This is a genomic window from Defluviimonas salinarum (genome assembly GCF_026013545.1).
GTDB classification, from domain to species: Bacteria; Pseudomonadota; Alphaproteobacteria; order Rhodobacterales; family Rhodobacteraceae; genus Albidovulum; species Albidovulum salinarum.
In genome coordinates, this window is sequence record NZ_JAPDOG010000015.1 from 1 (window position 1) to 115,343 (window position 115,343).

The following is a 115,343-nucleotide window of genomic DNA, read 5'->3' on the forward strand; positions in this document are numbered from 1 at the left end:
CGGGCCGGGGCCGGCGCGGGCTGGGCAGCGCGAACCGGGGCCGGTTCACGCTGCATCTGCGGCTGCGGCGCGGGCGCGGCCTCGGGCTCGACCGCCTGCGGCAGCGGCTCGGCAAGGCGGCGGCGCGGCGCCGGCATTTCGACTTGCGACATCGAGGCGTCGATGCCGGTGGCGACGACCGACACCCGCATCACGCCCTCCATCGTATCGTCGAGCGTGGAACCGACGATGATGTTGGCGTCCGGATCGACTTCCTCGCGGATCCGGTTCGCGGCCTCGTCGAGTTCGAAGAGCGTGAGGTCCGAGCCGCCGGTGATGTTGATCAGGACGCCTTTCGCGCCCTTGAGGCTGATTTCGTCCAGAAGCGGGTTGGCGATCGCCTTTTCGGCGGCCTGGATCGCGCGGTCCTCGCCCGAGGCCTCGCCCGTGCCCATCATCGCCTTGCCCATCTCGTCCATCACCGAGCGGACGTCGGCGAAGTCGAGGTTGATCAGGCCCGGCCGCACCATGAGGTCGGTGACTCCCTTGACGCCCTGGTAGAGCACGTCGTCCGCCATCGCGAAGGCCTCGGTGAAGGTGGTCTTCTCGTTGGCGAGGCGAAAGAGGTTCTGGTTCGGGATGATGATCAGCGTGTCGACGACCTTCTGGAGGGCCTCGATGCCCTCGTCGGCCTGGCGCATCCGCTTCGCGCCCTCGAACTGGAACGGCTTGGTCACGACGCCGACGGTCAGCACGCCAAGCTCGCGCGCGGCCTGGGCGATGATCGGCGCAGCGCCGGTACCGGTTCCGCCGCCCATGCCGGCGGTGATGAAGCACATGTGCGCGCCCGCGAGATGGTCGACGATCTCCTCGATCGTCTCCTCGGCGGCGGCGGCGCCGACCGAGGGACGGGCTCCGGCACCGAGGCCCTCGGTCACCTTGATACCCATCTGGATACGGGCATTGGAATGGCTCTGAGCCAGCGCCTGAGCGTCGGTGTTCGCGACGACGAACTCCACGCCGTCGAGTTCCTTCACGATCATGTTGTTGACCGCGTTGCCACCGGCCCCGCCAACGCCAAACACCGTGATCCGCGGCTTAAGCTCTTCGCGATCGCTCATCGTCAAGTTCAATGCCATTTGTTTATCCGCCTGTCATGTCCCCGGCCCGAACGGCCGCTTTTTCCGCATTAGTGCGATTTTAGTCACAGAATCCCCCGAGGTCACCAAAAAAACGCCCAGTAACCACAAAATCTGGGGGTATCCGATTTTGGTTTGAGCGGCATTTTGCCGACCTCTCAGGATCTTGCGGTTACCAGTTGTCTTTAAACCATTTCATCGCCCGCCGCAGCGACCGCGCCGGGTAGCGCTCCGCGGGAATCTCGAAGTCCCACCACTCGTCCTGGGGATGCGCAGCGAAGAGGCAGAGCCCCACGGTCGAGGCGAACGCCGCCCCTGTCGCCGCCTGCGGCAGCCCCTGAACCCGCAGCGGCCGGCCGAGTCGCACGTTCTGTCCGAGGATCTTCGCGGCCAGCATGTCGAGCCCCGGAATCTGGCTCGCGCCCCCGGTCAGCACAATCTGCTGGCTCGGCAGCTGGTCGAACCCGGCGGCGTCGAGCACCGCGCGCACCTCTTCGAGGATCTCTTCGACGCGGGGCCGCATGATGCCGATCAGCTCGGTGCGGCTCACCTGCCGGCGGTCCTTTTCCCAATCGCCGCAATCGGCACCGATCTCGATCATCTCGCGGTCGTCCATGCCGGTGGCATGGACCCCGCCGTGGATCGTCTTGATCCGTTCCGCGGTCGCGAGCGGCACCTGCAGGCCCTTGGAGATATCCGAGGTAACATGGTCACCGCCGAGCCGCACGCTCTCGGCGAAGATCATGTGCTTCTTGATGAAGATCGAGAGCCCGGTCGCGCCGCCGCCCATGTCGATGCAGGCCGCGCCCAGTTCCTGCTCGTCCTCGACGAGACTCGCGAGGCCCGAAACATAGGCCGACGACGCCAGCCCCGCGATCTCCAGATCGCAGCGCTTGATGCAGTATAGCAGGTTCTGGACGGCGTTCGTGTCGATCGTCAGAAGATGCATGTCGGCGGCGAGACGGTTGCCGACATGGCCACGCGGATCGCGAAGGCCGGAGCGATGATCGATCGCGAAGTTCACCGGATGGGCGTGCAGCACCTCGCGGCCCTGGCCGAAATCCGGCACGTCGCAGGCGGCGAGCACCCGCGCGACGTCCTGCTCGCTGACCTGGCCGTCGGCAAGCTCGATCTCGCCCGCGAGCCCGTAGCTGCGCGGCCGGGCACCCGAGAAACAGGCGATGACATGGTCGACGCGCGTCTGCGCCATCTTCTGCGCCGCCTGCACCGCGGTGCGGATCGCGCGCTCGGTCTCGGCCATCGCGTCGACCTCGCCGAAGCGCACCCCGCGCGAGCGGGTCGTCGCCGCGCCGATCACCCGGAACTGCGACTGCCCGGCGAGCGAGCCGAGCCCGTCCTCGCGCGCCTCCTCGGTGTTCTCGAAGCGCAGGACCAAGCAGGCGATCTTCGACGTACCGACGTCGAGGATCGCGACAACACCACGCTGCATCGCGGCGCGGCGCATGTGCCGCATCGCGCGCTGGGACTGGTAAAGATCGGTCATTGCCCTGTCACCTTCGTCTCGAGCCCTGTGAGGTTTTCGGTTTCCGTGCCCATCGCGGCCAGGCGGACCGTCGGGCGGTTTCTGTTGCGCATGTCGACGGCGACGAGCGCACGGCCGAACATGTCCTCGGCCTCGTCGAGCGCAATCACCCGCTGCACGGCCGGTACCGGCGCTTCTTCCGGCAGGAGGATGCGCTGGTCGCGGTCCAGAACGATGTCCCAGCGCCGCTCGCCCATCCAGACGAGGCCGCGGATCCGGTCGCCGATCGGCCGTGCCGCGCGCAGGATCTCCAGCGCCTCGCCGACACGGTCGTCGGCACCCATCCCGGCGATCACCGGCAGGTCAGGCCGCGCGGTACGGTCGAGAAGCGTCGCCACCCGGTGCCCGGTCGCGTCAAGCATCTCGAGCCCGGTGGCATTGCGCCAGAGCACCGCCGGCTGGCGCTCGACGACGGTGATCTGCAGGACGCCGCCCTTGCGGACATGCAGTTCGGCCGAGGCGACCGCGTCGATCTGCTCGATCGTCGCCCGCAACGCCGCAAGATCGAGCCGGAAGGACGAGACCGGAAGCGTCACCGGCAGCATCGCCCGGATCGCCTTCGCGACCGGTTCGGAGGCGCCGTCGATCGCCATCAGGGTGACCATGAATTCCGGCCGCTCCTCGATGCTGCGTCTTAGCTCGGCGAAACTCTCCCCGATCGCCGCGCGGCGGCCTTCGTTGGCCAGATATCCGCCGACGACGACCACGCAGAGCGCCACCGGCACGCCGACGCGCATCGCGACCCGGAACATCGGCGTCAGCCAGAGCCGTTCGATCCGGAAGGCAAGCCGTGAAGGTGCCGGATCCCGCCGCAGACCGTGCTCGCCGTGGCGCACTTCGGGAGCCCTCAGCGGTCGCATGAGGCATCCTCCACGATCCAGGCGCAGAGTTGGGAAAACGACATTCCCTCGGCCGCCGCCTGTTCGGGCGAAAGCGAGGTCGGCGTCATGCCGGGCTGGGTATTCGTCTCGAGAATGTAGAGCCCGTCGATCCCGCGGCTGTCGTCCCAGCGAAAGTCGCTGCGGCTCAGCCCGCGGCAGCCGAGCGCGCTGTGTGCGCGCAGGGCGTAGTCGCGCGCGGCGTCCGCTATCTCGGCCGGGATCTCGGCCGGGCAGGTGTGGCTCGATCCGCCGGGCGCGTATTTCGCATGGTAGTCGTACCAACCCGAGGTATGGATCTCGGTCACGCACATTGCGCGGTCGCCGAGAACCGAGACGGTGAGCTCCCGCCCCGGCACATAGGTCTCGACCATCGCGGTCTCGGGCATCTCTTCGCCCAGCTGCGGCGGCGTGTTGGCGTCCTTCGAGACGATGTAGACCCCGACCGAGGAGCCTTCGGCATTCGGCTTCACGACGTAAGGGGGCGCCATGACGTGGCGCGCCATCACCTCGGCTTTCGGGGCGAGCAGGCTTTCGACGACCGGCAGCCCGGCGGCGCGGAAGACGGTCTTCGCGCGGGTCTTGTCCATCGCCAGCGCCGAGGCGAGCACGCCGGAATGGGTATAGCGCAGCCCGAGCCATTCGAGCATGCCCTGGACGCGGCCATCCTCGCCCCAGCGGCCGTGGAGCGCGTTGAAACAGACATCGGGGGAGAGTGCTGCAAGGCGCGCGGCAAGGTCGCGGCCAGCGTCGACCTCGACGACCTCATATCCCGCCTCCCTCAGGGCGTTGGCGCATTCGCGCCCGCTCACGAGCGACACTTCCCGCTCCGCGGAAAGTCCACCCATCAGTACCGCCACTTTGGGGGCTGCCCTGCTCGACCTGCCCGCCACTTCTGCCTCATCCGGGTCCGTTTTCGGACTCCGCTTTCTTCGTTGGTCACGCGTCCGTATCAGGCCGGACGTCACCTATACGCATGATTTCCCACTGTAACGTCAAACCGCTGATTTGGAAAACCCTTTTTCTGACTTCCTCGCCCAGCCCCTCGAGATCGGCTGCCGTCGCGCCGCCTGCGTTGATGAGGAAGTTCGGGTGCTTCTCGCTCATCTGCGCGCCGCCGCGCCGCGCGCCCCGGAGCCCGGCCTCGTCGATCAGCTTCCAGGCCTTGAGGTCGTGCACGTCATCGGCGCGCCCGGTCGAGGAAAACCCGGCCGGGTTGCGGAAGGTCGAGCCTGCTGAGCGGTCCTTGACCGGCTGGGTCGCGTCGCGACGTGCGAGCTGCTCCTCCATCTTCGCGGCGAGTGCCTCGGGTTCGGCGCGCGCGCCCCGGAACACCGCCCCGGTGATCACCGCGCCCTCGGGCAGGTCCGAATGGCGGTAACCGAAACCCATCGCCTCGGCGGAAAGCCGGGTGGTACTGCCGTCGCGCAGGATCGCGGTCGCCTCCACGAAATGGTCGGCGACGTAGGAGCCATAGCAGCCGGCGTTCATCCGGACCGCGCCGCCGATGGCGCCGGGGATGGTCCTGAGGAAGGTCAGGTCGATGCCCGCCTCCGCCGCCTTCCGCGCGACATGGGCGTCGAGTGCGGCCGCCCCCGCCCGCACCAGCCAGTCCTCGACCGAAATCTCGGAAAATCCACGGCCGAGCCGGATCACCACGCCGCGGATACCGCCGTCGCGCACGATGAGGTTGGAGCCGACCCCCATCGGAAAGACCGGAACCTCGGGATCGAGTGCGGCGAGGAAGGCGGAGAGATCCTTGGCATCGGCGGGCTGGAAAAGCCAGTCCGCCGGCCCGCCGACGCGAAGCCAGGTGAGGTCGGCCAGGGGCCGGTTCGGCGTGAGCGAGCCGCGCACGGGGGGCAGGTCATGTGTCATGGCAGCCGTGCTAGAGCGAGCGGCCGCGCGCCGCAAGCCCCGGCCTTTCGGCGTGCCTCAATTCGCGGTCTTGCGCCTCAGCCAGCGCCAGAGGTGGATCAGCGGCCAGCGCAGGATCGACGTCCCTGCCCCGAGCACGATCAGCCCGACCCAGGGTCCGTTCTGGTAGGTCACCCAGCCGACGATTGGGATCCCGACTGTGATCAGCACATAGGCTGCGCGCCAGTGGCGGTCTCGCGACGGAATGAGCGCGACCACAGTCGCGACGATCGCCCAGAGGGCGGCGAGAAGCAAAGATGTATTCACGGCTCCCTCCCTTCCCCGTCAGGTGCCACCCTCTCCATGATCCTTTTGAGAAGATAACGCAAGGGTTTGCGGAACATAGAGACGACTGCGACCAGTGCCGCGACCGCGATCCAGGGAGAAGTGTCGGCCGCCAGCCAGACGACCAGAGTCGCCGCCGCGACGAGCAGCAGGAGCCCCGGAAGGATCTGGTACCGCATCGGCAGGAAGGCCACGCCGGTCGCGACCAGAACCCACAGGCAGGCGAGTGGAACCGCGAGGCTCATGGCCTCTCCTCGGACCGGGAAACGTTCCGGCGCACGCACACCGCCTTAGCCCTTGAGCCGCGCCGGAAGCGCGTTCGCCCAGGCCGAGATCGTTCCCGCGCCAAGGCAGACCACCATGTCGCCGGGGCGCGCCTGTTCGCGCACCAGCCGCTCCAGGTCTTCTTCGCTGAGGATCGCGCGGGCATGGCGGTGGCCGTGGGCGATGAGCCCGGCCACGAGGTCGTCGCGGCTCGCGCCGGGGATCGGATCCTCGCCGGCGGCATAGACCTCGGCGATGGCGACGACGTCAGCCTCGTTGAAACAGGTGCAGAAATCGTCGAAGAGCGAGGACAGGCGCGAGTAGCGGTGCGGCTGATGGACGGCGATGACGCGGCCCTTCGTGGCCTGCCGCGCGGCCTTGAGAACCGCGGCGATCTCCACCGGGTGGTGGCCGTAATCGTCGATGATCGTCACCCCGCCCAGCACCTCGCCGACCTTGGTGAAGCGGCGGTTGACGCCGCCGAAGGCCGCGAGCGCGTCGCGGATCTCGTCCTTCTTCATGCCGAGATGGCGCGCCACCGCGACCGCGGCCAGCGCGTTCGAGACGTTGTGGTCGCCCGGCATCGGCAGCGTGCAGCCCTCGATGACCGAGGGGTTGCCGTCCTCGTCGGAACCCTCGCCCTGAAGTGCGACGTCGAAATGCGCGACGCCTGCCTCGTAGGTCAGGTTGACTGCCCGCACATCGGCCTGGGCGTTGAAGCCGAAGGTGACGATGCGCCGATCGGTTACCCGGCCCACCAGCGCCTGCACTTCGGGATGGTCGGTGCAGCAGACCGCGACGCCGTAGAACGGGATGTTCGAGACGAAATCGTAAAAGCCCTGGCGCAGCCGGTCGAAGTCGCCCCAGTGCTCCATATGCTCGGGGTCGATGTTGGTGACGATGGCGATCGTCGCCGGCAGGCGGTTGAAGGAGCCGTCGCTCTCGTCGGCCTCAACCACCATCCACTCGCCGGCTCCGGCGCGGGCGTTCGAGCCATAGGCGTGGATGATGCCACCGTTGATCACCGTGGGGTCGAAGCCGCCCTTGTCGAGCAGCGTCGCCACCATCGTCGTCGTCGTGGTCTTGCCATGTGTCCCGGCGATCGCGACGTTGGAGCGGAGCCGCATCAGCTCCGCCAGCATCTCGGCCCGCCGCACGACCGGCAGGCCCCGCTTGCGCGCCTCCTCAAGCTCGGGGTTGCCCTTCTTGATCGCCGAGGAGATCACCACGACCGCCGCCTCGCCAATGTTCTCGGCCCGCTGGCCCTCGAAGAAGGTGGCCCCCAGCCGCTCCAGCCGCTCGGTGATCTTCGAGGCCTTCGCGTCGGAACCCTGCACCGGATAGCCCAAGGTGATCAGCACCTCGGCGATCCCCGACATGCCGATGCCGCCGATGCCGACGAAGTGGATGGGCCCGAGTTCGCCGGGCAGTTTGGTGGCGGCGTTCATGTCGTCTCTTTCGCTGTCAGGGCCTCGACCATCTCGACGAGACGGCCGGTGGCGTCGGGGATGCCGTAATCGAGCGCGGCGTGAGCCATGCGCCTCGCGGCATCGGGGTTTTCCAGGATCGCGGCGACATGCCCTGCCAGCGTGGCCGCGTCAAGCCGTGATTCCGGGATGAGGATCGCCGCCTCGGCCTCGACCATGCCATGCGCGTTCGCGGTCTGGTGGTCGCCCGCCGCCGCCGCGAAGGGCACGAGGATCGCCGGGCGGCCGATCACCGCGATATCGGCGACCGACGAGGCGCCGGAGCGCGAGATCACCAGTTGCGCCTCGGACAGCCGGCGCGGCACGTCGGCGAAGAAGGGTGCGACCTCGGCCCCGATCCCGGCCCCGGCATAGGCGGCCTCGACCCGCTCGACATCCTCGGGCCGGGCCTGATGCGCCACCCGGAGGTGCGCCCGCAATCCTTCGGGAAGTGCCGCCAGCGCGGCCGGTACAACATCCGACAGGATCCGCGCGCCCTGACTGCCGCCGATCACGAGAAGGCTCATCGGGTAGTCGCCCGGCGGGATATAGGGCGCCCCGGCGCGTTCCAGCACGGCGGCGCGGGCCGGATTGCCGGTGTGGACCGCCGCAACCCCGTCCGGCACGTCGGTCGGCCAGGTGCCGCAGGCTACCGTCCGCACCCAGCGGCGCGCCGCGAAGATCCGGTTGACCCGGCCGAGCACGCCGTTCTGCTCGTGCACCATGCGCGGCAGCCGGAGAAGCACCGCCGCCGCGAGCGCCGGGATCGACGGATAGCCGCCGAAGCCGACGACAACGGCCGGCCGGTCACGCCGCAGCGCGAGGTAGGCCCCGAGGATGCCCGCGCCAATCCGGAACGGCACCGCGAGCTTCGCCAGCGCCCCGCCCCGCGCGAAGGTGGCCGAGGCGACCTCCTCGACCGTCACCGCCTTCGGGAAACCGCCGGCATAGCGCGCGCCGCGCGCATCGGTCGAAAGCTTCACCCGCCAGCCGCGCGCGACCATCTCCTCGGCGAGAGCCTGGGCAGGAAACATGTGGCCGCCGGTCCCACCGGCGGCGATCAGGAGAAGGGGCGGCGGCATCAGCGGCCCCGCTTGATCAGGTAGTCCTCGATCCGGCCCTGCGGCCGCGACCGGGTGAAGGCGAGGAGCATGCCGAGCGCGATCCCGCTCGCGATCACCGACGATCCGCCGTAGCTCACGAACGGCAGCGTCATGCCCTTTGCTGGCAGGAGCCGCACCGCAACGCCCATGTTGATCAGCGCCTGCACTCCGAAGGCGCAGGCGAGCCCGGTCCCGGCAAGCCGGATGAAGGGATCGCGTTCCCGCATCAGCCGGAAGAGCGAACGCGCCGTGATCGCGGCGTAAAGCGCGATAACGACGAGGACGAGGACGAGCCCGTATTCCTCGGCTGCAACTGCGATGATGAAATCGGTATGGGCGTCGGGCAGCGACCACTTCACAGTGCCCTCTCCGACGCCGACGCCGAAGAAGCCGCCCTCCTGGATCGCGTTCGTGGCATAGCCGATCTGGGTCCGGGGGTCGATCTCGGCCGAGAGGAACCCGTCGATGCGGCGGGCGAAATGCTCGGACGCGTCATAGGCGACGACGCCGCCCGCGACGACGAGCCCACCGATCACGGTCAGCAGCATGAAGGACGCGCCGGCGACGAAATACATCACGCCCCAAGCGAAGAGCACGAGGCAAGCCTGACCGAAATCCGGCTGCAGTGCGAGGAACGTCACGATGATCAGCGTCAGGACGAACGAATAGAACCGCCCCGGCGGGCCGTTGATCTCCTGCGCCGCCGCCATCAGCCAGGCGGCCATGATCACGAAGCCGGGCTTGAGAAACTCGGACGGCTGGAAGCTCGCAAAGCCGAGCGAATACCAGCGCACCGCGCCCTTGCCGAAGTCGGTGCCGAACACCGGCAGCAGCATGAGCGCCACCAAGGCGCCGAGGAAGCCGATCACGCCGAGCCGCCGCACCACGTCCGGCGACAGCATCGAGGTGAACATCATCGCGGCGAGCGCCATGAAGCCGAAGAACGCCTGCCGGGAGACGTAGTAGAACGGGTCGAGCCCGTTCTTTTCCGCGAGCGGCACCGAGGCGGCAAGACCGAGGAGAAGGCCGATCCCGAACAGGATCATCACGCCCGAGAGCGACCATTTGTCGATGGTGCGCCACCAGCGCGGAAGAACCGGCTCCCCAGCCCGCGCGGGCATGGAGCCATAGACCATCTCAGTCATGGGATACCGCCTTAACTGCCTCGTACTCGCCCGTTCGCCGGGTCTGGCGGGGATTCTAGCGCGGATGGCGCGGGGACGCTAGGAAAGATTGGCTGTCTCGGCACGATATGCGCGCCGCCGCCTTGCCGGCTATCGGGCCAGCAACGCGCGCCGGCGCGCCTGCGCCGTTTCTGGCCAGCGCTCTTTCCAGTCATAATATTCGGGCACCGCCGGTACCCCCTCGGGAAGGGCGTACCAGGGCATCTTCGTCGAGGTGAAGATGTGGATGTCGGGCGGGCAGGCGGCGGGATCCTCCAGCGTCCCGACCCGCACGAAGGAAACCCGGCGCTCGCCTCCGTAATGCGACCAGAGCGCGACATGGCAGTCGGGGCAGCGCAGGACGGTCTGGCCCTTTCCGGAATTCGACGGCGTGATCACCTCGACCGGAGCCCCTTCCAGGAGCACGACCCGGTCGCTCTCGATCATCGCGTTGACGGCATGCGGCCCACCGGTTTCACGCTGGCACCAGGTGCAGTGGCAAGCATGGATGAAGAGCGGCCGGTCGGTCAGCCGATATCGGACCTTTCCACAGGTGCAGCGGCCATGCATGGCTCCCCCTCAGGCGCCGATCAGCGCCTTGACACGCGCCGCGAAATCCTCGCCGCGCTTCTCGAAGTTCGGATACTGGTCGAAGGAGGCGGCAGCAGGCGCGAGAAGCACGGTCTCGCCCACCTCCGCTTCCTCAGCGGCGCGGGCCACCGCGCGGTCCATCGTCTCACAGATCTCGTGCGGCGTTTCGCCAAGCTCGAGCGCGAAGTCGCGCGCCGAATGGCCGATGAGATAGGCCTTCACGACCGAGCCCAGATGCGGTTTCAGCGCGGAAATGCCGCCGTCCTTGCCGAGGCCCCCGGCAATCCAGCGGATCTTCGGGAAGGCCTGCAGCGCCTTCGCGGCGCTGTCGACGTTCGTCGCCTTGCTGTCGTTGACGAATCGCACCCCGCCCCGCTCGCCGACAAGCTGGCTTCGGTGCGGCAGCCCCTCGAAGGAACGGAGCGCCTGTTCGATGAACTTCGGGGCGAGGCCGAGCGTGCGGGTGGCGGCATAGGCGGCGCAGGCGTTCTGGTGGTTGTGAGCGCCCGGCAGGCCCTTGACCTCGCGCAGGTCGATCGCCGCCACCTGGCGGCCCTTGCGCCATTCGGCGAGGAAGCCCTTGCGGGCGAAGACCGACCAGCCCGGCCCCTCGAGCTTCGTCCCCGACGAGATCCGGATCACCCGGTCATCGCCCGGCCCCTGCGCGAGCTGGTTGGCGAGGAAACGTCCCTCGACCTCGTCCACCCCGATCACCGCCCGGTCCGGCCCGCCCTCGGCAAAGAGCCGGCGCTTGGCGGCGAAGTAGCCGCCGTGGCCGCCGTGGCGGTCGAGATGGTCGGGCGAGAGGTTGGTGAAGACCGCGACATCCGGGGTCAGCGCGCGGGCCAACTCGGTCTGGTAGGAGCTGAGTTCCAGCACCACGACCTCGCCATCCGTCGCGGGGTCGATATCGAGGACACCGCGGCCGATATTGCCGGCCATCTGGGTTGGCCGCCCGGCGACCTTGAGGATGTGGTGGATGAGTGCCGTCGTCGTCGACTTGCCGTTCGAGCCGGTCACCGCGACCACCTTCGGCGTCTGCTCCATCTCGTCCCACTCGGGCGTCGACCAGGAGCGGAAGAAGAGCCCGATATCGTTGTCGACGGGCACACCGGCCGCCATCGCGCGGGCGATGAGCTTGTTGGGCTCGGGGTAAAGATGCGGGATGCCCGGCGAGACGACAAGCGTCGCCACATCGTCCCAGGCATCGGCGCGGGTGAGATCGGTGAGCGCGAAGCCTGCCGCCTCGGCATTGGCGCGCGCCTCGGGGCTGTCGTCCCAGAGGCAGGGTGCCGCGCCACCGGCAAGAAGCGCCCGCGCGGCGGTAAGCCCCGACCGGCCGAGGCCGAGCACGGCGACCTTCCTGCCCTCATATCCCCTGACCGGAATCATGCGTCCCCCCTGGCTCGTCCGGGCCGGACAATGCCCTTTGCCCCCGCCGCCCGCAAGCTCCCCGGCCGCGCCACGACGCCCCGCCCGCGTCACAATTCGGGCGCCGCCCCGCCGCAAAGCGGCTTCATTTCCATGTCATCCGAGTCACATGAGAAAGTCGGATCTGTCCTCTCTCAAGGCAAAGCTCGCGCAACGGTTTCGCGAGGCGCGGCGGCTGATCCTCTTTGCAACGGTAATGGCCTTCGCGGCGGGCGTGGTGAGTTTCCTGCGCTACGACGTCGCAATCCACGGCCTGCCGCTGCCGATCATCACCGGTGCGCTTTACGCGCTCTTTGTGGGCACGGCCGCGACGGTCACCAGTGTCCTTCTGCCTGCGCTGCGGGCGATGATCGAGGCGGTTGCTATCTCGCGCTTCGGCGTCGCCGTCGCGGCCTTCGGCGCTCCGGATTTCGGCGTCGCGTTGCACCAGTCGCCGCTTTTTGGCGCGGCCGTCGTCATCGGCGGTGCGGTCCTTGTCCGCAAGCTCTTGGGCGGAAAGCGGATCACGCAGGCACCGGTCGCCGTGGCCTGAGGCCCCGGCTTCAGCGCACCTTCAGCGTCGCCAGTCCGATCAGCGCGAGAATGAGCGAGATGATCCAGAACCGGATCACGATCTGCGGTTCGGCCCAGCCCTTCTTCTCGAAATGGTGGTGGATCGGCGCCATCAGGAAGACCCGCCGCCCGGTGCGCTTGAAATAGGCGACCTGGATGATCACCGACAGCGCCTCGACCACGAAGAGGCCGCCGACGATCGCGAGCACGATCTCGTGCTTGGTGGCGACCGCGATGGCGCCGAGCGCGCCGCCGAGCGCGAGCGATCCGGTGTCGCCCATGAAGACCGCCGCCGGCGGCGCGTTGTACCACAGAAAGCCCAGGCCCCCGCCGATCAGCGCAGCGCAGAAGATCAGGATCTCGCCGGTGCCGGGAACGAAATGAACGCCGAGATATTCGGTGAAATTGTAGTTGCCGACGATATAGGCGATCACGCCGAGCGTCCCGGCCGCGATCATCACCGGCATGACGGCGAGCCCGTCGAGTCCGTCGGTCAGGTTAACCGCGTTCGCCGCGCCGACGATGACGATCATTGCGAAGGGAATGAAGAAATAGCCAAGATACAGCAGCGCGTTCTTGAAGACCGGAAAGGCGAGCTGATTGGTCAGCGCCGGCGGGTGGAAGAGCGAGGCCGCAAGACCCGCGACCGCGGCGATGGCAAGGCCGAGAAGGAATCGCGACCGCGACGAGACGCCCTTGACGCTCTGCTTGGTGACCTTTGCATAGTCGTCGGCGAAACCGATCAGCCCGAAGCCGTAGGTCACGAACAGCACGATCCAGATATAGGGATTGTCGAGCCGCGCCCATAGCAGCGTCGAGACGAGGATCGCCGAGAGGATCAGGAGCCCGCCCATCGTCGGTGTGCCGGCCTTGGAGAAATGGCTTTGCGGGCCGTCGTCGCGGATCGGCTGACCCTTTTTCTGCTTGCGGCGCAGGAGGTTGATCAGCGGTCGGCCGAAGAGGAAGCCGAAGACGAGCGCGGTGAAGAACGCGGCACCCGCCCGGAATGTGATGTAGCGGAAGAGGTTGAACATGTCCCCTCCCTCCGAAAGGCTGGATAGCCAGTAAAACATCTAGTCTGTCCCTCGCGCTTCGCCCGCGCCCGGTTGCCCGAGTTTCCTGAGTGCGTCAACCACCAGGCTGACCTTTGATCCCTTCGATCCCTTGACGAGGATCACGTCGCCGGCATCGGCAATGACATGGCTCCGCCCCGCCAGCTCCGGCGCCGTCTCGCGCCATTCGCCGCGCTTTGCCGCCGGAAGGCTTTCCCAGAGCGCCCGCATCCGTGGCCCGACGCAATGGACGAGGTGGAGCTGCGCCATCGCCGGATGCGAGGCGATCGCGGCGTGCAGTTCGGCCTCGGTCGGGCCAAGTTCCAGCATGTCGCCGAGGATGGCGATGCGGCGGCCCGCGTGGATACGCCCCACCCCGTCGCGCGGGTTCGTGGCGGCGAGAACGTCGAGCGCGGCCGCCATCGACGCCGGGTTGGCGTTGAAGGCATCGTCGATCAGGTCGAACGCCTTCTCGGCATCGACGATGTCGAGATGGATGCGCTCTCGCTGACCGCGCCCGGCGGGCGGCTGCCAGAGGCCGATGTCGCAGACCGTCACGGCCGGATCGGCGCCGACGGCCTCGGCGACCGCGACGACACCGAGCGCGTTGACGGCGAAATGGCGGCCCGCGGTGCGGACCTTGTAGAGGAACGGCTCGTCGCCGCGCACCGCTCTGGCGATGGTCGTGTCGTCGGCGAGCGTCGCCTCGGCCAAACGGTACTCGTCCCCGGCCTCAGCGCCGAAGCGGATCGTGCGGGCCGCCGCCTTGTCAGCCGCCGCCTCGAGGATCGGCGTGACGGAGAGCCCGGAAGGAATGACGGCGATCCCGCCCGGCTCCAGGCCTTCAAAGATCGCCGCCTTCTCGCGGGCGATGCCGTCGATGTTCTCGAACGCCTCGAGATGGGCCGGCGCGACGGTGGTGATCATCGCCACATGCGGCCGCGCGAGCCGCGCGAGCGGCGCGATCTCGCCGGGGTGGTTCATGCCGATTTCGACAACCGCGAAATCGGCGTCCTCGGGCAGGCGGGCGAGCGTGATCGGCACGCCCCAATGGTTGTTGAAGCTCGCCTCGGCGGCATGGAGCTTGCCCTGCCTTGCGAGGACCGCGCGCAGCATCTCCTTGGTCGAGGTCTTGCCGACGGAGCCGGTGACCGCGATCACCTTCGCCTTCGCGCGCGCCCGTCCTGCCGCACCAAGGGCCGTGAGCGCGTCCAAAACGTCGGGCACGATCAGCAGAGGGTCGGACTCCGAGCAACCTTCGGGAATGCGCGAGACGAGCGCCGCAGCGGCGCCCTTCCGAAGCGCGTCAGCGACGAAATCGTGACCGTCGCGTTGGTCCTTCAGCGCGACGAAGAGGTCGCCCGGTACGAGGCTGCGGGTGTCGATCGAGAGCCCGGTCGCCTCGAACGGACAGGTGGCGCGGCCGCCAGTGGCGGTGGCGGCGTTTACGTGGGTCCAGAGCGCGGCCATCAGATCTTCCCGTCGAGTGCCGCCACCGCGACGCTGGCCTGTTCGGCATCGTCGAACGGATAGACATCCTGGCCGACGATCTGCCCGGTCTCGTGCCCCTTGCCGGCGATCAGGAGCGCGTCGCCCGGCTGCAGCGCGTCGACGCCGCGCAGGATCGCCTCGGCGCGGTCGCCGACCTCGGTCGCCTCGGGGCAGCCCCGCATCACCTCGGCGCGGATCGAGCCTGGATCCTCGGAGCGCGGGTTGTCGTCGGTGACGATCACCACGTCGGCGAACTCGGCCGCGGCCTCGCCCATCAGCGGGCGCTTCAGCCGGTCGCGGTCGCCACCAGCACCGAAAACGACGACGATCCGGCCCATCACGTGCGGACGCAAGGATTGCAGCGCCGAGGCGAGCGCGCCGGGCTTGTGGGAATAGTCGACGAAGACCGTGGCGCCGTTATCGCGCTTGGCGGCAAGTTCCATCCGGCCACGCACGGTGACGAGCGTGTGAAGGGCGCCAAAGACCGCTTCGGGCGCTTCGCCAGCCGCGATCACGAGCCCGGCGGCGGCGAGTACGTTGTCGGCCTGGAAACCGCCGATGAGCGCCAGCCGCACGAGATGCGGCTTGGCGTCGTAGGTGAAGCGCAGATCCTGCCCGGTCGCGTCGAACCGCTGCGAGGTGATGCAGAGGTCGGCGGCCGGATTGCGGCCGACGGTGATCAGCCGCTGCCCGCGGCCCCGCGCGATCTCCAGCATCTCGCGCCCGCGCGGCTCGTCGATATTGATCACCGCGGTGCCGTCTTCCGGCAGGACGCGCGCGAAGAGCCCGGCCTTGGCGGCGAAGTAGTCGTCGAAATTTGCGTGGTAATCGAGGTGGTCCTGGCTGAAGTTGGTGAACGCCGCCGCGCTCAGCCGCACCCCGTCAAGCCGCCCCTGGTCGAGCCCGTGCGAGGAGGCCTCCATCGCCGCATGGGTCACGCCGGCATCGGCCATGTCACGCAGGACCCGGTGCAGCGTGATCGGTTCGGGCGTGGTATGGGCCAGGGGCGCGGTGTAGTCGCCAAGGATCCCCATCGTGCCGAGATTGGCGGAAGTCCGCCCAAGCGCCTGCCAGATCTGCCGGGTGAAGGTCGCGACCGAGGTCTTGCCGGAGGTGCCCGTCACCGCGACCACCACCTCGGGCTGGCGTTCGAACCAGAGTGCTGCGGTGTAGGCCAGCGCCTGGCGCGGATCCTCGGCGATGATCAGAGCCGCATCGGAGGCCGCAAGCTCGGCCTTCGCGATCTCGGCGCCCTCGCGATCGGTGAGGATCGCGGCCGCCTCCATCCGCAACGCATACTGAATGAATTCAGCGCCATGCACCTTGGTTCCGGGCAAGGCCGCAAAGAGATGGCCGGGCCTGACGAGGCGGCTGTCGACCGAGAGGCCGGTCACCTGCGCCTCGCGCCCGCCCTGTGCCCTCAGGCCCAGCTCGCCAAGCGATTTCGTCTCCGCTGCCATGAGCCCAGCCCCCGCCACATACGCGTCCTCAGTTGCGCACGAGTGTTACAGCAGCATCGGCGAGAGGTTCAACCTCCGGTCGGAGGCCGAGGAGCGGCGCGGCGCGGCGGATGATCTCGGCGGCGACCGGTACGGCGGTCCAGCCGGCGGTGCGGCGCGGCTCGGTGCCCGAGGTTTCGACCGGCTCGTCGAGCGAGACGACGAGAACATATTTGGGATCATGCGCGGGGAAGACGGAAGCGAAGGTGGCGATCACCTTGTCCTTGTAGTAGCCGCCGCCGGTCCGCTTGGGCTTGTCAGCGGTGCCGGTCTTGCCGGCGACGGCATAGCCCGGAACCTCGCCGAAGCTCGCGGTGCCGCGCACCACGACCTGGCGCAACATGTCGCGGATCTGGGTCGAGGTCGCCTCGGAGATCAGCCGCGGCCCGGTTTCGGCCTTGTCGCGCCTGAGGAGCGTCGGCGTGATCCGCGTACCGCCGTTGGCGAGCGAGGCATAGGCGGCGGCGAGGTGCAGGGGGCTCGCCGCGACGCCGTGTCCATAGGACACGGTGAGCGTGGTGATTTCGGGCCATTTCGCGGGGCGAAGCGGCTTGGCGCCCGGCGCCTCGACCAGCTCGACCGTTGTCGGGTCGAACATGCCGAGTTTTTGCAGAAACTCCTGCTGGCGCACGCCGCCGATCAGCTGGGCGATATGGGCGGTGCCGATGTTGGAGGATTTCACAATCACGTCGGTGACCGACAGTTGCGGCCCGTAGTTGTGGAAATCGCGGATCTTGAACTTGCCCCAGAACATCGGTCCCTTGGTCTCGACCATCGTCTCGGGCCGCACCAGCCCGAGGTCGAGCGCCTGCGCCACGGCGAAGATCTTGAAGGTCGAGCCAAGCTCGTAAACCCCCTGCACCGCGCGATTGAAAAGCGGGCTGTCGGAGGGATCGCCCTTGGTCAGGGGCGCCGGCCGGGTATTCGGGTCGAAATCGGGCAGCGAGGCCATCGCGACGATCTCGCCGGTCTTGACGTCCATCAGGATAGCGGTCGCGCCCTTGGCGTTCATCAGCTTCATGCCGCCGTAAAGCACGTCCTCGACGGTCGACTGGATCGTCAGGTCGAGCGAGAGCTGCAGGGGGGCGCCACCATTGGCCGGGTCGCGCAGCCAGCCGTCGAAGGTCTTCTCGACGCCGGCGGTGCCGACGACCTCTGCCGAGCGGACGCCCTCGCGGCCGAAGCTTGCGCCGCCGAGGATATGGGCCGCGATCGCGCCGTTCGGGTAGAGCCGCATCTCGCGCGGACCGAAGAGAAGGCCGGGATCGCCAATCTCGTGCACGAGCTGCATCTGCTCCGGCGAGATCTTCTTCTTTACCCAGAGGAACTTGCGCTTGCTGGTAAAATCCTTCTTCAGCCGCGCGGCGTCGAGATCGGGGAAAATCAGCGCGAGCTCCTCGGCGGCGCGGATCGGGTCGACCATCAGGGGCGGCTGGGCGTAGAGCGAATGGGTGACGAGGTTCGTTGCGAGGATCCGGCCCTGTCGGTCGGTGATGTCGGCGCGCTGCGCGACAATGGCCGCGCCCATCCCTGTCGCCTGCGGCTCCACCGGCTCGGTCGCGGCAAGAAGCCCCATCTGGGCGCCCACTGTGACGAAGGCCGCGACAAAGGCCGCGCCGAGGATCAGGAGCCGCCCCTCCGCCCGAAGCCGCGCCCGGTCGCGCATCGCCTCGTGGCGCAGGCGGATGTTCTCGCGCTCGATCGCGTCGGGGTTCTCGCCCTTCTCGCGGGCCGAGAGGATGCGGGCGAGCGGGCGGAGCGGTATGCGGGTCATGGGGTGGTCTCCCCGAGCGCGATCGTGTCGACCGGGGCGCTGATCGCGTTGAGGTCGAAGTCCGGATAGCCGATCTGCGCGACCCCGCCGAACTGGCGCGGCTCCAGCGGCAGGAGCCCGAGCCGCGGGAAGCTGATGTCGGCCAGTTCGCGCAGCCGGTCGGGCCGGTTGAGATAGGCCCATTCCGCATTCAGGACCCCGAGCGACTCCTTCAAAGTGCCGATCTCGCGTTGCAGGTCGCGCACGGCGGCAAGCTCCGCCTGGGTGCGGTAGTTCTCGCGATAGGCCCAGAAGGCCAGCCCCATCACGGCGAGAGCGGTCATGACCAGGAACAGGCTGCGCATCAGTGACGTCCTTCGAGCGCGGGTTTCGGCAGGCCCAGCGCCGCGCGGTCGGCGCGGCCGGCGGGGGCATCGGTGCGGATGCCCACCCGGAGCTTGGCCGAGCGGGCGCGGGGGTTGGCGGCCAGTTCCTCGTCGTCGGGACCGACCGCGCGGCGGGTCTTGAGCGTGAAGGCCGGCGGCACCTGCTCACGGGCGGGGGCATAGCGGCTGCCCTGCCCTTCGCCGCCGGAGCGGAGCTGGAAGAAGCGCTTGACGATCCGGTCCTCGAGCGAGTGGAAGGTCACGACGGCAAGCTGGCCACCCGGCTTCAGCGCCCGTTCGGCGGCCTCGAGCCCCTCGGCGAGCTGGCCGAACTCGTCGTTCACGGCGATCCGGATCGCCTGGAAGCTGCGGGTGGCGGGATGGCTCTGACCCGGTTTGGCGCGCGGCAGGCAGCGTTCGATCACCGCCACCAGGTCCAGCGTGGTCCTGAAGGGCCGGGCGGCGACGATGGCGCGGGCGATGCGGCGCGAGGCGCGCTCCTCGCCGTAATGAAAGAGGATATCGGCGATCTCGGCCTCGCTCGCCTCGTTCACGAGGTCCGCCGCCGTCGGACCGGTGTCGCCCATCCGCATGTCGAGGGGGCCGTCCTTCTGGAAGGAAAAGCCGCGCTCGGCCTGGTCGAGCTGCATCGAGGAGACGCCGAGATCGAGGACGACACCGTCCACGGGCGCGCCCGCCAGCGCGTCGAGATCGGAAAACGTACCCTCGACGAGCCTCAGCCGGCCGCCATAGGCGCCGGCCCAGTCGGCGGCCATGCGGAAGACGCTCGGGTCGCGGTCAATGCCGATCACCAGGTCGGCGCCGGCCTCAAGCAGACCGCGCGTGTAGCCGCCCGCCCCGAAGGTGCCGTCGACCCAGGTGCCGGAGACAGGCGCGACCGCCTCAAGGAGCGGCCGCAGCAAAACCGGGATATGGGGGGCGGAAGCGGGTGTCGGTGTCTTGGCGGCCGCCATCCCTACCCCCTCGACCGCGTCGGAAGGAGGCTGCGGGGATCGAAGTCATCGTCGTACTGCGCGGCGAGCTTGCGGGTGCGGGCGCCGGCCTTGTCCTGATAGGTCTCGGGCTTCCAGATCTTGAAATAGTCGCCGGCCGAGATAAAGAAGGCCTCGGAGGTGAGCCCGATCTTCTCGCGCAGCTTCTGCGGCAGGGTGAGGCGGCCGTCGTCGTCGATCTGCGCCTCGATCGACTGGCCATGCATCAGTTCCTCGAGCCAGAGCCGCTGCGGCGAGCCGCGCTGCATGTCCTCGATCTGTTCGTCGATCTCTTCGATCGCCTTCATGGTGTAGACTTCGAGCCAGTCCTGACCCGCGTCACCATAGACGATCACGATATTGGGGCGCAGGCCTTCCTTCCAGTCGGGATCCGAGGCCTCGATGACACGGCGGAACGGCGCAGGGATGGAGACGCGGCCCTTCGCGTCCACCTTGTAGGTATCCGATCCTCTGAACCTGCGTGCCAACGGCCCGCGCTCCTTACCAGTCCCCTCCCCCCGAAATCACCGCCAATCCGCCCGCGGGGCCCTGAACGGACAACGGCGGATTGGGCTGCTGCCACTGCCCAATCCGCCGCCCTCGTCCCGTTTCCGGGTCCCATTGCTGGGCTCGTCCGGCTGCGCATGCCACCTGGGGGGATGTCTGCTCGCTTGCGCGCCGGATCTTTGTTCGATGAAAGCGGGTGCCTGTATGAAACCTGACTTTCGCCTTCGGGGTCTTGCCGCCCCTCTGTCAGCCCGTCTTCATCGGTATGTATAGGGATGGCATGGGAATTCATGGGAAGCAAGAAAAAACTTGCGCATTAAGGTGACTATTGGCATTCGGGCGCAACTCAAGACAGGCCCAATCATTAGATCACTTGATTGATTTTTGGCATATTTTGGGTTCTCAGAGAAGATTCGCCCAAAATATCGACATGGAATCGGAACCTGAGCTCGTCCCATGCATTCCCAGCTTTTTTCGAAGAAACTTCCGTTAGGTCAGGCCCGGCCGGCACGCCTCATCGAGATTCCGTCGAAATTCGCGGATTCAGTCGCTTTACACGGCGAACGATTCGCTTTCGGCACCAGCCGAAACGCGATTTCCCATGAGATCCCGGCAGAACTCGGCCGGTCCCGTGATCTCCCGGATCAGGCCATGCCGCCGGCAACAAGCCGGTGGGCGAGCCGGGCATAGGCTTCGGCTATCGGCCCCTCGCCCGAAGCGATCGGCGTGCCGCCGTCGCCCGCGAGCCGCACGTCGAGGCTGAGGGGGATCTCGCCAAGGAAGGGGACGCCAAGCTTCGCGGCCTCGGCCGCGACGCCGCCATGGCCGAAGATATGCGCCTCGTGCCCGCAATTGGGGCAAACATAGGTCGACATGTTCTCGATCAGGCCGAGGATCGGCGTCCTGAGCTTGCCGAACATGTCGATCGCCCGGCGGGCGTCGAGAAGTGCCACGTCCTGCGGGGTGGAGACGATGAGCGCGCCGGTGACATGGGACTTCTGGCAGAGCGTGAGCTGCACGTCGCCGGTGCCAGGCGGCAGGTCGACGATCAGCACGTCGAGCTCGCCCCAGGCGACTTGGCCGAGCATCTGCTGCAGCGCGCCCATCAGCATCGGGCCGCGCCAGACCACGGCCTCGTCCTCCTTCAGCATCAGGCCGATCGACATGAAGGTGACGCCGTGGGCCTTGAGCGGAACGATGGTCCTGCCGTCGGGCGAGGCGGGGCGTTTCGACACCCCCATCATGCGCGGCTGCGAAGGTCCGTAGATATCGGCGTCCAGGAGCCCGACCCGGCGGCCCTGGCGCGCGAGCGCGACCGCGAGGTTCGACGACACCGTCGACTTGCCGACGCCGCCCTTGCCGGATCCCACCGCGAGGATGCGGTCGACGCCGGCGATCCGCGCCGGGCCGGCCTGCGGCGTCGGGTGGCCGCCGATCTTGAGGCTCGGCGGCGCCTTTGGCGCCGGGCCATGTGCCGTCATCACAACAGAGACCGCGCCGACGCCGGGCAGCGCCTTCACGGCGGCCTCGGCAGCCTGCCGCAGCGGTTCCATCCGCCGCGCCATCTCGGGATCGGGAGCCTCGATCACGAACCGCACGGCATCGCCCTCGATCGAGAGCGCACGCACCAGATCGCGCGAGACGAGGTCGCCGCCATCGGGCAGCGTGAGGCGGCGGAGGGCGGCAAGGACGGTGTCGCGGCTGAGGCTCATCAGGTTCCCCTTCGTATCCGTGGAGCAATCTCACGGCCGGGGCGGCAAGGACAAGTGCCAAAGTCCGGCGGCGCGGCCGGTTCGGACAAGTTGCCGCAAGGGCAGGTAAAATCGCCGTGAAGTGCCATGCAATTGCTGCATGGCGGCAATGATTTCGTCAGGGATTGTGCATCCGCAGCATGAGGTCCATCTAGGGTCCAACAGCGGCGCAGATGGCGCCAATGATCCGAAAGAGGCACTACAATGGCACATGCAACCGTTATCCGTGGCGTCGAGACCGGCCTTGCCGATCGCATCTCCGCCTTCTTCGCCGGCCTGCGCGACAGCCACCGGCGCTACAAGATGTACCGCCAGACCGTGAACGAGCTCCACGCGCTCACCGACCGCGAGCTGCACGATCTCGGCCTGCACCGCTCGGCGATCGACTCGATCGCGCTCGAGGCGGCCTACGGCAAGTAAGTTTCGCTTCCCGGGCTCTCTCCTCCTCCCCGAGCCCCGGAGCTTCGCGGCGACTTTCCTCCTCCCTGAAGTCGCCGCGTCCGATCGGGCCTGACAGGCCCAAAGAGTTGCGCCGGATCCCTCCTCCTCCCTGGATCCGGCGCCGTGAAATGCGGCGGTGGCCTCCTCCTCCCTGCCACCGCCGCATCTTCACCCTGATCGGCGGCCCACCCTCCCTCGGGCCGCTGGCGTGAAGATAGGCAGCACCCCTCCTCCTCCCTGGGTGCTGCCGGTCTTCACCGGAATGCAGCGGTCCCTCCCTCTCCCTCGGGACCGTGGTTGCGACTGGCGGCGCCCTTCCGGCGCCGCCTTTTTCGTTTCGGAAGATGATCCCGAGGCGGCCCCGTGCCGGGGCCATTTTCTTCGTCTCGCCTGCGCGCTGGCGCGCTCCGGCTCGGGACCGCCTCCGGCGGGGGTATTTCGGCAATGAAGAAGTTCAGAAGGGGATGTCGTCGGCCGCATCCGCGGAGACGATGAAGCTCGCCACGACATGCTTGGTGCCGGCCTTGTCGAAGGCGACCTCGAGCTTGTCGCCCTCTATGCCCTCGACGAAGCCGTAACCGAATTTCTGGTGGAAGACGCGGTCGCCCTCGGTGAAGGCCGAGACGGCGTCGAGGTCGATCACCACGTTGCGCGCCTCGCGCGGCTGGCTGACGGGGCGGGTCTGGCTGCGCTCCTGGAGCCGTTTCCAGCCCGGCGAGTTGTAGACATCGGCGCGCGCGGCGCGGTCCTCGATGCCAGCCGTCATTCCGGCGGCGCCATAGCCGCCGCCGTAGAGGCCGGGCGGGGTCAGGACCTCGACATGCTTCGCGGGCAGTTCGTCGATGAAGCGCGAGGGGAGCTGGCTTTGCCACTGGCCGTAGACCCGGCGGTTGCCGGCGAACGAGATCGTGCAGAGCTCCTCGGCACGGGTGATGCCGACATAGGCAAGGCGGCGTTCCTCCTCGAGGCCCCTGAGCCCGCTCTCGTCCATCGAGCGCTGCGAAGGGAAGAGCCCGTCCTCCCATCCCGGCAGGAAGACCACGGGGAATTCGAGGCCCTTCGCGGCATGGAGGGTCATGATCGTGATCTTCTCCTCGGCATCCTCGCTGTCGTTGTCCATGATCAGCGAGACATGTTCGAGGAAGCCTTGCAGATTGTCGAAGCTTTCCAGCGCCTTCACGAGTTCCTTGAGGTTCTCCAGCCGCCCCGGCGCTTCGGGCGTCTTGTCCGCCTGCCACATCGCGGTGTAGCCCGATTCGTCGAGGATCGTCTCGGCAAGGCGCACATGGTCGTAGTCAGGCGTCTGTGTGACCCGATGCCAGCGGTCGACATTCTCGACGAAGGCGCGGAGTTGAGAGCCGCCCTTGCCGCCGATCTGGCCGGAGGCGACGCAGTAGCGCGCGCCTTCCAGCAGGCTCACGCCGTCCTCCCGCGCCTGGCGCTGGATCGTCTGCTGCGCCTTGTCGCCGAGGCCGCGCTTGGGCGTGTTCACCACGCGCTCGAAGGCGAGATCGTCGGCGGGCGAGACCGCGAGGCGGAAATAGGCCATCGCGTCGCGGATCTCGAGCCGTTCGTAGAAGCGGGGGCCGCCGATCACCCGGTAGGGCAGGCCGATCGTGAGGAAGCGGTCCTCGAAGGCGCGCATCTGGTGGGAGGCGCGGACGAGGATCGCCTGGGCGTCGAGGCTGCGCGGTTCCATGCCCCTTGAGCCGCGCTGGATGGCCTCGGCCTCCTCGCCGATCCAGCGCGCCTCTTCCTCGCCGTCCCAATGGCCGATGAGCCGCACCTTCTCGCCGCCCTGCGCCTCGGTCCAGAGGGTCTTGCCGAGGCGGCCGGCATTGGCCGTGATCAGGCCGGAGGCGGCGGCGAGGATATGTTCGGTCGAGCGGTAGTTCTGTTCGAGCCGGATCACCTGCGCGCCCGGGAAATCCTTCTCGAAGCGAAGGATGTTGCCGACCTCGGCGCCGCGCCAGCCGTAGATCGACTGGTCGTCGTCGCCGACGCAGCAGATGTTCTTGTGCTTGGCCGCGAGGAGGCGCAGCCAGAGATACTGGGCGACGTTGGTATCCTGGTATTCGTCGACGAGGATGTAGCGGAACCAGCGCTGGTATTGCTCCAGCACGTCGGGGTGCTGCTGCAGGATCGTCACGACATGCAGGAGAAGGTCGCCGAAATCGGTGGCGTTCAACGTCAGGAGCCGGGCCTGGTAGGCGGCGTAAAGCTCGGTTCCCATGTGGTTGAAGGCCGAGGCCTCGGACGAGGGCACCTGTTCGGGGCCCCAGGCGCGGTTCTTCCAGTGGTCGATGAGCCCGGCGAGCTGGCGCGCGGGCCAGCGCTTCTCGTCGATACTCGCCGCCGCGATGACCTGTTTCAGAAGGCGGATCTGGTCGTCGGTGTCGAGGATGGTGAAGTTCGACTTCAGACCGACAAGCTCGGCATGACGGCGGAGGATCTTGACGGAGATCGAATGGAAGGTGCCCATCCAGGGCATCCCTTCCACGGTCTGCCCCATCAGCCGGCCGACGCGCTCCTTCATCTCGCGCGCGGCCTTGTTGGTGAAGGTCACGGCGAGGATCTCGTTCGGGCGCGCCTTGGCCCGCGCGAGAAGATGCGCGATCCGCGCCGTCAGCGCGCGGGTCTTTCCGGTGCCGGCACCCGCGAGCATCAGGACCGGTCCGTCGAGCGTCTCGACCGCGGTGCGCTGCGCCGGGTTCAGCCCGTCGAGATAGGGTGCGGGCCGCGCGGCCATGGCGCGGGCGGAGAGGGAAGCGCCCTCGAAGGCGTCGCTGTCGTCGAAACTGCTCATGGGTCGCAATCTAGCGGCAACGGGGTGCGAATAAAAGACGAGTTCACACTCTGTTCCAGAGCTTTCGCTGGACAAGCGGAGGGGTGGCGCGGCGTAGTTCGGCATGGACCTGCACCAGCGTTACCCGGCGATTTCCGACCTCAAGGCCCGCGCGCGGCGGCGGATCCCGCATTTCGTCTGGGAATATCTCGACAGCGGCACCGGGACCGAGGCGACGCTGCGGCGCAACCGGGCAGAGCTCGACACGGTGCTCTTTCGTCCCTCGATCCTGCATGGCGAGTTCAACCCGGACCTGACGGCGCGGCTCTTCGGTCACGACTTCCCCCTGCCCTTCGGCATCGCCCCGGTCGGCATGTCCGGGCTGATCTGGCCCGACGCCGAACGCCTGCTCGCGGCGGCGGCGGGCAAGGCGGGGCTGCCCTATTCGCTTTCGACGGTCGCCAGCCAGACGCCAGAATTCGTCGCCTCGGCGCTCGGTCAACACGGATGGTTCCAGCTCTACCCGCCGCGCGACCCGGCGACCCGCACCGACATCCTGAGACGAGTGAAAGCGGCGGGATATTCGGCGCTGATCCTGACCGTCGACGTGCCTGTGACGAGCCGGCGCGAACGTCAGGTTCGATCCGGTCTGACGCAACCGCCGAAAATCACCCCGAGGCTGCTGGCGCAGGTGGCACGTTGCCCGATCTGGGCAGCCGGCACGGTTCAACTGGGAATGCCCCGGATGCGGTTGATGGAAGACTATTCCGATGAGCGCGGGGTCCGCTCCTCCACGGCGCATATCGGATATCTCCTGCGCATCTCGCCCGACTGGGACTACCTGAAGGCGCTGCGCGACGCCTGGGAGGGGCCGCTGATCGTCAAGGGGGTACTCAACGCCGACGACGCGGCGCGGCTTCAGGACGAGGGCGCCGACGCGATCTGGGTCTCGAATCACGCCGGCCGCCAGTTCGACGCCGCGCCTGCGACGATCGAGGCGCTGCCGGCGGTCCGCGCCGCGACCACGCTGCCGGTGATCTTCGACAGTGGCATCGAGGGCGGGCTCGACATTCTCAGGGCGCTCGCGCTTGGTGCGGATTTCGTGATGCTGGGGCGCGCCTGGCATTACGCGCTCGGCGCGCTCGGCGCGGCAGGTCCGGCGCATCTGGTGGAGATTCTGGCCCAAGACATGGCCACCAACATGGGCCAGATCGGCGCAAGGCAGCTTGCCGATCTCGCCGGGTGTCTTCGAGGGCGATGAAAGTCGTTTTCGGCTTATTTGCTTCGCAATCACATAAGATAGTTTCGGCGCGGGCCATAGAGAGAACGAAATGTTACCGGAATCTGACGATCCGGCAGCGAGGGGTATTGCGCCGCGCCGCAGCGCCCCTATTGTTCGCGCGCGCCACCGGAGGGGAACCGATGACCGAATTCCGCAAGATCCTTATTGCCAACCGTGGAGAAATCGCGATCCGCGTCATGCGCGCGGCGACCGAACTCGGCAAGCGCACGGTCGCGGTCTATGCCGAGGAAGACAAACTCTCCCTCCACCGCTTCAAGGCGGACGAGGCCTACCGGATCGGCGAGGGCATGGGGCCGGTCCAGGCCTACCTGTCGATCGCGGAGATCATCCGGGTCGCCAAGGAATGCGGCGCGGACGCGATCCATCCGGGCTACGGGCTTCTCTCGGAGAATCCCGAATTCGTCGAGGCCTGTGCGGCAAACGGCATCACCTTCATCGGCCCGAAGGCCGAGACGATGCGGGCGCTTGGCGACAAGGCCAGCGCGCGGCGCGTGGCTGTCGCGGCCGGGGTTCCGGTCATCCCGGCGACCGAGGTTCTTGGCGACGATTTCGACGCGATCAAGAAGGAAGCGGCCGAGATCGGCTATCCCCTGATGCTCAAGGCCTCCTGGGGCGGCGGCGGACGCGGCATGCGCCCGATTACCAAGCCGGAGGAACTCGTCGAGAAGGTCCGTGAGGGCCGGCGCGAGGCCGAGGCCGCCTTCGGCAACGGCGAGGGGTACCTTGAAAAGATGATCCTGCGTGCGCGCCACGTCGAGGTGCAGATCCTCGGCGACCAGCACGGCTCGATCTATCACCTCTACGAGCGCGACTGCACCGTCCAGCGCCGCAACCAGAAGGTCGTCGAGCGCGCGCCCGCGCCCTACCTCACCGAGGCGCAGCGCACCGAGATCTGCGAGCTTGGCCGCAAGATCTGCGCCCATGTGAACTACGAATGCGCGGGCACGGTCGAGTTCCTGATGGATATGGACACCGGCCAGTTCTACTTCATCGAGGTGAACCCCCGCGTCCAGGTCGAGCACACCGTCACCGAGGAGGTGACCGGCATCGACATCGTCCAGGCCCAGATCAAGATCGCCGAGGGCAGGACCTTGGCCGAGGCGACCGGCGTGTCGCGGCAGCAGGACATCCAGCTTAAGGGCCACGCGCTCCAGTGCCGGGTCACGACCGAGGATCCGCAGAATAACTTCATCCCCGACTACGGCCGCATCACCGCCTATCGCTCGGCGACCGGCATGGGCATCCGGCTTGACGGCGGCACCGCCTATTCGGGCGGCGTCATCACCCGCTACTACGACTCGCTTCTGGTGAAGGTCACCGCCTGGGCGCCGACACCCGAGCAGGCGATCGCCCGGATGGACCGCGCGCTGCGCGAGTTCCGGATCCGCGGCGTCTCGACGAACATCGCCTTCGTCGAGAATCTCCTGAAGCACCCGACCTTCCTCAACGACACCTATACGACGAAGTTCATCGACACGACGCCCGGCCTCTTCAACTTCAAGAAGCGCCGCGACCGGGCGACGAAGATCCTGACCTATATCGCCGACATCACCGTGAACGGGCACCCCGAGACCGCCGGCCGGCCGAAGCCGGCGGCCGAGGTGCGCGCGCCGAAGCCGCCTGCGCTCCGGGCGGCCCCGGCCGCCGGCACCCGCAACCTCCTGGAGGAGAAGGGCCCGCAGGCAGTGGCCGACTGGATGGCGGCGCAGAAGAAGCTCCTGCTCACCGACACCACGATGCGCGACGGGCACCAGTCGCTTCTGGCGACCCGGATGCGCTCGATCGACATGATCAAGGTCGCACCCGCCTATGCCGCGAACCTGCCCGAGCTCTTCTCTGTCGAATGCTGGGGCGGCGCCACTTTCGACGTGGCCTACCGCTTCTTGCAGGAATGCCCGTGGCAGCGGCTCCGCGACCTCCGGAAGGCGATGCCGAACCTGATGACGCAGATGCTGCTGCGCGCCTCGAACGGAGTCGGCTACACCAACTACCCCGACAACGTGGTGCAGGAATTCGTCCGCCAGGCCGCCAAGACCGGGATCGACGTCTTCCGCGTCTTCGACAGCCTCAACTGGGTCGAGAACATGCGCGTCGCGATGGACGCAGTGGTCGAGAACAACAAGATCTGCGAGGGCACGATCTGCTACACCGGCGACATCCTGAACCCGGACCGCGCGAAGTACGACCTGAAGTACTACGTCGCGATGGGCAAGGAGCTGAAGGCCGCCGGTGCCCATGTCCTTGGCCTCAAGGACATGGCGGGGCTCCTGAAGCCCGCCTCGGCGCGGGTGCTCTTCACGGCGCTGAAGGACGAGGTCGGCCTGCCGATCCACTTCCACACCCATGACACGAGCGGCATCGCCGGGGCGACGATCCTTGCCGCCGCCGATGCCGGCGTCTCGGCGGTCGACGCCGCGATGGACGCGTTCTCGGGCGGCACCTCGCAGCCCTGCCTCGGCTCGATCGTGGAGGCGCTCGCCCATACCGAACGCGATACCGGGCTCGATATCGGCGCGATCCGCCAGATCTCGAACTACTGGGAGGGCGTGCGCCACCAGTATGCCGCCTTCGAGTCGGGGCTCGAGGCGCCGGCCTCCGAAGTCTATCTGCACGAGATGCCGGGCGGCCAGTTCACCAACCTCAAGGCGCAGGCCCGCTCGCTCGGTCTCGAGGAGCGCTGGCACGAGGTGGCGCAGGCCTATGCCGACGCCAACCGGATGTTCGGCGACATCGTCAAGGTAACGCCGTCCTCCAAGGTCGTGGGCGACATGGCGCTGATGATGGTGGCGCAGAATCTCACCCGCGAGCAGGTGGAAGATGCGACCACCGACGTCGCCTTCCCCGACTCGGTCGTCGACATGATGCGCGGCAATCTCGGCCAGCCGCCGGGCGGCTTCCCCGAAAGCATCATCCGCAAGGTGCTGAAGGACGAGAAACCGAACACCGAGCGTCCGGGCAAGCACCTCAAGCCCGTCGACCTAGAGGCGACCCGCGCGTCTGTCACGAAGGAGCTCCTGGGCTTCGCCGTCGATGACGAGGACCTGAACGGCTACCTCATGTATCCGAAGGTCTTCCTCGACTATATGGGCCGTCACCGGCTTTATGGGCCGGTGCGAACCCTGCCGACCCGCACCTTCTTCTACGGCATGCAGCCGGGCGAGGAGATCTCGGCCGAGATCGACCCCGGCAAGACGCTGGAAATCCGGCTCCAGGCGGTGGGCGAGACCAACGAGGAAGGCGAGGCCAAGGTCTTCTTCGAACTGAACGGCCAGCCGCGCGTGATCCGCGTGCCGAACCGGGCGGTGAAAGCCAAGACCGCGGCGAAACCGAAGGCGGCGGAGGGCAACCCGAACCATATCGGCGCCCCGATGCCGGGTTCGGTCGCCTCGGTCGCGGTATCGGCGGGCCAGAAGGTCAATGCCGGCGACCTCCTTCTCACGCTCGAGGCGATGAAGATGGAAACCGGCATCCACGCCGACCGCGCCGCGGTGGTGAAGGCGGTCCATGTCCATCCGGGCAGCCAGATCGAGGCGAAGGACCTGCTGGTCGAGTTCGAGGCCTGATCGCGCTCGGGTTCCCGTTAGGAACCCGTCAATACGTGCTGCTCTAGTCTCATCCCCGCGACTTCGGGGGTGAGGCATTGATGGACGACATTCGGGAACAGCTCGAAACCTTGCTGGTGGAGGATGTGATCCTGACGCTGGGCAACCTGCGCGGCTCCCTGACCTGGCTCATGGCAGACGAGACCGGCGCCCGGTCGCCGCGCGGGATCGGCATCGACCGTCTCGACCGTCAGCTCGCCCTGGTCGAGGATCGCGCCCGTTCGGTCTGCCGGCTGCTCCGATCCGGCCGGATGGCGTCGGAGTATACAGGCGGGCCTGGAGATGCCGGGGAAACTCGGCGTCAGCCGCCCGAAACCGACGACCCGTTCCCCCGATGTGCGGCGGCACCGGAACCGGGCGTGACGCTCGAAACCGCGATCCTCGACGCGCTGCTGCACGACCGCGACGCGGCATGTCTGACGATGCCGCGCTTTCGCAGCCAAAGGTCGCAATCCTGAACCGGCCGAGCCTACGGCCCGGCTCTGGCTCGAAACCCGGCAGCGCAGGCCGAACGGGAGCAGATCGACCACATCCGGCAGGATCATTGCAGGCGCCTCACGCTTTTGAGCCGCCCCCGGCGCACGGAGAGGACGGTTCGTGATGCGTGGAGCGAGCCCGCTGCGCCCGCCGGGATTGCGGCGTCTGAACACCAAGCAGGCGCCGCCGCTTCGCGTGGGTAAATCGCCCCGTGAATCCAGCTTGTACTGGTAAATCCATGCGTGGCACGGATCAGAAACCGACATATTTTCATAAGGTTGACAAGAATTCTTCGGAATTGCATGTGATCCAGCCGCCATCCGCTCGGCCCGTCGACTTTCGGCGATGCCGCGCGACGCGGGATCCCCACCGGGGTTTAGGAACGCCCCCTTACGCGACCCGAAAAAAACTTCCAGCCGCGTACGATTTTCGCTTGCAGCCGCCCCGTAGAATTAATACATCGCTCCCACCGAAAGGATGCGGGCGTAGCTCAGGGGTAGAGCATAACCTTGCCAAGGTTAGGGTCGTGAGTTCGAATCTCATCGCCCGCTCCAAATCGGTTCTGGAAGTCCAGACGCAGACAAGGCGCCCTCTCGGGGCGCTTTTTCTTTTCCGGAACAAGACAGGCAGACGACCGGGCGGTATCGGCTCGCGCGCCGCCAAGAAAGCGGAAGGCGGGGCTGTCACGCCCGATGGAGAGGCGCAGCAAGAGCCCGCCCGCTCATCCGGTCGATGCCGAGGGCGCGTCAGAGCCGGGCGCTTACATGTGAGATAGAAGGCGTGGCCCGGCCGGCAATCCGGTTGCCCGCGCCGAAACGGGACGCCCGTCTATCGGGCCACGGTGACCGAGCAATGCGCCCGCCCCGAGACCTCGGCTGCGACTGAGCCGAGCACGAGCCGCGAGATCCCCCGCTTGTCGCCGGTTCCCATCACGATGTGGTCGATACCGTTCTGCTCCGCGTAGGAGACGATCCCCGCCGGCGCTTCACGGCTGATCAGGTCGACCCGCTTCACCCCCTCGACACCGTGTGCCGCAGCGACTGCCGCCGCCCCGTCGAGGATCTTCGCGACCTCGGCCTCGGTCCAATGGGTGATGAGCGGCCCGCGCGAGCCGCCATGCGCGACGTTGACGGTGCAGATGGTCAGCTCGGCTCCGTACTTTTGGGCCAGTTCGGCGGCAACGATCACGGCGGCTTCGGAATGATCGGTCCCGTCCGTCGCACACAGGATGTTCTTGGTCATGGGAATCTCCGCAAAGGTCACGCTTATGAAACTTTTTTCACTATGAATAATGTCGTGTCTTTGATCTGCGTCAAGCGGATTCAGCGTGACCGCAACTCCGGTCCCATCGCCGGAAAGACCGCGTGCGACACAGAAGGGGCGCGAGTCTCCACGCGCCCTTTTCCGCAGGTCGATGCCGTTCTCGCGGCAATCATGTCAGGATAATGGCACCCGACATCCGCGACCGGATCGAGACGAAGGAGACGGAAATGTGGCGCCCCCATGTCCTGTGCCGCGTTTCAGAGGCACCCGAACAGCGGGCAGTTGCCAGGATGGACAGGGCGTTGGCGCGTCCGATACGGGCTTTCACGGTGAGATCGGTCATTTGGGTTGGTCCTCGGCTGGAAGGGTTGAACACCGGAGATACCGCCACAATCACTACGATGATCTCATCGTCGTTCTCAGAAATGTCCGCAAAAGGGCACATGTATGCCAGCTTCATGCCATTTATGTGTTTTTTTCACGACAACCATCAGTTGCATTTACGATTCACACGTCATCGCGTGGATTGATGCCAAATCGCGAATGAACAAGGAACGGCGGAATCATTGTCCGCAACCGAGGGAAGCGCCCCGATATCCTGCGCGGATTCGGTCAAAGCGCAGATTCGGAACCCTGTCGCGTCACCCGGCCGCGGGAACCACCCGCGGCTTGCCGTCGTCGTCGATCGCGACAAAGGTGAACAGCGCTTCGGTCACCTTCTCTCGCGCGCCGTGTCGGTCGCGCAGGACCCATGCCTCGATCTCCAGCCCCATCGAGGTGCGGCCGATCCGGGCCACGCGAACATAGATGCAGAGCACGTCGCCAACCCTTACCGGGCGGATGAACTTCATCGCGTCCACGGCCACGGTTGCCACGCGGCCGCGGGCGCGGGCACCCGCGACGATTCCCGCCGCAATGTCCATCTGACTCAGCACCCAGCCTCCGAAGATGTCCCCGTTGACGTTGACATCTCGTGGCATCGCGAGCGTCCGCAGCGTGAGCTCGCCCTCCGGTCCGGTTTCGGTCATCGCCCCTCCATTGCGCTTTGCTCCATTGATGTTAGAGGCCCGAACCGGCGGCGGATAGCCCCTGCAACGCCCCGAACCAATCGCACCGGATCTCACTCGAGAAGCGCGTCGACGGCATCGCCGATCCCGTCGGCGACCATTGACGGATTCGGTGCGAACCGGGTCTCGTCACCCTCGCGATACTTGCCGGTCCGCACCAGGACCGCCAAGGCCGCGCCGGCATCGAGCGCACCGGCAATGTCGGCCTCGGCATCGTCACCGATCATCGCGACCTCGGCCATCCCAGCACCCATGCTCGCCGCGGCGGCGGCGAAGAATCCCGGCGCTGGTTTGCCGAAAAGCAGCGCCGTCTTGCCGCTTGCGTGCTCCAGCGCGGCGACGAAGGCCCCGGCGTCGAGGCTGAGTTTGCCGTCGGCATCCCGGAACACCCGGTTCGCCGCCAGCGCAAGGAACGGCGCGCCGGCCTCGATCTTGCGGAACGCGGTGTTGAGCGCCTCGTAGGTGAAGAACCGCCCGGCATCGCCGAGGACGACCGCTTCCGGCCCGGTGGTGTCCGTATCGGCGAAATCCTCGCCGAGGTCGGGATGGATGAGCAGATGCGGCGCATGTCCATGCCGCGCCAGCCAATCGCAGGCGGCCGCCGCCGGCGTGAAGAGTTCGTCAGGCGCGAGATCGACGCCGAATGCTCGCAGCCGGTCAACGAGCGTCCGCTTCGGCCGCCGGGTCGAGTTGGTGAGGAACCGAACCGCCAATCCCTCCGAGCGCAACCGCCGAACGGCATCGGTCGCGCCGGGAAGCGCCCTGCTCCCGGAATAGAGAACGCCAGACAGATCGATCAGTACACCCTTGAGCATGGTCGGACCGTGGTTCGAGCCTCTTTCCTGCCCGGCAACGCGCCCCGCGCACGGGTATCGGACCGGCGGCCGGCAACTGCGCCCGAGTACCGCCGCTCACTCGGCGGCAAGACGTGGCTTGGTCGCGGCAGCCCGTTTCCTGATCTCGAACTCCTCGTGATAGGACCGCTCCACGTTCACCGTCCAGACGTCGTGTTCTTCGCCGAGGATGTTGCGCGCGGCCAGCATCGCCGACAGCATCGAATGGTCTTGGTTGTTGTAGCGATGCAATCCGTTGCGCCCCACCGTCTGGAAATTCTCCAGCGACAGGATCCAGCCCTCGAGCACGTCCAGCGCCTCGCGATATTCGCCGTCATAGACCGGATAGGCCTTCGGCTGACGGATGATCGCGGCACCGATCACGTCGGATGCCTTGGCCAGGCCGAGTTGCTCCAGTTCCTGCGAGGCGAGCTCGCGCAGGTCCTCATCCGACATCGACCAGAGCCCGTCGCCCTTCTGGCAGAAATACTCCATGCCGATCGAGGCGGTGTTCTGGTCGGGCAGCATCTCCTTCGACCAGGCCCGGAAGTTCTGGATCCGTCCGACCTTCACCTTGGGCGAATGGATGTAGATCCAGTTGTCGCGGAACGGATCGGCATGGTCGAGCACCAGCGTCACGATCAGGAAGTCGCGGTACCTGAGCTTGTCCGCGGCCTCCACCACCTCCGGCGGCGGCGGCGGGTCGAAGGCGTGGATGAGGTCGCGCAGCGCCATGGAGTTGACGAAGTGCTCGCCCTCGACGCGTTCGATGACCGGCTCGCGCCCGTCCTCGTGCCAATGCTTCACATCGATCGAGGTGACCCGCCTGCCGGTGCGGTTCACCCGGATCACCTCGGAGCGCAGATGGACCTCCCCGCCCTTTTCCTCGACCAGCTTCGCGGTCTTTTCCCACATCATCCCAGGACCAAGCCGCGGATACTGGAACTCCTCTATGAGGCTCGTCGTGTCATTGGCGCCCGAGATCGCATTCCAGACCGCCTTGAATAGCGAGAGGTTCTTGATCCGCTGCGCCGCCCAGTCGGCGCGGATGTCTCTGGGATTGATGCCCCAGACCTTCTGCGTGTAGCTGCGGAAGAAGTGCATGTAGAGCCGGCCGCCGAAGCGGTTGATCACCCACTGCTCGAAGCTCTCCTCCTTGCGGTAGGGCCGGACCTGCCACTTGAAATAGGACAGGAGAATGCGCATCGACTCGTAGGGGCCGATGTTCAGAAGCGCGTTGAACAGCTTCAGCGGATAGTCGAAGAATTTCTCGCGGTAGTAGATCCGGCTGAGCCGCGGGACGGTGATGAAATCGTCGCCCAGAACCTCGTGCCACATCTCTTCCACCTCCTTCACCTTGGTGAAGAAGCGATGACCGCCGATGTCGAAGCGGTACCCGTTATTGGTTTCCGTACGGGAAATACCGCCGACCATCTCCGAGGCCTCGTAGACCTTGGGCTTGTGAAGGAGGCTGCGTTTCTGCAATTCGTAAGCCGCAGTCAATCCCGCGGGCCCCGCGCCAATAACAACCACGGGGCAACTCTTCCCTTGCTGGATGCTCAATTAACCGCCCCCAGAACACACGTTTCAAATACACGCAGAGCTCAATATACCCTGCAATCCCACTCCGACAAAACGATGCGCACCGAAAAGGGGGCCGGCCCGCCCGCATCACCACTCAATTGCCATCGTTGTCGCGGTTTTTTGAACAATGCCGCCCTGTTCGCCCTTGATGAGCTCATGTTTTACTCTCCTTTTGATTGATTTTACTTTTAATAGAACCTTCTTCAGTTGATCTATCTCCGAATCGCCCGGTCACGTTTGCGAAGCGCGAAGCGGTCAAGCATCTGCTCCGCCAGCCCCGTGCGCACTTCCGCGCGCCGGGTCAGATCTTGACGATGCGCGCCTTGCCCGCGCCGATGCCGCGCGCGGCGAATGCGTTGCGGGTGTCAAGGATGAGCCGCGCCTCCGCGGCCAGGAGCGCGTAGTCGACGGCGCTGTGGTCGGTGGCCACCAGAACCGCATCGTAGCTGGCCAACGTCGCGGCGGTCAGCGCCACCGAGGCCCGTCCCGCCAGCGAGGGATGGTCCCGCGTCGGCGGCATGACCGGGAAATAGGGGTCGTGATAGTCGCAGGTGGCCCCCATCTCCTCGAGACGGAGAAGGATGGCGAGCGCCGGGCTTTCGCGCGTGTCCTCGACATCCTTCTTGTAGGCGATGCCAAGGATCAGCACCCGCGCATCCTTCACCGCGACGCCGCCGTGGCGGGCCAGTTCTCCCGCGACCCGGCCGGCGATCAGGTCGGGCGCCTCGGCGGTACTGACCCGCGCCAGATCGACCAGCGGCGTTTCCGCGCCGACATCGCGTGCCCGCGCGGCCAGATAGGCCGGAGAGACCGGGATGCAATCGCCGCCGATCCCGGGCCCCGGATAGAAGGGCATGTAGCCAAAAGGTTTCGTCGCGGCCGCCTGTACCACCTCCCAGATGTCGACGCCCATCGCCTCAAGCGCGGCCTTCATCTCGTTCACGAAGGCGATGTTGACCATTCGGAAACTGTTCTCGATGAGCTTCACGGCCTCGGCGGTGGCGAGCGAGCTTACCGGGACGGTCCGGGCGACGATCTGCGCGTAGAACCGGTCGGCGAGATCGCGCGACCGCAGGTCATCCGCGCCGACGATCTTCGGAATTGTCCGCGTCGTGAAGATCGCGTTCCCCGGATCCTCGCGCTCGGGCGAGAAGGCGAGGAAGAACTCCTCGCCGGCCCTCAGACCGCGGCGTTCGAGGATAGGTTTGACCACCGTTGCCGTCGCACCGGGCCAGACCGTGCTTTCGAGCACCACGAGCTGCCCCGGCCGCAGCCGCTCCGCGATCGTCTCCGTGGCACGGATCACATAGCCTAGGTCGGGCTCGCGTGCGGGCGACAGCGGAGACGGCACGCAGATCACGATCACGTCGGCCTCGGCGAGCCTCGCCATGTCGGCACTGGCGGAGAAGCCGCGCGACACCGCGTCCTGAACGCGATCCTCGGGCAAATAGGAGATCGTCCGCGCGCCGGCATTGATCATGGCGACCCGGTCTGCGTTCAGGTCGAAACCTGTGGCCGGGAAGCCCGCCTCGCACACGGTGAGGGCTAGCGGCAGTCCGACATAGCCGAGTCCCACGATCGCGACCCGCGCCTCGCGCTGGCCAATCAGTTCGTTCAAAGAAGCGTAAAGTGAAAACACGCTTGTCATCATAGCCCCCCGCAACAATCACCTGGTGGCCGGCACGAAAAAATACCCGTCGACTGTCGCACACAGGCGTTCGCCAGAGCAATCCCGCGTCGCTGGACCAGCGCGTCTGTTTAGGATACGAGGACAATCCCGCATTTCCACCCGGTTTGGCTCGCATCACGAACCCAACCTTCGCCCTCTTGCTCCGCGCCACCGCGGCGGCTTTACCCTTCGCGGCGTTCACGATCCGGCACAATCGGACCAGACAGACGCCGACTGTTTCGAGAAAATGACAACCCGGACAGCGGCATGGCCCGAATGCGGGTGCCATGCTACGCTCCGGTCAGGTTTCGACAGACGTCCGGCGGGGGCACATGAAGGTCTTGATCACGGGTGGCGCCGGCTTCATCGGATCGCATCTGTCCGAACGGCTGATCGCCGAAGGCCATTCCGTCACCGTTCTCGACGACCTCTCGACCGGTCGGACCGAGAACCTCGCGGGTCTTTCCGGCCACAACCGCTTTCGCTTTCACGAGGGCACGATCCTTGACCCCGCGCTCGTCGGGACGCTGACGGATGAGGCCGACATGATCATCCACCTCGCCGCCGCGGTCGGGGTGAAGCTAATCATGGAGGAGCCTTCGCGCTCGATCCTGACCAACGTCGGCGGCACCGAGACGGTGCTCAAGGCGGCGCTGAAGGACCTGAAGCCCGTCTTCGTCGCCTCCACCTCCGAGGTCTACGGCAAGGCCACGAAATTCCCCTTCGGCGAGGACGACGACCTGACCATCGGCGCGACGAAGAACCTGCGCTGGTCCTATGCCTGCGCCAAGACGCTCGACGAGTTCCTGGCCCTCGCCTATGTGCGCGAGGCGGATCTGCCGGCCACGGTCCTGCGCTTCTTCAACACGACCGGCCCGCGCCAGACCGGGAGCTACGGCATGGTGCTGCCGAACTTCGTCCAGGCCGCGCTGGAGGGTCGGCCGCTCCTGGTCCACGGCACCGGCGAGCAGTCGCGCTGCTTCGGCCATGTCGCCGACGCGGTCGAGGCGATGGTGCGGCTGATGGCGACCCCGGCGGCGCGGGGCGAGGTCTTCAACGTCGGCAATGACGAGGAGGTGACGATCCGCGCCCTGGCCGAGCAGGTGGTGGCGGCCACCGGCTCGCCCTCCGAGATCCGGCTGGTGCCCTACGAGACCGTTTACCCGGCCGGGTTCGAGGACATGGCCCGCCGCCTGCCCGACGTCTCCAAGCTCGAGCGGGCGACGGGCTTCCGCCCACGCCGGCCGCTGTCGGAGATCATCGCCGACATCGTGGCCGAGAAGCGTTCGGAAATGGCGGCGTGAGCGGCGATGCGCGGATCACGCAACCGCTGCGGACCGGCGGGACCGGCAACCTCGGCCGGGGGAGCGTTGACATGACGGCGCAAGTCCGCTCCCTCGGGCGCGATCCGCTCTGGCCGATCGCCCTGATCACCCTTCTCGCGGCGGGACTGCGGGCCGTCGGGCTCAATTCCCCGCTCTGGTACGACGAGATCGCGACCGTCGTATATTCGCTCCAGCAACCGCTGATCGACGTGGTGACGAGCTATCCGTCCAACAACGACCATCCGTTCTACTCGCTGCTCGCGAAGCTCTGCATGATCGCCTTCGGCACGTCGGACTGGTCGGTGCGGCTTCCCGCGGTCGTCTTCGGCGTCCTTTCGGTGCCCGCGCTCTACCTGTTCGCGCGCGCGATAGCGCCCTGGCCGGTCGCGATCGCTTCGGCGCTTTTTCTTGCGGTTTCCTATCATCCGGTCTGGTTCTCGCAGAACGCGCGCGGCTACACGATGCTGCTGTTCTTCGCGCTGGTCTGTACGCATCTGCTGTGGAACGCTCTGGTGCGTGGCCTGGCGGTGCGGGCGAGCTATACGGCCTACGCGCTCTGCCTGGCGCTCGCGGCCTACACGCACCTGACGATGGTGATCCTCGGCCTCGTGCACGGGGCTTCTGCGCTCGTTTACCTCGCCGTGACCGGGGATCGCGGGACCGTCTGGCGCCGGCTCGGCCCGGCCGCCGCGGCCTTCGCCGGCGCGGCGGCGCTCACCGTGCTTCTCTACGCGCCCATGCTCGGCGATGTGGTGGGCTTCTTCCTCGACGGCGCGCGCCAGCAGACCGGAACGAAGGCGGGGGACGTCGCCACCCCCGGCTGGGCGGTGCTGGTGGCCGTGAGGGAACTGACGCAAGCCTTCGGCGGCCCCCTGCCTTTCGCTCTGGCCTGCCTCGTGCTCCTCGCGGGCGGGATTCATTTTCTGCGGCACGAGCCTTTCCTCGCGGCCACGATCGCGCTGACGATCCCGGCCATGGTGCTTGCGTCCTCGGCTCTCGGTCGCCCGATCTTCCCGCGGTTCTTCTTCTTCCAGGCCGGTTTCTTCCTCTTGGCCGCGGTCCAGGGCCTGTGGCTGCTGAGCGGCGCGCTCATGCGCCTTCTCGGGCTCGGCCGCGCGCATCTCCTGCTGTTTTCGCTGATCTGCGTGGCCGGCGCCCTCGCGGGGAGCCCGGCGCTGGTGCGCAATTACAAACTGCCCAAGCAGGACTACACCTCGGCGGCCGCGGCCATCGCCGCCCTGTCCGAAAAAGGCGCGGTCTTCACCATCGGAACCACGCTCGAACTGCCGCTGAACAGCTATCTGAAGCTCGGCCTGCCGACCCTGCCCGACGCCACCGCCTTCACCGAGGCCGAACGCCGTCTTGGCCGGTTCCATGTCGCCTACACGTTCGATCAGTATCTCAGGAGCGCCTTCCCCGACCTCTGGGAGGCGACGATCCAGAGGTGCCGCGAACAGGCGCGAATCACCTCCTCGATCGAGGGCGGCGACATCGTGATCCTCGAATGCGGGGCGGGCACTTGATGGACGGGAGACGAATGCAATGTCAGAGATGACAAGCACGAACGCGCCCGCGCCTCCGCTCTGGCGCTGGATCGTCCGCTTCGCCGGGGCGTTCCCGCTGGCAGTGCTCATCGTCTCGTTTCTCATGCTCTGCGCGATTTCGGGAACAGTCCCGCTTTGGGGCATTCCGGTGCACGAGGACGGCGAGCGGAGCTTCCTGCAAACCGTGTTCTACTTCGAGCACGCGACGCGTGAATGGCCGCTCGACCTCCTGCTCGGGGCTGCGATCGGCGGCGCCGCGGCCCTCGGCCTCGCGCCGAGGCGCGGTCTCACGCCACGGCGGGCGGTGCGCGCCCTCGTCGCGGTCTCGGCCGTGATCCTGGCCGGCACGCTGGTCACGGTCGGACCCGTGGCGCTCCTCGACAACCTGTTGCAGTCGCACACCCGCCCGACCGCCGAACTTGAGATCGGCAGTCACTGGTACTTCCATTTCCTCGGCCAGATCGCGCTGCTCCTGTCGGTGCTCGCGATCGGTCTTACCCTGCGCGCCGCCAGTGCTGCACGTCCCGCAGGCAGCGCCTGGCCCGTGATCCTGATCGTCGGCGCGGTCTTCGCCGGTCTCAGCCTGGCCTTCGGCGCCGGGACCGGGCTCGCCGCGACATCGGTGCTCGATCCGGTCTATCTCGGGCATCAGGCGCGCGAAGTGGCCACGAACGCGCTGGTCACCATCCCGCTGGGCTTTTTCGTCTGCGCACGCCTTGCCGAAACGCCGAGCTTCGGCCGGCCGAACGGTCCCGGCATCGCCACTGGCGGCGTGATCATGCTCGCCGCGCTCGGTCTGGCCGGATACATCGCGCATGGCGCGCTGACGGGCGGCGCGATGGAGGAGGCGCAATCCACCGATTTGCGCGTGCTCATCTTCCCGCATTTCTTCGAGCACATGTTCACCTATGCCGTTGCCTCGCTTACCGCCGCAGCCGTCTTCGCGGCGGCCGGGCGGAGATAGGCTGGCCCGGGTATGCGCGGCGCCGGCGACAGCGGATCGGGAATGCCGGAAGACCGGGACCGCTGCATCGTCATCGGCTCGGGCCCCTCCGGGATCGCCGCAGCGAAGGCATTGCTCGCGCGCGGACGGACGGTCGTGATGCTCGACGGCGGCAAGGCGCCCGAGCCTGCGGCCGAGGCGCGGCGGGTGGCACTGGCCGCGACCGTCCCCGAGGGCTGGAGTGCCGCGGACCGCGCCGCCTGGATGGCGCCGCAGCACGAGGCCCCGCCCGGACAGGTGCGCCGGTTCGGCTCGGACTTCGCGATGGAGCCCGCCGCGACGACCTTCGCCGATGCGCCGGGCTGGCTGGGGCTTCGCGCCTCGCGGGCGGCGGGCGGGTTCTCCAACGTCTGGGGCGCGGCGGTGCTGCCCTACCGGCAGGCCGACATGGCGGATTGGCCGATCAGCGCTGACGATCTCGCGCCGCATTACCGGGCGGTCGCCGGTTTCGTCCCGATTTCCGGGCGCACGGACGATATAGAGGCCCTGATGCCCGCCCTGCCGATGGCCGGTCACGGGCCGATCGCCCCAGCAACGCAGGCGGAGGCGCTGCTCGCCCGCCTGTCCGCCGAGCGCAAGCGGTTCGCCGCCCAGGGTCTGCGGGCGGGCCTCGCGCGGCAGGCGGTGGATGCGGCCTGCCGGCGCTGCGGGATGTGTCTGCACGGCTGCCCCTATGGGCTGATCTGGTCGGCCCGCCACACGCTCGCCGATCTCGGCGCAGATCCCCGATTCAGCTACCGCTCTGGCGCCGTCGTCACCCGCTTCGAGGAGGGCGACGCGGGCATCGCTCTCTACCTTGAGGACGGCACGACGATCACCGGCACTCGAGCGTTCCTTGGCGCCGGGGTGCTCGAAACCGCGCGCATCCTCCTCGCCTCGCGCCCGGAGCCGGGCGAACTGGTGCTGAAGGACAGCCAGCATGCCTTCCTGCCCATGCTGCAGCGTTTCCCGAACCGCTCCCGGCCCGATCGAGGTGCGTTCCACACCCTGCCGCAGATCTTCCTCGAACTCGAGGCGCCCGAGATCTCCGCCTACCTCGTCCATGCCCAGATCTATAGCTGGAACGACTACTATGCCCGCGACCTCGTCGCCAATTACGGCCACGGTCTGCCTTTCGCGCGAGCGTTCTTCGCCGCGCTCGCGCGACGGCTGATCGTGGCGCAGGTTTTCCTGCACTCCGACCATTCGCACCGCATCGGCCTCACCCGCGCCGCCGACGGTCGCCTCACCGCCCGACTGATCGCCAATGCCGATACCGACCGCACCGTCCGCGCGGCGGCCCGCCGGATCGGCGCCGCGATGGGCCATGCCGGGCTCCTGCCGCTGACCTTCGCCAGTCGGCCCGGCGCGCCGGGATCGAGTTTTCATGTTGGCGGATCGGTGCCGATGGCCCGGACGCCCGCGCCCGGACAATCCGATTTGCTCGGCCGGCCCCACGGCCTTTCACGGCTGCACGTCATCGACGCCTCGGTCCTGCCCGCGATCCCGGCCACGACGATCACGCTCCCGGTGATGGCAAACGCGCACCGGATCGCGGCGCTCGCGCCCTAGGCGGCGCCGGTCTCGAACGCCCCCGCCTCGAACTGCCGCACGAGCGCGCGGTCGCCCCTGCGATGCGCCGCCCGCGCGAGCGCCGCACCATAGGCCGCCAGTACGCGGTCCTCGCGCCAGATTGACTCGAACGCGTGGCGCGCGGCCTGGGATTGCGCCGCACGACGGCCGGGTTCGTGCTGCAGGGCGTGCATCGCCGCGATCAGTTCGTCCTGGGTCCCGAAGAGCGCCCCGCCGCCCGCCGCCTCGACGATCTCGGGGAACGGGCCGAGGCGCCGGGCGATCACCGGCGTGCCGAGCCGGAAGCTCTCGATCAAGATGATGCCAAAGGTCTCGTAGCAGACCGAGGGAACGATCAGGCCCAGCGCACCCCGGTAGTAGGCGTCAAGTTCCTCAGGGCTCTTGCGGCCGAGGAACTGGATGCGCGGATTACCCTGTGCGAGCCGTTTCAGCGTCACCGCATAGTCGCCGTCGCCGAGGATCAGGAGATCGGCGTCGGGATAGCGTTCCATCGCCGGAAAGACGTCTTGCAGGCCCTTGATCTTCTCGAGCCGCCCGACGAACAGGAAATAGGGCCGAGGATGGCCGGCGGGGGCGGCGGCCTGGCTGGTCAGGTCGGGCAGGAAGTAGGGCAGCACCTCCATCTCGTGGCGAAGGCCGAACTCGCGGTGCTTGGCGCGGCTGAACTCGCTCTTGGCGACGATCAGGTCGACCTGGCCGAGCTGGCGGTCGAGGTATCCCGTATAGCGCCAGAGCTGCGGCGGGCGGCGGTAGGACAGCACGCAGCGCAGGCATTCGCGGCGGTCGCAAAGCTCCCGGCCATGACGCCAAAGGACATGGGTCGGGCAGACCAGCCAGTGCTCGTGCGCCTCGTAGAGCTTCAGGCCCTCGCCATAGGACAGGATCCCCGGCCCGCCGACCAGCGAGGTGTTGTTGTACCAGATAAGGTCGGGGCGGATCTCGGCCAGAAGCGCACGGATCCGCGCGGCATGAACCAGCGGCCGCCCGGTCTGCTGGGTCAGGAGGTTTGACAGGAAGCCGTTGCGGCTGCGCAGTCCGATCCGCCGCACCCCGTCCGGCGCGCCCTCGGCCTGCGGCTTGCCGCCGAGGATGCGATAGCTGTCCTCGTCATGCACCACGATCACGTCATGGCCGCGCGCGGCGAGCGCCCGCGCCATGCGCTGCACGCCGATCGCGTCGCCGCCGAAGGAGAATGGCGGGTAGAAGGTCGTGAACATGACGACCTTGAGCGATCGGACACGGCGTTCGATCTTCATTGACCGGCCACCCTCCCCGCCCGGTCCGGCGCCGGGTCCGTGACCGCCGGCCGAACATAGGACATCAGCAGCCGGAGCCGATCACGCATGAAGATGAGGGTGAGGACCGCATAGGTCAGCACCCCGACCCCGACGCTCGCGGCAAGAAGCGCGGCGAGCCCCGCTCCCTCCGCCCAGCGGGCGACGAGCAGGACCGGAATGACCATCGCCGCCGACGCGAGGAATGGCGCGGCGAGTGTCCCCAGAAGCGGCGCCACCGCGATGCTTCCAAGCCGCGCCACGAGCCGGAAGCGGAACACCCAGAGGACGTAATGGGCAAGGACGAAGCCGGCCGTGATCGCGACAAGCCCCCAGCCCGACGCCGCGAAGACCAGCGCCGTGCTGAGGCCGACGCCCAGCCAGGTCAGGACGGTGAGCCGGCCCGCCCGGCCCGCCGCAAGGCAGAATGAGGTCTGCACCGAGGCGACGCAGAGATAGAGGCCGAGCGCCGCCATGACCCTCAGGACCGGCGCCGCGCCGAGCCATTCCGGCCCGAAGACCAGAAGCAGCATCGGCTCGGCCAGCGCGGCCAGCCCGGCGAAGAACGGGAACGCCACCAGTGCGGTCAACCGCAGGATCTCGACCAGAAGCTCGCCTGTCTTCCCCCGCGCCCGCGAAACGGCGGCAAAGGCGGGCTGCGAGGCCATGCGAAACCCCGTCGAGGCCAGAAACGAAAGGATCTCGACCAGGCGCCATGACACCGAATAGAGCCCGGTCGCCAGCGGCCCGAGCGTCGCCCCGATGATCAGGATCGGCATCTGCACCATTGCAAGCTCGCCCGAACGCAGGCCGAGAACCTGAAAACCGAACCCGGAGGCGCGGCGGAGGTGCGCGGCGCCGAAGCGCAGGCCCGGCCGCCAATCGACCACCGCCCAGGCGATCGCGGCGTTGGTGGCGATCATCACAAGCCACTGGCCGACGAAGCTCCAGACCCCGTGTCCGGTCAGGGCCATCGCGACCCCGGTGGTGCCCCCAGCGATCACGCCCGCGACGGCGCGGATCGACATGACGCGGAAGTTGAACTCGCGCCGCAGGATCGCGACCGGCACCGCGTTGAAGGCGACGAGCACGACGCTCGGCGCGAGCGCCATGATCAAGCCCTTGACCTCGGGGTGGCCATAGACTGTCGCGATTGGCCCCGCTGCTGCGTAAAGAACGCCGGCAAGTACAACCCCCACGCCCCCAGTCAGCCAGAATACCGCATTGAAGTCCTCCGCCTCCGGCGCGGCCGTCGAGATCAGCGACTCCGCGACGGACTCACGCACCAACGCCTCGGAAACCACGATGAACACCGCGGCCATGGACAGAAGCCCGAACGCCTCTGCGCCGAGGAGCCGGGCCAGAGTGACGAAGACGGCGAAGTTGATCGCCTGCTCGGTCCAGTTCCCGGCCGTCATCCAGGCGGCGGAGCGGATGAACTTGGCGCCGACGGTCACGGAAACCACTCCTTTCCCGGCCGCCGTTGGTGTGCCGGCCGCACGATCACACCCCCTGCCACGGCTTCATGACCGCGCCGCGCACCGCGCGCATCGCCTTGCGGCGGGCCAGATAGGTCGCCCCCCGTCCATCTAGATGGCGGCGCCAATGGCCAAGGTCGGTGAAGTAGAACATCTCGAGCCGCGGCAGATCGTGGAGGTCCGAACCGGCATCCGCCTGGCCCAGCCTTGTGCCGACCGAGGTCTGGTAATAAGCGGCGACGCGGCGACGCACCGGATCACCGGCGATCCCGTAGGGCGGCGCGAAATGGTGAACCGGCCGGTCGAGCTGATCGGCGATTTCCTGCTGTGAGCGCCTCAGCTCGGCCTCGAGCATATCACCGGTCAGCGCGTCGAGATCGGCGTGAGTGACCGTGTGGCTGCCGAAGGCGACGCCTTCGCGGGCGAGCGCCCGGATCGTGCCCCAGCCCATCAGCGGACGCGGCGGTTCGGTGCCCCCGCGCCAGCCCTCGGCACCGCCGATGTGGCCGGTGGGCAGGTAGACGATCGGCCGGATGCCCAGCGGCTCCATCACCGGCCAAGCGGCATCGGCGAAATCCTGAAAACCGTCGTCGAAGGTCACGATCACCGCATGCGGCGCCAGCCTGACCGACGCATCCCGCGATGCGACGAGGTCGTCGAGCGAGATCACCGGCAGGCCGGACTCGGCGAGCACACGCATCTGACCGGCGAACACCTCGGGTGGAATGCAGGTCGGACCGCTTCGATCCGAGATCGAATGGTACATCAGGATGTCGATCACGGGCTCCGGCATGGTCAGTCCTCGACCCGGTGGCTCTCGAACTCGTGCCGATGCCCGGCCCAGCGATCCCGGTCGAGCCCACCCGCCGCAGTCAGGCTTTCGGCCGCGGCATAGGCCATCGCGAAGGCGTGGTGCGTGTTGTCATGGGCGAAAAGCCCCTGCCGCCCGAAGCTCAGGAACCCGTCGAGCGACGACAGCCATCCGTCCACCGTCTCGAAGTGGCGCTGGTAGTCGAGGTCGTAGACCGGGTAGGCATGGGCGATGCGCCGCGTCTCGCTGCGGATCACCGGCACCTTCACCGGCAGGCCGACGCCCTTCAGCCAGTCGCAGTAGTGCCGCCCGAGCTCATCATCGGACATGTCCCACCAGCGTTCGCCCGGATCGCAAGGCAGTTCGGCACAAAGGATCGTGCGGCCCTTCGGCCCGGTCGCGGAACTGTAGTTCTTCGGCTCCGACATCCGGCTGATCGGGATCGAGAGTTCGGGGAAGTAGTGCGCGTCATACTCGGTGAAGCGGTCGGTCTCGAGGATGAGGTAGACGAGGATCATGCCGCGGAAGCGGATCGCCTCGGCCGCCATCGTCACCTCGGGCGGCGGCGGCGGGTCCATCAGGCGGACCGCGATGGTCAGCGGGATGGTCGAGAAGACCTGGTCGGCCTCGTGCCGCGTCTCTCCGTCCTCGGCACGGGTGACGACGCCGGTCACGCGGGATGTCGTCCGCTCGATCCGCACGATATCGGCGCCGAAGCGGAAGGCCGCGCCCTCGGCCTCGGCGGCAGCCGCCATCGCGCGCGAGATCTGCCCGAAGCCCTCGCGGGGATAGTAGAACCGCCCCGTCGTCTCGCCCCGGAGCCCCGGCACCATCTTCGCCATCTTGGCGAGGATCTTGCCGACCGAGCCGCTCGACACCCGCCGCTCGGCGAGCGTCACCGCGAGCTTGTCGGGATCGAGCCCCCAGAGCTTGCGCACATAGGGAAAGTAGAAGTTTTCCGAGATCGTCGGACCGAGCCCGTCATAAAGAACGGAGGAAAAGCTCCGCTTGCCGCCGCGCTTGCCGCGGAAGGGCTTCAGCAGCATGTCGCCGAGAAGCGAGGCCGCGAAGGCCGGCGGCAGGCGCAGGAGCGCGTCGGCCGGTTTCAGCGGGAAGTGGATCCAGCGTCCGCCGAGCCGGATCCGGCCATGACGCGGCTGCAGGAGGAGATCGTCGCCGAGAAGGCGCTTCACATCCGCCAGCACCTTCGGATCGGCGACCGGGTGGAACCGATGCGAGCCGTAGTCGCACCAGATCCCGTCGATCTGGAACGAGGCCGAATTGCCGCCCGCGACCGGCGCGCGCTCCAGCACCTCGACCTCGGCACCGTCGCGGCTCAGCGCGTAGGCCGCCGCAATCCCCGCCGGACCGGCACCGAGGACCGTGATCCGCGGCCGCTCGGCCACGCTTGCCTCGGTCAGGTCACCCTTCATTCCGACATCTCCTTGATCGCGGACGGCCGCGTCCGGAAGCTGCCGCCCGAGAGCGCGAGTACCAGCGCCCCCAGCGCGCCGGCCAGGTAGAGAATCCCCTGCCAGGCGAGGCCCGAGGCGACGACCTCGGCGGCGGCGGCCCCGAAGGGGGCGAGCAGGGCGGCGAGCGAGCTCTCGCGGACCCCGAGCCCGCCGAGCGAGACCGGCAGCGTCGCGATGATCTTGGCGAGCGGCCAGGCGAAGAACCAGGCCGCGACCGGCACATTGACACCGACGACCAACGCGAGCTGGATCGAAAGACCGATCAGCGCCGCCTGGATCGACACCGAGAGGGCGAGCGCGGCGAGAAGCACCCCGGGGCGCCGCGTCAGTGCCGCGAAAGCTTCGGCCGTGCGCAGCGCGAGGTCGCGTGCCGGCAAGCGAGGCCAGCGGCGCCAGAGGGCGCGCACCAAGGGCGGCAGGAGGAACAGCCCGGCGCTCGCGGCGGCAAGGATGCCCCCGGCGACCGCGATCGCAAATCCGCCGCTCCCCGCGCCGCCGATGAGCGTGAGCCCGACGAGCATGAGGCAGACCAGCGCCACGAGGTCGATGATCCGGTCGCCCACCGCCGCCGCCGCAACGCGCGGCCCGTCGCGCAGGGCAACATGGGCAAGGCCCGCGCGCACCGCATCGCCGCCCGCAGCGCCCGGCAGGCAGAGGTTCGCGGCGAGCCCTCCGAAATGCGCCCGGAGTGCGGCCGGAAAGCCGATCGCCCGGTCCATCAGCCACCACCATTTCGCTGCCGCGGCGACATGGCAGACCAGAAAGGATGCAAAGACCGACAGGAAGAGCGGCCAGGTGAGCCGCGCGAAGCCCTCGAAGATCGCCTCGCGCGGCAAGAGCGAGAAGATCAGCGCCAGCGCCAAGGCAGACCCGCCGGCGCGGATCGCCCATTTCCGTAACGCTCTGCCGGTGCCGCGCGTCATCTCACGGCCTCAGGTGCAGCCGCGAGATCATGTCCGCGATGAGCCCGAGCGACCAGATCATGATCGCGGCGAGGAAGGCGAAGATCGTGGTCTCGGAGAGGTTGCCGATGAAGAGGTCGTAGACGAACTTCACGAACCCGAGCGCCATCAGCGCGAGCCCGAGCGGGATGAAGATCCGCAACGGGTTGAAAAGCACGATGACCCTGAGCACGAGAATGATGAAGTTGATGAAATCCACCGGCCGGATCTTCGACTTGCCGACCCGCCGCCCGTATTCGATCGGCGTGTAGATCATCCGCTTGCCGTTGCAGGACATGCACAGCGTGATCGTCGTGGTGAAGGAGAACTTCTGCGGCAATAGCGGGATGAAAGGAATGAGCTCGGACTTGCGGAATACCCTCAGGCCCGAGTTCAGGTCGTTGAGACGGCGCTCGGCGAGGAACGAGGCGAGCGTGTTCAGCATCCATTTCGCCGGCCGCCGCACAAGGGGCACGTTCTTCATCGCCGCGCCGCGGTCGCCCACCACCATGTCCTGTTCGCGACACATCGCCAGCATTGGCGGCAGGTAGCGCGCGGGATAGGTGCCGTCGGCATCGAGGATCGCGACATAGTCGTGCCGCGCCCGCCGGATGCCGCGCTTCAGGGCCGCGCCGTAGCCCGTGTTGACCTGGTTGGCCTCGACGATCGCGCCGGCCGCCCGCGCCTCGGCAAGCGTGCGATCCTCAGAGCCGTCGTCGACGACGATGATCTCGTAAGGAATGCCGAGGGGGTCCATCGCGTCGCGCACATCCTCGACCGTCGCGCGCACCGCCCCCTCCTCGTTGTAGGCCGGGATCACGACGCTCAGCGACATGCCGTCGAAATCGCTTTCGATCGCCTCGGCCCCAACCATACCGGTCACCGTGTCATCCATCTCCGTTCTTCCCCTTCACACTCGGGTTCGACCGGCGCTCCCCCCCTCTGCGCGGTCATGGCACATGCAGCCGGTCCTTCACGCCCAGGATATGGTACTCGAACAGGCACCAGGCGAAGGCCGCGGCCGAATAGACGTAGTAGATCTGATGATAGACGAGCGAGGCCACGGCGAAGGCGAGCCCGCCGTTGCGATAGAGATAGCGCGCGAAGACCCAGTTCGCCGCGACCGCGAGCACCATGAGCGCGATCGTGACCGGCCAGAGCCACGGCGCGAAGACAAGCGCGACGATCGACAACAGCAGGAGACCAGCGATCGCCGCCCGCGCCTTCTCGCCGCGCGACGTGTTGAGGTCGTCCGCGACGCCCTCGCGCGCGATCATCAGCCGCGACCAGGGCAGCGCACGGCGGAAGATGTCGGTATGGATCGCCTTCCGCGGGGTCCACACCTTCAGATGCTTGCCGAGCAGCGTCGGGTCGAGCACGATCCGCCCGCCCGCGCGGCGGATCCGGTAGCCGAGTTCGATGTCCTCGATCGAGGGAACCCGGTAGGTCACGATGTCGAACCCGCCCACGGCAAGGAACGCGTCCCTGCGCACCGCGCCGCAGCCCGCCCAGAACGTCGCCGCCTCGCGCCGCGCATTCTGGTGATAGAAGCGGTGCATGAGGTTCTTGTAGCGCGAGAACCAGTGCGATCCGTCCGGCGCCGCGTCGTAGGAGCCGAACAGTGCCGCCACGCCGGGATCGGCGAAGGCGGCCGCGATCTTGGCGGCACCGTCCTCCCAGGCAATGACGTCGCTGTCGACGAACCAGAGGATTTCACCCGCCGCGTGTTCGGCCGCGAGATTGCGCGCCGCGCCGGGGCCGCCGTTCACCTCGGTCGTCAGCACCGTCACGCCGATCCCGCGCGCGACCGCGGCGGTAGCGTCGGTCGAACGGTCGTCGACGACGATCACCTCAGCCACCTCACCTCGATCGCGCATGGCGACGAGAGGTGCGAGCACCCGCGGAAGGAGAGGCGCGGCATTGTAGGCCGGCATCACGACCGAGATCGTAACCCTGCCCGATCCGCTCAAAGCCGCCCCTCCCCGACCGGATCGAACCGCCGTGCCCGGCGCGCAAAGATCATCAGGACCGTCGCCATCAGCGGCAGAAGCCAGATCACCCGCGCCCCGTAGCGCGTCGCCGGCTGCGATATCCCGCCGCAAACCATCGCGTTGGCAAGGATTCCGACGAGAACCATGACCGTGAGCGCCTTGACCTCTCCCGGCACCCGGCGCGGCACGATCATGAGGATCAGGATTACCGCGAGCGACAGGGCGTAGAAGACCGCGTGCAATGGCGCAACGATCCGCAGCCAGCCGGGATCCGCGGTGATCCGGCCATGCTCGAACGCCCCGCTCAGGAGCCCCGACACCGGCGCGTTCACCTCAACAATGCTCTTAGTCGGAAGCGTCATGTCGACGCTGACCGAAATCGTCTGCGCCAAAACGTTGTGGGCCAGAGCCTTGATGATCCCGAAGGGATCGTTTCTGAACACCCGGAAGAAGAAGGCGATCTGGTCGTCGGAAACAAGCGCCTGATCCTCGGGCGACAACCGCCGCAAAGAGCCAAGCTCTTCACTTTGCGCAAAGACGATATGGGAGGCCGTGAGCCGCATCGGATCATCCGAGTGCATGAGCGCCTCGTGCAGGACGCATGTCGGGATCGCTTCGTCGGGGCAGTTCGCGTCGAGGTAGCGCATACCCGGGCCGTCCTGGATGATCCGGGCGGTGATGTAGGGCTTGATGACAACTTCGGACTCCGACAGCGACCGCGCGGCCGACCGCAGCACGCTCTGCTCGGCATAGCCCATGCCAACGATGACCAGCACCAGCGCAGGCGGGAGCCACCACTGGCGCCGCGACATGATCAGCGAGACAAGAACGGCGGCTGGCGCCATCAGCGTCGCAAGCCCAAGGTGCGACAGGTGCGACACCGTCGCCAGCGAGCCGAGCGCCAGCACCAGCAGAATCTCCCAGACCAGCATCACGCGGGCGAACACGGTGAGCGTCGCAACCGCCAGGATCAGCACGGGCGCGAACGTGTCGGGCATGAGATAGGCGGCATAGAACGGCAGGGAGCCGAACGACGCCACAATGATCGGCAGCGCCACCGCCTGGGATAGCGGGATATGCAGCCCCCAGTGCCGCACCGCAATCCGCATCGGCAGCCACACCGCGAGGAAAATCGCCGCGACATTGAGCGCGATTAGCCCCTCGAGCGCGCCGAGCCTGGCGAGGGTACCCGCAAACAGCGAATAGACGGTCGAACGCGATCCGTCGACAGTATGGTCGGCTTCTATTTCGGCGGTAATGTCGGGCCCCTTCCCTGTCGCGACCTCGGTCACCTCTTCGCGGTGTATCGGCGACTTACCCGGAAAGCCGATGTGAAAGAGCGCAGAATGGCCCTGCGAGACATACCCCATGGTGTCGAAATAGAAGAGCGGCTTGCCATTGATCATGAGCACGCTGAGGCACGCGAGGAGCGCGACCGCGATCCAAAGAACGGCGCGACCGATGCTTGTCGGGCGTACCGCCGACCCGTTGCTCTGCACCGTCGTCATTGGCCCGCTCCTTTCTCAAGCCCCAGTTCCCGGCGGAGTTCGGCGAAGTAAGTGATCGTCGCGCCGAGCCCGTCGCGGAGCCGAACCTGCGGCTCCCAGTCGATGGTGCGCCTCGCCAGGCTGATATCGGGCCGGCGCTGCACCGGATCGTCATGCGGCAGCGGCTTGTGGACAAGCTCGGACCGAGATCCCGTAAGCTCGATCACGGTCTCGGCCAGCTCGCGAATCGACATCTCGACCGGATTGCCGAGGTTGATCGGTCCGGTCACGTCGTCCGGCGTCTCCATCAGCCGGATCAGCGCCTCGACGAGGTCCGACACGAAACAGAACGACCGGGTCTGGCTGCCCTTGCCGTAGATCGTGATCGGCTCGCCCGCCAGCGCCTGCATGATGAAGTTCGACACGACGCGCCCGTCCCTGGGATGCATCCGCGGCCCGTAGGTGTTGAAGATCCGGGCGACCTTGATGCGCAACCGATGCTGGCGGTGGTAGTCGAAGAACAGCGTCTCGGCACAGCGCTTGCCCTCGTCGTAGCAGGACCGAAGGCCGATAGGGTTCACATTGCCCCAGTAGCCCTCTGGCTGTGGATGCACGCTCGGATCGCCGTAGACCTCAGAGGTCGAGGCCTGGAGGATCCGGGCGCGCAGCCGCTTGGCGAGACCGAGCATGTTGATCGCGCCGTGGACGGAGGTCTTGGTCGTCTGAACCGGATCGTGCTGATAGTGGACCGGGCTCGCCGGACAAGCGAGGTTGTAGATCTCGTCGACTTCGACATAAAGCGGGAAGGTCACGTCGTGACGCATCACCTCGAAGCGCGGATTCCCGAGCAGGTGTTCGACGTTTGTGCGCCGCCCGGTGAAATAGTTGTCGACGCAGAGGACGTCGTGGCCTGCGTCCAGAAGTCTTTCGCACAGATGCGAGCCGATGAACCCGGCGCCGCCGGTCACGAGAACACGCCTGGAGACGGCGCTCATCTTTCACCCTCCTTCCCGCAGCTGGCGGCGGTAAACCGGCAGGACGGCGCGGCGACGGCCCGCCAGACGCCGGCCTCTTCAGCGAAGACTAGGACAAGGCGCCCATCGGAGCGAGAAATTTCCCGGATGGGCAGGTCACGGCCGGCCGCGGCGGAGACCCGGATGTATCGACCGGCGGGATGCGGCCCCGATCCGGCCCCGGCGCCGGAAAAGACCGCCAGCGCATTCTCCAAAGCCTTGCCCGACAACGCGCTAACGCCTCTGCGGGGTCGCAACGAGCACCCAGAAAAACGGCATGCCCCGGCAACCGGCAACTCGTCGCAGATTCCTGGATCTCAATGAATTTCACCCACCATACCTGACCGAAACCGATTTCGGCCTGACCACCGTTATCTTTGTTAGCGGCCCCTCCGGCCGCTGAAAAACGCATCGCGCAAACAATCGGCCCCGGGCGTAAAGCCTCGCGCACCCGTTACGGGCCGCCGCCATCCTCTATCTCCGATCCATAGCACGAAAACCGCGCGGCCGCGAGCGACTGGGTTTTTGCGCTGCTCGTCGCGCCTCCAAGGCTCGCGTATTATCCATCTTCCGGAAACAATCCTGCACATACGCCCGCTCAATGCCAAAATGGTGCCGAAGCTCCGACTGATTCCCGGCTGGGCGGCCCCCCTTTCGTCGGTCGAGCGGGCCGGATATGATGCCGCGGACCACTAACAAGGCTTGGATTTCCATGAATATCGAAGAGACCGCGCTGCCCGGCGTGCTGATCCTCACGCCGCGCCGTTTCGGAGATGCGCGCGGCTGGTTCTCGGAGGTGTGGAATCGCAAGGTCCTTACCGACAGGGGAGTCGACGTGCCCTTCGTCCAGGACAATCACTCCTTTTCGCGCGACGCAGGCACGGTGCGGGGTCTTCATTTCCAGTCGCCGCCTCATGCCCAGGCCAAGCTGGTGCGTTGCGGCCGCGGCCGGATCCTCGATATCGCGGTCGACATCCGGCGCGGATCGCCGAACTACGGCAAGTGGGTGGGGGTCGAGCTTTCGGCCGAGAATGGCCGTCAACTCCTGATTCCAGCAGGTTTCCTGCATGGCTTCTCGACGCTGGAGCCGGACTGCGAAGTGCTCTACAAGTGCTCCGACTTCTACGCTCCGGAATGCGACGGCGCCGTGCGCTTCGACGACCCGGACCTCGGCATCGATTGGGGGCTCGACACGAGGGCGGCGATCTTGTCGGACAAGGACGCCGCCGCGCAGAGCTTCCGCGACTTTCAATCTCCCTTCGTCTACGAGGCCTGACGATGAAATTGCTCGTGACCGGCGGCGCCGGCTTCATCGGCTCCGCGGTCGTGCGCCATGCGGTCCGCGCCGGTCATTCCGTCGTCAATCTCGACAAGCTGACCTATGCCGGCAGCCTGTCGAACGTGGCCGAGGTGGCCGATAGCCCAGCCTACGCCTTCGAAGAGGCCGATATCTGCGACCGCAAGGCCGTCGACGCGATCCTCGCGCGCCACCGGCCCGATGCAATCATGCATCTCGCCGCCGAAAGCCATGTTGACCGCTCGATCGACGGGCCGGCGGCCTTTATCGAGACCAACATCACCGGCACCTACACGATGCTGGAAGCCGCCCGCGCCTACTGGATCGCCGAGGGCAAGCCGGAGAGCTTCCGCTTCCACCACATCTCGACCGACGAGGTCTTCGGCTCGCTCGGCAAGACCGGCAAGTTCACCGAGGATACGCCCTACGATCCGCGCTCGCCCTATTCGGCGTCGAAGGCGTCATCGGACCACCTCGTCCGCGCCTGGCACGAGACTTACGGTCTGCCGGTGGTGCTGACCAATTGCTCGAACAACTACGGCCCCTACCACTTCCCGGAAAAGCTCATCCCGGTGGTGATCCTGAAAGCGCTCTCCGGCGCGCCGATCCCGATCTACGGGCGAGGCGACAACATCCGCGACTGGCTTTACGTCGAGGACCATGCCGAGGCGCTGCTCCTCGTCGTCGAGAAGGGTGAACTGGGCCGCAGCTACAATGTCGGCGGCGAGAACGAGGCGACGAACCTCGAACTGGTGACGAAGATCTGCGCGATCCTCGACGCCAAGCGCCCCGGCAACAAGCCCTACGCCGACCAGATCACCTTCGTCACCGACCGCCCCGGCCACGACCAGCGTTACGCGATCGACCCGGCCCGGATCCGCGAGGAACTCGGCTGGCGCCCGTCGGTGACGCTCGACGAGGGGCTCGAGAAGACTGTCCAGTGGTTCCTCGACAATGAGGCCTGGTGGCGCGCGCTCCAGGACCGCGACGGCGTAGGCAAAAGGCTCGGGACGGGCGGCTGAGCCGATGCTGACCGCGCATCTCCCGGCCGGCTATGTGCTGGCGCGACGCTGGCCCCGAGCCGCGCCAGGCATCGTGCCGGCGGCGCTCGTCGCATCGGTCTTGCCGGATACCGACCTCGTCTTCTTCTACCTCGTCGACGACCGCGCCATCCACCACCACCGCTACTGGGTTCATGTCCCGGCCTTCTGGCTCGCCGTCGCCGCCATCGTCCTGCCGCTCCTCCGCCGCAGCCGCTACCTTCCGGCCGCCCTCGCCTTCCTCGCCGCGATCTTCCTGCACCTCGCGCTCGACACGATCGGCGGCGGCATCCTCTGGCTCGCGCCCTTCTCCGACCGCATGGTCGAACTCGTCACCGTGCCCGCGACCCGAAGCCACTGGGTCGCGTCTTTCGTCCTGCACTGGACCTTCCTTCTGGAGCTTGGCATCTGGGGCACGGCCATCGCGCTCTTCCTGAAAGGCCGTCGGACATGAAAGCCCCCGCATTCAAGGTTCTCGTCTTCGGCACCACCGGCCAGCTTGCCATCGAACTTGCCCGCCGCGCGCCCGGGGGCGTGACCCTGACCGCCCTCGGCCGCGACGCCGCCGACCTCACCAACCCCGCCGCCTGCGCCGATGCCATCGCGGCAGCCGATGCCGACATCGTCATCAACGCCGCCGCCTACACCGCCGTCGACCAGGCCGAGACCGACCGCGACACCGCCGAGGCGGTCAATGCGGAGGCACCGGGCGCGATGGCGGCGGCTTGCGCGACGCGGGGCCTGCCGTTCCTCCATGTCTCGACCGACTATGTCTTCGACGGATCGGGCAGCCGTCCCTGGCGCGAGGATGATGCGACGGCGCCGCTCGGCGTTTACGGCGCCACCAAGCTTGACGGCGAGCGCCGGATCGCGGCGGCTGGCGGGGCGCATGTCATCCTGCGCACCGCCTGGGTGTTCTCGGCCCACGGCAAGAACTTCGTCAAGACCATGCTGCGGCTCGGCGCGGAGCGTGAAGCACTCTCGGTCGTCGCCGACCAGCGCGGCGGCCCGACCGGTGCCGCCGATATCGCGGATGCGCTCTGGGCCATTGCCGGCGCCTTCCGAGATGGCAGGGGACAAAGCGGCATCTTTCACTTCGCCGGCGCCCCCACCGTCAGCTGGGCCGACTTCGCCGAGGCGATCTTCGCGGCCTCGTCGCTGACCCGCAAACCGGTCGTGAACCGCATCCCCAGCGCGGCCTATCCGACCCCGGCACGGCGCCCCGAGAATTCTGCACTCGACTGCTCGCGCATCCGCGAAACCTATGGCATAGAGCAACCGGATTGGCGCAAGACATTGTCGCAAGTGATAAAGGAAGTGGAGGCGGGATCATGAGCGAAACCGGACGCAAGGGCATTATTCTGGCCGGCGGATCGGGCACGCGGCTTTACCCGATCACCCATGCGGTGTCGAAGCAGATGCTGCCCCTCTACGACAAGCCGATGATCTACTATCCCTTGTCGGCGCTGATGCTCGCCCATATCCGCGAGGTGGCGATCATCTCCACTCCGCGCGACCTGCCGCAGTTCCAGGCGCTTCTCGGCGACGGCTCGGCCTGGGGGATGCGCTTCGAATACATCGTCCAGCCTTCGCCCGACGGGCTCGCCCAGGCCTATCTCCTGGCCGAGGATTTCCTCGCCGGCAGCCCCTCGGCAATGGTGCTCGGCGACAACGTTTTCTTCGGCGAGGGGCTGTCGGCCAAGCTCCGCGCTGCTGACGAGCGGACCTCCGGCGGCACCGTCTTCGGCTACCGCGTCTCCGATCCCGAACGCTACGGTGTCGTCGAGTTCGACCGTGATGGCCATGTCCTCTCGATCGTCGAGAAGCCCGAGATCCCGAAGAGTTCCTACGCGGTGACCGGGATATACTTCCTCGACGCGGAAGCCCCCGCGCGCGCCAGGACGATCGCGCCTTCGCCCCGCGGCGAGCTGGAGATCACCGATCTTCTCAACGGCTACCACCGCGACGGCAGCCTCAAGGTCGAGACCTTGGGTCGCGGTTTCGCCTGGCTCGACACCGGCACGCACGAGAGCCTTCTGGAGGCGGCCGAGTTCATCCGCACGATCGAGGACCGCCAGAACCTGAAGGTGGGCTGCCCGGAAGAGATCGCCTTCCTCAACGGCTGGATCGACGCCGAGACGCTCACCGCGCTCGCCAAGCCCTACTTCAAGACGCAGTACGGCAAGTATCTCGCCCGCATCGCCGCCGACCCGGACCTCGCCCGCGCCGCCGAGTGACGCTCCCGGCCGTCAGAACCGCGTGACGGTGATCCCGGCGCCCTCAAGCGCGCTTCGCACCTCTCGCGCGATCGCCACCGCCTCCGGCGTATCGCCATGCAGGCAGATCGTGTCGATCCGGGTCGGAATGCGCTTGCCGCTGTCGGCGATGATCGCGCCGGCCCGGACCATCTCGACCATCCGCGCCGCCGCGTGGGCGGGATCGTGGATCACCGCGCCCGCTTTCGCGCGGTCGACGAGGGTCGCGTCGTCCTCGTAGGCGCGGTCGGCGAAGATCTCGGCCGCGTAGGGACAGCCCATCTCGCGCACGACCACCTCCATCGCCGTCGCGGCGAGCACCATGATCACGAGATCGGGCTCCACCTCCAGGGCCGCCGCGTAGCAGAGCCGCGCGAGGGCCGCGTCTTCCGAGGCCATGTTCGACAGCGCCCCATGAAGCTTCAGATGCCGGAGCTGCCCGCCCGCGGCCCGCGCCATCGCGCTCGCCGCGCCGACCTGGTAGCGGATCGCGTTGGCGAGGCTCTCGCCCGGCAGATGCATCCGCCGGCGGCCGAATCCCTGAAGATCGGGAAAGCCCGGATGCGCGCCGATTCCCACGCCCTTTTCGACCGCGAGGCGCATGGTTTGCGCCATCACGTCCGGGTCGCCGGCATGAAAGCCGCAGGCGATATTGGCCGAGGTGACAATGTCGAGAAGTGCGGCGTCGTCGCCGAGGCTCCAGCGCCCGTAGCCCTCGCCCATGTCGGAATTGAGATCGACCGTCGCCGTCATGCCCCGTCCTCCCCGTCCAGATCGGCACCCGCTGTGACGCCTCCGATCAGTTGATATGCCAAAAGATCGGCAATGTCGCCGGGATCGCGCAGCAGCGGCCGGATCGCCCCCCCGAAGCGCGCCGCGCCGCGCCCCTGCCGGTGGAGGTCGGCCAGAGCCTCCTCGCGGGTGACGAAACGGAAGCGAAGCCGCGTTCCCGGCGCCGCCTGCGCCACGACGGGCAGGTCCTGCGGCACCACGGTGCCGATCCGTGGATAGCCCCCCATCGTCTGGCATTCGGGCAGAAGCACATAGGGCGTGCCGTCGCCGGTCATCTGGATGTCGCCCGGCACGATGATCTCCGAGACGATGGACAACTGCCCCTCGGTCGCAGCGAACGGCGCGCCGTCATGGACGAGCCGCACTCCCTGCCGGTTGCCGCGCGCATCGCGGGTGAAGGTCGCCGCTGCGAAGCGGTCGCGCTCCGCCGCGGAGAAAAGCCCGGTCTGGGCCGAGGGCACGACCCCTACCGTGCCGCCGCTGAAGCGATCCGCGACCGCGATCCCGAGGCCCGGCCGCGTCGGTCCCGCCTCGCCAACCGGCAGCCGGTCGCCCGACCCGACCGCCGCGCCAAGCCCGGCCGTCAGATGCGCCGAGCGGCTGCCCATCACCGGGGCCGTCGCGATGCCGCCCGCGACATGGAGATAGCCGTAGACCCCGGCCTTCGCGCCACCGATCACGAGCCGCTGTCCCTGCCCCAGCCTGTGCGTCGCGTTCCAGGCAAGGGGAACGCCGTCTAGCGTCGCGGCCATCGACGCACCCGTCAGCGCGATGATGAGGTCGCCTTCCGCCTCGAACGTCCCGCCCGACATCGCCATCTCGACCGCGGCGCAATCCTCCGTCTGGCCGAGCAAGGCTGCGCCCTCGGCAAGCGCCAGCACATCGGCCGCGCCGCCGCGCGACAACCCTTGGGCGAGCCAGCCCGGCCGACCCCGGTCCTGCACCGTCACGCCGGGTCCGGCGGCAAGGACAAGGAGCGCGCTCATGGGATCGGCTCCGCCACCGCGCCGCCATTGTCCGGATTCGCCGCCCGCAGGTCGGCAAGCTCCTCGGCCGCGATGGGCACGAAACGGACCTCGTCGCCGGAGCGGAGCGGGAACGGCTCCGCCGCCTCGGGTCGGAAGCCGCGGAAGCCGGTCTGGCCAACATGCCGCCAGCCGGTCGGCGTCGCGGTCGGAAAGACGATGAGCTGGCGGACCGCGATGACCAAGGCGCCTGCCGGGATGCGCGGCGTGACCCCGGTCTGGCGCGGAATGTCCCACTGCGCCGGCAATGTGCCCATGTAGGGAAGGCCCGGCGCGAAGCCGATCGTCAGCACCCGGACGGGCGCTGCGGTCAGTTCGGCGACCGCCTCCTCGGACGTGCGTCCGGCGAGTGCCGCCGCCTCGGCAAGCTGCGGCCCGTACTCGCCACCGAAGACGGTCGGGATCCGCCAGAGCCGCCGTCCCGTGGGCAGGCCCACCGCATACCAGTCGCGGCTGTCGAGCAGCGCCCGGAGCCGCGTTTCGATCGCGGCAAGGTCGGTCTCGAAGGGGTCGAACCGCAAGAAGACCGAGGCGAGCGAGGCCGCCGTCTCCTCGACATCGGCCCAGCCCTCGGCCTCGACCGCCGAGCGAAAGGCGACGGCCGCACGGTTCGCGCGCTCGTCGAGACGGCCGGCAAAGCTCACCAGCAGTCCCGTCAGCCCCATCGTGGCCAGCCGCGGATAGGCCGCGTCTTCCGGCCGGATTGCGGTTTCGGCGTCAGGCATCGCGCAGTCGGCGCTCCCGGATCGGTTGGTTCCGGTTCAGTTCACCGCAACCCGACGCCGACGGCAAGGGCCGCTCAGTCGTTGTCGAGATTGCCTGCCCCGGCGCCCGCGCGCGACTTCTCGGAGGCCGGCACCGTCGTGCGGAGCGCGAAACCGTCGAGAAGCGCCCAGTCGTCATGCGAGAGCCAGCGCCCGGACTGGCGCGCGACCGGCGCCGCGCCCGCGGCACCGGCGATCTCGACCGTCGCTTCGGCGAACCCGGCCAGCGCCTCCAGATCGGCGCCCGCCCCCGGCCCTTCCGGTCCGACCGTCACCCGGCCGCCCGGCCAGGTGAGCGCGACGGACGCGCCGCAGCCCTCCGCGACCAGCGCCAGGAACGGCAGGATCAGCACCGGCCAGGCGAGACCTTCAAGCCGCAGCTCCGGCGGGATGGCGCCGGCCCGGTCGGAAAGTGCCGCGCCTGCCGCGATCGGGCAAAGCGCGCCACCGGCGCGGCCACGCCAGACGCCCGAGCCGATCTCCGGTGCCGCGCCAACCCCAGCCTGTATACGGGCGCCGAGCCGCTCCGGCCCCGGCAGCCCCGCCGCGGCGAGCCAGCGCGCGGCGAAGGCGGCCTCCTCGGCCAGCCCCCATTCCATGCCGGCGCCGCGCGCCGCCTTGAAGCAGAGGCTCTGGATCTCCGGCAGCGTCAGCCGCGCACCGCCCTTTTCGGGAACCGCCACACCGGCCTGGGTGGGATCGTTCGCGATCTCGCTCATGCCCGCTCTCCTTCCTTCGTCATCTCATCGGGATAAGGCATCCCCTGACAGAGCGCGATCCGCACCCAGCGGTCCGAGCGCGGGTCGAAATGGGTGGCCCCAAAATACGCGAGCTTGCAGCGCAGAAGGTCGATCGGCAGCATGTCGGACGCGATCAGGTTGTCGCGGATCTCGGCATAGGGGTGCCGCATCGCCATCTGCAGCCGCCGCGCCATGAAGCGGTGCTCGGGATGGGCAAGGAGGAAGGCCGCCAGACTGTCCTCGCCCTTCCAGCCATCAAGCGCACGCGCCATGTCGGCGGCGAGCCAGCCGATGCAGAGCGGAAGCTCGCGCTCGGCTCCGTCCTCCTCGAACCGCTCGCCGAGACGGGGTTCGAGCTTTTCCTCCGAGACATACCAGAACCGCGCGATCTGGCTCCGGTCGGCATAGTCGGTGTCGATTGCCCAGCCGTAATGCCCGGCCAGCGCCGCCCGCGTCGCGGAGGCGGACATCGACCCGTCGATGCGGTGGATCGCGCCTTCCTCGGCGTCCATGCAATCGGCAAGGCCGTCGATGAGCGCGCCATGCGGCTCCAGCATCATCGCCAGCAGCGCCTCCTGGCCCTCGAGCGTGAGCGTCTCCGCACCCCAGCGCCAGAGCGCGTCCCAGGGGCGGGCGCCCGCTCCCGGCCAGGTTTCCAGATATTCGCCGATCCGGTCGATGTCGCCTCCGAGATCGGCGAGCTTCTCGATCTGGATCGGGTGTTCGCTGCGCCAATGAGCGTGGTTGGCACGCGCCGCATCGAGCGCGGCGCGCAGGCCCGCGACCTCGGCCGCGCCGGCGCTCTCCTGCGCGCGGACCCGCGCCAGAGCCTCCTCGCGCGACGCCACCCAGTTGTTCAGAAGCATCGGGTGACGGATCAGGAACGGCGCCATGCCGAGCCCGGTCGAATTGCCGACCCCGAGACAGCGGCGCAGGTCGGGCGCGAGCCGCACCGCCTTCGTGCCGCCCTTCTGGGCGGCGAGATGTTCGACGAGATCGACGGTGAAGGCACGGGTGAGCCAGACCGACAGCATCTCGGCCTGGAACGGTCCCTTCATCTCGGGCCGCCAGGCGAGGACCGAGCGGTCCGCCGCGCCGAACTTGCCCGAGCCGTAGACCGCCGTCGTCCGCATCAGGTAGCCGACGGCGTCGATCTCGGCCGCGTCGGGCTGCTCGCCCTCGGCAAGCCGCGAAACGATATGATCGAAGAGCCGGACCGACCGGTTGGCGCGGCTGAGCGACAGCTCGCTTTCAGCGATGCGCCCGGCCTCCTGCAGGGGCACATTGGCCTGGAGCCGATCGAGATCGGCCGTCGTGGGCGTGCCGTCGAACAAAGCGAAGGTCGCGTCCCAGGCGGTGGCGATCACCCGGTCGGAGCGCATGTCCGCGGGCAGGTCATGGGCGAAGGCGACGAGCGAGTAGGTCCGCTCCGGCCCGATGGCGCGGTAGACGGCGCGGCCGACGCCCTTGGCGTCCATCTCCCAGACCGGGCGGTCGAAGCGCCAGCCTTCGTCGCGCATGCGCCGGAGGAGAACCCGCAGGAACGAGAGCCGTGTCGGATGGGCGCTGCCCATGCGCGCGAGCCGCATCACCTCGGCGGGGTCGCGGCGAAAGCTCGCGACATTTCCGGCGGCATCCTTCGCAGTGACGGTCATTCTCTCCTCCCTTGGGTGGGGTCCGGGCGAGTGCCGCCCGGACCGTTCATATCATTTCCGCCCCAGCGCCAGCGTGATCCGGAGCGCGTCCCAGAGCGAGGGTAGCAGGATCAGCGACACCGGCACCGCGGTGACGACGATGAAGCTTTGCAGCTTGCCGATGCCGCCCGATCCGGTCGAGATCAGCACCACCGCCATCACCGCCATCGCGAGGCCCCAGAACACGCGCAGGGTGGCGGGCGGGGTTTCGTCCTTCGACATCGTCGTCGCGACGACGAAGCTCATCGAGTCGCCGGTTGTGGCCACGAAGATCAGCGTGAGCACGAGGAACAGGAGCGACAGGATGAAGCCCATCGGCATCGCCTGGGTGATCGCCAGAAGCCCGGCGGGCAGGTTGAAGCCCTCGAACGGGCCAGAGATGACGCCCGGCGTCGCGAGTTCGAGCGTGATGCCGGTGCCGCCGATGATCGTGAACCAGAAGTTGGTGATCAGGGGCGCCACGATCGACAGCATCAGCACGACCTGGCGGATCGAGCGGCCACGGCTGACCTTGGCGACGAAGATCGCCATCAGCGGCCCGTAGCCGAGGAACCAGCCCCAGAAGAACACCGTCCACCAGCCGAGCCAGCCCGGCTCGCCGAAGAGGCCGGCCTCGCCGCGGTACATCGACATGCCGACGAAGTTCGAGAGATAAGTCTCCATGCCGTTGAAGAAGCCGGAGAAGATGGCCCCCGTCGGCCCTGCGACCAGCATGAAGATCAGGAGTGCCGCGGCCAGCACCACGTTGATCTTCGACAGGAGCTGGATGCCCTTCGAAAGCCCCGAGACCGCCGAGAGCGTGTAGATCCCGGCGAGCGCGACGATGATGATCATCTGCAGCGCCAGCCCGTCCGGCATCCCGAAGAGCGCGCCAAGCCCGTAGGAGACCTGGAGTCCGAGGAAACCGATCGGCCCGACCGTGCCGGCGACGACCGCGATCACCGAGGTCGCGTCGGCGATGAGCCCGATCGGTCCGTTGATCGCCTTGTCGCCGAAGACCGGATAGAGCAGCGTCCGCGGCGCGAGCGGCAGGCCCTTGTCGTAGTGGTAATGCATCAGCATCACCGTGGTCAGCGAGCCGAGGATCGCCCAGGCGAGGAAGCCCCAGTGCAGGAAGGACTGCGCCAGCGCCACCTCGGCGCGGCGCGCCGGATCGGCGCTGAGGTCGCCGAAGAGCGGCGGGTTCGAGAGGAAATGCGCGATCGGCTCACCAGCGGCCCAGAACACGCCGCCGCCCGCAAGGAGCGTGCACATGATCATCGAGGCCCACTGGAAATAGGTGAACTCCGGCGTCGCGCGCGCGCCGAGGATCGCCTTGCCGCCCGGCAGGACGCAGAGGACGAGGCTGATCACGAAGGTCGCGAGCAGGAGGAGTTGCCAGTAGAGGCCAAAATACTTCGCCGAAACCGCGAAGCCCCAGTCGACGGCGGCCGACAGCGCGTCGAGATCGAAGAGCGCCAGAGCGCAGAAGAGCAGGATGAACCCACCCGTGGCCGCAAAGAGCGGCCTGTCGATGCGGCTTGCGCTCCGCGCCCCGCTGGTTGCCGTGACATCGCTCATCCGTTTCCTCCCTGAAGCGTGTCTGTCCCCGGCCGCCCCTGGGGACGGCCCTCCCCCATCGTGTCTAGCCGCCCGTCGCCGGGCCGAAGCTTTCCCCGAAGAATCTCATCCAGTTGCCGCCCATCACCTGGGCGACCTCGGCCTCGGACATGCCTACGGCCCTGAGCCCGCCGGCGACGGTGCCGAAATCGCGGTTGTCGTGGAACCAGCCCGGCATCGGCGGGAAGCCCGGCGCCGAAGCGCTGCCCTCGCCGTAGTCGATCTTCTTGGTCCAGCGTCCGACCCGCATCCATTCGACGATGCTGTCCGGCTGGTCCTGACAAAGGTCGGTGCCGATGCCGATGTGGTCTATCCCCATCACGTCCGCGGTGCGCGCGATCATCGAGCAGAAGCTCTCGAGCGTGCAGCCGCTGCCTCCCTGCAGGTGATGGGGATAGACCGAGAATCCGAGCATCCCGCCGCTTTCCCCAAGCGCCTTCAGGACGGTCTCGGACTTGTTCCTCAGGGCCCGGTGCCAGCTGGCGGGGTTCGCGTGAGTGATGGCGATGGGCCGAGAGGAAAACTCGATGGCTTCGAGTGTCGAACGTTCTGCGGAGTGGCTCATGTCGACGACCATGCCCACCCGGTTCATCTCTTCGACGACCTCGCGGCCCATGCGGGTCAGGCCGGTGTCGTCCTTCTCGTAGCAGCCGGTCGCGAGCAGCGACTGGTTGTTGTAGGTGAGCTGCATGAAACGCAGACCGAGCCGATGCAGCACCTCGACGAGCCCGATGTCGTCCTCGATCATCGAGGGGTTCTGCGAGCCGAAGAAGATCGCCGTCCGCCCGGTCTCGCGCGCCTTCGCCACGTCCGCGGCGGTGAAGCCCTGGAAGATCAGATCGGGGAACCGCTCGAAGAAGCGGTTCCACTTCTCGATCTGTAGCACCGTCTCACGGAAGTTCTCGTGATAGGTGATGGTCACATGGACCGCATCGACACCGCCCTCGCGCATCTGGCGGAATATCTTCTCCGACCAGTTGGCGTATTGCAGACCGTCGATCAGCACGCTCATTCCGGTGCGCCCGCCGCCACGTAGGCGGTCTTCACGGTGGTGTAGAACTCCGCCGCATAGCGGCCCTGTTCGCGCGGACCGAAGGAGGACGCGCCGCGCCCGCCGAAGGGAACGTGATAGTCGGTGCCGGCGGTGGGCAGGTTCACCATCACGCAGCCCGCCCGCATGTTGGCGCGGAAGTGGCTGGCACGCGACAGCGAGCGGGTCATGATCCCGGCGGTCAGGCCGAACTCGCTGTCGTTGGCGATGGCAAGCGCCTCGGCATAGGAGCCCGCCTTCATCACGCAGGTGATCGGCGCGAACATCTCCTCGCGGTTGACGCGCATGTCGTTGCGGGTACCGGCGAAGACCGTCGGCGCCATGTAGTAGCCCTCGGCCGCGCGGTCGAGGCGGTCGCCGCCGGTCAGAAGCTCGGCGCCCTCGGACTTGCCGATGGCGACATAGTCGAGGTTCTGCTTCAGCTGGCCTTCGCTGACGACCGGCCCGATCTGGGTCCCGGCTTCGAGCGCATGGCCGACCTTGAAGGCCTCGGCGGCCTTGACGAGCTTCTCGACGAAAGCGTCGTGGATCTTCTCGTGGACGATGAGCCGCGAGGCGGCGGTGCATTTCTGGCCCGTTCCACCGAAGGCCGCGCCAGAGGCATGGGCCACGGCGAGGTCGAGGTCGGCGTCGTCCATGATGAGCATCGGGTTCTTCGACCCCATCTCCATCTGCACCTTGGTCATGTTGGCCATTGCCGAAGCCGCGATGCCGCGCCCGACCGGAACCGAACCGGTGAAGCTGATCGCATCGACGCCGCGCGCCTCCACCAGCCGCTGGCCGACCGAGCGGCCCGATCCCGTGACGAAATTGAAGAGCCCTGCCGGGATGTCCTGCTTCGCGATCACCTCGGTCAGCATCACCGCCGAGGCGGGCGTCAGGTTCGCGGGCTTCCAGACGACGGCATTGCCGAAGGCGAGCGCAGGCGCGATCTTCCAGGCCGGGGTGGCGACGGGAAAGTTCCAGGGGCTGACGATGGCGACGACCCCGACCGGCTCGCGGCGCACGTCGATCTCGATGCCGGGGCGCACGCTTTCGGCAAGATCGCCCTGGTTCCGCAGCACTTCCGCCGCGAAATAGGTGAAGAACTGGCCGGCGCGGTAGACCTCGCCCTTGCCTTCCGCGAGCGGCTTGCCTTCCTCGCGCGCCACCATCTCGCCGATCTCGGCCGACCGCGCGATCAGCTCGGTGCCGATCGCCATGAGGACATCGTGGCGCTTCTGGATGCCGGCCGCCCACCAGAGCGGTTGCGCCTTGCGCGCGGCCTCGAGCGCCTCGTCGAGCTGCGCGGCACTCGCCTGCGCGTAGCGCCCGATCAGATCGGAGACGTCGGAGGGGTTGCGGTTCTCGATCTCGCTTTCGCCCGCCTGCCAGCGCCCGGCAATGTAAAGACCCGTCTTTTGCGTCATGGCGATCCCCCTTTTCGAACATCTCTGTCCTACGCGTCACAGAAGCTTCAAACAATCTTGAATACTTGAAGTTTATTTCAGATAATCTGAATATGGCCGTGAAGATCGACATGATGCGTTGCTTCCGTACCGTCGCGCAGGACGGCACGCTCGCCGCCGCGGCCGAGACGCTCGGGCGCACGCCGTCCGCGATCTCGATGATGCTTTCGCAATTCGAGGAGCATATCGGCGCGGCCCTGTTCGAGACCGAGCGCAAGAACCGGCTGACGCCGCTCGGCCTCCGGGTGCTCGAAGAATGCGACCGCGCATTGGACGCTTTCGACCGCTCTGCCGAGGCAATCGCGCGTCATGCCCGTTCGACCGCGGGCACCGTGCGGATCGCCGCGGTTCCCTCGGCCGCGCTCACGCTCCTGCCCACGGCGATCACCGCCTTCCGCCGCGAAAGGCCCGACGTGCGGCTCGAGATCAGCGACGTCGACAGCGCCTCGGTCCACCGCCGCCTCCAGTTCGACGAGGCCGACCTCGGCGTCGCCTCGGCCGCGCCCGGCGCAGACGTCGGCGGGGAAGTGCTCCTGACGGATCGGCTCGGCATCGTTTGCCGGAGTGACAGCCCGATCCTCGACGGGCCGCCCAGCTGGGCATGCCTTTCCCGCGAGACACTGATCTCAAACCCGCTCTGCGCGCTCGTCGATCATCCCGTCGTCAGCGAGCTCGCCGCGATCGGCACGCTCGAGGCGCGCAATACCACGGCGCTTCTGGCCTTCGTGCGGCGCGGCCTCGGGGCCACGGTCCTGCCCGGCCGAGTCATGGATTCCGAACCGCCCGGCATCGCGTTCCTCGCCCCCGCGGATCCGGTCGCCGAGCGTAGGCTTCTGGTGCTTGCCAACACACGCCGCCAGCTCAGCCCCGCCGCCGCCGCCTTCCGCGCCGCGCTGGTCACGGCTGCCGCTACGTCAGCTTCCGAGCAACCACGAAAACTCGCGACAACATATTGAACTTCACCGTTCAGTTGCCAGATAATGGATGCCATGGATAGGTGCATTGCCTTGACCACCACTCGGCGGTCGAGATTGTGTGCGTGCCAGAAACGTTCAGGACTTCTTCAGCATGGCTTTGCATTTCAAGGGCCACAAGATTACGGCCATCCTTGTTCTGGTCGCCGCCGCCGCCTGGGTCGGCACCGGAAAGTTTTCCTCTGTCGGTAGCGAAGAGGCGCATGCCGCCCAGCCCGCGCCTGCGGCCGGCGCCGCCCCGACCGATACCGAGCAGGCGCTGCGCACCGTCGCCGCGATCACTCCGAACTTCGTTGAACATGCCCGCGAGATCCGCATCTCCGGCGTGACCGGCGCCGACAAGCGCGCCGTGCTCGCGGCGCGGACCGACGGCGTGATCGCGGAGCTTGGGATCGCCCAGGGCGGCGAGGTTGCGGCCGACGAGGCCGTGATGAGCATCGAGGGCGCCGACATCACCGCAGCGGTAAGGACCGCCGAAGCGACGCTCGCCCAGCGCGCGCAGGAGCTCGAGGTGGCCGAGAAGCTCTTCAAGACCGGCAACACCGCCGAACTGCAGCTGATCAAGGTCCGCGCCGAGAAGGCCGCGGCCGAAGCGGCCTTGAGCCAGGCCGAGGCCGCCGCCGACCGGCTGAACCTCTACGCGCCCTTTGCCGGCGTCATCGACAAGGTCGAGGTCGAGCTTGGCGAGTGGGTGCAGACCGGCACCCCGATAGCGACGGTCCTCGCGCTCGATCCGATCGTCGTGCGGGCGGAGGTCAGCGAGGTCGACATCGGGTTCGTCGGCGTCGGCGACAAGGCCGACATCCGCCTCGTCAGCGGCAATCGGCTCGACGGTGTCGTCCGCCATGTAGCGCGCGAAGCCTCCGCCCAGACCCGCACCTTCCCGGTCGAGATCGCGCTGCCCAACCCCGACCGTGCCGTGCCGTCGGGCATGACCGCCGAGGTCAGCCTCTACACCCGGCCCGAACGCGCGGTGGTCGTGCCGCGTTCGGTGATCACCCTGTCGGCCGAGGGCGAGCTTGGCCTCCGTGTCGTCGGCCCCGACGATATCGCCGCCTTTGCCTCGGTCGAGTTGATCGACGACACGCCCGAGGGGCTGGTGCTGGCCGGTATACCCGATGGTGTCCGGATCGTCGTCTCGGGCCAGGACTTCGTCCGCGACGGCGAGAAGGTCCGCGTCAAGGACGCCAAGCTCCTCGCGGCCGGAGAGTGATCCGATGAACCTCGTCGATACCGCGATCCGCAACGCGCGGCTGACGATCTCGGTTCTGTTGTTCTTGATGCTCGCCGGCGCCCAGGCCTATATCGCGATCCCGAAGGAAGCCGAGCCCGACATCCAGATTCCGATCATCTATGTCAGCCTCAGCCACCAGGGCATCTCGCCCGAGGACAGCGAGCGGCTGCTCCTGCGCCCGATGGAGACGGCGCTCAAGACCATTTCCGGCGTCAAGGAGATGACCGCGACCGCCTACCAGGGCGGCGGCAACGTGCTCATGGAGTTCCAGGCCGGCGCGGATCTCAACAAGGCGCTCGACGACGTGCGCTCGAAGGTTTCCGAAGCGAAGCGCGACCTGCCGGACGGCGCCGACGAGCCCTCGGTCTCAGAAGTGAACATCTCCGAATTCCCGGTGCTCGTCGTCTCGCTCGCGGGTGACGTGCCGGAACGGATCCTGGCGAAGGCCGGGCGCGAGCTGCGCGACCGGATCGAGGAGATTCCGGGTGTCCTCGACGCCGCTCTCCAGGGCGTGCGCGACGATCTCGTCGAGGTCATCATCGACCCGGCCAAGCTCTCGTCCTATGTGCTCCGCCCCGACATGCTGACCGCGGGCGTCGCCGCCAACAACCAGCTGATCGCCGCGGGCGCGCTCGAAGGCACGGAGGGGCGCTTCGCAATCAAGGTGCCGTCGCTCATCGAGACGGTGGATGACGTGGCGGACCTGCCGGTCATCACCAATGGCAATGCGACCGTGCGCGTTCGCGACCTCGCCGCGATCCGCGCGACCCACAAGGATCCCGAAACCATTACCCGGCTCGACGGCAAGCCCGCGATCGCGATCGAGGTGTCCAAGCGCATCGGCGCGAACCTCGTCGAGACCGTCGACGCGGTGAAGAAAGTCACCGAAGAGTTCCAGAAGACTCTTCCCGAGGGCACGGAAGTGTCGTTCAGCCAGGACAAGTCGACGACGATCCGGCAGATGCTCGCCGATCTTCAGAACTCGGTGCTGACCGCGGTGATCCTCGTTTTCATCGTCATTCTCTACGCGCTCTCGGGCCGCGCTTCGCTGCTCATCGGCCTCGCGATCCCGGCCTCGTTCCTGATCGGCATCCTCGGGCTGCAGCTTGCCGGGCTCACGGTGAACATCGTCGTCCTGTTCAGCCTGATCCTCGCCGTGGGGATGCTCGTCGACGACGCGATCATCGTCACCGAATACGCCGAACGCCGCATGGCCGAGGGCATGGACCGGCGCGAGGCCTTCTCGCTTGCCTCGCGCAAGATGGCCGGCCCCGTGATCGCGGCCACCGCGACCCGCGTCGCGGCCTTCTCGCCGCTTCTCTTCTGGCCCGGCATCGTCGGCGAGTTCATGAAGTACATGCCGATCACGCTGATCGCGACGCTCTCGGCCTCGCTCGTCTACGCGCTTCTCTTCGCGCCGACGCTCGGCGCGATCATCGCGCGGCCGGTGAAGGAGGAGGACCGTTCCCGCAACAGCCTCTACATGCGCTTCGTCGCCCGCGCGATCCGCCATCCGAAGCTCGTGACCGTCACCGCCGTGGCGGCGCTTGTCGCGGTTCCCTACGCCTATGGCACGCTCGGCAAGGGGGTGGAGTTCTTCCCCGACGTGGAGCCCGATTACGGCCTGCTCTACGTCCATGCCCGCGGCAACCTCTCGATCGAGGAGAAGGACGTGCTGACCCGCGAGGCGGAACGGCGCATCCTCGGCTGGCCGGGCATCAAGACGGTCTATACCCGCGCCGGACAGTCGAGCGGCGGCGGTAGCGCCATGGGCGGCAACGTCGCCGCCGACGTGATTGGCGTGATCCAGTATGAGTTCATCGACTGGCGCGAGCGAAAGAACGCGAACGCCATCCTCGCCGACCTGCGCGAGGAAATGCAGGGTATCCCAGGCGTCGAGGTTGAGGTCTCGGTCCCCGACGCCGGCCCGCCGACGGGCAAGGCGATCCAGATCCGGCTGTCGGCGTCCAATCCGGCGGGCCTCAACGAAGCTGCGCGGCAGATCGCCGACGAGCTGGCGAAGTCGCCCGACATCATCGACATCGACAACGGCCTGCCGCCGCCCGGCATCGACTGGGAGATCCGCGTCGACCGTGCAGCCGCGGCCCGCTACGGCGTCTCGCCCGGAGGGGTGGGGGCCGTCGTGCAGCTCGTGACCGACGGGTTGAAGCTGTCGGATTTCCGTCCCGCCGGCTCGGATGACGCGGTCGACATCGTCCTGCGCCTGCCGCCCGGCCAGCGCACCATCTCCTCGCTCGACCAGCTCCGGGTCGAGACCGCGGAAGGCCCGGTCCCGATCGCCAATTTCGTCACCCGCAAGGCGGTCCCGACGACCGGCACACTGACCCGGATCGACGGCCGCCGAACCGTGACCGTCCAGGCCGGAATCCGCGAGGGCGTGCAGGCCGACCCGATCCGCAAGACGATCACGGAGAAGCTCGCGGCCTCGGATCTGGAGAAGAATGGCATCCGCTGGCAGCTTGCCGGCGAGGACGAGGAACAGGCCGCCGCGATGGCCTTCCTGTCCAAGGCCTTCCTCGCCGCGCTGTTCCTGATCTTCGTGGTGCTGCTCGCGCAGTTCAACCGCTTCATCTCGGTCGGTCTGATCTTCACGGCCGTGATCATGTCGACGATTGGCGTCTTCCTTGGGCTGATGATCATGGGCCAGCCCTACAACATCATCATGACCGGGATCGGGATCATCGCGCTCGCGGGCGTCGTGGTGAACAACAACATCGTTCTGATCGACACCTACGACAACCTTCGCCGCGAGGGGATGGAGAAGGTCGAGGCGATCCTCGAGACCTGCCACGAGCGCGCCCGGCCCGTGGTGCTGACCGCCGTGACCGCGATTCTCGGCGTCTTCCCGATCGCCTTCGGCTTCAACCTCGAACTGCTGAGCCACGAGACGACCTTCGGCGCACCCTCGACGCAATGGTGGATCGCGCTCTCCTCGGCAATCGTCTTCGGCCTCGCATTCGCGACGATCCTGACGCTCGTCGTCACGCCGTCGCTCCTGATGCTGACCTCGCGCGGCATGGGGCGGCCCGGTGTCGACAAGCCGAATCCGAAGCGGCGCTGGTTCGGGCTGCTGAAGGCGCGGGCAAACCCGGCCGAGTGACGCTCTCAGTCGCGCGCTGCCGAGACAAGCGCCGTCAGCGCTTCGGCAAGGCCGGCCGCGCGCGCCTCGCCGAGCCGCGCCCTGAGCAGGGCGTCGAACCGGATCGCCTCGGCAGCAAGGGCGTCGTAGACCTCGCGCCCCGAAGGCGTCAGCGACAGGGCCTCTGCGCGGCGATCCTCGGCCACCGCGCCGCGTATCAGCCAGCCGCGATCCTCCAGCGCCTGAACCGAGCGCGACACGCCGGTCTTCTCCTCCATCGCCCGCCGGCAGATCTCGGCCGCCGTCATCGCGCCGAACCGGCCGAGATGCGCCATGACCCGCCACTGGGTCCGGGTCATGGCGTAGCGGCCACGATAGGCCGCCGCGAATTCCCTCCCGGTCGTTTCGGCCGCCTGATTGAGGAGATAGGGCAGAAAGCCCTCCAGATCGAATTCCGTTCCTGCCATCGCCGTCTCCTTCCTTTCCGGTCTACCGCTTGATTGTTGCCAATGCAACCGTTACAAGTGCAACAAAATCTCGAGTCGGAGGGCGTGCCATGGACGGTCAGATTCAAGCCAACACCAGCATGAAGGACGTGGTGGTCGACACGAACTACATGCCGGGCTTCGGCAACGATTTCGAAACCGAGGCGCTGCCCGGCGCCCTGCCGCAGGGTATGAACAGCCCCCAGAAATGCAACTACGGGCTTTACGGCGAGCAGCTCACCGGCACCGCCTTCACCGCGCCGAGCCATCAGAACGAGCGCACCTGGTGCTACCGCATCCGCCCCTCGGTCAAGCATTCGGGCCGCTACGCGAAGATCGAGCTCCCGTACTGGAAGACCGCGCCGCATGTCGTGGATGACGTGATCTCGCTCGGCCAGTACCGCTGGGATCCGGTGCCGCATGCGGGCGAGGCGCTCACCTGGCTCACCGGCATGCGGACGATGACCACGGCGGGCGACGTGAACACCCAAGTCGGCATGGCGAGCCACATCTACCTTGTCACCGCCTCGATGGAGGATGCCTATTTCTACTCGGCCGACAGCGAGCTTCTCGTCGTGCCGCAGGAAGGCCGCCTGCGCTTCGCGACCGAGCTTGGCGTGATCGACCTCGGCCCGCAGGAGATCGCCATCCTGCCGCGCGGTCTCCTTTACCGGGTGGAGCTTCTCGACGGCCCGGCGCGCGGCTTCGTCTGCGAGAACTACGGTCAGAAGTTCGAGCTGCCCGGCCGCGGCCCGATCGGCGCCAACTGCATGGCCAACCGGCGCGACTTCAAGACCCCGGTGGCGGCCTTCGAGGACCGCGAGGTGCCCTCGACCATCACGGTGAAATGGTGCGGCCAGTTCCACGAGACGAAAATCGGCCACAGCCCACTCGACGTCGTCGCCTGGCACGGCAACTACGCGCCCTGCAAATACGACCTGCGCACCTACTGCCCGGTCGGCGCGATCCTCTTCGACCACCCGGATCCTTCGATCTTCACGGTTCTGACCGCGCCCTCCGGCGTCGAGGGCACCGCGAATATCGATTTTGTGCTCTTCCGAGAACGCTGGATGGTGGCGGAAAACACCTTCCGCCCGCCCTGGTACCACAAGAACGTCATGTCCGAGCTGATGGGCAACATCTACGGCGTCTATGACGCCAAGCCCAAGGGCTTCGTTCCGGGCGGCATGAGCCTTCACAACATGATGCTGCCGCATGGGCCGGACCTGAACGCCTTCGAGGGCGCCTCGAACGCCGATCTCGGGCCGGAAAAGCTCGACAACACCATGTCCTTCATGTTCGAGACGCGCTTTCCCCAGCACCTGACGGAGTTTGCCGCGAAGGAGGCGCCCTTGCAGGACGACTACATCGACTGCTGGACCTCGCTGGAGAAGAAGTTCGACGGCACGCCCGGCGTCAAGTGATGCGGCTCTACTCCTATTGGCGCTCGACCGCCGCCTACCGCGTCCGGATCGCGCTGAACCTCAAGGGGGTCCCGTATGACTCGGTCCCGGTCGATCTGGTCGCAGGCGGCGGCGCACAGCACGCGCCGGACTATGTGACGCTGAACCCCGCCCATCTGGTGCCGACGCTGGTGATGGATGATGGCACCGCGCTCACCCAGTCGCTCGCGATCATCGACTGGCTGGACGCGACGCATCCCCCGCCGCCGCTCCTGCCCGCCGATCACAACCTGCGCGCCCGCATCCTCGCGGCGGCGCATCTCGTTGCGATGGACATCCACCCCGTCAACAATCTCCGCGTCATGCAGGAGCTCGAACGCCGCTTCGGCGCGGGTGCGGAGGAGAAGGCCGACTGGATGCGCCACTGGATGCGGATCGGCTTTGACGCGCTTGAACGCATGGTCGCGCCGGACACGCCCTTCGCCTTCACCGACGCCCCCACGCTCGCCGACATCTGCCTCGTCGCGCAGATCTACAACGCCCGCCGCTGGGGCCTCGACCTCGGCCCCTACCCGCGTCTCGCGGCCATTGACGCCGCGGCCCGCGCCCTTCCCGCCTTCGCCAAGGCCGCGCCCGAGGCGCAGCCGGACGCCCCGCAAAGCTGAGGACCCCGATGCCGCTTCTGAAATCCTGGATCGACAGCGCCAACGCCCCCGAGGGACCGTTCCCGCTCAACAACCTGCCCTACGGCGTCTTCTCGACCGGGGCCGAGGAGCCGCGCTGCGGCACCGCGATCGGCGCGATGATCCTCGACCTCGCCGCGCTGGAGGAGGAGGGAATCCTGACGGCGGCCGAGGCCCCGGTCCTCGACGTGCCTTTCTGGAACGACTTCATGGAGCTTGGCCCGGAGATCTGGGAAAGCTATCGCGCGAAGCTCCAGCAACTGCTTTCGGCCGAGGCGCCACCCGAGACCCGTGCCCTGATCGAGCCCCATCTGGTGCCGATGGAGGCGGCCGAACTGCACCTGCCCTTCCTCGTCTCCGAATACACCGACTTCTATGCCGGCCGGCACCACGCCGAAAACGTCGGCACCATGTTCCGGGGCCCTGAGAACGCGCTGCCGCCGAACTGGCTCTCGATCCCGATCGGCTACAATGGCCGGGCTTCCTCGGTCGTCGTCTCCGGAACGCCGGTGCGCCGGCCCTGGGGGCAGGTGAAGGGGCCGGAGGACGACCTGCCCCGCTTCGCGCCGTCCGCCCGTTTCGACATCGAGCTGGAGCTTGGCGCGGTGATCGGCCAGCCTTCCGAAGGGCCGGTGACGGTGGCCGAGGCCGACCGGATGATCTTCGGCTATGTGCTCCTCAACGACTGGTCGGCGCGCGACATCCAGGCTTGGGAATACCAGCCCTTGGGCCCATTCCAGGCCAAGGCCACGGCGACGACGATCAGCCCGTGGATCGTCACCAAGGCAGCGCTCGCCCCCTTCCGCGTCGACACCCCTGATCGCGACTGCCCGCTCCTGCCCTACCTTCAGGAGCCGGGTCCGATGCTCTACGACATCAGTCTTGAAGTCGCGCTCGCGCCCGCCGGGAAGACGCCGACCACCATCGCGCGCACCAACTACCGCGAGATGTACTATTCCGCCGCCCAGCAGCTCGCCCATCACACGACCTGCGGCTGCCCGATGAACGTGGGCGACCTTCTCGGCTCCGGCACGATCTCCGGCCCCGCGAACGACAGCCGCGGCTCGCTTCTGGAACTGACCTGGGGCGGCAAGGAACCGATCACGCTCGCAACCGGCGAGATCCGCCGCTTCATCGAGGACGGCGACACACTGGCTTTGACGGGTGGAGCCGAAGGTGATGGCTACCGGATCGGCTTCGGCCGCTGCGCCGGCATGGTTCTCGAAGCCCTTGCGGACCCTTATGCCGGTTCATCGAGCGTGAAACGCGGCCAATGAGAACCGCTACCCCGCTGAGAGGCTGATCAGGATGAACAGTCCCGCGAAGGCACAGGTTTCCATGACGGGAAGCGCCGAACCGATCCGGCAGGATGCCGCGGCGATGTCACGCAGACCCGCGGCCGCGAACCTCATACCGTTCGCACCGCCACGCCTGCGATCCTTTGCGACGCAGCGGGAATACACCCTTTGTTCACTCATACTAACCACCGTTACTTTTTTTACCGATTAACACTACATAAACTACTTCATACGAGTAGTAACCGCAACTTATTGGGGGTTACACGGCCGATTCGTTCCCGCGGCGTCATCAATACCGCGGAATCCGGTTTACTCGCTCCGGATCTCGTCGAGCGCCACTTCGTAGCCCCAAAGCTGCCCCAGATAGCCGAGCGTCGCATCGCGGGTCGCCGGGTCAAGCGGTACGCCGTCCCGCTGAATGTGGCGCAGCCTTAGCCGCCGGTCGCCGAGCAGGTCAACGTCCGAGACATGGATATCGGGATCGTTGACCGAGACATCGAGACTGCGCGCAAGCGCGGCGCGCAGCTCGCGATAACCGCGTTCGTCATGGATCGCGTTTACGGTGTAGAACGGATCGCCCTCGTCGTCGGTCAGCGCGAACATGCGGTAGTCGCGCATAACCTTCGGGCTGAGGAACTGCTGCACGAAGCTTTCGTCGCGGTAATTCGCCCAGGCGTCTTTCAGAACTCCGCGCCAGTCCTTCGCGCCGGCAATGTCGGGGAACCACTCGCGATCCTCCTCGGTCGGTGCCTCGCAGATGCGGCGGATGTCCTGCATCATCGCGAAACCGATCGCATAGGGGTTGAAGGTCGCATGACCCGGCGTGCCGTAACCCGGCTGGGTCACCACGTTGGTGTGGTTGTGCAGGATCTCGAGCATCGCGCCGTCGGTCAGCTGCCCCGCATCGTGCAGCGCGTTGGTGATGTAGTAGTGCACGAAGCAGGCGCAGCCCTCGTTCATCACCTTGGTCTGGCGCTGGGGATAGAAATACTGCGCGATGTTGCGAACGATGCGCAGCACCTCGCGCTGCCAGGGCTTCAGGATCGGGCTGTGGCGTTCGAGGAAGTAGAGGAGGTTCTCTTCCGGCAGGCCCATCCGGCGCTTGCGCTCGCGCACCTCCTCGTCGGCCTCGCTCGGCCGGACCGCCCGGTCCAGCGTGTCCCACAGGTAATTGGCCGACCGCTCCTCCTCCTCCTGGCGCTCGCGGCGCCGCGCCGCCTCCTCGCGCAGCGAGGCGGAGGGCAGCCGGCGGTGGCGAAAGACGCTCGCCGGCATCAGCGCATGGGCCGCGTCAAGAAGATGCTCGACCTCGCGCGCGCCGTAACGCTCCTCGCACTGGGTGACATAGGTGCGGGCATAGTCGAGATAGTCGAGGATGCCGTCGGCATCGGTCCATTGCCGGAAGAGGTGGTTGTTCCTGAAGAAATGGTTGTGGCCGAAGGCCGCATGGGCGATCACCAGCGCCTGCAGCGCCATCGTGTTGTCTTCCATGCAGTAGCTGATGCAGGGATTGGAGTTGATGACGATCTCGTAGGCGAGCCCCTGCGCGCCCTTCCGGTAGAGCTGCTCGTCGTGCATGAAGCGTTTGCCGAAGGACCAGTGGTGGTACATCAGCGGCATGCCGATCGAGGAATAGGCATCCAGCATCTGTTCGGAGGAGATGATCTCGACCTGGTTGGGATAGGTGTTGAGCTCCAACTCCTCCGCCGCGACCTTGGCGATCGCGTCATAGCTGCGGCGGAGCGTGTCGAAATCCCACTCGGCCCCCTCGAACAGGGGCGTTGCGGCGCGAACGGTCCTGGCCATGTCAGACACCCTCCGGCTTCTTGGAGAAGAGCTCGCGGAATACCGGGTAGATGTCGGGCGGGCTCGCGATCCGCTTCATCGCGAAGTTCGGCCACTCCTCGGCCACCCCGCGATAGGCGCGCCACAGCTCCATGCCGTTCGCCTCGCTGTTCATGAGCTGGGACTCGTTTTCCTCGAGGATCTCGATATAGGCGAAGTACTGGCAGAGCCGCATCAGCTCGTTGCCAAGGATGTCGGCGCAGGTGGCGGAATCGCCGCCGAAATTCTCGCCGTCCGAGGCCTGCGCGGCGTAGATGTTCCACTCTCCGGGCGGGTAGCGCGCCTCGATAACAGCCTGCATCTCTTTCAGCGCGCTCGAGACCACGGTGCCGCCGGTCTGGCGGGAATGGAAGAAGGTCTCCTCGTCGACCTCGCTCGCGACTTGGGTATGGCGGATGAAGACCAGTTCGATCTTGTCGTAGCGCTGGCGCAGGAACAGGTGCAGGAGCACGAAGAACCGCTTGGCCAGATCCTTCTCGCGCTCCCCCATCGACGCCGAGACATCCATGAGGCAGAACATCACTGCCGCCGAGGCTGGCTCCGGCCGCCGCTCGAAATGCTTGTAGCGCACATCGAGGGGATCAACATAGGGGATCATCCGCCGCAGGCGCAGGACCCGGTCGAGCTCGGCGCGAAGCTCCAGAAGTTCCTTTCGCTCTACCGGGCTCGGCTTCTCGAGCGCTTCGAGCGCCTCGATCCGCTCCATCATCTCGCGGGTCTTGCGGGTCTTCGGCCGTCTGAGCGCGAGCCGCCGCCCGAAGGCGTTGCGCATTGTCCGCGCGACCGAGAGGTTGGCCGGCGCGCCGGTCACCGCGTAGCCCATGCGATGCGGCCTCGTCGCGGCGGTCTCCTTGAGGCTGCGCTTGACGAGGTCGGGAAGCTCCAGATCCTCGAAGAACATGTCGAGGAACTCGTCGCGCGACAGCACGAACAGGAAATCGTCGTCGCCCTCGCCGTCGTCGGAGCCCTCGCGTCCGCGCCCGCCCGCGCCGCCGCCGGTCGGCTTCTCTATCCGGTCGCCGGTCTGGAAGTTGCGGTTGCCGGTCAGCACCCGCTCGCGGTGCCCGCCCTGTTCTGCGGGCCGGAAGCTCGGCTCGGAGATGCCCTCGGCGGGAACCGAGACCTTCTCCTCGCGGTCGACATCGGCGATGGAGCGGCGGCGGACGCTCTCGTCCACCGCCTTCTTGACTGCGGCGCGCACACGCCCGATGAACCGTCGCCGGTTGCTGTGGCTCTTGTCCTTCGGGTTCAGGCGGCGGTCGACGAAATGGGGCATGGCTTAGCCCTCCTTTCTCTCATCCCGCCTTGTTCACCCGCATGTACCACTCGACCAGCCGACGAACCTGACGGCGGGTGTAGCCGCGGTCGGTCATCCGGTCGATGAACTCGTTGTGCTTGGCCTCGGTCTCCTTGTCGCGCTTGGCGCCGAAGCTGATCACCGGCAGGAGATCCTGGATCTGGCCGAACATCCGCTTCTCGATCACCCGGCGCAGCTTCTCGTACTTGCGCCAGTCCGGGTTCTGGCCGTGATGCTCGGCCCGGACCCGGAGCACGAACTTCACCACCTCGTTGCGGAAGTCGCGCGGATTGGTGATGCCCGCCGGTTTCTCGATCTTGGCGAGTTCCTGCTCGAGGATCTCGCGGTTGAAGATTTGGCCGGTGTCGGGATCCTTGTAGTCCTGGTCCTCGATCCAGGCATCGGCATAGGCGATGTAACGGTCAAAGAGGTTCTGGCCGTAATCGGCGTAGGATTCCAGATAGGCTTTCTGGATCTCGTTGCCGATGAACTCCGCGTAGCGTGGCGCGAGAACGTCCTTCATGAAGCCGAGATAGCGCCCCTCGGTATCGTCGGGGAACTGCTCGCGCTTGACTGCCTGCTCCAGCACATAGAGCAGGTGGACCGGGTCGGCCGCCACCTCTTCGGTGTCGTGGTTGAAGGTCTCCGACAGCACCTTGAAGGCGAACCGGGTGGAGATCCCGTTCATGCCCTCGTCGACCCCGGCCGCATCGCGGTATTCCTGGGCCGAGCGGGCCTTCGGATCGGTGTCCTTCAGCGTTTCGCCGTCATAGACTCGCATCTTCGAGTAGATCGGCGAGTTCTCGTGCTCCTTCAGCCGCGTCAGCACGCTGAACTGGCCGAGCATCGACAGCGTCTCGGGCGCACAGGGCGCACCGCCGAGGCTGCTCTCGCGCAGGAGCTTCTCGTAGATGTCGGTCTCTTCGGTGGCGCGCAGGCAATAGGGCACCTTCACGACGCTGATCCGGTCGAGGAAGGCCTCGTTGTTCTTGTTGTTCTTGAACTGGCGCCACTCGGATTCGTTCGAATGGGCCACGATGATGCCCTGGTAGGGGAAGGCGCCGATGTTCTCGGTGCCCGCATAGGAACCTTCCTGGGTCGCGGTCAGTAGCGGATGCAGCACCTTGATCGGCGCCTTGAACATCTCGACGAATTCCATCAGCCCCTGGGTCGTGCGGTTCAGCGCGCCGGAATAGCTGTAGGCGTCGGGGTCGTTCTGGCCGAAATCCTCGAGCTTGCGGATGTCGAGCTTGCCGACCAGCGCCGAAACGTCCTGGTTGTTCTCGTCGCCCGGCTCGGTCTTGGCCACGCCGATCTGGCGCAGCTTCGAGGGGCGAACCTTGACCACCGAGAATCTCGAGATGTCACCGTCGAACTCTTCCAGCCGCTTGATCGCCCAGGGCGAGATAAGCCCGCTGAGGAGCCGCTTGGGAATGTTGTACTTTCCTTCGAGCAGGTCGCCCATCCGCGCCCGGTCGAAGAGACCAAGTGGGGATTCGAAGATCGGGCTGATCTCCTCGCCCGCCTTCAGGACGTAGATCGGCTCCTGCTCCATCAGGTTCTTGAGAACTTCGGCGAGGGTCGACTTGCCACCCCCAACGGGCCCGAGCAGGTAGAGGATCTGCTTGCGCTCCTCGAGCCCCTGACTCGCGTGGCGGAAGAATCCGACGATGCGCTCGATCGTCTCTTCGATGCCGTAGAGGTCGCGGAAGGGCTTGTATCTCTTGATCGTCCGATTGAGAAAAATCCGGCTGAGGCGCTGGTCCTGGCTGGTGTCGACAAACTCCGGCTCGCCGATCGCCGCCACCATTCTCTCCGCCGCCGTGGCGCGCATCCCTTCGTCTTCGCGACATCCAAGCAGGTAGTCCTGCAAGGTCATCTCTACGAGCTTCGTGCGTCCATACTCATCTGCGAACCGATCAAAGATCTCCATTTTCGTGTTCCTGTTTTGCTCAGATAGGGTTTCGTCCGTTCTTTTCCGTTGGTTGCTGTCCTCTGTGGTTCATTTTACACCTAAATGGGGCGCTCCGGCGGCCTATTCCATTCACGTTTCGTTTTTTTTCATGTTTTTGAACGGATCACGCGACGGTCCGCTCCCAGTCGGGCTCGTTGTTTCCAATATCGGCGGCCGCAGCTGCCCCCTCGCATACCGCGAGCTGGGAAGATCGATTCTCCGATACCGTGTGCTGCGCTCATGCGGTTACCCCGCAGCTTGGAGCGGTCGGCGGACGACAACCGACGGAAATCGCAGACGGAAGGCTCGCGGATGGCGGACGTCGCTTTCGTGAGACAGCGTTCGGACGGGCAAGGACAGCAGGCGGGATTTGCCCATCGCCCCTGAGGCTTTTAGCCGTGACGCGGTTCTCAACGCGGCATGATGCCGGGAAGCGTGGCGCCCGGCTCGGGCGCCATCGGTTCATCTTCAACCTCGGGGTGTTTGGTGGAGCAGAGGGGGATCGAACCCCTGACCTCGTCATTGCGAACGACGCGCTCTCCCAACTGAGCTACTGCCCCGCACCGGCGGCGTATTTGGCGCAGCGCCGGACCATTGTCAAGCGACCGCGAGCCCCCTGGCGAGATTTTTCAGACCGCCACCCCGGCCTGCGAGCGGACGAAGGCCTCGATCTCGGCGGCGGGCCGCGCACCGGGGAGCCGCGCCACCTCGCGGCCGCGATGCCAGAGGATCAGAAGCGGAATCCCGCGGATGCCGAGCCGCTGCGACACCGCCGGAAAGTCCTGCGTGTTGATCTTGGCGAATCGCGCCCGCCCCTTCAGCGCCTGGGCCGCCTTGGCGAATTCCGGCGCCATCATCCGGCAGGGGCCGCACCAGGGCGCCCAGTAGTCGACGACAAGCGGCAACTCGTCGCCCCGCACCATCCGGTCATGCGCCGCCACGTCGAGCTCGGCCACCTTGCCGGTGACCAGCGGATCGCCGCACGAGCCGCATTTCGGCCCCTCGGCAAACCGCGCCCCCGGAACCCGGTTGGCCTGCCCGCAGGTCACACACGTCAGCTTGACAGTCTCCGCCATCGCCCACCTCACATTCGCCTCTCGGAATATATCAGAAGGGGCAGGCCCTGTTTCAAGCCTGCCCCTTCATCTTGCTTCAAACATCCTCGCCGAAGGCATCGGGGCCCCGCGGGGCCCCGATTTTCACTCCGCCGCGTCGGCGTAGCTCTCGACCGGCGGACAGATGCATACGAGGTGGCGGTCGCCATAGACGTTGTCGACCCGGCCCACCGGCGGCCAGTACTTGTCGACCCGGAAGGCGCCCGGCGGGAAGCAACCCTGTTCGCGGCTGTAGGGCCGGTCCCAGTCCCCGATCAGCGCGTTCACCGTGTGCGGCGCGTGCTTCAGCGGGTTGTTCTCCGCGTCGATCTCGCCCTTCTCGATCGCCGCGATCTCGTCGCGGATCGACAGCATCGCGGTGACGAACCGGTCGAGCTCGGCCTTGGTTTCGGACTCGGTCGGCTCGACCATCAGCGTGCCCGCAACCGGCCAGCTCATCGTCGGCGCGTGGAAGCCGTTGTCGATCAGCCGCTTGGCGATATCGTCCACGGTCACGTGGGCGCTCTCGGCGTAGGGCCGCGTGTCGAGGATACACTCATGCGCGACGCGCCCGTTGCGGCCGGTGAAGAGGATGCCGTAGGCGCCCTCCAGTCGTTTCGCGATGTAGTTGGCGTTGAGGATCGCAACCTTCGTCGCCTGCGTCAGCCCCTTGCCGCCCATCATCAGGACATAGGCCCAGGAGATCGGCAGAATCGAGGCCGAGCCCCAAGGTGCGGCCGACACCGGCCCTTCCTCGCCGCCGGTCATCGGATGGCCCGGCAGGTGGGGCGCGAGATGCGCCTTGACGCCGATCGGCCCCATGCCCGGTCCGCCGCCGCCGTGCGGGATGCAGAAGGTCTTGTGCAGGTTGAGGTGGCTGACATCGCCGCCGAGATCGCCCGGCCGCACGAGGCCCACCATCGCGTTCATGTTGGCGCCGTCGATATAAACCTGCCCGCCGTGGTCATGGGTGATCTTGCAAATTTCCCGCACCGTCTCCTCGAAGACGCCGTGGGTCGAGGGATAGGTGATCATGCAGGCCGCGAGGTTTTCGCCCGCCGCTTCCGCCTTGGCGCGGAAATCCTCGAGGTCGATATCGCCGTTTTCGGCCGATTTCACCACGACCACCTTCATCCCCGCCATCTGCGCCGAAGCGGGGTTGGTGCCATGCGCCGAGACCGGGATGATGCAGATGTTTCGATGCCCTTCGCCACGCGCCTTGTGATAGGCGGCGATGGTCAGGAGCCCCGCATATTCCCCTTGGGCCCCCGAATTCGGCTGCAAGCTCATCGCGTCATAGCCGGTTATCTCGCAGAGTTTCTCCGACAGGTCACGGAACAGCTCGGCATAGCCCTCGGTCTGGTCGGAGGGCGCGAAGGGGTGGAGGTTCGAAAACTCAGGCCAGGTAATCGGCATCATCTCGGCCGCGGCATTGAGCTTCATCGTGCACGACCCGAGCGGGATCATCGCCCGGTCGAGCGCGAGATCGCGGTCAGCCAGCCGGCGCATGTAGCGCATCATCTCGGTCTCGGCCCGGTTCATGTGGAAGACCGGGTGCGTGAGGTAATCCGAGGTCCGGACGAGCGCGTCGGAGATCCGGAAATGGTGCTTGAGGTCGTCGTCCTTCTGGTCGATCCCGAATGCGCGCCAAAGCCGTTCGATCGTCAGCCGCCGGGTGGTCTCGTCGATCGAGATGCCGACCTTCGTGGTGCCGATCTTGCGCAGGTTGATGCGCTCGTCACGCGCCGCCTTCAGGACCGCGCCCTGCATCGCGCCGACGTCGACGGTGATCGTGTCGAAGAACTCCTTCGGCTCGACCTTGTAGCCCGCCGCCTCCAGCCCGCGCGCGACGCGCACCGTCTTGCGGTGAATACGCTGGCCGATGGCCCTAAGGCCTTCGGGCCCGTGATAGACCGCGTAGAACGAGGCCATGTTGGCGAGAAGCGCCTGCGCGGTGCAAACGTTCGACGTGGCCTTCTCGCGCCGGATATGCTGCTCGCGGGTCTGCAGGGAGAGGCGATAGGCCTTGCCGCCCTGCGCGTCGATGGAGACACCAACGATCCGGCCGGGCATGTTGCGCTTGTGCGCGTCCTTGCAGGCCATGTAGGCGGCCGACGGCCCGCCGAAGCCCATCGGGATGCCGAAGCGCTGGGTGGAGCCGACGGCGATGTCCGCGCCCATCGCGCCCGGCTCCTTCAGGAGCGTCAGCGCCATGATGTCGGCGATGACGATGCCGAGCGCGCCCGTCTCGTGCAATTTCGCGATATGGGGCGTGAAGTCAGTGAGGTGACCGTAGGTGCCGGGATACTGGAAGATCGCGCCGAAGACCTTGTCGGCCTCGACCGTCTCGGGGTCGCCGACGATGATCTCGATGCCGATGGGCGCGGCCCGAACCTTCATCACCTCGATATTCTGCGGATGGCAGTTCTCGTCGATGAAGAAGGCCGTTGCCTTCGATTTCGACGTGCGCTGCGCCATCGTCATCGCCTCGGCCGCCGCAGTCGCCTCGTCAAGAAGCGAGGCATTGGCGATCTCGAGCCCGGTCATGTCGCAGACCATCGTCTGGAAGTTCAGAAGCGCCTCGAGGCGACCTTGCGAAATCTCCGGCTGGTAGGGCGTGTAGGCCGTGTACCAGGCGGGGTTTTCGAGGATGTTCCGCTGGATCGCCGGCGGGCAGACGGTGCCGTAGAAGCCCTGTCCGATCATCGAGGTGAAGACCGCGTTCTTCTTCGCGACCTGGCGCATGAACCACAGAAGCTCGCGTTCCGACTTGGCCTTGCCGAAGTCGAGCGGCTTTTCCTGCCGGAGCGATTTCGGCACGGTCTGGTCGATCAGCTCGTCGAGGTCCTTCACCCCCAGCACCTTGAACATCTCCTCCATCTCTGCCGGAGACGGGCCGATGTGGCGGCGGTTGGCGAAGTCGTAGGGCAGGTAGTCGGTGGGGGTGAAGGGCATTGTCCGCGTCCTTATCCGATCATTTCCTTGTAAGCGGCCTCGTCCATCAGACCGTCGAGCGCGGAGAGGTCGGCCACCTTCATCTTGAAGAACCAGGCCTTGCCGGTCGGGTCCTCGTTCACCATGCCGGGATTGTCGGCGACGTCGGAATTGACCTCGACGATCTCGCCGTCCAAGGGCGCCGCGATATCGGAAGCGGCCTTGACGCTCTCGATCACCACGATCTCATCGCCCTTCGACACGCTCGTGCCCGGCTCGGGCAGTTCGACGAAGACAACATCGCCGAGCTGTTCGGAGGCATGGTCGGTGATTCCGACGACGACGTGATCGCCCTCGACGCGGAGCCATTCATGATCTTCGGTATATTTCATGGGTCTTTTCCCCTGTTGGTTAACGTTTGTAACGGTTGGGCTGGAACGGCATCGGCGCGATCACGGCAGGAAGGCGCTTGCCCCTGACCTCGCCGTAAACCGTCGTGCCTTCAGCGAGATCGGCGGGCAGATAGGCCATCGCCATCGGCGCCTCGATCGAGGGGCCGAAACCGCCCGAGGTGATCTTGCCGATCGGGTCCCCGCCCTCGGGACCGGCGAAGACCTCGGTCCCCTCGCGCATCGGCGCCCGGCCTTCGGGGCGCAGCCCCACGCGGCGGCGCGACGGTCCCTCGGCCAGTTCTTTCAGGATGCGCCCCGCGCCCGGGAACCCGCCCTCGCGGGCACCGCCGTCGCGCCGCGCCTTCTGGATCGCCCAGGTCAGGTTGCCCTCGACCGGGCTCGTGCCCTCGTCGATGTCATGCCCGTAAAGGCACATGCCGGCCTCGAGACGCAGCGAGTCGCGCGCGCCGAGCCCGATCGGCGCGACCTCCTCCATGTCGAGAAGCCTGCGCACGAAGCTTTCGGCGAATTTGTTCGGCACCGAGATCTCGAACCCGTCCTCGCCGGTATAGCCCGACCGCGAGATCCAGAGTTCGGCGCTGTCCCAGTGGCGAATGGCAACATCCATGAACGCCATCTCGACCACATCCGGCACCAGCCGGGCGAGCGCCGTCTCGGCCTCCGGCCCCTGCAACGCGACGAGCGCCCGGTCTTCGACCATGCCGATATCGCAATCGGCGCCGAGATGCGCCTTCAGATGCGCGAAATCGGCGTCCTTGCAGGCGGCATTGACGACGAGAAAGAGGTGATCGCCGCGATTGGCGACCATCAGGTCGTCCTGGATCCCGCCGTTGTCGTTGGTGAAGAGCGCGTAGCGCTGGCGGCCTTCCTTCAGCCCGAGAATGTCGACCGGCACCAGCCGCTCCAGCGCCAGCGCAGCATCCTCGACCCGGCCCGATTTCGCGGTCATCAGGATCTGGCCCATGTGGCTCACGTCGAAGAGCCCGGCATGGGCGCGGGTGAAGAGATGCTCCTTCATCACCCCCATCGGGTACTGCACTGGCATCTCGTAGCCCGCGAAGGGCACGATCTTGCCGCCAAGCTCACCATGCAGATCGAAAAGAACCGTACGTTTCAGGTCGGTCATGCCGTCCTCCCTTCCTCACGCCGGTTCATGCTGTCCGGCATCGCCCCGGGCGGTCAACCCCACCCTTCCGATGCCCCCTCTGTCCTTTCGCCTGAGATCGTTATCCCTTCGGCGCCCCGTCCCGGGGTCTCTCCAGAGTTCCACTGCCAGAACGGTCCTTGCGCCTGAGAGTTTACCGGGGCGGTTGCTCCTTCGGCACCGGCCCGGGTCTCTGACCCCACCGGATTCTCCCGATCTGACACGGCTTGAGTACCCGAATCCCGGGGCGTCTGGCAATAGGGTATACAATGGGATACATTATTGCGCGCTCCCTCAAGCCGCCGCAACATGCTTGCCCGAGCGACATTTTTGTTCCATAGGCGACCCCGTGACCGGCGACAGACACCCCGCTTTTTTCGGCTATGGCTCGCTCGTGAACCGGGCGACGCATGACTATGCGCCCGGCGAACCGGCGCGGCTCGCGGGCTGGCGCCGGGTCTGGCGGCACACGCGGCTCCGCCCCTGGCCCTACCTCTCTGCCGAGCCGGCCGCGACCGAGATCGACGGCCTCGTCGCCGCCGTGCCGCGCGACGACTGGGCGCTTCTCGACCAGCGCGAGGCTGCCTACCTGCGCCACCCCCTACTGCATGACCACCTGACCACGACGCCGGGCTGGGCCGACCGGGTGGAAATCTACGCCGTCGACGCGGCGCATGGATTGCCGCCGAACGACCAGCCGATCCTCCTGAGCTATCTCGACACCGTGGTGCAGGGCTTCCTGCGCGAGTTCGGCGAGGCGGGCGTCGCCCACTTCTTCGCCACGACCACGAGCTGGACCGCGATCCTCGACGACCGCGCCGCGCCGCATTACACACGTCACCAGAAGACCAGCGCCGCCGAGCGCCGGCTCACCGACGACCATGTCGACGTCCTTGGCCTGACCCGCCGCAAGGCGTGACCCCGGAGAATGTGTGATGAGAACCGACTTCGACCGTGAACTCGAAGAGCGCCTTGTGCGCTACGCCGCCATCGACACACAGAGTGACGAGAATACGGGCACCAAGCCCAGCACCGCGATCCAGCTCGACCTCCAGCGCCTGCTCCTCGCCGAACTGACCGGGATCGGCGCCTCGGAGGTGCGGCTCACCGATTATGGCGCGGTGCTCGCCACGATCCCGGCCACCGCCGAGGGCGCGCCGGTGATCGGCCTGCTCGCCCATGTCGATACCGCGCCGCAGTTCCACGCGGCCGGGGTGAAGCCGGTCGTCCACCGCAACTACAATGGCGGCGCGATCAGCTTTGCCGACGCGCCGGGGCTCACGCTCTCGCCAGACATCTCGCCCTATCTCGGCGAAAAGTCCGGACATGACATCATCACGGCGAGCGGCACGACCCTGCTCGGCGCCGACGACAAGGCCGGTGTCGCCGTGATCATGAGCGCGGCGCGGCATCTCCTCGCCAATCCCTCCATCCCGCATGGGCCGATCCGCATCGCCTTCACGCCGGACGAGGAAATCGGCGGAGGCGTCGACGCACGCCTGCCCGCGGACCTTGCCGCCGACTTCGCCTTTACGTTCGATGGCGCGGCGGTGGGCGAGATCGAATACGAGAGCTTCTCCGCCGACATGGCGACCGTGACCGTCACGGGGGTCTCGATCCATCCCGGCACGGCGAAGGGCAAGCTCGTCAACGCGCTCCATCTCGGATCGAAGATCGTCCAGACCCTGCCGCACGTGACGATGACGCCCGAGACGACGGAGGAGCGCGCGGGCTTCCTCCACGTCTACGAGATGAAGGGCTCGGCGGCGAAGGTGGTGTTGAAGATCATCCTGCGGGACTTCGAACTGGACGGGCTCGCGGCGAAGGGCGAGCTCTTGCGGCAGGTCTGCGCGACGGTTCAGGCAACCGAGCCGAGGGCCGAGATCACCTGCGAGATCCGCGCGCAATACCGAAACATGCGCTACTGGCTGGAAAAGGACATGACCCCGGTGGACCTCGCCCGCGCCGCCTGCCGCGATCTCGGGATCGAGCCGGTTTCCATCCCGATCCGCGGCGGCACCGACGGGTCGCGGCTGACCGAGTTGGGCGTGCCCTGCCCCAACCTCTTCACCGGGATGCAGGAAATCCACGGGCCGCTGGAATGGATCAGCGTCCAGGACATGGCGGTGGCGACGCAGCTTTGCCTGAAGCTCGTCGAGCGCGCCGCGCGACCCTGAACGCCCTGCACCGGCGACCGGGAAGCAACCAACGCGATCGGACAGCCCCCACCGGCTTCGGGCGCCACCCCTCCCCCTCGTGGGGAGGGGATGGGGGTGGGGGGCCGCCCCCACGCCGCAACCGAAGCTCAGCCCTTCGCGCGCACCTTCTGCAGAAGCGGCATGAGTTCCGCCATCTCCGGCCCGTGCGGCTGGCCGGTCAGGGCGAGCCGCAGCGGCATGAAGAGCCCCTTGCCCTTCCGCCCGGTCTTTTCCTTCACGGCCGCCGTCCATTCCCCCCAGCTCGCCTCGGTGAAAGGCGGCTCCGGCAGGAGCGCCACCGCCTCGCGCACGAACTCCGCGTCCTCGGCCGCGATCACCGGCTCGGCCCCGTCGCGGCAGAGCACCCACCAGGCGCCGAGATCGTCGAGCGTGGTGATGTTCTGCGACGCGACGCGCCAGAATCGTTCGGCCATCTCCGCCGGCACGCCGAGCCCGGCGATCCGATCCTTCACCGCCTCGAAGGGCAGTGCCTGGTTGCGCTGGCGCGTCAGCGGCCAGAGGTCCTCGGCATCGAACTTGGTCGGCGCCGCTCCGAACTGGCTCAGATCGAACCCCTCGGCGATCTCGTCGAGCGACAGCTTCAGCTCCGCCGGCTGCGACGAGCCGAGCCGCGCCATCAGGCTCAACAGCGCCTCCTTGGCCACGCCCTGCGCCCTGAGATCGCGCAAGGACAGCGTTCCGAGCCGCTTCGACAGGCCCTCGCCCTGCGGGCCGGTCAGGAGCGAATGGTGCGCGAAGGCCGGCGGCGTGCCGCCGATCGCGCGCATGATCTGGATCTGCGTCGCGGTGTTGGTCACATGGTCGGCGCCGCGCACGATATGGGTGATCCCCATGTCGATGTCGTCGACCGAGGAGGCGAAGGTGTAAAGTACCTGACCATCCGCACGGATCAGCACCGGGTCTGAGACCGAGGCCGTGTCGATAGACACGTCCCCGAGGATGCCGTCAGCCCATTCCGTCCGCTGCTGGTCGAGCTTGAAGCGCCAGTAGCCCTCGCGCTCGGCCCGGAGCTTGTCCTTCTCGGCCGCCGACAGCGCCAGCCCCGCGCGGTCATAGACCGGCGGCTTGCCCATGTTCAGAAGTTTCTTGCGCTTGAGGTCGAGCTCGGTCGGCGTCTCGAACACCTCGTAAAGGTCGCCCGTCTTTCGCAGATCCCCGGCCACCTCGCCGTAGCGGCCGAGCCGCTCGGACTGCTTTTCCACCCGGTCCCAGTGCAGGCCGAGCCAGTCGAGGTCCTCTTTGATCCCGTCGGCATATTCCTGTTTCGAGCGTTCCTGGTCGGTGTCGTCGAGGCGCAGGATGAAGGTGCCGCCGGTCTTTCGGGCGATGAGGTAGTTCATCAGCGCGGTGCGCAGGTTGCCGACATGGATGTAGCCGGTCGGCGACGGGGCGAAACGGGTCACGGTCATGGGATGTCTCCTGTCGCGCCCCCTCTTTCACAGGGCGCGCATTTTGTCCATATGATGGGGGCCAAGGAGATACGCATGAATGACTGGCTGGGGCGCGCCGCGCCCGATCTCGACACGATCGAGCAGATGGCGCGGGCGACGGTCGCAGACCTGCCGCCCGCCTTCGCCGCGCCCGCGCGCGCCATCGTGCTCCGGGTCGAGGACTTCCCGCCCGAGGACATCCTCGAGGACATGGACATCGAGGATCCGTTCCAGCTCACGGGACTCTACATGGGAATCCCGCTCACCGAAAAGTCGGTGATGGATATCGTCGACCGCCCCGACACGATCTGGCTCTTTCGCCGGCCGATCATCGACGAATGGGCCGAGCGCGGCGACGTCACGCTCGGCCAGCTCGTCGCGCATGTGATGGTGCACGAACTCGCGCACCATTTCGGCTGGACCGACGAGCAGATCGCCATGATCGACCGCTGGTGGGAGTGAAGGGCGCCCGAAGCGCCCCCGGATCAGAGGCTGCCCTCGCCCGTGATCGACTTCAGCGTTGACGTGGCGCCGCCGGAACAAAGGGCCCGAACCCGGCGTCACTCGATACTAAAAATCACGTTGTAGTCGGCGGTCCCTCCGCCGCGGTTGATCACTTCCACCACATGATCACCCGATTGGCAGAGCTGGCCGCGGTACTCCTGGCGTGCAGCAATCTGGTCGAGCAGAAACGACTTGTCGGGATTGAAGATCTGGTACGACACATCCGGACTGCCGGTCGCGACGCGGACGGAGAGGAACTGGCCGCTCTGCGCACCGAGGACGTAGCGCCGCGACTCGCCGGGGGCCAAGGCCCCGGTCAGTTCCGCCCCGCCTGCGCCAGCCGTGAACTGGACCCGCTCCGTCGAGGTTCCGCCCGCCTGACCCACGGGCGCGGCCGCCGATCCCGTGCCCTCGACCAGGAACTCCCCGGCCGCCCAGCCCTCGTAGCCGGGATCCGCAAGCATCGCGACGCGGCACCACCGGCGCCCCTCCGCCATGCGGCAGCCGAGATTGCGCAGGTCGGTACCGTTCTCGACCCGCGTGACGACGCCCGCCCCGGAAGACGGCCCCGCACGCAGGTTGAGCCCGCCACCCGACGTGCGCACCGCGTAGAAATCGGGACCGCCCTGCAGGCTATCCGCATAGTCGCCCTCGACCACCGCGCCGGTCGTTCCGCTGATGCCGATGTCCAGCGTGTAGCTTGACCGCTCGCCGCGCCGCGCCGCCGAGCGCATCATGTAGACCGAGATCGTGTATTCCCCCGAGGACGGAAGCGTGGCGTCGAACCGGTTGAGGTCTGGGACATTCGCGCCGGTCATGCTGCTGTTGGCGAGCGCCGCATCGCCCAGACCGTTGCCCGGCGCATAGACGTTGAAATAGGTGGCGAGGTTGGAGGGCGAGAGCGTCACGGTCATACGCTGTCCCGCCTCGGCCCCGACCATATAGGAAACCGACTCGTATCCTTCGATCTCGCCCCGGATCGACGCGCTCGACGCGCCCGCTGCGAACCTCACCTGTTCGGTCCGGATGCCCTCGGCCGTCGCTTGCGACGGCACCGCCAGCAGACACAGGACCACCACCGAAAAAAAGCGTATCATCAAAACGCTGCCCCCCCCGGATCAAAGAAATCTTAATGACGCGCGTTCGGCGGCGACCCTGACGCAAGCGGCTGCCACCAGCCAAACCCGCGGCCGTCACCGGGCCTCAACGGGCCAGTGCGTCTCTAGATCGTCAAGTCCCGCCCGGATCAACCGAGCCAGCACCGCCTCGTCGATATCGGAGAGCCTTTTAACATAGAGGCAAGACTTGCCGAGGCGATGCCTGCCGAGATCCGCGAGGATGTGGCTGTAATCCGTGTAGCCGGGCATGATGTAGATCGTCAGCGCAGCCTTTCGCGGCGAAAATCCGGTGGCTAGGAAATCGCCCTCGCGCCCGCTCGCGTAGCGGTAATGATAGCGCCCGTAGCCGATGATCGACGGCCCCCACATCACCGGCTCGAACCCGGTGACCTCGCGAAAGAGCGCATCGAGCCGCAGCGCCTCATCCCGCCGGGACGGCGGTTCGACCCCAGCCATAAAGTCCTGCACGGAAAAGTCGGTCGGGACGGTCTTGTTGGCCATGGCCAAGTCTCTGCCCGTCCCGCCACTTTTGTCCAGTCAGAACGACACCTCCGCCAGCGTCGCCCGGTGATCCGAGGGCCAGGGGTCGACCGCCAGTTCGGTGCGCGGCCCCGTCTCGCCGACGATCCAGGCGCCGGTGACCGTCAACCCTTCGGCCCTGGCGAAGGCAAAGTCGATGCGGTCGTGATGGTCCTCGGGGTCCGCCTCATCGCCTTGTGGGGTCCAGGTATAGGCAGGCTTGGCGACCGGGTCGGGCCAGACCGCGCGGTAGGTGTCGACGAACCCGGCCTCCGACAGGAGGTGCGTCGTCGGCCATTCCACCTTCACCGGCTGCTGACCGGCAGCGACGGCGGCATCGGTCCAGTCGTATTCCGAGGGCTCGTTGAAATCGCCGAAGACGAAGACCGCCGCCGCACCGTCCGCCGCCGTCATGTCTTCGAAGAGCAGGTCCATCGCGGGCCCGCGCGTCTTCGTCGCCCAGTCCTGCGCCTCGGCCTCGGTCTTGATGAAGGGGGCGGGCCCGTATTCGATGCTCAGAAGCTGGTAGGGCTGATAGGGCTCGTCGTCGTGGTGGATGTTGAAGGCCCAGACCGTCACCCCGTTCACGTCGATCGGCACCCCAAGATCATGCGCGGTCGGCGTCCCGATCGGATAGCGCGACAGGATCGCGTTCGCCCAGAGGGCGACGTTTTCCTGGCTCTGGTCGTAGTAATAATAGCCCAGCGCCTCGGCGATCTCTTTCGCCACGCTCTCGCCAACCGCGGCGCAAGCCTCGGCGGTGCAGTCCTCCGGCTCCAGCCGGGTTTCCTGCATCCCGATGATGTCGGGATTGGCCGCCTTCAGCACGGCAACGGTTTCCTCGACGCCCTTGCCCTCGTTCGCACCGCCGCCCCAGATATTGTAGCTCATGATGCGAAGCGTCGTTTCGGCATGTGCCGAACCCGCCCCCAGCAGCGCTGCGACAAGCCCAGTTACCAAATGCGTCTTCATGAACGTCTCCCTGTTATGGACGCCCGATGGTCAATTACGTCGAAGATTCGCGCAAGAATTTTTTTGACTGATCATTCAATCAGCAAAAATGCTACGTGTCATCCCGCCAGCGATTCACGATCGGGTAGCGCCGGTCCAGCCAGAACGCCTTCCGCGTCAGCCGCACCCCCGGTGCCGACTGGAACCGTTTGTATTCGCTCGTGAAGACCAGCTGTTCGACGCGCTTCACCGTGTCGCGGTCGAAGCCCGCGGCCACCACTTCGGCCACCGACTGGTCGCGGTCCACGAGCCGTTCGAGGATCGCGTCGAGCACCGGATAGGGCGGCAGGCTGTCCTCGTCCTTCTGGTCGGGCCGGAGCTCCGCCGAGGGCGCCTTGGCGATCACCCGGTCGGCGATCACCTCGCCCTCCGGCCCCTTCATCCAAGGCCGGTGGTTGGCATTGCGCCAGCGGCAGGTCTCGTAGACGCGGGTCTTGTAGAGATCCTTCAGCGGGTTGTAGCCGCCCGCCATGTCGCCATAGATCGTGGCATAGCCCACCGCGACCTCGGACTTGTTGCCGGTCGTGAGCAGCATCTCGCCGAACTTGTTCGAAAGCGCCATCAAGAGAAGCCCGCGGAGCCGCGACTGGATGTTCTCTTCGGCGACGCCGGGTTCGGTCCCCTCGAAGAGCGGCGCGAGCGTCTCCGTCACCGCCGCCCGCGGCCCCGCGATCGGCACCGTGTCGAGCCGGCAGCCGAGCGCCTTCGCGACGCTCGCCGCATCCTCCAGCGAATGCGCCGACGTGTATTCGGAAGGCAGCATCACGCAGCGCAGGTTCTCGGGCCCCACCGCGTCCGTCGCGACTGCTGCCACGAGCGCGGAATCGATGCCGCCCGAAAGCCCGAGCAAGACCTTTCCGAAGCCCGATTTCGCGAGGTAGTCGCGCAAGGATTCCACCATCGCGCGATAGTCCAACTCCCATTCGTCCGGCATCGGGTCAAGCTCGGTCCGCGCCGCCTGCCAGCCCCTGTCGGTGCGGCCGAACTCGACGTGACGGATGCATTCGTCGAAAACCGGCATCTGCATCGCGAGCTCGGCACCGGCGTTGAGCACGAACGAGCCGCCGTCGAACACCTGATCGTCCTGGCCGCCGACCATGTTGAGATAGACGAGCGGCAGCCCGGTCTCGATCACGCGCGACACCATCACCGCCACGCGGGTATCGTACTTGTTGCGGTAATAGGGCGAGCCGTTCGGCACGAGCAGGATCTCCGCCCCGGTCTCGGCGAGCGTCTCGGTCACGTCGTCGAACCAGGCATCCTCGCAGACCGGCGTGCCGATCCGGACCGGGCCGATCGCGTAGGGTCCGCTCACCGGCGCAGAGGAGAACAATCGCTCCTCGTCGAAGACCGCCTCGTTTGGCAGGTGATGCTTCAGCACACGCGCCACGACCTTGCCGCCCCTGAGCACCCAGTAGGCGTTGTAGAGCTTGCCACCCTCCCGCCACGGCCCGCCGATGCCGAGCGCAGGGCCATCGGCGCAGTCGCGCGCAAGCGCCTCGATCGCGGCCATCGCTGCATCGGTGAAGGCGGGCTTCAGCACCAGGTCCTGGGTCTGGTAACCGGTGATGAACATCTCGGTCAGCGCGACCATGTCGGCGCCAGCGGCCCGGCCGGCCTCCCAAGCGGCGCGCGCCTTCGCGGCGTTGGCGGCCAGCGCACCCACGGTCGGGTTGAGCTGGGCGAGGGTCAGGCGGAACGTATCGGCCATGCGGGCTCCCGGGAAATTTTGGATCCCGTATTACCAAACCTGCCGCCGAGGGGAAGCATTGATCCCGAAAGGCGGCAGAACGCACCGGGCGTCGCCGGACGACTTGTCACCGGGGCATGCCGGAATTAGGGTCGGCGCGGGGCAGCAACGGCGCTCCGGTCCGGAGCAGCCGCGCCTCGTGCGGTGACATGCAGTCCGGTCCGGGTGGCGCGGCGGCAGCGATCGAAAGGCGGAGCGGGAAATGATGCGCATCGACGGTGCAGGACTTCGGTCGGTTATGCTGGCGGTCATGGTCACCGCGGCGGGGGCCGCGGCCGGCCAGGAAATCGTGACCAAGGAATACGAGGACGGCGGCATCTACGAAGGCACGTTCAAGGACGGCAAGCAGCACGGCAAGGGAACCTACCGTCTGCCAAACGGCTACGAGTATTCCGGCGACTGGGTCGAGGGCGAGATCCTCGGCACGGGCACCGCGCGCTACCCGAACGGTTCGGTCTACGAGGGCGACTTCGTCAAGGGCAAGCCGCACGGCAAGGGCAAAATCACCTTCGGCGACGGCGGCACCTACGAGGGCGACTGGGTCGAGGGCGAGATCCAGGGCGAGGGCAGCGCGCATTATGCCAACGGCGTCACCTACACCGGCAGCTTCGAGAAGGCGCTGCATCACGGCAAGGGCCGGATGGAGAGCCCCGGCGGCTATGTCTACGAAGGCGACTGGGTGAAGGGCGTCAAGGAGGGCAAGGGCACCATCACCTATCCCGACGGCGCGATCTACGAAGGCGACATGCTGCGCGGCCAGCGCGCCGGCCAGGGCAAGCTCACGCTCGCCGACGGGCTCGTCTACGAAGGCGCCTGGGCGGAGGGCCAGATGAGCGGCAAGGGCAAGCTCACCCAGCCGAACGGAGACATCTACGAAGGCGAACTCGCGGGCGGCAAGCGGCAGGGCCAGGGCAAGGTCACCTATGCCAACGGCGACGTCTACGAGGGCGGCTTCGTCGCCGACCAGCGCCAGGGCAAGGGCACGTTCACCGGCACCGACGGCTACGTTTACGAAGGCGACTGGGTCGAGGGCCGGATCGAGGGCAAGGGCCGCGTCGCCTATCCCGACGGCTCGGTCTACGAGGGCGACTTCGCCGGCGACCTCGCCCACGGCACCGGCAAGATTACCTATGCCGATGGCGCCTCCTACGAGGGCCAGTGGAAGGACGGCGTGATCGAGGGCGACGGGATCGCGCGCTACACCAACGGCCTCGTCTACGAAGGCGCGTTCAAGGCCGGGAAGAATCACGGCCAGGGAAAGATGACCTATCCCGACGGCTATTCGTATGTCGGCAGCTGGCAGAACGGCGCGCGCGAGGGCGAGGGCGTGGCGACCTATGCCGACGGCACGGTCTATACCGGCACCTTCAAGAAGGGCCAGCGCGACGGCAAGGGCGAGATCGTGATGCCCGACGGCTTCCGCTACGCCGGCGGCTGGAGGGCCGGCGAGATCGACGGCGAGGGCACCGCGACCTATCCCAATGGCGACGTCTACGAGGGCAGCTTCAAGGCCGGCAAGCGCCAGGGCCAGGGCATCATGCGCTACGCCACCGGCGAGACCGCCTCGGGCAACTGGAGCGACGACAGGCTGAGCGAACCGGACGCGACCTCCACCGCGCCCGAGCCGCAGCCCGATGCGGCGCCCGCGACCGACCCGGCCGCGGGCGACGAGGCCGCGACGGAACCGGCACCGGCCGATCCCGCTACCGAGCCGGCCAATGGCGCCCCGGCCGGGGAAGCGCCCGCAAACTAGGACAGGCAGGGCCGGGCGGGATGATTTTTCGCTTTTCCTTTCGCCCGCCGTGCGTATAGTCGCGCCCCATGACACGGAGCCAGCATATCCACGCCGCATCGGGTGCCCTGCGCGCCCTGCCGCTCCGTGCCCTTCTCCTCCTTAGCTGCCTCTGAGCGTGCCCTTGGGCGCGACCGCTCAGAGGTGACCAGCGCCAGGCAATGCTAAGGAACGAAAGAGAGATCAGAACGATGACCGACAAATCCAAGCAAGACCGCGTGGTGATCTTCGACACGACGCTGCGCGACGGCGAACAGTCGCCCGGCGCGACGATGACCCACGACGAGAAGCTCGAGATCGCCGAGATGCTCGACGAGATGGGCGTCGACATCATCGAGGCGGGCTTTCCGATCGCCTCGGAGGGTGATTTCGCGGCGGTGAGCGACATCGCGAAACAGGCGAAGCAATCGGTGATCTGCGGCCTCGCGCGGGCGAACTTCAAGGATATCGACCGCTGCTGGGAAGCCGTAAAGCATGCGCGCCGCCCGCGCATCCACACCTTCATCGGCACCTCGCCCCTGCACCGCGCCATCCCCAATCTCGACATGGACCAGATGGCGGAGCGGATCCACGACACGGTGACGCATGCCCGCAACCTCTGCGACAACGTGCAGTGGTCGCCGATGGACGCGACCCGGACCGAGCATGACTACCTCTGCCGCGTGGTCGAGATCGCGATCAAGGCCGGCGCCACGACGATCAACATCCCCGACACGGTGGGCTACACCGCGCCACGCGAATCCGCCGCGCTGATCCGGATGCTGATCGAGAAGGTTCCGGGCGCCGACGAGATCATCTTCGCCACCCATTGTCACAACGACCTCGGCATGGCGACGGCGAACGCGCTCGCCGCCGTCGAGGCGGGCGCGCGGCAGATCGAATGCACGATCAACGGGCTCGGCGAGCGCGCGGGCAACACCGCGCTGGAAGAGGTCGTGATGGCGCTCAAGGTCCGCAACGACATCATGCCCTACCGGACCGGCATCGACACCACGAAGATCATGAACGTCTCGCGCCGCGTCGCCGCCGTCTCGGGCTTCCCGGTGCAGTTCAACAAGGCCATCGTCGGCAAGAACGCCTTCGCGCATGAAAGCGGCATCCACCAGGACGGGATGCTGAAGAATGCCGAGACCTTCGAGATCATGCGCCCCGAGGATATCGGCCTCGCCGCCACCAACCTCGTGATGGGCAAGCATTCGGGGCGCGCGGCACTCCGCTCGAAGCTGAAGGACCTCGGCTACGATCTGGCCGACAACCAGCTCAACGACGTCTTCGTGCGGTTCAAGGCGCTCGCCGACCGCAAGAAGGAGGTCTATGACGACGACCTCGTGGCGCTGATGACCGACCAGGCGTCGGAGGCCGCGGGCGATCTCATGCAGGTCAAGTTCCTGCGCGTGATCTGCGGCACCGAGGCGCCGCAATCGGCCGACCTGATCCTGACCATCGACGGCAAGGACCACCAGGTGACCGCGCAGGGCGACGGGCCGGTGGACGCGGCCTTCAACGCGGTCAAGAAGCTCTTCCCGCACGACGCGCGGCTCGCGCTCTACCAGGTTCACGCGGTGACCGAGGGCACCGATGCGCAGGCCACCGTCTCGGTGCGGCTTGAGGAGGACGGCAAGATCGTCACCGGCCAGTCCTCGGACACCGACACGGTCGTCGCCTCGGCCCGCGCCTATGTCAGCGCGCTCAACAACCTCGTAGTGCGGCGCGCCAAGACCAAGCCCGAGGACGAGCTGAAGTCGGCCGGCTGAACGACCCGCGGGGCCGCGCTACGGCGCGGCCCCGCCTGACGCCTCACAGGCTCGAAACCGCACTGTACCCGGACGGGATTGACCGACCGCTCGGATCAACCCGGATGCTGGCCCTCACGACACGGCCCAACACCTCTTCGGGTCTTCCGGAGTAGACGGTCTCGCCCGCGGCGCGCCTAAACGCATGGCGTCAAAGTACGAGAATCCACGCCAGTCCCCCCAGCGGACGCGACGTCGCTATAACACAACTCCTCCGCCATCCACCGTCAGAATGCCAGCGCCGCGCTAGACGTGGCGAGCCTGATCGCGTCTGGCGCGAGACCGGATCAGCGCGTGGTTTGTAAAAAATGTTTGAATAGTGAAATAAATTGCCACGTTACTTCCAGAAATCCTCCAGTAATGATGATATTTTGATAGCGGCAGATTCCCGCGAAGGCGTGAAATGACGCCTCTTTCGCCTCTGGGTCCCAAGGCCTATAAGAGACGCGGCCTGCGGTCACGAGTCGCGGGCCGGGATCTGTTGGGGACAGGATTTGGACATGGCAAGTTGGGGCGGGCTGTTTTCGTCGGACATGGCGATCGACCTTGGGACGGCGAACACGCTCGTCTACATGCGCGGCAAGGGGATCGTTCTGAATGAGCCCTCTGTCGTCGCCTACCATGTCAAGGACGGCAAGAAGCAGGTGCTCGCGGTGGGCGAGGATGCCAAGCTGATGCTCGGCCGCACCCCCGGCTCGATCGAGGCGATCCGGCCGATGCGCGAAGGCGTCATCGCCGATTTCGACGTCGCCGAGGAGATGATCAAGCACTTCATCCGCAAGGTCCACAAGCGCACCACCTTCTCCAAGCCGAAGATCATCGTCTGCGTGCCCCACGGCGCCACCCCGGTCGAGAAGCGGGCGATCCGGCAGTCGGTGCTGTCTGCCGGCGCCCGGCGTGCGGGGCTGATCGCGGAGCCCATTGCGGCGGCGATCGGCGCCGGCATGCCGATCACCGACCCGACCGGCTCGATGGTCGTCGACATCGGCGGCGGCACGACCGAGGTCGCGGTGCTCTCGCTCGGCGACATCGTCTATGCGCGCTCGGTCCGCGTGGGCGGCGACCGCATGGACGAGGCGATCATCAGCCACCTGCGCAGGCAGCAGAACCTTCTCATCGGCGAGTCGACCGCCGAGCGCATCAAGACCTCGATCGGCACCGCGCGGATGCCCGATGACGGGCGCGGCGCCTCGATGCAGATCCGCGGCCGCGATCTTCTGAATGGCGTGCCGAAGGAGATCGAGATCAACCAGGCCCAGGTCGCCGAGGCCCTCGCCGAGCCGGTCCAGCAGATCTGCGAGGCGGTGATGACCGCGCTCGAGGCGACCCCGCCCGACCTCGCCGCCGACATCGTCGACCGCGGCGTGATGCTGACCGGCGGCGGCGCGCTGCTCGGGGAGCTGGACCTGGCGCTGCGCGAGCAGACCGGGCTTTCGATCTCCATCGCCGACCAGTCGATGAGCTGTGTGGCGCTTGGCACCGGCAAGGCGCTGGAGTATGAAAAACAGCTCCGCCATGTGATAGACTACGACAGCTGAGGCCCCGGCCTGGCGCCCCGACCGCGAGGCTCAAGTGGCCCGAGACCACCGACCCGATATCGATTTCCGAACGCCGATGCGCCGCATCCTGATTGGGGCGCTCGTCTTCGTCTTGGCGTTGACGTTTCTGATCTGGCGCATCGACAGCCCGCGGGTCGAGCAGTTTCGCGCGGCCGTCATCGACCGCGTCGTGCCCAACCTTGACTGGGCGCTCCTGCCGGTCACGAAGTTCGTCGACATGGTCGAAGGCTTCCAGTCCTATGCGAGCCTTTACGAGCAGAATCAGGAACTGCGCCGCGAGCTGCAGCAGATGAAGGCTTGGAAGGAGGCGGCGGTTCAGCTCGAACAGCAGAACGCCAAGCTTCTCGCGCAGAACCAGGTGAGGCTCGATCCCAAGCTCACCTCGGTCTCTGGCGTCGTGCTGGCCGATGCCGGTTCGCCGTTCCGGCAGTCGGTGCTCCTCAACGTCGGCGCACGCGACGGAATCGTCGATGGCTGGGCCACGATGGACGGGCTCGGACTCGTGGGCCGGATCTCAGGGGTCGGCCAGACCACTGCCCGGGTGATCCTGCTGACCGACGCCTCGAGCCGGATCCCCGTGACGATCCAGCCTTCCGGCCAGAAGGCGATGCTCGTCGGAGACAATTCCGCCGCGCCTCCGGTCGAATTCCTAGAGGCGCCCGAGCAGGTGCGCCCCGGCGACCGCGTGATCTCCTCGGGCGACGGCGGCGTGTTTCCGGCTGGTCTCCTCGTCGGGCAGGTCGAACTGGACAAGGACCGCCGGCTCCGGGTGCGGCTCGCCGCCGATTACGAGCGGCTCAATTTCCTGCGCGTGCTGCGCAGCCACCCCGCCGAACAGATCACCGCGCCCGGAAGGCTGATCGCGCCGGCCATCCCCCCGCGCGCCGATACCCTCCCCGCCGCCGAGGCGGCACAGCAACCGGAGGCCGGCGATGGTTGACCCCGCCACCGCCCGGCGCCTCCGCCACTGCCTGCTCTTCCTCGGCCTCGCCGCGGCGATCCTCTTCGCGCGGCTGCTGCCGCTGTCCACCGTGCCTCCGCGTTTCCCCGGGCCCGACCTCATTCTCTGCCTCGCGCTCGTCTGGGTGATGCGCCGTCCGGATCAGGTGCCCGCTCTGGTGATCGCGATGGTGTTTCTCGTCGACGACATCCTCGCGATGCGTCCGCCGGGATTGTGGGCGCTGATCGTGCTCCTCGGCACCGAGTTCCTGCGTGGCCGCGAGGCGACCCTGCGCGACCTTCCGTTCGCCGTCGAATGGAGTATGGCCGGCGCGCTGATCCTCACGATGATGCTCGCCAACTGGTTCGTGCTGGCGGTCTTCATGGTACCGCAGATCGGTCTCGGACCGACGGTACTCCATGCCCTTGCCACCGGCCTCGCCTACCCGCTCGTCCTCGCGGCAACGCTCGCGGTGTTGCGGCTGCGCGGCCCGGCGCGGGGCGAGCCCGACACCCGCGGAGGGTGGCGATGAGACGCCCCCCCCGCGACAGCCAGGAAAGCTTCCGCACAATCAGCCGCCGGGGCCTGATGCTCGCCTCGCTTCAGGCGGTCTTCATCGGGACTCTCGCGTACCGGATGCGCTACCTGCAGGTCGACCAGGCGGATGAGTTCCGGCTCCTCGCCGAGGAGAACAGCATCAAGGTGCGGCTTCTGCCGCCCGCACGCGGCCTGATCGTCGACCGCAACGGCGCGGTCGTCGCCAGCAACGAGCAGAACTACCGCATCACCATCATCAAGGAAGATGCCGACGACACCGAAGCCGTGCTCGACCGGCTCGCGCGGCTCATTCCGCTGTCCGACGACGACCGCGAGCGCACCCTCAAGGAGGCCGGCCGCACGCCGACGCTGCCGATCACCGTCGCCGACCGGTTGAGCTGGGAAGAGTTCAGCCGCATCGCGGTCAACGCACCGGCCCTGCCCGGCGTCACCACGGAGGTCGGCCTGTCGCGCCACTACCCGCTCGGCCCTGACCTTGCCCATGTGCTCGGCTATGTCGGCCCGGTCAGCGACTACGACCTGTCGAAGATCGAGGACCCCGATCCGCTGCTGAAGATCCCGCGCTTCCAGATCGGCAAGATCGGGCTTGAGGCCAAGCTCGAGGCGGATCTGCGCGGCAAGGCGGGGTCGCGCCGGATCGAGGTGAACTCCACCGGCCGCGTGATGCGTGAGATTGACCGCAAGAAGGGCGATCCGGGCGCAAGCATTCAGATCACCATCGACCGGCGGCTGCAGAATTACGTCCAGGCCCGGCTTGGCAGCGAAAGTGCCGCTGCCGTAGTGATCGATGTCCGGACCGGCGACATCCTGGCGATCAACTCGGCGCCGAGCTTCGATCCGAACATGTTCGTGCGCGGTATTTCCGGCCCCGAATACCGTACGCTGACTGAGAACGACCACCGCCCGCTCGCCGACAAGTCGGTGCAGGGCGCCTATCCGCCGGGCTCGACCTTCAAGATGGTGGTTGCGCTCGCGGCGCTCGAGGCAGGCGTGATCGGGACAGGCGACACCGTCTGGTGCCCGGGCTATACGAAGCTCGGCAACCGCAGGTTCCATTGCTGGAAACGCGGCGGACACGGCCATGTCGCTCTGACCGAGAGCCTCCAGAAATCCTGCGACGTCTTCTATTACGAGGCGGCCCAGCGCGTCGGCATCGACGCGGTGGCGGCGATGGCTCGGCGGCTCGGGATCGGGGTGCGCTTCGACCTGCCGATGTCGGCGATCTCGGAAGGGCTCGCGCCGGACAAACAATGGAAGCAGGAGAAATACGGCCAGGGCTGGATGATGGGTGACACGCTCAACTCCGGCATCGGCCAGGGCTATGTGCTTGCCTCGCCGCTGCAGCTCGCGGTGATGAGCGCGCGGATCGCTACCGGGCGTGAGGTGATGCCGCGGCTGGTACGCTCGCTCAACGGGGTAGAGGTTCCCTTGGCCGAGCCGCCCTCGCTCGGACTGAACGAGAATGCTCTGCGCGCGGTGCGCAAGGGCATGTTCGACGTGTCGAACTCGCAGCGCGGCACCGCCTACCGCTCGCGCATCGTCGACGAGACGATGTGGATGGCGGGCAAGACCGGCACCAGCCAGGTGCGCAACATCACGGCCGCCGAACGCGCTCGCGGCGTCACCAAGAACGAGGACCTGCCGTGGGAACGGCGCGACCACGCGCTCTTCGTTGCCTTCGCGCCCTATGACGCGCCGCGGATCGCGGTCTCGGTCGTGGTCGAGCACGGCGGCGGCGGCTCTCTCGCGGCGGCGCCGATCGCGCGCGACATCGTGCTGCAGGCGCTGAACGAAGGCTTTCCGCCGCTCACCGCCTATCCGGCCGACCAACGGGAGGGGATCGAGGCCGCGCGCGAAGAGCTGCAACTCATGGAGCCCGAAGGGCCGAGCGGGGGCCGGTCGCGCGCATGAGCTACCTGGAATACAACGTCAAGACGGTGCCGACGGGCCTGCGCAAGGTCCTCCACGTCAACTGGCCGCTGGTACTGCTGCTGACCGCGGTCGCCTCGGTCGGCTTCCTGATGCTCTATTCGGTCGCGGGGGGACGGATCGAGGTCTGGGCCGAGCCGCAGATGGAACGGTTCGCGGTCGGGATCGTGGCGATGCTCGCGATCGGCTTCGTACCGATCTGGTTCTGGCGCAACCTCTCGGCAGTGGCCTATCTCGTCTCGCTTCTCCTTCTGGTCGCGGTCGAGATCGTCGGCACGATCGGCATGGGCGCCCAGCGCTGGATCGAGCTCGGCCCCCTCAGGCTGCAGCCGTCGGAGCTGATGAAGATCGCGCTGGTGATGCTGCTCGCGGCCTATTACGACTGGCTCGACGTCAAGAAGGTCTCGCATCCGCTCTGGGTCATCATCCCGGTAGTGATCGTGCTGGTGCCGACCTTCCTCGTTCTGAAGCAGCCTGATCTCGGCACCGCGATCCTCCTTCTTGCCGGCGGCGGCATCGTGATGTTCGTGGCCGGGGTGAGCCTGTGGTACTTCGCCGCGGTGATCGCGCTCGCCGTCGGGCTGGTGTTCACGGTGTTCGAGAGCCGCGGCACCGAATGGCAGCTGATCAAGGACTACCAGTTCCGCCGCATCGACACCTTCCTCGACCCGAGCACCGACCCCTTGGGTGCGGGCTACAACATCACCCAGGCGCAGATCGCGCTGGGATCCGGTGGCTGGGCCGGCAAGGGCTACATGCAGGGCACCCAGTCGCGGCTGAACTTCCTGCCGGAAAAGCACACCGACTTCATCTTCACGACGCTCGCCGAGGAGTTCGGCTTCATCGGCGCCGTCTCGCTGCTCACGCTCTATGTGCTGATCCTGGTCTTCTGCATCCAGTCGGCGCTGTCGAACCGCGACCGGTTCTCGGCGCTCCTGACCTTCGGCGTGGGCGGCACGTTCTTCCTGTTCTTCATGGTGAACATGTCAATGGTCACAGGGTTGATGCCGGTCGTCGGTGTGCCGCTGCCGCTCGTCTCCTATGGCGGCACCGCGATGATCATCCTTCTCGGCGCCTTCGGCCTCGTCCAAAGCGCCCATATCCACCGACCGAGGTGACGATGCCGATCAAGGTCTATTTCGCCGCCGGAGCCGAACGCTGGCCAGCCTACCGCGAACCGCTTAGGGCCGCGCTGTCCGAACTCGGGATCGCCGCGGACCTGTCCGACAGCGCGCCTGACCCGGCGGCGGTCGATTACATCGTCTACGCGCCGGGCGGCCCGGTCACCGACTTCTCCCCCTATACCGGCTGCAAGGCGGTCCTGAGCCTCTGGGCCGGGGTCGAGCGCATCGTCTCCAATCCGACGCTGACCCAGCCCCTGACGCGGATGGTCGATCAGGGCCTGACGGAAGGCATGGTCGAATACGTCACCGGCCATGTCCTGCGCCACCACCTCTGCATCGACGCGCATATTCACGGCCAGGACGGCATCTGGCGCCAAGCCTCCCTGCTGCCGCCGCTCGCGCGCGAGCGGCCGGTGGCGATGCTCGGCCTCGGCGCGCTCGGTCAAGCCTGCGCGGCTGCGCTCGCGGCGCTGAACTTCCCGGTCTTGGGCTGGAGCCGCAGCCCGAAGTCGATCCCCGGCATCGACTGCCACTCCGGCGACACGGGCCTCGCCTACGTCCTGTCGCGCGCGGAGATCGCCGTGCTTCTGCTGCCGCTCACCGCCGATACGCGCGACCTGATGACCGCCGGAAGGCTGGCGCTGATGCCCGAAGGTGCCGCGATCATCAATCCCGGCCGTGGCCCGCTGATCGACGACGCGGCCCTTCTTGCGGCCCTCGATGCCGGCCAGATCGGCCACGCGACGCTCGACGTCTTCCGGGAGGAACCGCTGCCCCCCGGCCATCCGTTCTGGGCGCATCCGAAGGTCACCGTCACGCCGCACATCGCCGCCGAGACCCGCCCCACCACCGCCGCGCGCGTCGTGGCCGAGAACATCCGCCGCGGCGAGGCGGGCGAGCCCCTCCTCCACCGCGTCGACCGAGAACTCGGTTACTGAGTCTTACCGCAGCTTCGGAGGCCGCGCCGGATCCATGCCCGGCGCTGAGGGCGCCAGCACCTGCGCCGTCTCCACCTGCGGCTCCGGTAGGTCGAACCTGAGCGCCACGCGCAGGATCCGCGACGTGAGCGCGTCGTCCGCCGTCAGGAAGGCGACGTCGATCTCTCCCGCCTCGATGCCGGAGAAGACCAGCGCCTCCGACACCGCCTTGGCGAGCGCCGTCTCGGCCCCGGCCCGCGCCCCCTCGAAGGCGAGAAGATGCCCGCGCCGGCCGCCCTCGTAGCCGACGGCCACCAGATGCGCCGCCCACGCCAGCCCGGCGAGGCCCGCGAGCTTGGCATCGAGCGCCGCGACCACCGCCTCGGGCAGGCCCGCCGGGGCCGCGACCGAGATGGGCCGCGCCTCGGTATGCTCGGGCACATGGGCGAGCGTCCCTGCGAGCCAAGCGAGCGCCTCGGCCGGCATCAGGAACTCCGACGGCGCCACGCCCAGATTTAGCCCGAGACCGACGCCCTGCCCCGCCAGTTCCCGCGCCACCACCCGGCCGGGCAGGGCGACATAGGGCACCACCGCCTCAGCGAAGGCCGCGAGCCGTTCCTCGCTGTCGAACGCGACCGCGAACGGCCCCTCCTCCAGCGCGAAGAGCTGCGGTGCGACTGCGTCGTCCACCGGCTCGGCCTGCAGGAGCAGGAACAGCTCCGCATCGGCCAGCCGCTCGTAGAAGCGCAGCCGCGCCGCGTCGTCCTCGGGCGCTGCCGCCATCGCTGCATGGGCGCGGTCCAGTATCGTCTCAGCCATCGTCCAGAACCTCCGAAATCCGCGCCCGCGCGGCCGGCAAGAGCTCGGCCTCGAACCAGGGATTGCGTTTCAGCCAGCCGATATTGCGCCAGGACGGATGAGGCAAGGGAAAGACGCGCGGCGCGTGGTCACGCCAGCCTGCGACCGTCTCCGTCACGCCACCCTTCGCCGCCCCGGAACCGAGGTGCCAGCGATGCGCGTAGCCGCCGACGAGAAAGGTCACGCGGACCTCCGGAAGCCCCGCCATCACCCGGCCGTGCCAGGTCTCCGCGCAGCGTCGCGGCGGCGGCAGGTCAGCGCCCTTCGCGTCGTAGCCGGGAAAACAGAAGGCCATCGGCACGATCGCCACCCGGTCGCGGTCGTAGAAATCCGCCTCGTCAAGGCCGAGCCAATCTCTGAGCCGGTCACCCGACGGGTCGGTGAAGGGCCGGCCCGAGGCATGGACCCGCGCGCCGGGCGCCTGGCCGGCGATCAGCACCCGCGCCGCGGGCCGGAACCACACGACCGGGCGCGGCTCATGTGCGGTCGCGGTCCGCGCGAAGTCCCCGGCGCAAAGCCGGCAGGCGGATATCTCGTCGGTTACTGTCATGGCCGCACTCTGCCCGGCCGGCCGGCGCGGGAAAACCCGGAATCGCTTCACTTCGACGGTCATGGAAATATCACTTGTGCCCAGACTATATTTCTATAATATTAGAAATATGAAACATACAGCCGCCCCCGCCCCCATCGCAGAACTGCCCGTCGAAGTCGCCGCCTCGACCTTCTCGGCACTCGGTTCCGAACAGCGCCTCGCGGTGCTCGGCGCACTGGTGCGGGCGGGGTCCGAGGGGCTGACGATCGGCGCGCTCGGCGAGCGTTGCGGCGTGACCGGCTCGACCCTGACGCACCATTTGAGGATTCTCGCGCATACCGGCCTCGTGACCCAGACGAAGCAGGGTAGATCGATCATCTGCGCGGCGATCGCCTACGATCAGGTCCGCGCGCTGTCGGACTTTCTGCTGCGCGAATGCTGCGCCGACTGCGCCGACAAGAGGCACCATCATGGCTGAAACCACCCATTCCCATTCCGGGCACAGCCACGGCGCCCGCTTCGACCGTGCCTGGCTCCTGCTCGCGGCACTCCTGGCGGCGGTGGCGGTCATGGATGCCGCGGCACTCTGGCCCGTCGTGCGCTTCACCGGCGGCGCGCTTCTGGATACCGCGCCCTTCATCGCCTTCGCGGTTCTCGCCATCGGCGGGCTCAAGGCCAGCGGCGCCGAGAACCTCGTCGCCCGCGCCTTCCAAGGGCGCGAGGTGCGGATGATCATGCTCGCTGCCCTGGTCGGCGGGCTCGCGCCGTTCTGCTCTTGCGAGGTGATCCCCTTCATCGCCGCGCTTCTCGCGCTCGGCGCGCCCTTGAGCGCGGTGATGGCCTTCTGGCTCGCCTCGCCGCTGATGGACCCGGCGATGTTCCTGATCACCTCGGGAACGCTCGGGCTCGACTTCGCGCTTGCCAAGACTGCCGCCGCGGTGGGGCTCGGGCTGATGGGCGGCTTCGGCACCTGGGCTTTCGCCGCGACGCCCGTCTTCCGCGATCCGCTCCGGGCGCAAAACGCCCCGCGGTGCGAAACAAGCTGCTGCGGATCGAAGACACCGTTTTCCGGGACACCGGTCTGGCGGTTCTGGAATGACCCCGCGCGCCGCGCCACCTTCCGCGCCGCGGCTCTGGAGAATGCGGGTTTCCTCCTGAAGTGGCTGACGCTCGCCTATGCGGTCGAGGCGGTGATGATCCGCTATGTTCCCGCCGAGTGGATCGCCGATCTCGTCGGCGGACCCGGCCTCGGACCGATCGTGCTCGGCGCTCTCTTAGGCGCTCCGGCCTACCTCAACGGCTACGCCGCGGTGCCGCTCGTCGACGCGCTGCTCAACCAGGGCATGTCGAACGGCGCGGCGATGAGTTTCATGCTCGCGGGCGGCGTGAGCTGCATTCCCGCCGCGATCGCCGTCTGGGCGCTGGTGAAGCCGCGCGTCTTCGCGGCCTATCTCGGCTATGCCTTTGCCGGCTCGGTCATCGCCGGCCTTCTCTGGCAGAGCATCGCCTGACCGTTCCACCGACCGTTGCCCCCTGTGCGGTTTTCCGCTAAGCCCGGCAAAACAGGGCCGTAGCGGGGAGGGAGAGCGCGGATGTATCGCGTCTGGAACTACGTCACCAACTATTCTCTGCTGCTGATCGCCGGCGCCCTGATCGCGCTCGTCTGGGCCAATATCGACGCGTCGAGCTACCATCATTTCGTCGATTTCGTGATCGTCGACAACTTCTTCATCGGTCATCTACACGAGGAGGGCGGCCATGCCGTCCGCACGCTGACGCTGCACTACCTAGTCAACGATGTCGGCATGGCCTTCTTCTTTGCCATCGCGGCGAAGGAAGTGTGGGAGGCGATCATCCTCGAAAACGGCTCGCTCCGCGGCCGCAAGGCGATGACGCCGCTGATCGCGACCGCCGGCGGCATGTTCGGCCCGATCGCCGTCTATCTCGGCCTCGCCGCCGTGCTCGGCGTCTACGAGACGGTAAGCCGCGGCTGGGCGATCCCGACCGCGACGGATATCGCCTTCTCCTACCTCGTCGGCCGCATGGTCTTCGGCGCCGGGCATCCGGCGATCCGGTTCCTGCTGCTGCTGGCGATCGCCGACGATGCGGCCGGCCTCATCATCCTCGCGATCTTCTACCCGACGGGCGATCTTGCGCCGGAGTGGCTGATCGTGTCCTTCGGCGCCGCCGTCGCGGTCTTCTTCTTCTTCAACTGGCTGCCGCGCCGGATGGACCGCGGCAACCAGCTGCGCCCGAACTCGACCTGGGTCCGCCAGAAGCTCTCGTTCTGGCCCTATCTGGTCGCCGGCTGCGTGAGCTGGTTCGGTTTCCAGGAATCCGGCATTCACCCTGCGCTCGGCCTCTTGCCGATCGTACCGACGATTCCGCATGCCGACCGCGCCTTCGGCATCTTCGCCGAGGCCGAACAATACCTCACGGACCTCCTCAACTGGATCGAACACCACCTGAAGTATCCCGTCGAGATCGTCCTGTTCTTCTTCGGTCTGCTGAATGCCGGGGTCGAGTTCTCGGCGATCGGCGCGCCGACCTGGCTCGTGCTTCTCGGTCTCATCGTCGGCAAACCCGTCGGGATCTTCCTCTTCGGCTGGTTCGCGGCCTATCCGATGCGGCTCGGGCTGCCGCAGGGCATGCGTTCCGTCGATCTTGTGGTGATCGGCTGCGTCGCCGCCATCGGCTTCACCGTGGCGCTCTTCGTGGCCTCGGTCGCCTTCCCAGGCGGCCCGGTTCAGGACGCCGCGAAGATGGGCGCGCTTTTCTCCTTCGGCGCTGCGCTGATCTCGCTCGTTGCGGGTCGGATCTGCCGGGTCGAGAAGGTCACCGGCTGAGCCCTCCTGCCCGGGCGACAGCATCGCCCGGGTTCTTCGCCATAATGCCGGCCAAGTTCCGGCGTAGCATGTATGTTAAGAAAAACGCCGTAAGCACGTCAGGCAGGCAGGGCAGCGCCAGGGCAATCGGATGCTCGAATTCGAGAATGTGAGCAAATCCTTCTGGACCGGAAGGGGCCGCAAGGTCATCCTCGACCGCGCGTCGTTCCGGGTCGAGCTCGGCCAGTCGCTGGGAATCCTCGCCCCGAACGGCACCGGCAAGACCACGATCATCAACATGATGGCCGGTCTCGAGAAGCCCGACGAGGGGGTCGTGCGCAAGTCCTGCCGCGTCTCCTTCCCGCTCGGCTTCATGGGCGGCGTCGTGAGCCGCCACACCGCGCGCGAGAATGCGCGCTTCATCGCCCGGCTCTACGGGCTCGATCCCGATTACGTCGAGGCATTCAGTCGCTGGGTCTGCGGGATCGATGAGTATTTCGACATGCCCGTCGGCACATACAGCGCGGGCATGAAGGCGCGGTTCAGCTTCTCGCTCCTGCTCGCGATCGAGTTCGACATCTACCTGATCGACGAGGGGATGCCCGCGTCCACCGATGTCGAGTTCAACCGCAAGGCCGGCTCGATCCTGAAGGACCGGCTGAAAACCGCGACGGTCGTCGTCGTCTCTCACCAGGCCGAGACGCTGGAGAAGTTCTGCCGCTCGGCGGCGGTGCTTCGCAACGGCAGGCTGCACATGTTCGACACCCTTGAAGAAGCGAAACGGATGTATGACTACGCCACCTAAGGCCCAGAAGTTCCGCATCCGGCGACCCGAAGCGCCGGCCTCGAACAGGTCCGGCGCCGGGGATGATCCTGCCGCGATCGCGGCCGAGGGGCTCACCGGGCGGCAGCTGCGCACGGCGCGCCGCCTCGCGCAAAAGCATGGCATCGCCGCAACCTCGGATTTCGACGCGGTGCTGAAACTCCGGCAGCAGGGAATTGACCCTTTCCAGCCGAGCGCTGTGCTCAAGGTGATCAGCGCAGGCAAGGCCGCGCCCGATGAGGACAGGGTGCAGCTGCCGCAGCCCGTCCGCACCCCGCCCCCGCCCGCCCCGCAGGTCGTGACCGAAGCCGACCGCACGCGCGAGATCATGGCAATCCAGCGCGACATCGTGCGCCGCCGGCGCCGCAACTTCGCGATGCTGATGGCACGCCTCGCGGCATTTGTCCTGTTGCCGACGCTGCTCGCGGGTTTCTACTTCTTCCGGATCGCAACGCCGCTTTACGCCACTGTTACTGAATTCGTCATCCAGCAGGCCGACGGCCAGTCCACCGGGCTCGGCTCGATGTTCCGCGGCACACAGTTCGCGACATCGCAGGATTCGATCGCGGTCCAGGGGTATCTGGGGTCGCGCGACGCAATGCTCCGGCTCGACGCGGATCTCGGGTTCAAGCAGCATTTCTCGCAGGATTTCATCGATCCGCTGCAACGCCTCAACGCGGGTGCCTCGAACGAGGCCGCCTACAAGGTCTATCAGCGCAACGTGAAGATTGCCTACGATCCGACAGAGGGGCTGATCAAGATGGAGGTCATCGCGGCCGATCCCATGGTCAGCCAGAATTTCTCCGAAGCCTTGATCGGTTATGCCGAACAGCAGGTCGACCAGCTTTCCGCCCGCCTGCGCGAGGACCAGATGCAGGGCGCGCGGGAGAGTTATCAGGAAGCCGAGGCAAAGGTGCTCGAGGCGCAGGAGCGCGTCCTCTCGCTGCAGGAGGAACTTGGCGTCTTCGATCCGATGACGGAGTCGCACACCTTGATGAGCCAGGTCGCAACCTTCGAGGTGGAGCTGCAAAAGAAACGTCTCGAACTGCAGCAGCTTCTCGACAATGCGCAACCGAACCAGGCGCGTGTCGCCGGTACAGAGGGTGATATTGCGCGCCTCGAATCGATGATCTCTAACATGCGCGCGGGGCTGACGGAGGGGTCCGGTGGCGCCGCCTCTCTGGCCCAGGTCACGGGCAAGCTCCGCATCGCCGACGCCGATCTGGAAAACCGCCAGCTCATGCTCGGCCACGCGCTGCAGCAGCTCGAAACCGCGCGGATCGAGGCCAACCGCCAGGTCCGCTACCTCGAGACCAGCGTCAGCCCGGTCGCGCCCGACGAGGCGACCTATCCGCGCGCCTTCGAAAACACGCTCTTGGCCTTCCTGATCTTCGGTGGCATTTACCTCATGCTGTCGCTGACCGCGTCGATCCTGCGCGAACAGGCGACCTCATAAGGAGCCGGACATGACCGAGATGAAGGACGTAATCGTCGGCGGGCTGACCGTCGGCAACGACCGGGTACTGACCGTGATCGCCGGACCCTGCCAGCTCGAAAGCGCCGACCACGCCCAGATGATTGCCGGAACGATGGCCGAGGCCTGTGCCGCCGCCGGTGCCCAGTACGTCTTCAAGGCAAGCTACGACAAGGCCAACCGCACCTCGCTCTCGGGCCGGCGCGGGCTCGGCATCGACGCGGGGCTGACGGTGCTCGAAGGCGTGCGCCGGTCGATGGGGCTTCCGGTCCTGACCGACATCCACGATGCCGAACAGGCCCGCATTGCCGCCGCCGTGGTCGACGTGATCCAGATCCCTGCCTTCCTCTGCCGCCAGACCGACCTCCTCATCGCCGCCGGCGAGACCGGCTGCGTCGTCAACATCAAGAAGGGCCAGTTCCTCGCGCCCTGGGACATGGCCAATGTCGCCGCCAAGGTCGAGAGCACCGGCAACACGAGGATCCTCCTGACCGAGCGCGGCGCGAGCTTCGGCTACAACACGTTGGTGGCCGACATGCGGTCGCTGCCGACGATGGCCAAGACCGGCTACCCGGTGATCATGGACGCGACCCATTCGGTGCAGCAGCCCGGCGGGCTTGGCGGCGCCTCGGGCGGCCAGCGTGAGTTTGCGCCCGCGATGGCGCGCTGCGCCGTCAGCCTCGGCATCGCCGGCGTCTTCATCGAGACGCACGAATCCCCCGACAGCGCGCCCTCGGACGGCCCGAACATGATCCCGCTATCGGACATGCCGAGGCTCCTCGACACGTTGATGGCGCTCGATCGCATCGCCAAGGCCGATCCGCTCCGGATCTGAGCGCCCGGCCCGCTCCTCGACGGACGGTTCAGTCCTGCACCCTGCGGTCCAGAATCGCGGGGTTCAGCCAGCGTATCTCGGTTGCGCCACGCAAGCCGGCCTTGGTGGCGGGGTCGTCCGCAAAGAACCGCTCCGCATCCTCGCGGGTTTCCAGATCGAGGAGAAGAACGCTGCCGGTTTTTGTCTCCAGGTCGTCCCGCCGCAGGCTCCCGGCCAGGAGAATCACCGCGCGGTGCGCGCATTCGTACTGCCAATGCGCCTCCATCACGCGGTCATCGGCCCGGATGGCCGCCCCGTTCGACGCATCCTCGCTCACGATCAGCCACGCCATCATCACCTCCTGCCCGTTGAGGACGCGCGTCCGGCACGTCGCCCCGATCCTAGCCGGTGTGCAGCCCGGGCACAGAGCCAGAAGCGAAGTGCGCACGGCCGTCTCAAACCGCCTGCCCCGCCGCCCATCCCGACGACCAGGCCCACTGGAAGTTGTACCCGCCCAGCCAGCCCGTCACGTCGACAGCCTCGCCGATGAAGTGGAGCCCGGGCACGCTCCGCGCCTCCATGGTCCGCGAGTCGAGCCCGTCGGTATCCACCCCGCCGAGCGTCACCTCCGCCGTCCGGTACCCCTCCGACCCGACCGGTTTGACCTGCCAGCGATGTACCACTGCCCCGAGCCGGTCGAGCGCCGCGTTCGACTGGTCGGCGAGACGCCCCGAGATCCCGGACTGGGACAGCACCATCGCCACCACCTTGTCCGGCAGGAACCGCGCCAGCGCGGTCTGCACCGCGACCCGCCCCGCCTCCGCCCGCGCCGCCTTGAGCTCTGCCGCGACATCCCGGCCGCGCGCCAGATCGACGCTCAGTTCCTCGCCCTCGCGCCAGTAGGAGCTGATCTGCAGGATCGACGGTCCCGAGAGCCCGCGATGGGTGAAAAGCAGCCCCTCCTCGAAGCCGATCCTGCCCGCAGTCACCCGCGCCTCGACCGACACGCCTGCAAGCGGTTTCAGCCGGACGAGTTCCTGTTCCGCGAAGGTGAGCGGCACCAGCGCCGGCCGGGTCTCGGTCACGGCGAGACCGAACTGCTCGGCGATCCGGTAGGCGAGCCCGGTGGCTCCCATCTTGGGTATCGACTTGCCGCCGGTGGCGACGACGAGCCTGTCGCTCCTGACCGGTCCGCGATCGGTCGTTACGACGAAGGCGCCGTCTGACTCGACCCGCCGTACCGATTCCGCCAGCCGCAACTCGACCCCGACCGCCGCCATCTGGCCGGTCAGCATGTCGATGATCTGTCGCGCCGACCCGTCGCAGAACAACTGGCCGAGCACCTTCTCGTGCCAGGAGATTCCCGCCGCATCGAGCCTCGCGATGAAATCGGCCGGCGTGAACCGTCGCAACGCCGAGACCGCGAACCGCGGATTGCGCGAGAGGAACCGCTCCGGCGGCACCGCCAGATTCGTGAAGTTACATCGCCCGCCGCCGGAGATCCGTATCTTTTCCCCCGGTCGCGTTGCGTGATCCAGAAGCACGACCCTGCGCCCGCGCCTGCCCGCCTCGATGGCACACATCATGCCGGCCGCCCCGGCGCCAAGGATCAAAACGTCTGTCCGCTCCATGCCGCCGCGACTACTCTGGTTTCGGTTCATTCTCAATGTCGGAAAGCGGAACTTTGGTCTTGCAGGGCGCATCGGCCTTGGTTATGAACCCGCGCAGTTGGGGCGTGGCCAAGTGGTAAGGCGTCGGTTTTTGGTACCGTGTACCGTAGGTTCGAATCCTACCGCCCCAGCCAACCAGTTACAGAATTCGAGACGGTGCGAGGTTTCGCTCGGATAGTCGCGCGTTTTCCGTGACTTGCGCGACAGCTCTGTCTGCGCAGACCGCCACGTCACCGAAAAAGCGGGCGCAGATGCCCGGAAGTCTGCGTTCGGCATTTTCGCGGTGCGAGGTGTGGAGAGGGTCGATCAGAGCGCGCTGATCACGCGGCGCTGGTCGTTCCAGTCGGACGGCAGCGCATGGGTCTTGCACCAGTCTGACGTGAAGCCGAGCGGCTGTTTGCCATCAAGAACATCCCGGACGATCTCGGGGGCCAGGAAGGCGAGATCGATCATCTGCTGCACGCGGCGCTTCGAGACGTTATCGTCTGCGGCGATCTCCTCGAAGCTGCGCCCTGCCCGGATCTGCCCGTACCAGTGATGGGCCCGCGCGATGTTGCGGATCAGCGTGTCATCGCGACTGGCGGGGGCGCCAGCCAGCACCAGTTTGGTCTCGACCCCGCGCTTGCGCAGCTGGAACGGAACGGATTTCGTGAGTCCGTCGTCGACGAGGCGGACCGGATCGACATCGAGTTCCTGTGCCAGCGCAGGTGCGTCCAGGCTGAGGATCAGAGCTCCCGGCGCGATGTCGACGCGCTTGACCAGGTCGAGAAGTCCGGCTCGGCCCGCCCCGCCCGTCACTCCATCCAGCGCCGACCGCAGCCGCGCGATCTCATCGGCCCCGGGATCGACGGTCAGACGTCCGGCCAGGGAGACATCGGAGAGGAGCTCCCGGACGATCGCCTCGACGCGGGCCTCCAGTTCCTCCGCCGGCAGGCGCCATC

At 67.1% G+C, this 115,343-nt stretch carries 99 protein-coding genes, 3 tRNA genes and 1 riboswitch (1 of these 103 running past the window's edge); of the genes, 39 read left to right on the forward strand and 63 right to left on the reverse strand.

Annotated features, from left to right (window positions below; all coding sequences use genetic code 11):
• The 12 genes from ftsZ to murD all read right to left on the reverse strand — a co-directional run.
• Positions 1-1,118, reverse strand: a 1,118-nt coding sequence (ftsZ, locus tag OM960_RS15955; RefSeq protein WP_264772670.1) for a cell division protein FtsZ, incomplete at its 3' end; no start/stop codon positions are given.
• Between the two features lie 172 nt (positions 1,119-1,290).
• The gene (ftsA, locus tag OM960_RS15960) at positions 1,291-2,622 is read right to left on the reverse strand and encodes a cell division protein FtsA (protein ID WP_263338584.1); all 1,332 of its coding nucleotides are present in this window, start codon (positions 2,620-2,622) and stop codon (positions 1,291-1,293) included.
• A complete protein-coding gene (locus OM960_RS15965; RefSeq protein WP_263338580.1) occupies positions 2,619-3,521 on the reverse strand; it encodes a cell division protein FtsQ/DivIB in 903 nt (300 codons plus the stop codon). Before OM960_RS15965 ends, ftsA begins: the two co-directional genes overlap by 4 nt.
• Positions 3,509-4,432: a D-alanine--D-alanine ligase gene (locus OM960_RS15970; protein WP_264772671.1), complete on the reverse strand. Its 924-nt coding sequence runs from the start codon at positions 4,430-4,432 to the stop codon at positions 3,509-3,511. Before OM960_RS15970 ends, OM960_RS15965 begins: the two co-directional genes overlap by 13 nt.
• Before the next feature lie 46 nt (positions 4,433-4,478).
• Entirely contained in the window at positions 4,479-5,417 is a 939-nt protein-coding gene (gene murB, locus OM960_RS15975; RefSeq protein WP_264772672.1) for a UDP-N-acetylmuramate dehydrogenase, read from the reverse strand.
• Positions 5,418-5,474: 57 nt separating this feature from the next.
• Positions 5,475-5,723 carry a DUF2484 family protein gene (locus OM960_RS15980; RefSeq protein WP_264772673.1) on the reverse strand — a complete coding sequence of 83 codons (249 nt, stop codon included), beginning with the start codon at positions 5,721-5,723 and terminating at the stop codon, positions 5,475-5,477.
• Positions 5,720-5,986 (reverse strand): DUF2484 family protein, encoded by a 267-nt coding sequence (locus OM960_RS15985; RefSeq protein WP_263338572.1) that lies wholly within the window; start codon positions 5,984-5,986, stop codon positions 5,720-5,722. The genes OM960_RS15980 and OM960_RS15985 overlap by 4 nt, the downstream gene beginning before the upstream one ends.
• 45 nt (positions 5,987-6,031) lie before the next feature.
• The gene (gene murC / locus OM960_RS15990) at positions 6,032-7,453 is read right to left on the reverse strand and encodes a UDP-N-acetylmuramate--L-alanine ligase (protein ID WP_263338571.1); all 1,422 of its coding nucleotides are present in this window, start codon (positions 7,451-7,453) and stop codon (positions 6,032-6,034) included.
• Complete coding sequence (locus OM960_RS15995) at positions 7,450-8,553, reverse strand: UDP-N-acetylglucosamine--N-acetylmuramyl-(pentapeptide) pyrophosphoryl-undecaprenol N-acetylglucosamine transferase (RefSeq protein ID WP_263338569.1); 1,104 nt, start codon at positions 8,551-8,553, stop codon at positions 7,450-7,452. Before OM960_RS15995 ends, murC begins: the two co-directional genes overlap by 4 nt.
• Complete coding sequence (locus OM960_RS16000) at positions 8,553-9,719, reverse strand: peptidoglycan glycosyltransferase FtsW (protein WP_263338566.1); 1,167 nt, start codon at positions 9,717-9,719, stop codon at positions 8,553-8,555. Before OM960_RS16000 ends, OM960_RS15995 begins: the two co-directional genes overlap by 1 nt.
• A gap of 129 nt (positions 9,720-9,848) precedes the next feature.
• Positions 9,849-10,307, reverse strand: a complete 459-nt coding sequence (locus OM960_RS16005; RefSeq protein ID WP_263338563.1) for a GFA family protein — start codon at positions 10,305-10,307, stop codon at positions 9,849-9,851.
• A gap of 9 nt (positions 10,308-10,316) precedes the next feature.
• Positions 10,317-11,720, reverse strand: coding sequence for a UDP-N-acetylmuramoyl-L-alanine--D-glutamate ligase (gene murD, locus OM960_RS16010; protein WP_263338560.1), 1,404 nt, complete (start codon positions 11,718-11,720; stop codon positions 10,317-10,319).
• A gap of 148 nt (positions 11,721-11,868) precedes the next feature.
• Between murD and OM960_RS16015 the strand changes: the two genes are divergently transcribed.
• Complete coding sequence (locus OM960_RS16015; protein ID WP_264772674.1) at positions 11,869-12,291, forward strand: hypothetical protein; 423 nt, start codon at positions 11,869-11,871, stop codon at positions 12,289-12,291.
• A gap of 10 nt (positions 12,292-12,301) precedes the next feature.
• On the opposite strand, the gene mraY is transcribed toward OM960_RS16015, so the two are convergent.
• From mraY to OM960_RS16055, 8 genes are all read right to left on the reverse strand, one after another.
• Positions 12,302-13,384, reverse strand: coding sequence for a phospho-N-acetylmuramoyl-pentapeptide-transferase (gene mraY, locus OM960_RS16020; protein ID WP_263338555.1), 1,083 nt, complete (start codon positions 13,382-13,384; stop codon positions 12,302-12,304).
• A complete protein-coding gene (locus OM960_RS16025; protein WP_264772675.1) occupies positions 13,385-14,833 on the reverse strand; it encodes a UDP-N-acetylmuramoyl-tripeptide--D-alanyl-D-alanine ligase in 1,449 nt (482 codons plus the stop codon).
• On the reverse strand, positions 14,833-16,314 hold the full coding sequence (locus OM960_RS16030; protein WP_263338549.1) for a UDP-N-acetylmuramoyl-L-alanyl-D-glutamate--2,6-diaminopimelate ligase: 1,482 nt from the start codon (positions 16,312-16,314) through the stop codon (positions 14,833-14,835). The genes OM960_RS16025 and OM960_RS16030 overlap by 1 nt, the downstream gene beginning before the upstream one ends.
• 28 nt (positions 16,315-16,342) lie before the next feature.
• A complete protein-coding gene (locus tag OM960_RS16035; RefSeq protein WP_264772676.1) occupies positions 16,343-18,127 on the reverse strand; it encodes a peptidoglycan D,D-transpeptidase FtsI family protein in 1,785 nt (594 codons plus the stop codon).
• Positions 18,124-18,471, reverse strand: coding sequence for a cell division protein FtsL (gene ftsL, locus OM960_RS16040; RefSeq protein WP_263338543.1), 348 nt, complete (start codon positions 18,469-18,471; stop codon positions 18,124-18,126). The genes OM960_RS16035 and ftsL overlap by 4 nt, the downstream gene beginning before the upstream one ends.
• On the reverse strand, positions 18,471-19,466 hold the full coding sequence (rsmH, locus tag OM960_RS16045; RefSeq protein ID WP_263338541.1) for a 16S rRNA (cytosine(1402)-N(4))-methyltransferase RsmH: 996 nt from the start codon (positions 19,464-19,466) through the stop codon (positions 18,471-18,473). The genes ftsL and rsmH overlap by 1 nt, the downstream gene beginning before the upstream one ends.
• Before the next feature lie 2 nt (positions 19,467-19,468).
• The gene (gene mraZ / locus OM960_RS16050; protein WP_263338538.1) at positions 19,469-19,972 is read right to left on the reverse strand and encodes a division/cell wall cluster transcriptional repressor MraZ; all 504 of its coding nucleotides are present in this window, start codon (positions 19,970-19,972) and stop codon (positions 19,469-19,471) included.
• Between the two features lie 663 nt (positions 19,973-20,635).
• The gene (locus OM960_RS16055; RefSeq protein WP_264772677.1) at positions 20,636-21,703 is read right to left on the reverse strand and encodes an Mrp/NBP35 family ATP-binding protein; all 1,068 of its coding nucleotides are present in this window, start codon (positions 21,701-21,703) and stop codon (positions 20,636-20,638) included.
• A 243-nt stretch (positions 21,704-21,946) separates the two neighbouring features.
• Here OM960_RS16055 and OM960_RS16060 point away from each other — a divergent pair, with 243 nt between their 5' ends.
• Complete coding sequence (locus tag OM960_RS16060) at positions 21,947-22,162, forward strand: DUF1127 domain-containing protein (protein ID WP_263338532.1); 216 nt, start codon at positions 21,947-21,949, stop codon at positions 22,160-22,162.
• A 475-nt stretch (positions 22,163-22,637) separates the two neighbouring features.
• Here the strand turns inward: OM960_RS16060 and OM960_RS16065 are convergent, their stop codons facing one another.
• Positions 22,638-24,989 carry an ATP-dependent helicase gene (locus OM960_RS16065; protein WP_264772678.1) on the reverse strand — a complete coding sequence of 784 codons (2,352 nt, stop codon included), beginning with the start codon at positions 24,987-24,989 and terminating at the stop codon, positions 22,638-22,640.
• Positions 24,990-25,092: 103 nt separating this feature from the next.
• On the opposite strand from OM960_RS16065, the gene OM960_RS16070 reads away from it, so the two are divergent.
• From OM960_RS16070 to OM960_RS16085, 4 genes are all read left to right on the forward strand, one after another.
• Complete coding sequence (locus tag OM960_RS16070; RefSeq protein ID WP_264772679.1) at positions 25,093-26,229, forward strand: alpha-hydroxy acid oxidase; 1,137 nt, start codon at positions 25,093-25,095, stop codon at positions 26,227-26,229.
• A gap of 161 nt (positions 26,230-26,390) precedes the next feature.
• Positions 26,391-29,834: a pyruvate carboxylase gene (locus tag OM960_RS16075; protein ID WP_263338524.1), complete on the forward strand. Its 3,444-nt coding sequence runs from the start codon at positions 26,391-26,393 to the stop codon at positions 29,832-29,834.
• A gap of 80 nt (positions 29,835-29,914) precedes the next feature.
• Complete coding sequence (locus OM960_RS16080; RefSeq protein WP_263338522.1) at positions 29,915-30,331, forward strand: hypothetical protein; 417 nt, start codon at positions 29,915-29,917, stop codon at positions 30,329-30,331.
• Positions 30,332-30,829: 498 nt separating this feature from the next.
• Positions 30,830-30,904: transfer RNA gene (locus OM960_RS16085), tRNA-Gly, on the forward strand.
• Positions 30,905-31,178: 274 nt separating this feature from the next.
• Here OM960_RS16085 and OM960_RS16090 read toward each other — a convergent pair.
• The 6 genes from OM960_RS16090 to OM960_RS16115 form a co-directional block, all read right to left on the reverse strand.
• On the reverse strand, positions 31,179-31,592 hold the full coding sequence (locus tag OM960_RS16090) for a universal stress protein (RefSeq protein ID WP_264772680.1): 414 nt from the start codon (positions 31,590-31,592) through the stop codon (positions 31,179-31,181).
• A gap of 190 nt (positions 31,593-31,782) precedes the next feature.
• On the reverse strand, positions 31,783-32,073 hold the full coding sequence (locus OM960_RS16095) for a hypothetical protein (RefSeq protein WP_264772681.1): 291 nt from the start codon (positions 32,071-32,073) through the stop codon (positions 31,783-31,785).
• Positions 32,074-32,254: 181 nt separating this feature from the next.
• A complete protein-coding gene (locus tag OM960_RS16100) occupies positions 32,255-32,641 on the reverse strand; it encodes an acyl-CoA thioesterase (RefSeq protein WP_263338513.1) in 387 nt (128 codons plus the stop codon).
• A gap of 92 nt (positions 32,642-32,733) precedes the next feature.
• The gene (locus OM960_RS16105; RefSeq protein WP_264772682.1) at positions 32,734-33,495 is read right to left on the reverse strand and encodes a TIGR01458 family HAD-type hydrolase; all 762 of its coding nucleotides are present in this window, start codon (positions 33,493-33,495) and stop codon (positions 32,734-32,736) included.
• Positions 33,496-33,591: 96 nt separating this feature from the next.
• Positions 33,592-35,046 carry an NAD(P)/FAD-dependent oxidoreductase gene (locus OM960_RS16110; protein ID WP_432759523.1) on the reverse strand — a complete coding sequence of 485 codons (1,455 nt, stop codon included), beginning with the start codon at positions 35,044-35,046 and terminating at the stop codon, positions 33,592-33,594.
• A gap of 352 nt (positions 35,047-35,398) precedes the next feature.
• Positions 35,399-36,715: a nucleotide sugar dehydrogenase gene (locus OM960_RS16115; RefSeq protein WP_264772684.1), complete on the reverse strand. Its 1,317-nt coding sequence runs from the start codon at positions 36,713-36,715 to the stop codon at positions 35,399-35,401.
• A gap of 383 nt (positions 36,716-37,098) precedes the next feature.
• Between OM960_RS16115 and OM960_RS16120 the strand changes: the two genes are divergently transcribed.
• The 4 genes from OM960_RS16120 (at position 37,099) to OM960_RS16135 (ending at position 42,189) form a co-directional block, all read left to right on the forward strand.
• Positions 37,099-38,070, forward strand: coding sequence for an NAD-dependent epimerase/dehydratase family protein (locus tag OM960_RS16120; RefSeq protein ID WP_264772685.1), 972 nt, complete (start codon positions 37,099-37,101; stop codon positions 38,068-38,070).
• A 71-nt stretch (positions 38,071-38,141) separates the two neighbouring features.
• A complete protein-coding gene (locus tag OM960_RS16125; protein WP_263338498.1) occupies positions 38,142-39,614 on the forward strand; it encodes a glycosyltransferase family 39 protein in 1,473 nt (490 codons plus the stop codon).
• Between the two features lie 28 nt (positions 39,615-39,642).
• Positions 39,643-40,599: a hypothetical protein gene (locus OM960_RS16130; protein ID WP_264772686.1), complete on the forward strand. Its 957-nt coding sequence runs from the start codon at positions 39,643-39,645 to the stop codon at positions 40,597-40,599.
• 42 nt (positions 40,600-40,641) lie between these two features.
• On the forward strand, positions 40,642-42,189 hold the full coding sequence (locus OM960_RS16135) for a GMC oxidoreductase (RefSeq protein WP_264772687.1): 1,548 nt from the start codon (positions 40,642-40,644) through the stop codon (positions 42,187-42,189).
• Here the strand turns inward: OM960_RS16135 and OM960_RS16140 are convergent.
• Genes OM960_RS16140 through OM960_RS16180 form a run of 9 tightly spaced genes read right to left on the reverse strand, consistent with a single transcriptional unit; the run spans position 42,186 to position 52,662 of the window.
• Positions 42,186-43,466 (reverse strand): glycosyltransferase family 4 protein, encoded by a 1,281-nt coding sequence (locus tag OM960_RS16140; protein ID WP_264772688.1) that lies wholly within the window; start codon positions 43,464-43,466, stop codon positions 42,186-42,188. The genes OM960_RS16135 and OM960_RS16140 overlap by 4 nt on opposite strands.
• Positions 43,463-44,941 carry a lipopolysaccharide biosynthesis protein gene (locus OM960_RS16145; protein WP_264772689.1) on the reverse strand — a complete coding sequence of 493 codons (1,479 nt, stop codon included), beginning with the start codon at positions 44,939-44,941 and terminating at the stop codon, positions 43,463-43,465. The genes OM960_RS16140 and OM960_RS16145 overlap by 4 nt, the downstream gene beginning before the upstream one ends.
• A gap of 46 nt (positions 44,942-44,987) precedes the next feature.
• Complete coding sequence (locus tag OM960_RS16150) at positions 44,988-45,755, reverse strand: polysaccharide deacetylase family protein (protein ID WP_264772690.1); 768 nt, start codon at positions 45,753-45,755, stop codon at positions 44,988-44,990.
• Between the two features lie 2 nt (positions 45,756-45,757).
• A complete protein-coding gene (locus tag OM960_RS16155; RefSeq protein WP_264772691.1) occupies positions 45,758-47,206 on the reverse strand; it encodes a protoporphyrinogen/coproporphyrinogen oxidase in 1,449 nt (482 codons plus the stop codon).
• A complete protein-coding gene (locus OM960_RS16160) occupies positions 47,203-48,171 on the reverse strand; it encodes a lysylphosphatidylglycerol synthase transmembrane domain-containing protein (RefSeq protein ID WP_264772692.1) in 969 nt (322 codons plus the stop codon). The genes OM960_RS16155 and OM960_RS16160 overlap by 4 nt, the downstream gene beginning before the upstream one ends.
• A gap of 1 nt (position 48,172) precedes the next feature.
• On the reverse strand, positions 48,173-49,084 hold the full coding sequence (locus tag OM960_RS16165) for a glycosyltransferase family 2 protein (RefSeq protein ID WP_264772693.1): 912 nt from the start codon (positions 49,082-49,084) through the stop codon (positions 48,173-48,175).
• A gap of 55 nt (positions 49,085-49,139) precedes the next feature.
• Complete coding sequence (locus tag OM960_RS16170; RefSeq protein ID WP_264772694.1) at positions 49,140-50,159, reverse strand: glycosyltransferase family 2 protein; 1,020 nt, start codon at positions 50,157-50,159, stop codon at positions 49,140-49,142.
• Positions 50,156-51,688, reverse strand: a complete 1,533-nt coding sequence (locus tag OM960_RS16175; RefSeq protein WP_263338470.1) for a hypothetical protein — start codon at positions 51,686-51,688, stop codon at positions 50,156-50,158. Before OM960_RS16175 ends, OM960_RS16170 begins: the two co-directional genes overlap by 4 nt.
• Positions 51,685-52,662 carry a UDP-glucuronic acid decarboxylase family protein gene (locus OM960_RS16180; RefSeq protein WP_263338468.1) on the reverse strand — a complete coding sequence of 326 codons (978 nt, stop codon included), beginning with the start codon at positions 52,660-52,662 and terminating at the stop codon, positions 51,685-51,687. The genes OM960_RS16175 and OM960_RS16180 overlap by 4 nt, the downstream gene beginning before the upstream one ends.
• A 730-nt stretch (positions 52,663-53,392) precedes the next feature.
• Here OM960_RS16180 and rfbC point away from each other — a divergent pair.
• Genes rfbC through rfbA form a run of 5 tightly spaced genes read left to right on the forward strand, consistent with a single transcriptional unit; the run spans position 53,393 to position 57,254 of the window.
• Positions 53,393-53,956 (forward strand): dTDP-4-dehydrorhamnose 3,5-epimerase, encoded by a 564-nt coding sequence (gene rfbC, locus OM960_RS16185; protein ID WP_263338466.1) that lies wholly within the window; start codon positions 53,393-53,395, stop codon positions 53,954-53,956.
• Between the two features lie 2 nt (positions 53,957-53,958).
• The gene (gene rfbB / locus OM960_RS16190; protein WP_263338463.1) at positions 53,959-54,999 is read left to right on the forward strand and encodes a dTDP-glucose 4,6-dehydratase; all 1,041 of its coding nucleotides are present in this window, start codon (positions 53,959-53,961) and stop codon (positions 54,997-54,999) included.
• Between the two features lie 4 nt (positions 55,000-55,003).
• The gene (locus OM960_RS16195) at positions 55,004-55,471 is read left to right on the forward strand and encodes a metal-dependent hydrolase (protein WP_263338460.1); all 468 of its coding nucleotides are present in this window, start codon (positions 55,004-55,006) and stop codon (positions 55,469-55,471) included.
• Positions 55,468-56,352 (forward strand): dTDP-4-dehydrorhamnose reductase, encoded by an 885-nt coding sequence (gene rfbD / locus OM960_RS16200; protein ID WP_263338456.1) that lies wholly within the window; start codon positions 55,468-55,470, stop codon positions 56,350-56,352. Before OM960_RS16195 ends, rfbD begins: the two co-directional genes overlap by 4 nt.
• Complete coding sequence (rfbA, locus tag OM960_RS16205) at positions 56,349-57,254, forward strand: glucose-1-phosphate thymidylyltransferase RfbA (RefSeq protein WP_263338454.1); 906 nt, start codon at positions 56,349-56,351, stop codon at positions 57,252-57,254. The genes rfbD and rfbA overlap by 4 nt, the downstream gene beginning before the upstream one ends.
• A gap of 12 nt (positions 57,255-57,266) precedes the next feature.
• Here the strand turns inward: rfbA and OM960_RS16210 are convergent, their stop codons facing one another.
• From OM960_RS16210 to OM960_RS16245, 8 genes are all read right to left on the reverse strand, one after another.
• Entirely contained in the window at positions 57,267-58,025 is a 759-nt protein-coding gene (locus tag OM960_RS16210; RefSeq protein ID WP_264772695.1) for a LamB/YcsF family protein, read from the reverse strand.
• Complete coding sequence (locus tag OM960_RS16215; protein ID WP_264772696.1) at positions 58,022-59,050, reverse strand: 5-oxoprolinase subunit C family protein; 1,029 nt, start codon at positions 59,048-59,050, stop codon at positions 58,022-58,024. Before OM960_RS16215 ends, OM960_RS16210 begins: the two co-directional genes overlap by 4 nt.
• Positions 59,047-59,814 carry a 5-oxoprolinase subunit B family protein gene (locus OM960_RS16220; protein WP_264772697.1) on the reverse strand — a complete coding sequence of 256 codons (768 nt, stop codon included), beginning with the start codon at positions 59,812-59,814 and terminating at the stop codon, positions 59,047-59,049. Before OM960_RS16220 ends, OM960_RS16215 begins: the two co-directional genes overlap by 4 nt.
• A 74-nt stretch (positions 59,815-59,888) precedes the next feature.
• Complete coding sequence (locus tag OM960_RS16225; RefSeq protein WP_263338444.1) at positions 59,889-60,572, reverse strand: DUF3726 domain-containing protein; 684 nt, start codon at positions 60,570-60,572, stop codon at positions 59,889-59,891.
• Positions 60,569-62,248: a hypothetical protein gene (locus tag OM960_RS16230; RefSeq protein ID WP_264772698.1), complete on the reverse strand. Its 1,680-nt coding sequence runs from the start codon at positions 62,246-62,248 to the stop codon at positions 60,569-60,571. The genes OM960_RS16225 and OM960_RS16230 overlap by 4 nt, the downstream gene beginning before the upstream one ends.
• Positions 62,249-62,299: 51 nt before the next feature.
• Positions 62,300-63,847 (reverse strand): BCCT family transporter, encoded by a 1,548-nt coding sequence (locus OM960_RS16235; protein ID WP_263338439.1) that lies wholly within the window; start codon positions 63,845-63,847, stop codon positions 62,300-62,302.
• A gap of 64 nt (positions 63,848-63,911) precedes the next feature.
• Positions 63,912-64,898 (reverse strand): membrane dipeptidase, encoded by a 987-nt coding sequence (locus tag OM960_RS16240; RefSeq protein ID WP_264772699.1) that lies wholly within the window; start codon positions 64,896-64,898, stop codon positions 63,912-63,914.
• Positions 64,895-66,346: an aldehyde dehydrogenase family protein gene (locus OM960_RS16245; protein WP_264772700.1), complete on the reverse strand. Its 1,452-nt coding sequence runs from the start codon at positions 66,344-66,346 to the stop codon at positions 64,895-64,897. The genes OM960_RS16240 and OM960_RS16245 overlap by 4 nt, the downstream gene beginning before the upstream one ends.
• Positions 66,347-66,438: 92 nt before the next feature.
• On the opposite strand from OM960_RS16245, the gene OM960_RS16250 reads away from it, so the two are divergent.
• The 3 genes from OM960_RS16250 (at position 66,439) to OM960_RS16260 (ending at position 71,714) form a co-directional block, all read left to right on the forward strand.
• Positions 66,439-67,341: a LysR family transcriptional regulator gene (locus tag OM960_RS16250; RefSeq protein WP_264772701.1), complete on the forward strand. Its 903-nt coding sequence runs from the start codon at positions 66,439-66,441 to the stop codon at positions 67,339-67,341.
• Between the two features lie 112 nt (positions 67,342-67,453).
• A complete protein-coding gene (locus tag OM960_RS16255; protein WP_264772702.1) occupies positions 67,454-68,572 on the forward strand; it encodes an efflux RND transporter periplasmic adaptor subunit in 1,119 nt (372 codons plus the stop codon).
• 4 nt (positions 68,573-68,576) lie between these two features.
• Positions 68,577-71,714, forward strand: coding sequence for an efflux RND transporter permease subunit (locus OM960_RS16260; RefSeq protein WP_264772703.1), 3,138 nt, complete (start codon positions 68,577-68,579; stop codon positions 71,712-71,714).
• 5 nt (positions 71,715-71,719) lie between these two features.
• On the opposite strand, the gene OM960_RS16265 is transcribed toward OM960_RS16260, so the two are convergent.
• Positions 71,720-72,160, reverse strand: a complete 441-nt coding sequence (locus OM960_RS16265) for a MarR family winged helix-turn-helix transcriptional regulator (RefSeq protein WP_264772704.1) — start codon at positions 72,158-72,160, stop codon at positions 71,720-71,722.
• Between the two features lie 89 nt (positions 72,161-72,249).
• On the opposite strand from OM960_RS16265, the gene hmgA reads away from it, so the two are divergent.
• From hmgA to fahA, 3 genes are read left to right on the forward strand one after another with little or no spacing between them, the layout of a single operon-like run.
• Positions 72,250-73,602 carry a homogentisate 1,2-dioxygenase gene (gene hmgA / locus OM960_RS16270; protein ID WP_264772705.1) on the forward strand — a complete coding sequence of 451 codons (1,353 nt, stop codon included), beginning with the start codon at positions 72,250-72,252 and terminating at the stop codon, positions 73,600-73,602.
• Positions 73,602-74,246 (forward strand): maleylacetoacetate isomerase, encoded by a 645-nt coding sequence (gene maiA / locus OM960_RS16275; protein WP_264772706.1) that lies wholly within the window; start codon positions 73,602-73,604, stop codon positions 74,244-74,246. Before hmgA ends, maiA begins: the two co-directional genes overlap by 1 nt.
• 8 nt (positions 74,247-74,254) lie before the next feature.
• Positions 74,255-75,541, forward strand: a complete 1,287-nt coding sequence (fahA, locus tag OM960_RS16280) for a fumarylacetoacetase (protein WP_264772707.1) — start codon at positions 74,255-74,257, stop codon at positions 75,539-75,541.
• A gap of 330 nt (positions 75,542-75,871) precedes the next feature.
• On the opposite strand, the gene OM960_RS16285 is transcribed toward fahA, so the two are convergent.
• The 8 genes from OM960_RS16285 to gcvT form a co-directional block, all read right to left on the reverse strand.
• A complete protein-coding gene (locus tag OM960_RS16285) occupies positions 75,872-77,368 on the reverse strand; it encodes a SpoVR family protein (protein WP_263338416.1) in 1,497 nt (498 codons plus the stop codon).
• 1 nt (position 77,369) lies between these two features.
• The gene (locus OM960_RS16290; protein WP_263338414.1) at positions 77,370-78,683 is read right to left on the reverse strand and encodes a YeaH/YhbH family protein; all 1,314 of its coding nucleotides are present in this window, start codon (positions 78,681-78,683) and stop codon (positions 77,370-77,372) included.
• A gap of 19 nt (positions 78,684-78,702) precedes the next feature.
• Positions 78,703-80,637, reverse strand: a complete 1,935-nt coding sequence (locus OM960_RS16295; protein WP_263338412.1) for a PrkA family serine protein kinase — start codon at positions 80,635-80,637, stop codon at positions 78,703-78,705.
• Positions 80,638-81,142: 505 nt separating this feature from the next.
• Positions 81,143-81,218: transfer RNA gene (locus OM960_RS16300), tRNA-Ala, on the reverse strand.
• A 69-nt stretch (positions 81,219-81,287) separates the two neighbouring features.
• Entirely contained in the window at positions 81,288-81,734 is a 447-nt protein-coding gene (gene trxC / locus OM960_RS16305; protein WP_263338409.1) for a thioredoxin TrxC, read from the reverse strand.
• Between the two features lie 123 nt (positions 81,735-81,857).
• Positions 81,858-84,707 (reverse strand): aminomethyl-transferring glycine dehydrogenase, encoded by a 2,850-nt coding sequence (gene gcvP / locus OM960_RS16310; RefSeq protein WP_264772708.1) that lies wholly within the window; start codon positions 84,705-84,707, stop codon positions 81,858-81,860.
• A gap of 11 nt (positions 84,708-84,718) precedes the next feature.
• Positions 84,719-85,078, reverse strand: coding sequence for a glycine cleavage system protein GcvH (gcvH, locus tag OM960_RS16315; protein WP_263338404.1), 360 nt, complete (start codon positions 85,076-85,078; stop codon positions 84,719-84,721).
• A 19-nt stretch (positions 85,079-85,097) separates the two neighbouring features.
• Positions 85,098-86,225, reverse strand: a complete 1,128-nt coding sequence (gene gcvT, locus OM960_RS16320; RefSeq protein ID WP_264772709.1) for a glycine cleavage system aminomethyltransferase GcvT — start codon at positions 86,223-86,225, stop codon at positions 85,098-85,100.
• Between the two features lie 142 nt (positions 86,226-86,367).
• A riboswitch (glycine riboswitch) is annotated at positions 86,368-86,468 on the reverse strand.
• A gap of 124 nt (positions 86,469-86,592) precedes the next feature.
• Between gcvT and OM960_RS16325 the strand changes: the two genes are divergently transcribed.
• Both OM960_RS16325 and pepT read left to right on the forward strand, forming a co-directional pair.
• A complete protein-coding gene (locus tag OM960_RS16325; protein ID WP_264772710.1) occupies positions 86,593-87,162 on the forward strand; it encodes a gamma-glutamylcyclotransferase family protein in 570 nt (189 codons plus the stop codon).
• 16 nt (positions 87,163-87,178) lie between these two features.
• Complete coding sequence (gene pepT, locus OM960_RS16330) at positions 87,179-88,420, forward strand: peptidase T (RefSeq protein WP_264772711.1); 1,242 nt, start codon at positions 87,179-87,181, stop codon at positions 88,418-88,420.
• A 128-nt stretch (positions 88,421-88,548) separates the two neighbouring features.
• Here the strand turns inward: pepT and gltX are convergent, their stop codons facing one another.
• The gene (gene gltX / locus OM960_RS16335) at positions 88,549-89,871 is read right to left on the reverse strand and encodes a glutamate--tRNA ligase (protein WP_264772712.1); all 1,323 of its coding nucleotides are present in this window, start codon (positions 89,869-89,871) and stop codon (positions 88,549-88,551) included.
• Between the two features lie 75 nt (positions 89,872-89,946).
• Here gltX and OM960_RS16340 point away from each other — a divergent pair, with 75 nt between their 5' ends.
• Positions 89,947-90,354 (forward strand): metallopeptidase family protein, encoded by a 408-nt coding sequence (locus OM960_RS16340; protein ID WP_263338391.1) that lies wholly within the window; start codon positions 89,947-89,949, stop codon positions 90,352-90,354.
• 98 nt (positions 90,355-90,452) lie between these two features.
• On the opposite strand, the gene OM960_RS16345 is transcribed toward OM960_RS16340, so the two are convergent.
• From OM960_RS16345 to OM960_RS16360, 4 genes are all read right to left on the reverse strand, one after another.
• The gene (locus OM960_RS16345; RefSeq protein ID WP_264772713.1) at positions 90,453-91,493 is read right to left on the reverse strand and encodes an SH3 domain-containing protein; all 1,041 of its coding nucleotides are present in this window, start codon (positions 91,491-91,493) and stop codon (positions 90,453-90,455) included.
• Between the two features lie 96 nt (positions 91,494-91,589).
• Positions 91,590-92,015, reverse strand: coding sequence for a DUF1801 domain-containing protein (locus OM960_RS16350; RefSeq protein WP_264772714.1), 426 nt, complete (start codon positions 92,013-92,015; stop codon positions 91,590-91,592).
• Positions 92,016-92,051: 36 nt separating this feature from the next.
• The gene (locus tag OM960_RS16355; RefSeq protein ID WP_263338381.1) at positions 92,052-93,005 is read right to left on the reverse strand and encodes an endonuclease/exonuclease/phosphatase family protein; all 954 of its coding nucleotides are present in this window, start codon (positions 93,003-93,005) and stop codon (positions 92,052-92,054) included.
• A 91-nt stretch (positions 93,006-93,096) separates the two neighbouring features.
• Positions 93,097-94,755 (reverse strand): NAD+ synthase, encoded by a 1,659-nt coding sequence (locus OM960_RS16360; protein WP_264772715.1) that lies wholly within the window; start codon positions 94,753-94,755, stop codon positions 93,097-93,099.
• Between the two features lie 244 nt (positions 94,756-94,999).
• Here OM960_RS16360 and OM960_RS16365 point away from each other — a divergent pair, with 244 nt between their 5' ends.
• The 8 genes from OM960_RS16365 to OM960_RS16400 all read left to right on the forward strand — a co-directional run bounded on the left by OM960_RS16365 (position 95,000) and on the right by OM960_RS16400 (position 105,427).
• Positions 95,000-96,547 (forward strand): MORN repeat-containing protein, encoded by a 1,548-nt coding sequence (locus tag OM960_RS16365; protein WP_432759524.1) that lies wholly within the window; start codon positions 95,000-95,002, stop codon positions 96,545-96,547.
• Between the two features lie 230 nt (positions 96,548-96,777).
• Positions 96,778-98,340 (forward strand): 2-isopropylmalate synthase, encoded by a 1,563-nt coding sequence (locus tag OM960_RS16370; protein WP_263338378.1) that lies wholly within the window; start codon positions 96,778-96,780, stop codon positions 98,338-98,340.
• Positions 98,341-98,879: 539 nt separating this feature from the next.
• Positions 98,880-99,917, forward strand: coding sequence for a rod shape-determining protein (locus OM960_RS16375; RefSeq protein ID WP_263338377.1), 1,038 nt, complete (start codon positions 98,880-98,882; stop codon positions 99,915-99,917).
• A gap of 34 nt (positions 99,918-99,951) precedes the next feature.
• Positions 99,952-100,878, forward strand: coding sequence for a rod shape-determining protein MreC (gene mreC / locus OM960_RS16380; RefSeq protein ID WP_263338376.1), 927 nt, complete (start codon positions 99,952-99,954; stop codon positions 100,876-100,878).
• Positions 100,871-101,410 (forward strand): rod shape-determining protein MreD, encoded by a 540-nt coding sequence (locus tag OM960_RS16385; RefSeq protein ID WP_263338375.1) that lies wholly within the window; start codon positions 100,871-100,873, stop codon positions 101,408-101,410. The genes mreC and OM960_RS16385 overlap by 8 nt, the downstream gene beginning before the upstream one ends.
• Complete coding sequence (gene mrdA / locus OM960_RS16390) at positions 101,407-103,347, forward strand: penicillin-binding protein 2 (RefSeq protein ID WP_264772716.1); 1,941 nt, start codon at positions 101,407-101,409, stop codon at positions 103,345-103,347. Before OM960_RS16385 ends, mrdA begins: the two co-directional genes overlap by 4 nt.
• Entirely contained in the window at positions 103,344-104,483 is a 1,140-nt protein-coding gene (gene rodA, locus OM960_RS16395) for a rod shape-determining protein RodA (protein WP_264772717.1), read from the forward strand. Before mrdA ends, rodA begins: the two co-directional genes overlap by 4 nt.
• A 2-nt stretch (positions 104,484-104,485) precedes the next feature.
• A complete protein-coding gene (locus OM960_RS16400) occupies positions 104,486-105,427 on the forward strand; it encodes a 2-hydroxyacid dehydrogenase (RefSeq protein WP_264772718.1) in 942 nt (313 codons plus the stop codon).
• 3 nt (positions 105,428-105,430) lie between these two features.
• On the opposite strand, the gene OM960_RS16405 is transcribed toward OM960_RS16400, so the two are convergent.
• Both OM960_RS16405 and OM960_RS16410 read right to left on the reverse strand, forming a co-directional pair.
• Positions 105,431-106,225 (reverse strand): SseB family protein, encoded by a 795-nt coding sequence (locus OM960_RS16405; protein WP_264772719.1) that lies wholly within the window; start codon positions 106,223-106,225, stop codon positions 105,431-105,433.
• Complete coding sequence (locus OM960_RS16410; protein ID WP_264772720.1) at positions 106,218-106,814, reverse strand: uracil-DNA glycosylase family protein; 597 nt, start codon at positions 106,812-106,814, stop codon at positions 106,218-106,220. The genes OM960_RS16405 and OM960_RS16410 overlap by 8 nt, the downstream gene beginning before the upstream one ends.
• A gap of 109 nt (positions 106,815-106,923) precedes the next feature.
• On the opposite strand from OM960_RS16410, the gene OM960_RS16415 reads away from it, so the two are divergent.
• The 6 genes from OM960_RS16415 to kdsA all read left to right on the forward strand — a co-directional run bounded on the left by OM960_RS16415 (position 106,924) and on the right by kdsA (position 112,753).
• Positions 106,924-107,274, forward strand: a complete 351-nt coding sequence (locus OM960_RS16415) for an ArsR/SmtB family transcription factor (protein ID WP_263338369.1) — start codon at positions 106,924-106,926, stop codon at positions 107,272-107,274.
• The gene (locus OM960_RS16420) at positions 107,267-108,307 is read left to right on the forward strand and encodes a permease (protein ID WP_264772721.1); all 1,041 of its coding nucleotides are present in this window, start codon (positions 107,267-107,269) and stop codon (positions 108,305-108,307) included. Before OM960_RS16415 ends, OM960_RS16420 begins: the two co-directional genes overlap by 8 nt.
• 81 nt (positions 108,308-108,388) lie before the next feature.
• Complete coding sequence (locus OM960_RS16425) at positions 108,389-109,642, forward strand: Na+/H+ antiporter NhaA (RefSeq protein ID WP_263338367.1); 1,254 nt, start codon at positions 108,389-108,391, stop codon at positions 109,640-109,642.
• A 130-nt stretch (positions 109,643-109,772) separates the two neighbouring features.
• On the forward strand, positions 109,773-110,426 hold the full coding sequence (locus OM960_RS16430; protein WP_263338366.1) for an ABC transporter ATP-binding protein: 654 nt from the start codon (positions 109,773-109,775) through the stop codon (positions 110,424-110,426).
• Positions 110,410-111,900: a KpsE/RkpR family capsule polysaccharide export protein gene (locus tag OM960_RS16435; protein ID WP_264772722.1), complete on the forward strand. Its 1,491-nt coding sequence runs from the start codon at positions 110,410-110,412 to the stop codon at positions 111,898-111,900. Before OM960_RS16430 ends, OM960_RS16435 begins: the two co-directional genes overlap by 17 nt.
• Positions 111,901-111,919: 19 nt before the next feature.
• A complete protein-coding gene (kdsA, locus tag OM960_RS16440; protein WP_264772726.1) occupies positions 111,920-112,753 on the forward strand; it encodes a 3-deoxy-8-phosphooctulonate synthase in 834 nt (277 codons plus the stop codon).
• Between the two features lie 28 nt (positions 112,754-112,781).
• On the opposite strand, the gene OM960_RS16445 is transcribed toward kdsA, so the two are convergent.
• Positions 112,782-113,084 (reverse strand): YciI family protein, encoded by a 303-nt coding sequence (locus tag OM960_RS16445; RefSeq protein WP_264772723.1) that lies wholly within the window; start codon positions 113,082-113,084, stop codon positions 112,782-112,784.
• A 103-nt stretch (positions 113,085-113,187) separates the two neighbouring features.
• Positions 113,188-114,363 carry a BaiN/RdsA family NAD(P)/FAD-dependent oxidoreductase gene (locus tag OM960_RS16450; RefSeq protein ID WP_264772727.1) on the reverse strand — a complete coding sequence of 392 codons (1,176 nt, stop codon included), beginning with the start codon at positions 114,361-114,363 and terminating at the stop codon, positions 113,188-113,190.
• Between the two features lie 98 nt (positions 114,364-114,461).
• Between OM960_RS16450 and OM960_RS16455 the strand changes: the two genes are divergently transcribed.
• A tRNA-Gln gene (locus OM960_RS16455) sits at positions 114,462-114,536 on the forward strand.
• 172 nt (positions 114,537-114,708) lie between these two features.
• Here the strand turns inward: OM960_RS16455 and OM960_RS16460 are convergent.
• Positions 114,709-115,343, reverse strand: partial view of a recombinase family protein gene (locus OM960_RS16460; RefSeq protein WP_264772724.1) — the end only. The gene runs 1,006 nt beyond the window's last position; only the last 635 of its 1,641 coding nucleotides appear in the window; the start codon falls outside the window, past its right edge; its stop codon occupies positions 114,709-114,711.

Coding starts and splice junctions, on each gene's coding strand:
- ftsA (WP_263338584.1), bottom strand. CDS start 2,622: ATGACCGATCTTTACCAGTCCCAGCGCGCGATGCGGCACATGCGCCGC.
- OM960_RS15965 (WP_263338580.1), bottom strand. CDS start 3,521: ATGCGACCGCTGAGGGCTCCCGAAGTGCGCCACGGCGAGCACGGTCTG.
- murB (WP_264772672.1), bottom strand. CDS start 5,417: ATGACACATGACCTGCCCCCCGTGCGCGGCTCGCTCACGCCGAACCGG.
- OM960_RS15985 (WP_263338572.1), bottom strand. CDS start 5,986: ATGAGCCTCGCGGTTCCACTCGCCTGCCTGTGGGTTCTGGTCGCGACC.
- murC (WP_263338571.1), bottom strand. CDS start 7,453: ATGAACGCCGCCACCAAACTGCCCGGCGAACTCGGGCCCATCCACTTC.
- OM960_RS15995 (WP_263338569.1), bottom strand. CDS start 8,553: ATGCCGCCGCCCCTTCTCCTGATCGCCGCCGGTGGGACCGGCGGCCAC.
- OM960_RS16000 (WP_263338566.1), bottom strand. CDS start 9,719: ATGACTGAGATGGTCTATGGCTCCATGCCCGCGCGGGCTGGGGAGCCG.
- OM960_RS16005 (WP_263338563.1), bottom strand. CDS start 10,307: ATGCATGGCCGCTGCACCTGTGGAAAGGTCCGATATCGGCTGACCGAC.
- murD (WP_263338560.1), bottom strand. CDS start 11,720: ATGATTCCGGTCAGGGGATATGAGGGCAGGAAGGTCGCCGTGCTCGGC.
- OM960_RS16015 (WP_264772674.1), top strand. CDS start 11,869: ATGAGAAAGTCGGATCTGTCCTCTCTCAAGGCAAAGCTCGCGCAACGG.
- mraY (WP_263338555.1), bottom strand. CDS start 13,384: ATGTTTTACTGGCTATCCAGCCTTTCGGAGGGAGGGGACATGTTCAAC.
- OM960_RS16025 (WP_264772675.1), bottom strand. CDS start 14,833: ATGGCCGCGCTCTGGACCCACGTAAACGCCGCCACCGCCACTGGCGGC.
- OM960_RS16030 (WP_263338549.1), bottom strand. CDS start 16,314: ATGGCAGCGGAGACGAAATCGCTTGGCGAGCTGGGCCTGAGGGCACAG.
- OM960_RS16035 (WP_264772676.1), bottom strand. CDS start 18,127: ATGACCCGCATACCGCTCCGCCCGCTCGCCCGCATCCTCTCGGCCCGC.
- ftsL (WP_263338543.1), bottom strand. CDS start 18,471: ATGCGCAGCCTGTTCCTGGTCATGACCGCTCTCGCCGTGATGGGGCTG.
- rsmH (WP_263338541.1), bottom strand. CDS start 19,466: ATGGCGGCCGCCAAGACACCGACACCCGCTTCCGCCCCCCATATCCCG.
- OM960_RS16055 (WP_264772677.1), bottom strand. CDS start 21,703: ATGAGCCTCAGCCGCGACACCGTCCTTGCCGCCCTCCGCCGCCTCACG.
- OM960_RS16060 (WP_263338532.1), top strand. CDS start 21,947: ATGGCACATGCAACCGTTATCCGTGGCGTCGAGACCGGCCTTGCCGAT.
- OM960_RS16065 (WP_264772678.1), bottom strand. CDS start 24,989: ATGAGCAGTTTCGACGACAGCGACGCCTTCGAGGGCGCTTCCCTCTCC.
- OM960_RS16070 (WP_264772679.1), top strand. CDS start 25,093: ATGGACCTGCACCAGCGTTACCCGGCGATTTCCGACCTCAAGGCCCGC.
- OM960_RS16075 (WP_263338524.1), top strand. CDS start 26,391: ATGACCGAATTCCGCAAGATCCTTATTGCCAACCGTGGAGAAATCGCG.
- OM960_RS16080 (WP_263338522.1), top strand. CDS start 29,915: ATGGACGACATTCGGGAACAGCTCGAAACCTTGCTGGTGGAGGATGTG.
- OM960_RS16090 (WP_264772680.1), bottom strand. CDS start 31,592: ATGACCAAGAACATCCTGTGTGCGACGGACGGGACCGATCATTCCGAA.
- OM960_RS16095 (WP_264772681.1), bottom strand. CDS start 32,073: ATGAAGCTGGCATACATGTGCCCTTTTGCGGACATTTCTGAGAACGAC.
- OM960_RS16100 (WP_263338513.1), bottom strand. CDS start 32,641: ATGACCGAAACCGGACCGGAGGGCGAGCTCACGCTGCGGACGCTCGCG.
- OM960_RS16105 (WP_264772682.1), bottom strand. CDS start 33,495: ATGCTCAAGGGTGTACTGATCGATCTGTCTGGCGTTCTCTATTCCGGG.
- OM960_RS16120 (WP_264772685.1), top strand. CDS start 37,099: ATGAAGGTCTTGATCACGGGTGGCGCCGGCTTCATCGGATCGCATCTG.
- OM960_RS16125 (WP_263338498.1), top strand. CDS start 38,142: ATGACGGCGCAAGTCCGCTCCCTCGGGCGCGATCCGCTCTGGCCGATC.
- OM960_RS16130 (WP_264772686.1), top strand. CDS start 39,643: ATGACAAGCACGAACGCGCCCGCGCCTCCGCTCTGGCGCTGGATCGTC.
- OM960_RS16135 (WP_264772687.1), top strand. CDS start 40,642: ATGCCGGAAGACCGGGACCGCTGCATCGTCATCGGCTCGGGCCCCTCC.
- OM960_RS16140 (WP_264772688.1), bottom strand. CDS start 43,466: ATGAAGATCGAACGCCGTGTCCGATCGCTCAAGGTCGTCATGTTCACG.
- OM960_RS16150 (WP_264772690.1), bottom strand. CDS start 45,755: ATGCCGGAGCCCGTGATCGACATCCTGATGTACCATTCGATCTCGGAT.
- OM960_RS16155 (WP_264772691.1), bottom strand. CDS start 47,206: ATGAAGGGTGACCTGACCGAGGCAAGCGTGGCCGAGCGGCCGCGGATC.
- OM960_RS16160 (WP_264772692.1), bottom strand. CDS start 48,171: ATGACGCGCGGCACCGGCAGAGCGTTACGGAAATGGGCGATCCGCGCC.
- OM960_RS16165 (WP_264772693.1), bottom strand. CDS start 49,084: ATGGATGACACGGTGACCGGTATGGTTGGGGCCGAGGCGATCGAAAGC.
- OM960_RS16175 (WP_263338470.1), bottom strand. CDS start 51,688: ATGACGACGGTGCAGAGCAACGGGTCGGCGGTACGCCCGACAAGCATC.
- OM960_RS16180 (WP_263338468.1), bottom strand. CDS start 52,662: ATGAGCGCCGTCTCCAGGCGTGTTCTCGTGACCGGCGGCGCCGGGTTC.
- rfbC (WP_263338466.1), top strand. CDS start 53,393: ATGAATATCGAAGAGACCGCGCTGCCCGGCGTGCTGATCCTCACGCCG.
- rfbB (WP_263338463.1), top strand. CDS start 53,959: ATGAAATTGCTCGTGACCGGCGGCGCCGGCTTCATCGGCTCCGCGGTC.
- OM960_RS16195 (WP_263338460.1), top strand. CDS start 55,004: ATGCTGACCGCGCATCTCCCGGCCGGCTATGTGCTGGCGCGACGCTGG.
- rfbD (WP_263338456.1), top strand. CDS start 55,468: ATGAAAGCCCCCGCATTCAAGGTTCTCGTCTTCGGCACCACCGGCCAG.
- rfbA (WP_263338454.1), top strand. CDS start 56,349: ATGAGCGAAACCGGACGCAAGGGCATTATTCTGGCCGGCGGATCGGGC.
- OM960_RS16210 (WP_264772695.1), bottom strand. CDS start 58,025: ATGACGGCGACGGTCGATCTCAATTCCGACATGGGCGAGGGCTACGGG.
- OM960_RS16215 (WP_264772696.1), bottom strand. CDS start 59,050: ATGAGCGCGCTCCTTGTCCTTGCCGCCGGACCCGGCGTGACGGTGCAG.
- OM960_RS16220 (WP_264772697.1), bottom strand. CDS start 59,814: ATGCCTGACGCCGAAACCGCAATCCGGCCGGAAGACGCGGCCTATCCG.
- OM960_RS16225 (WP_263338444.1), bottom strand. CDS start 60,572: ATGAGCGAGATCGCGAACGATCCCACCCAGGCCGGTGTGGCGGTTCCC.
- OM960_RS16230 (WP_264772698.1), bottom strand. CDS start 62,248: ATGACCGTCACTGCGAAGGATGCCGCCGGAAATGTCGCGAGCTTTCGC.
- OM960_RS16235 (WP_263338439.1), bottom strand. CDS start 63,847: ATGAGCGATGTCACGGCAACCAGCGGGGCGCGGAGCGCAAGCCGCATC.
- OM960_RS16240 (WP_264772699.1), bottom strand. CDS start 64,898: ATGAGCGTGCTGATCGACGGTCTGCAATACGCCAACTGGTCGGAGAAG.
- OM960_RS16245 (WP_264772700.1), bottom strand. CDS start 66,346: ATGACGCAAAAGACGGGTCTTTACATTGCCGGGCGCTGGCAGGCGGGC.
- OM960_RS16250 (WP_264772701.1), top strand. CDS start 66,439: ATGGCCGTGAAGATCGACATGATGCGTTGCTTCCGTACCGTCGCGCAG.
- OM960_RS16255 (WP_264772702.1), top strand. CDS start 67,454: ATGGCTTTGCATTTCAAGGGCCACAAGATTACGGCCATCCTTGTTCTG.
- OM960_RS16260 (WP_264772703.1), top strand. CDS start 68,577: ATGAACCTCGTCGATACCGCGATCCGCAACGCGCGGCTGACGATCTCG.
- OM960_RS16265 (WP_264772704.1), bottom strand. CDS start 72,160: ATGGCAGGAACGGAATTCGATCTGGAGGGCTTTCTGCCCTATCTCCTC.
- hmgA (WP_264772705.1), top strand. CDS start 72,250: ATGGACGGTCAGATTCAAGCCAACACCAGCATGAAGGACGTGGTGGTC.
- maiA (WP_264772706.1), top strand. CDS start 73,602: ATGCGGCTCTACTCCTATTGGCGCTCGACCGCCGCCTACCGCGTCCGG.
- fahA (WP_264772707.1), top strand. CDS start 74,255: ATGCCGCTTCTGAAATCCTGGATCGACAGCGCCAACGCCCCCGAGGGA.
- OM960_RS16285 (WP_263338416.1), bottom strand. CDS start 77,368: ATGGCCAGGACCGTTCGCGCCGCAACGCCCCTGTTCGAGGGGGCCGAG.
- OM960_RS16290 (WP_263338414.1), bottom strand. CDS start 78,683: ATGCCCCATTTCGTCGACCGCCGCCTGAACCCGAAGGACAAGAGCCAC.
- OM960_RS16295 (WP_263338412.1), bottom strand. CDS start 80,637: ATGGAGATCTTTGATCGGTTCGCAGATGAGTATGGACGCACGAAGCTC.
- trxC (WP_263338409.1), bottom strand. CDS start 81,734: ATGGCGGAGACTGTCAAGCTGACGTGTGTGACCTGCGGGCAGGCCAAC.
- gcvP (WP_264772708.1), bottom strand. CDS start 84,707: ATGCCCTTCACCCCCACCGACTACCTGCCCTACGACTTCGCCAACCGC.
- gcvH (WP_263338404.1), bottom strand. CDS start 85,078: ATGAAATATACCGAAGATCATGAATGGCTCCGCGTCGAGGGCGATCAC.
- gcvT (WP_264772709.1), bottom strand. CDS start 86,225: ATGACCGACCTGAAACGTACGGTTCTTTTCGATCTGCATGGTGAGCTT.
- pepT (WP_264772711.1), top strand. CDS start 87,179: ATGAGAACCGACTTCGACCGTGAACTCGAAGAGCGCCTTGTGCGCTAC.
- gltX (WP_264772712.1), bottom strand. CDS start 89,871: ATGACCGTGACCCGTTTCGCCCCGTCGCCGACCGGCTACATCCATGTC.
- OM960_RS16340 (WP_263338391.1), top strand. CDS start 89,947: ATGAATGACTGGCTGGGGCGCGCCGCGCCCGATCTCGACACGATCGAG.
- OM960_RS16345 (WP_264772713.1), bottom strand. CDS start 91,493: ATGATACGCTTTTTTTCGGTGGTGGTCCTGTGTCTGCTGGCGGTGCCG.
- OM960_RS16350 (WP_264772714.1), bottom strand. CDS start 92,015: ATGGCCAACAAGACCGTCCCGACCGACTTTTCCGTGCAGGACTTTATG.
- OM960_RS16355 (WP_263338381.1), bottom strand. CDS start 93,005: ATGAAGACGCATTTGGTAACTGGGCTTGTCGCAGCGCTGCTGGGGGCG.
- OM960_RS16360 (WP_264772715.1), bottom strand. CDS start 94,755: ATGGCCGATACGTTCCGCCTGACCCTCGCCCAGCTCAACCCGACCGTG.
- OM960_RS16365 (WP_432759524.1), top strand. CDS start 95,000: ATGCGCATCGACGGTGCAGGACTTCGGTCGGTTATGCTGGCGGTCATG.
- OM960_RS16370 (WP_263338378.1), top strand. CDS start 96,778: ATGACCGACAAATCCAAGCAAGACCGCGTGGTGATCTTCGACACGACG.
- OM960_RS16375 (WP_263338377.1), top strand. CDS start 98,880: ATGGCAAGTTGGGGCGGGCTGTTTTCGTCGGACATGGCGATCGACCTT.
- OM960_RS16385 (WP_263338375.1), top strand. CDS start 100,871: ATGGTTGACCCCGCCACCGCCCGGCGCCTCCGCCACTGCCTGCTCTTC.
- mrdA (WP_264772716.1), top strand. CDS start 101,407: ATGAGACGCCCCCCCCGCGACAGCCAGGAAAGCTTCCGCACAATCAGC.
- rodA (WP_264772717.1), top strand. CDS start 103,344: ATGAGCTACCTGGAATACAACGTCAAGACGGTGCCGACGGGCCTGCGC.
- OM960_RS16400 (WP_264772718.1), top strand. CDS start 104,486: ATGCCGATCAAGGTCTATTTCGCCGCCGGAGCCGAACGCTGGCCAGCC.
- OM960_RS16405 (WP_264772719.1), bottom strand. CDS start 106,225: ATGGCTGAGACGATACTGGACCGCGCCCATGCAGCGATGGCGGCAGCG.
- OM960_RS16410 (WP_264772720.1), bottom strand. CDS start 106,814: ATGACAGTAACCGACGAGATATCCGCCTGCCGGCTTTGCGCCGGGGAC.
- OM960_RS16415 (WP_263338369.1), top strand. CDS start 106,924: ATGAAACATACAGCCGCCCCCGCCCCCATCGCAGAACTGCCCGTCGAA.
- OM960_RS16420 (WP_264772721.1), top strand. CDS start 107,267: ATGGCTGAAACCACCCATTCCCATTCCGGGCACAGCCACGGCGCCCGC.
- OM960_RS16425 (WP_263338367.1), top strand. CDS start 108,389: ATGTATCGCGTCTGGAACTACGTCACCAACTATTCTCTGCTGCTGATC.
- OM960_RS16430 (WP_263338366.1), top strand. CDS start 109,773: ATGCTCGAATTCGAGAATGTGAGCAAATCCTTCTGGACCGGAAGGGGC.
- OM960_RS16435 (WP_264772722.1), top strand. CDS start 110,410: ATGACTACGCCACCTAAGGCCCAGAAGTTCCGCATCCGGCGACCCGAA.
- kdsA (WP_264772726.1), top strand. CDS start 111,920: ATGAAGGACGTAATCGTCGGCGGGCTGACCGTCGGCAACGACCGGGTA.
- OM960_RS16445 (WP_264772723.1), bottom strand. CDS start 113,084: ATGGCGTGGCTGATCGTGAGCGAGGATGCGTCGAACGGGGCGGCCATC.
- OM960_RS16450 (WP_264772727.1), bottom strand. CDS start 114,363: ATGGAGCGGACAGACGTTTTGATCCTTGGCGCCGGGGCGGCCGGCATG.